Source organism: Salipiger sp. D13, assembly GCF_003703915.1.
Classification (GTDB): Bacteria; Pseudomonadota; Alphaproteobacteria; order Rhodobacterales; family Rhodobacteraceae; genus Salipiger; species Salipiger profundus.
In genome coordinates, this window is record NZ_RAPJ01000011.1 from 1 (window position 1) to 108879 (window position 108879).

Sequence of the window (108879 nt, forward strand, 5' to 3'; positions counted from 1 at the left end):
TCGCCTGTCGGCCAGACATCCCAGCGGTTCGTCGCGACGGTTGCGCCGCTAAGCGCCTGGACCGCGAGATCGGCGACCCCTTGGTTCCCTGCGCTCGCCTCGACCCACGGCTCGATGGCGTCATCGGTGTCGTCCGGAACCATGTCAGCAAGGATCGGCGCAATCGCGGTCCAGGGCTGGTTACTGGTGCTGTCAAGCAGGGCGATCACCGGCAGGTCACCGGTCACGGCCTCGCTGTCGTAGAAGCCATAGCCGGACTGCATCTTCGCGATGCGATACGGCAGATGCCGCATGACCGCATCCCGGCGGGTGCCGTTGCCCTGCCAGACGCGCACGAAGTCGAAGGTCGACCCGTTCCACCGGTAGATCGCGACCTTGTTCTCTCGGTCCTCGTCCGCCCAAACGACCACGTAGTCGTCCGCGCTGAGCCCGGTGCCGTCGAGATCAGCCGCCGCGTCGAAGGCCGCAGCGAAGATGGTCAGGTCCGAGCTTGCCTGCGACTGGTCGCGCGCGGTCTCCGCGCCGCTCTGCGCCGACAGGGCCGCCGCCTCCGCCGTCTCCGCCACGCTGGCGCTGGTGTCCGCTTCGCTTGCCGACAGCGCGGCCGCCGCTGCACTCGCCGCCGCTGCCGCCTCGATGGCCGTGGCCGAGGCCCCGGTCGTCAGGCGGTAGTCAGCGCCGTCCCAACGGAAGTCGAGCAGCATGCCGGGCAGCAGGTAGTCGGCCTGCAGCGCCGCGCCGCTGTTGAGCAGAAGATCCTTCGGGGGCTCCCCGCCGATGGACATGGTGACGGCGCCGGTGTTCGCCGATGCCACCTCCATGACGAAGAGCGTGGCGAAGGGCTCGTCCGAATAGCGCCGGTCGGCGGTTGCCGTGATGGCGTCCGCTGTCCCGCCCGCTTCCAGCACGACGGTATCCGAGGCCAGCGCCCCACCCCCGCCACGCCATTCGAGAAGCGCGGCATCTGTCACGCCGTCGCTGCCGTAGGTCTGCAGGAAGGGCACCGCGTGCACTGCGCCAGCCGGCCACGCGAAATCCACGCCCGCCGTGTCCGAATCTTCGCCGATGACGACGGTCACGAACTGCCGCCCATCCGCGACCGCCGGTGTCAGGTCAAGGCTGGCATCGGTCAGTTGCCCGACGCTGGCGAAGTCCTCGTCGAGCCACTGGATACCAAGCCGCACGGTATCGCCGTTCGGATCGGTCGGGTTGGCGGAGCGTGCGAACGACCATGCGACCTCGTAGAAGTCACCGGGCGTCAGAAGGAACCGCTCGCGCGTCGCCAGCACCTGCGCACCAGTCAGACGGCGGACATCGCCGAGGCTGGTGGTAACAGTCGTGCCGGGCGCATCTGCGCCGGCGGAAGCGGCGCCGGTCAGCGTCTCGGTGTATGCGGCAGGAACGGCCCCGGGGCGCCCCTGCGACGGGTCACCGGGCTGAACCGCAGTGTCTGCAAGATCGCCCTGCGCCGTGGTCGCCTTGCCGTCGAGGGCAGTCTGTGTCGCTGTGCTGATCGGCTTGTCAGCGTCAGAAGTGTCGTTGACGTTCCCAAGACCGACCTGGGCCTTGGTCACGCCGTGCGGGTTGTCTTCCCGCGCCTCATGGGCCGATACTGCGGCAAGGCTGTCCACCGCGATCACATGCACGTCGTCGCTGTCAATGACCTCGACAAGCCCAACGCGCCACCCAGTGCCGCCATTTGCAGACCCGCCAGAAACCAAAACCGCCGCTCCGGACAGCTCGGCCGCCGAGTCCGCATCGGCAGCCCTTGCCCACGCGCCAGATGCCGTGACGTAGACGCCGTTTTCGCTCGCGTCCGTCTGGTCTTTCACAAGCACCCGCGACGCGCTCGTCGCCACCCCGTCGATGGTCTGCTCACCAGAGAGCGTGACGTTCGCGGTCGTCGCGATATCAGCCGGCGCAAGGATGTTATATCCAGCCTCGACAAGGCCCTGAATATAGTTCGCCCACTCCACAATGAGCGTTGCGTCTGGTTGATGCAGCGGCGAACTGCCAAGCCAGATGGCGGTCGGGGTTTCAGGCGTCGTCATGCCAGTCTCCTGTTAGGGGATCACGATGTATTGGGATGCTGTCTCGTCGCCCACGTCGCCCCGGCTCGATACCGGAACCAGCCAGTAATACCCGGTGGCCGCGCTCTCGGCGGTGTCCTCCACGAGGTAGGCGTCGTCGATGTCGGCAGCGAGTGAGGCGTCGGCCTCGAAGGCAAAGTCGATGGGCGAAGACGGCGCGGTCAGCGTCTCCTGGAACGTGTCGGCTGTGCTTCTGGCGGTGCCGCTCACGGATGTTGCGCCATCAAGGCGAGGCCTAATCGTGCCGCCAGTGATGCTGTCCACGGTGAAGGTGACGCGATAGTCTGTGCCGCCGCTGATCGTCACCGCCTGTTCGAGGTCTGACGCCGTGCCGGCAGCTTTCGTCGCCACGCCGCTCGCGATGCTCCAGTCGGTGCCCGTCGTCCAGTCGCTGTCTGCGTCGAACCCGCCGTTGGTCAGCAGGTTCACAGCCGCGTCGTCACCCACGCTGATGTCAAAGGTGTTCAGCGCATTGATGGCGATGTCGTCGCCAACCTGAGAGGCCGTGCCAAAATCATCAGTCGCGGAGTAGTAGACCCGCGCGATCACCGTGTTGGTGCCGCTGACGCCTTGGAACCGCGCCCTGCCCGGCTCACCAGTGGCGACAGAGATCGAGAAGTCGCCCGGGACCACGCCACCGACGACGACCTGCAGAGCGGTGGACGGCGCCCAATCGCTCACGCTGACCTCGGCACCCGGCGTGCCGGTGTAGTTTCGGACCTGCACCTCGTAGGTCTCGCCCGCGACCAGCCCGTTGATCTCGTGCGATGTCCGCGTCGAGACGGCCCGGCTGGTCGAAATGACTTCCTCTTGCCCCGTGCTCTGCCTCACAAGCAGGATCTGCTGCGCGTAGAGAGCGTCTTGCGCGTCCCATTCCACGAGGATCTGATTGTTGCCCGGGCTTGTCGCCGTGACGCCTGTCACCGCGTCGATGCTGCCCTCGTCCGAGATCTCGCTCGCGTTCACCTCGGGGCGCTCCGGCTCTTCGGTGTCGGCGTCGAAATCGAAGTCCGTGCTTTCCACGCTGTTCGCAGTGATCGAGAAGGTGCCCGCCGTCTCGCGCGTGAGCTTCCCGACCTCGAAGGTCATGTCGATGCCCATTTCCTCATGGTTGAGGCGGAAGAAGCGCTTGCCGATCAGCTCGTATCCGATGGGTCCGATGGTGCCCTGCATCTGCCATTGCGGGCGCTTGGTCTTGCCGAGGCGCTTGGCAATGCGGATCGCCTGATTGTGCCACTTGACCATGTGCAGGCGCGGCGTGTCGCGCAGGGTCTGGTTGCCATCTGGGTCCACGGTCCACACGCCGGTGGACCACTCGCGCCAGGCGTTGTCCGGCTCGATGTATTCCGGCACGATCTCGGTGATCGCGCTGCTGCCGGTCTGCCCGCTGGTGATTTCCAGCCCCTCGCAGTCTGCCGCCGTGAGCGTCACGTCCGGTGCGATGTAGCGGCCCACGGTGAAGCCGACCGTTCCGTCCGTGTTCTCGTAGAGGAAGGCGTCGCAGGCGGCGCAGAGCTTGGCCCGCTGCGTCTCGAAGTCCTCGTCGTCCGCCAGCACCCCGTCGATGGACCACTTCGCGCCCGTGGCGCCGTATCGGTCCGTCACCTCGACATCGCAGGCATCTGCCTCGGTCGCCACGTCGTCCCAATCGACCGTCTGCCTCATGACGTCTGTCAGCCACCACGCGAGGATCAGGGCCGCGTTGCTCGTGTGGCCGGTGCTTTCGTCGCGCGGGTCGTAGATCCCGTTGTGACCGTCGATCACCGGCGTGTAGTCCCACTGCCGGCCGCGCGGGTAGATGTCGCTGAAGCTCTCCGGGCTCACCTTCTTGGCGCGCACCACGGCGCCGGCCAGCCCCTTGAAGTCGTGCGAGGCCGTGATCTGCCCGGGGAAGGCCGCAACCAGGTCTGCGTTCGCTGTCTGCCCGGTCGCGCCGAGGAACGGGGTGATCTTGCCCACCTCGGGGCCGTTGGAAATCGGCGCGGTCGTCACGATGTCCGAGCCATCGATCTCGACCACCCGCTCATCGAGGTAGTGGGTCACGATGCCCTCGATCTCGTGCGCGGCGAGCAGCGGCACATAGTAGCGATATCGGCCAGTCGCGCCGGTGAAGCCGAGCGGCCCGCCTTTCCTCGTCCGCCCAAGCACATATTCGGCATAGCTGACCGGCTGGGCGAAGTTCGCCATGCGTGCCGATGGCTTCGGAACCTCCGGCGCCGGCTGCAGGGCCTGCGCGATGACCGAAAGGCCGATGCCAACCACGGCGTTGACGATGATCCCACCGAAAGCGCTGGCGGCGAACGTGGTGCCAGCCGCGACGCCAGCTGCGAACGCACCTGTCGCACCAGCCGCCACCGTGCCGCCGATGGCCCCGTAGATGAAGCCGGCTGCCTGTGGCGCATAGACCGGGCGCGGGAACGTGAGCGCGGTCGAGCTGTGCAGATCACGCCTCATAGCCAAGCCCCCAGCATGCCAGCGGCGACACCTGCGCCGGTTTTAGGAAGGTCACCCCGTCCTTGCCCTTCGAAGCCCACAGGGAGCCGGTCCAGATCCCGCCATACGGCCAGCGCTCGCCGTGCCGCCGGTAGACACCGACGTCGCCCCGGGCCGGAACGACGACCATCGGAAGCCCGCCGATGCTGTCCGCGCAGCGCGCCATGCAGCCCACCGGGTCGCTCAGGAATCGCGTCTCGCGCTCGCACTCTCCCGGGGTCGAATACATGCCCCGAAGATGCGCGGCTGGGTCCGCGCCCTTCACCCGCGCGATCCAGTCGGCGAGCACCAGGCAGCAATCGGTCTCGCCCCAGACGAAGGGCATGCACGCCCAGCGGTGAAGCTCCTGGAACAGGGGCTGCATGGGCGTCGGTTCGATCTTGGTCATCCGAAGAGCTTCTCTTCCTCGAAATCAGTGGTCGGGATGAATTCCAGCGACGGGTTGCTCTCGCCGATCAGGCTGGCATGGCCCGCCGTGTTGTAGGCGATGCGGCGAGCGGTGCGCCGGTTCTCGGACCACGCCTCGAAGCTCACCGAGATCTCGCGCTGCACCGGCCCCTGGATGCTGAAGGTGATGGTGCGCATGACCCGCTTCATCCACTTAATCGGCGCTGTCGTCGGCTTATACATTTCGCCGAAGGACCGCACCGGCTGGACGTAGAAGGCGATATCGCGCCCGCTCACGTAGTCCGCGCCCTGGCTCTTGATGGACGCGATCAGGTTGTCCGCGTCTGGGTCCTGGAAGTAGGCAAGGCTGGCGCGCCCTGCCGGCGCCACGCCGTTGATCGCACTTTCGAGGCTCTCGACGCTGAGAAGCTGCGAGCCAAACCACTGTTCCCCGCTGCTGTCCGTGAACACGCCATCGCCACCGATCCAGAAACGCGCCGTGCCGTCGGGCGTATTGAGCGACACGAGGTCGAGCAGCCCGAGCCGCTCGTCGCGCGGGTCGAAGTCGGACGGGAAGAAGGTCATCGGCTGAGAACCTCGCGGAAGGTGATCGACGTTTCCGACAGCTTGCGGATGTCGTAGACCGGCGAGCCCTCCCGATCATTCGCGACCTCAAAGAGCCCCCGCGCCATGCAGCGGACCAAGTCGCCCGAACTGATCGCGGCGCGCAGTGGCATCTGGATTCCGAGCGTGTAGGTATCGTCGCCGTTGTCCGTCACGCTGGTGATACCCATCGGCCAGTCGTTCGCGTTCATGATCTGACCGACCCGCGGAACGAGGTCGGCGTCTGTGGTCTTCACCGTGATTTCTGACGCGCCGATAGAGGCCGGCGCCGAAGCCTCGACAGTTGCATTGGCCGCGAAGCCGTAGCCGCTCGAGAACCGCTGACCGCTTGAAAACGGAACGCCGCTCCGCACGTAACTCTTGCCGAAATAGCCGACCTGGTCGAAACCCACCGGGTCGAACATGGGTATCTGGTAGATGCCAACTCGCCCTTGCGCAGCCCAGTGCAGCGCCCGCCAGTGGCGCACGAAGTCCCGCGTGAGCCGAAGGTCGAGCGATCCGACCCAGCGAGGGAAGGCGTTGAAGACGACCTGCGTGCTGCCGTCCGTTCTGTCGCTCGGCGGTTGGCCGCGCCAGTCGATGTCCCACTCGATCGGCGTGGCCTTCAACAGCGAGAACGGAATGGTGATCGTCGGTCTGTTCACGTGCCGCGCTCCTGATACTGCGACGCGCGGTCACCGAAGCGCCGACTAGTGGCCCGGGCAGTCGTCTCCATACCGCCGACCACGCGCGCATCGACCGCCGTCATCACCTGCCCGCCATCAGAAAGCACGAGCCCGCCACCGATGAGCTCGACCTGAACCTTACTTGCAGAGCCCCCGACCTGCGCGCGGACCCCGAGCTTGCCGTCGCGGCCCCGCCCCAGCGGCAGGATCGCCTCGTCGTCCAGCCCTTCGCCGAGCACGCCGGTGCGCCCGGCCGCCATCGGGAAGTAGGTCGGGCTGTCGAACACCCCGCCCTTGGCAAAGGGCACGACCGAGCCGCCCCCGAAGGCATTGCCCTTGGCGTTCTGCAGCAGCCCGCCGAGCCAGGAGAACACCCCACCCCCGGCACCGCTCGCCAGCTCTCCGAACCCCTTCATCATCTGCACCCGGGCAATCTGCGCGATCAGCTGCAGCACCGCGTCCTTCGCCGACATCGAGCCGTCGAGGATCGACATGAACAGCCCCGACATCGCGTCGGCACCGCGCTGCGCGTTCTCCTCCAGCGCCCGTAACCGCTCAGCATTCTCGTCGGCCGCGATCGCGGCGCGCATGTAGGCCATCGCCTGAGCGTCGATCTCCGCAGTCAGCTCGGGCGTAATCTCGCGCCCAGCCTGCTGGGCAGCGTAGAGAAGTTCAGCGCGCTTCTGCGCATATTCCATTGCGTCTCCCAAGGCGGTTCCGTGATCCGCAGCGACGAGCAACGACGCGGCCTCGGCCTCCAGACGCGCGATCTCCTCGCGCGTGCCCTCCAATGCCTCCTGCCAGTCGTCGAGCTCGGGAGCCCCGCCGCCGCCGCCGGAACCACCAGAGGCCGCTCTACCGCTTGGCGCCGGATCCGGTGCGCCGAATCCGAAGTTCACGCTTGGAAGTTGCGGTCTCGGTGATGTCTCCGGCGCATGTTCGCCGGGACGTAGCGTGACCGTGGGCCGGCGCCCGTTCTGAGGTCCGTAGGAGATCGCCGACCGCTCACCGCCAAGCGCACCTTGCCGCGCCTCAAACGCGCGGGCGGCTACCTCGGCAAGTGCAGTCGCCAGCGCCTGAGCCTGTGCAATCACTCCGGAGAAAGTCGATCGGTCAATGGCATCGATCTGCGCAAGTGCGGCACCGGCCTGATCAGTGGCATCTTCGAGCCCCGCCTCGAAGGCATCGGCACTGACAGTACCATCCTCAAGCCCTCTCGACAGCCGGTCCATCTCGGCACGCGCATCGCGCAATGCCCCTGCGGCATCCTGATAGCCGAGCGCACCGAGCGAGATAATCGCCTGGTCAAGCGACGGCAGCATTGCCGAGACCCGGTCCCCGAGCCGCCCATACTCTGCGGCAAGGTTACGGGCACCCGCCGCTTGCTCGTCGGTGAGATCGCTGACGGTGGAGAGCCTGTCGAAGATCTCGTCGCCGAGGATCGCGCGGCCTGCATCCTCATCAGGAAATATCTCGCTGAGGCGCGTCTGCACCATGTCGAGAGGAAGATCGGCCAAGGCCACGGCCAACCCTTTTGCCCAGGTCGAAGACTTGTCGATGAGCCGCGAAAACTCCGCGTCGATCCGCTGCGCCTTCGCGATAAGCTCGGCATCCATCACGATGCCCATTTCCCGCGCTTCAGCGGTCAGTCGGCGAATCCCGCTTTCCCCCTGAGCCAGAAGCTCCACGAAGCGCTCACCTCCGGTGCCGCCGAAGATCTCGTCCGCGACCCTGATCTGCGCCGCCTTGTCGAGACTTTCCATCCGCCCGATGATGTCGAGCAGCAGCTCGTCCGGCTGTTTCAGCTTGCGCTCGAGTTCTGTTGCCCCCAGCCCAATCCGCGCGAAGGTATCCGCCGCGGGCCCCTTCCCCGTCGCGATGAACTCGTCCGCCCGCAGGTTTAGCTCCTTCATCCCGTCAACGAGTGCATCAATCGGGATGCGTGACTGGGTGGCGACGTAGCTCAATTCCTGGAAGGCCTCGACGCCGAGACCGGAGCGCCGCGCCTCGTCGCCAATCTGGGAAACCGCGCGGACGCCCTGCTTCAGATTGGAGGTCAGCACACCGACAGCAGTCGCTGCGGCACCGACCGCGAAGGCCTTGCCGAAGCTGGCCACGCTCGACGCGGCCCGCGACAGGTTGCTGTCGATATTGCGCGCCATGCGAGAGGTATTGCGCGTGGCGTCCCGCTCCATGCGGGCGATCAGCCGATTGCTGCGATCGATTGCGCGCGCGAGGTCGCGGTCCTTCGCCTGCAGCAGAACGGTGATGCGCTCAAGCTCCTCGTCGGCCATAGCGTTCCTCCAATCGTTCGAGGGTGTCCATGTCGGGGGCCGGAACATCCCCGGAGGCCTCTTCCTGCGCGGCATTCCAGGCGGCCACGAAGAGAGCAGTGTCGCGCGGCGTCATCGCGCGGAAAGTGGCGGGCGGATCACCGGTCACCCCGCAGAGGTTCGAGATACGCGCGGTTGCGTCATACCGCGCGGGCGGGGTCACGGCGTCCCGGCCGATCCATCCGCTTTTTTTTTGACATCCTCCTCGAGCACCGCCGGGAGGAACGTCACGCCCAGCACCCGCGTCGCGATCTCACGCAGGCGGAGGTTCTCCGAGGGCGGCAGGCTCGATATGAGATCGTCGGCCGCGCGGTTCGACATGCCGCCCCCCACGAGCGCCAGCGCCAGCAGGTCGCGGATGTGACGCGCCTGCGGCGCCGGGCCCCGCCCGAAGAGCTGGTCCCAGAGCCCGAATATCCCCAGGTCGTGATGCTGCTCGAAGCGTTCGATCTCGCCGTTGCGCAGGACGAGCGGGCGGTAGGCACCGCCGAGCTCCTCCTCGTAGGCGCCGGTCGCGGCGATGGTCATGGCGCAGGCGCCTCCGCGGTGAAGGTGACAGCCCCGGTCGACCCCATGGTCAGCGCGAAGCTCGCGCCACCCGACTGCTCACCGGTCAACTCCATGCTTTGCACGAAGAAGGCGCCGGCGAAGGTGCCGAAGTTCGGGACGACCACTTCCATGTTGGCAACCGGCGGCGTCTGCAAGGAAACCGTCATCAGCCGGGCTTCAGCGGTATCCTTTTTCGAGATCCCGTTGCCGCTGAGCGCGATACGCCGCACGCCGTCGAGCACCTCGGTCCAAAGCGCACCGCCGGGCGTGTCGCAATCGGCGGTGGTCACGTCGATCTCTTCGTTGTTCACGGTCAGCGCCTTGGTTGTCAGCGCACAAAGCGCGTTGAAGTTTTCGGTCTCCTGACCATCACCGATGCGAATGAGAACCTCGCGGCCCTTCTTCTTGGCCATTTTAGCCTCCAATGTTCGGAACGGGGCATCTGCCCGGGTAAGCCTTGCCGAAGGGCGGTCAAACGGCAGCCGCGACGGAGGCCGAGAAAGCCACCACGGCGGTCCAGGTTCCGCCATCACGGGACCGGGAGACGGACTGTGTCAGGTAATCGCACCAGTCGAGAGTCAGACCGGGCAGTGTCAGCTCGACCTGGTCGAGCCCCAGTCGCACGGCGTGGGCAAGCTGGGTGACCTCGTCCCGCCCGGCGACCGGGCGGCTCTGGCATTCGACCGTAAAAAATATGTCGTCATCGGTGTAACAACCGATACGCTCGGCGGCGGCGTCGATGCGGCCGAGGTGGATGTAGGGGTACTCCGCGAAGGCAGGCGGTGGCGGCTCGTCAAATACCTTTGCGCCCACCAATGCCTGGATCTCCGGGTCGGCGCGCAGCGCTGCAATCACCGCCTTCTGCAGCACGTATGCCGGCGCCTCAGCCACTGCTTGCCTCCTTCGCGGCCTTGTTGATGGCCCGGCGCGCGCGCCCCTTCCGGCGTTTGCGCGAGGCGCTGAGCGCGGGGTTCACGAAGGGCCGTGGCCCACGGTCACCCTCGATGACCTTCGACTTCGGCCCGAAGTCGATGAGGTAGCTGCCATCGGCATTCGCTGTCCCGGTGATCTTGGCGCGCTCGTGGCCGTCGTCCTCGACATCCTCGCCCACCGGGATCAACACCTTCGCCAGCCGCACGATATCCTCGCCGTTGCGGCGGTTCGCTTCACCCGTATATTTCTCAACCAGCCTCTCAAGCTTCTTGAGCTTGAGCCGCGTCTTTCCAGCACCGGTCACCGCCATGTCAGTCTCCAAAGTCCGGGGGCTGCACCCATTCCTCGCAAGCGATGACCAGCACGTCGGCGCGCGCCTCGGACTGCGCGGGCGCGCCGCGGATCTTCCAGACCGCGCCTCGCGCGACAATCCGGTCCGATGCCTCCACCTGGTAGGCGGGCATGGTCGCGCGCAGCCGGATCGTCGCCTGCCGCGCGGCCTCCTGACGGCCCCCGACCGTCGTATCGCCGCCGGGCGTCTCGTTCATGTCCGCCCAAAGCACCAGAGGCACCCCGGGCGTCAGTTCCAGGTCGGCCCAGCCCGTGATCGTGCTGCCCTCGCGCACCATGCGCTGCACCCGGATGCGATCGCTGAGCCGTCCGCCGGCCATATCAGCACCCCGCCGTGATCTTCGGGCGCCGATAGCGCGCCTGGCGCAGCAGCCGCTGCACCCCGAAGGAGCCGCGTGGCACCTCCATCTCGCCGCTGATCGCGATGTCCGCGTCACGCCATTCACGGGTGAGCGCCACGATGGCGCGCCAGAGCGCGGGCGACAGTGTCTCCCCCGCCTGCGCGCGAATGCGCAGCGTGCGGCCTTGGTCGTCGCGGCGCAGCCAGCCGTCCGGCAACAGCAGTTGCGGCTCGTCGTAGCCCATCACGAGCTGAATACCGGCAAGGTCGCGATCGACGAAGGCCCCAGCCGCGTCCGAGACAGCGATCTCCTCGATCGCGGTCACCGGCCGGCAGGGAAACCACCAGCGGCGCCAGTCGTCGACGGGGCAGGTGAACTCGAAGAGGCCGGGCGCCGGCGGCAGGTTGGTGGCCGTCGACACGACATCCTGCGCCGCGCCAAGCAACGACTCGAGCGAGGCTTCTTCCGCCTCGGTCACCACGCCATGCACCGCAGCGGCGAACTGCGCCGGCGAGACAGCAAGCGGAACCGGATCCGTTCCGATGTATCGCATGCGCCCGGCCCCCTCTTACGACTTCTTTCCCTGGACGGGTGGCGCGCCGGGGTCGGGCGCCTTCGCGACCTTGCCGTCACCTTTGGCAGGCGCGTCGCTCTTGTCGTCGCCTCCCTCGTCGCCCTTGCCTTCCTGTGGCACCTCGACGGCCGAGGCCGGGACGGGCGCGCTCGGGTCGCGGGCGATGCCCGCCGCGATCAGCTTGTCCGCGTGATCATCGGCGAAGCCGGCCGTCTCACCCCGCTGGTACATGAGGTGCGGCCGCTGGAAGATCACCGCCCTCATTGCGGCAGGCGGTCCATGCCGCCGCAGATCAGCAGTGCCGAGAGCGCCGCCGTGTCGGTATCCGCCGCACTGAGGTCGGGCGTGTAGGTCACCCGCTGGTAGCGGCCCCCCGCGCGAAGCTTCACGTCAAGCTCGAGGCAGCCGGTGACGGTGCCACCGCCCGCCGGACCCGTCGCCGCGACGACGGTCTCGCTGACCAGCGTGGCGGCGTCCGACAGGTCGTCCGCCTCACCCTCCTGCACCGTGTAGGTCACCGAGAGCGTCTCGCCCGCCGCCAGCGTGGCGGTGAAGGGGATGGCGAGGAGCCCCGACTGCGGCATGCCGATGGCCGCGCGGTCGAGGATCACGCCGGGTACGGCGGTGTTGTCGCCCGCGCCGCCGGCGGTCAGCGCGGCGTTGCCGGCGGCACGCAGGGCTGTGATGAGCGCGCCGATGTCTTTCATCTGGATCATGGTCTTCGTCCTTCTGAGAAAGGGAAGTGGCAGCGGGCGGAATTGCCCGTTGCCTACGGGGCTCAGTCGGCCCAGGTGACGTCGGTCAGCACCGCGACGGCCGGCAGATGCCGCAGGCCGAGGTCGTGCTGCAGGATCATCCGCATCAGCGTCTCGTCGCGGCTGAAGGCCGACTGCAGCTCGCCGCCCGCATCGCGGTAGGCGGCCTGGTCAGACATGGCGATGGTGATGCCCATGTGCTCGCCGATCACCACGTGCATCGGATGCACCAGCATGATCTCCGAGGCATCGCCCCCGGCGCCGAGGTTCGACGGGATCTCGGTGGTCACATGCACAGGCTTGCGGCGCAGCTGGCCGCCCTGCATCTCGGGGAAGGCCAAATTGCCGTTCCCGTCGCGCAGGTTGGTCAGGTACATCGCCGTGCGCGGCGACATGATCCAATGCGCCCCGGTGTAGGGCACGTTGGCATTGGCCAGCGCCAGCTCCATGCGGCCGAGGTCACTGGTGACCTTCTGCAGGTCCGGCCCGGCCGTCATGGCGAGGATGTTGGTGCCCTCGACCGGCGTGCCGACCAGCTGGTAGCGCAGGCCGCGGGGCGCGAACTCGGTGCCCGCACCGCGCAAGAAGTAGCGGTCCTGGATCTGCGCCGCATCGGCGATGGCGTCGTCGCGCACCATCCGGTCGACGGCGGTCGAGCTGGTGCGCATCAGGTCGTTGGAGATCGGCACGATGCCCCGCATCTTCTTGGCCGAGAGCTTCATCTGCCCGTAGCTGTAGCCGGTGACCGGCGCGTCCGAGGTCTCGTCGCCGTAGCCGAAGTTGGCGCCCGTGGCGCGGCGGTTCTGCGTCATGTTGCCGTTGGGCAGCGGCACGATGCGCGGGCCCATGGCGGTCACCACGCTCGCCGGGCGCAGCAGCTCGATCACGTCGGAGCTGACGTCCTCGGGCACCAGGAAGCCGCCGGCCTCGCCGCTGCCCATGTTCTGCCCGACCGCGAAGAGCCCGGACTGGCCGTTCTCCTCGGCGATCATCCGGGCGGTGTGGACGTTGCCGCCGGCGGCCGCGAGCGTGCGCAGCATGGCGCCGAACTGCAGCCCCTTCTCCTTTGGCTGCGCGGGTGCAGCGGCGCCCTGCCCGCCGTTCGCTTCGGCGCCCGGCTCGGGCTGCGCGGCGGCGGCGCGCGAGGCCTCCACCTCCTCGGCCCGCTTCACCTGCCGGTCGGCCTTCTCGAAGGCGGCCTTGGCGGTGTCGAAGGCAGCCTGCGCTGCCGCGAGCGCGGTCTCTTCCGCGCCCTCCTGATCCTCGAGCGCGGTCAGCGCGTCGGCGCGGGCCTGCATGTCGTCCGCCGCAGCCTTCCGGGCGCGGCGCAGGTCGTTGATGTCACTCATGGTGATGCTCCTCGTGATGGGCGCCGCGCCTCTGGCGCAGCAGGAAGACCCAGCCGCGCACCGGCAGGGCAAAGAGAGGGCGCGTGGGCGCCCGGTGAACTGTGGTTGTTGGTCTGAGGCTTAGAGCCCGGCGAGCGCTTGTGCCGCCTGCACCTGGGCCCGGGCAGCGCGCCCGGCGGTGCGGGCAGGACGCGGCGCGTAGGCCGCCCCGAGGCGGGTCCAGAACGTGGGCGCGTCCTCCAGCCGGTCGACGAGCCCGCGCGCCTGCGCCTCCTCGCCCCAGAAGATCGCGCCGCCATCGGCGGGATCGTCGGTCGACGACAGCCGCTCCCGCAGCTCGGCCAGGTCGATGCCCCGGCCTGCGGCGACAGCGGCGTGGAAATCCGCCTCCATCGCGTCGAGCACCCGGACCGACTCGCGCCGGCCTTCCTCGGTCGAGGGATCGGGGCGCTTGGCGCGCGCGTGCGACGAGCTGAGAATGAACAGTTGATTGCCGGACATACCGGGCTGCACCGGCGCGGCGCTGACCTGCATGCAGCCGATGGAGCCCACCACGCTGCCGGGCGTGAGGGTGATGTCGGTGGCCTGGCTCGCGATGTGGTAGCAGGCCGAGGCCGCGAGCGGATGCACCAGCGCGTGCACCGGCTTCACCGCCGCCGCCGCAACCGCCCGCGACGCGCCCTCGATGCCCAGCACGTAGCCGCCCGGCGAGTCGCAGAGCGCCGCGATCGCGGCCACGTCCTCGTTGGCGGCAAGCTCCGCGAAGGTGGCCTCGAGCCCGTGGTAGGTGCTCCAGCCGAGCCAGCGCTCGAGCAGGAAGGCGTTGGGCGTCAGCAGTCCCGAGATCGGCACGATGGCGATGTTGCGGTGGATGGCGTAGCGCTCGCCCGGCTCCAACGCGAGCGACATGCCCCCCACCGAGAGCGCCCGCGCACCCACCTCCGCACCCGGTGCGGGGACCGGCATCTGCAGGAGCGCCTCGCCATGGGCGCGCGAGAGCGCCAGCGGCGCCCCGGCAAAGAAGCTGGCAATGGTCCGGCTCATGCGTCGTCTCCTTCAGGATCGCGGCCCGGCGCTTCGGCGCGGGTCATGTTGGGCGCGGGGTTGAGCGTGGCGCCCTCGGCCACCGGCGGCGCGCCGATCTTGGCGCGCGCCTCGTTGGGCAGCATGAACGGCCCGCCCACGGCGCGGTTCAGCGCCTCGTATTGTTCCTTGACCGTCGGCTGCAGCAGCGCGCCGAAGTCGTGGCGCAGGAAGAGCCCCGCGTCGCGCTCCGCGCGGGTCAGCAGCGCCACGTCGAGCTGCGCTTCCACCAGCGCCGACCAGTGCAGCAGGCAGTCGGTCAAGTAGTCGATGGCCTGCTGCTCGCCGTTGGCCTTCACGCCGTATTCCAGCATCTGCAGCTTGCTCGGCGGCATCCGGTAGATTCCCGCCAGCATCTCGCGGTCGAACTTGCGGCTCGACAGCAGCTCCTGGTCGGCCGCCGAGATGTCGAGCGCCTTCACGTCCTCGTCGGGGTTCACCGCGATCCAGCCGTCGCTGCCCGGGTCCTGCATCGCGTCCTTGATGCGGCGCGCGTTGCGCACCCGCTGTTCCTCGCCCTCGTAGTTGTCGCCGAGCTTGATCACGCCCTTGGTGGTGCCGCCGGCGGCGTTGCGCGCCGCCGCCCTCTGGCCCGCGAGCGCGATGCCCACGCTCTCGGCCGCCACCTGGATCGGGCTGCGGCCGGTCCAGCCGTCCTCGGCCATGTAGCGCAGGTGCACCATGGCCCGCGCCGGCACCCGGCGCTGCACCCCGGCGCCGTCCTCGAACTGGTAGAAGCGCTCGAGCCCGTCGCGCAGCATCGAGACGTTGCCCTGGCGCACGATGTCGAGGCGCATCAACTCGCCGCCGCCATCGCGAGGCCCGTAGATGTGACCGTTGCCGCGCAGCGTGTAGGCGTAGACGGCGGCGAAGCGCACGAGCTTGGCGGGCACACCCGGCGCCGCCTCGCCGTTCAGCAGGTCGCCTGCGGCATGCTCGCGCACCCTGACGTCCTGCCCGTCGCCCTGCCGCTGCCAGAGCTTCAGCGGCACCTTGGCGAGATCGCCCGCGATGTTGTTGCAGCAGGCGAAGACCGTGGCGTGATGCGCCGCCGTCTCGGGCGTCACCCGCGGCAGCCCCCGCACCGCACTCGGCGCCCCGAGCGAGCCCCAGCCCACCGCCAGCAGGCCCTGCTCGCCCGCCGCCACGGCCGCCTGCGCCGTGACCGGCGGCTCGACGCGGGGCGCGCCGCCACCGCCGCCGGCTGCCCCGGCCCGCGAGATGTCCAACCCGAAGAGCCTCATATCACCACCACGTCCCTTGCCTTGCGCTTCTCCTCGCCGACCTCGGCCCGGCCCACCGCCATGATCGCCGCCACCGCCGGGTCGATCCGGCCCGTCGCCTTCTTCTTGTTCGGCTTCACGTTCTCCGCCGCGTCCTGGTCGAGCACCACGTTGCCCACCGCCCAGGCCAGCAGCGGGTTGCCGCCGTGGCGCAACCGGTTCTGGATCACCGCCCGCTCGAAGCGCTTGGTCGCCGGCGACATGCTGGCGTAGCCCTGCCCGAACTCGAGCAGCGGGAAGCGCAGCTTGTCGAGCTCGGCGGCCACGTGCTTCATCCCCCAGCGGTCATAGGCCACCTCCTGCAGGTCGAACCGCGCCCGCAGCCACTTCATCCGCTCGATCACCTGGTCCTCGTCGATCACCCCGCCCCGGTGCACCTCGAGCCAGCCGTCGTCGCGCCAGGCCACGTAATCGCGGTTCTCCGACTGCGCGCGGGCCACGAAGCCCTTCGGGCCTTCCGCGATGAAGGCGTAGCTCAGCAGGTAGATCACCCCTTCGACCGGCACCGCCACCACGATCGACGTGAGGTCGGTGGTGCGCCTGAGGTCGATCCCCACCCAGGCCTTGCGGCCGTAGAGCGCCTCGGGATCCACCGGCGCGGTCGCCAGCCCCCGGTCCCAGACATCGCGGCCGATCCAGCTCTGCGCGCCCTCGGTCCAGAGGTTGAGGTGCAGCCGCCGGAAGTTCGGCATCTTGCCCCGGATCGCCTGCGCCTCGTCGTGGATGCGCCGGAAGTCTGCTTCCGTGAAGGCCACCCCGAGGTTGGGGTTGGCCATCGCCCAGGTCGCCGGGTCCGAGGGGTCGGCATCCTCGGGCGGCTCGGCCACGAAGGCGAAGAACCCGTCGTCGCGCACGTCCCCGCGCAGCACCCGCTCGGCGTAGGTGCGGATCTCGCCGCACAGGCTCGCCCGGTCGGCGCCGGCGGTGGTGATCGCCCAGTCGATGGGCTGGGCCCGCGCGATCATCGAGTTGGTCACCACGTCGGCAAGCTCCCGGTCGGTCCAGCGGTGCACCTCGTCGCGCGCGGCGAAGTGCGGGTTGATGCCGTCGGCGCTGTTGCCGTCCCGGCTGAGCGCGGCGATGTAGCCGTTGGTGCGCGGCGACTGGATCTGCGTCTTGTAGACGTCGAGCAGCGACGAGAGCGCCGGCGAGGCGCGGATCATCCGCTTGATCTCGTTGAACAGCAGCCCCGCCTGGTCGCGCGTCGTCGCCGCGCAGTAGCCCTGCGGCGCGCCCTCCCCGTCGAAGAGCTGCGTGAACAGCATCGGCACCGCCGTGTCCGTCGTCTTGCCGTTCTTCTTCGCCACCTGGTGATAGGTCGAGCGGAACCGCCGCAGCCCGGTCTCCGCGTGCTTCCAGCCGAACACCGAGCCGTGGCGGAACACCTGCCAGGGCTGCAGCGCCAGCTCCGCCCCGGCCATCGGCCCGGTGGTGTGGCGCAGCACCTTGGCAAACCGGATCACCATGTCGGCGGCCTCGGTGTCGAACACCAGCCCCCGGTCGGCGCCGGTCTCGAGGTCCAGGAGGTGGCGCTCGCAGGCCATGCGCACCAGCGGCCCCGCCGCCACGTCGCCCGCGATCACGTCGAGCGCGTAGCGGCTCACCGGGTGATCAATCGCCTCCACGGATTCCGCGCAGGAGCTCTTCGAAGAGATCCCCCTGCCCCCCGGTGGCCAGCCGCGCGTCATCGACCGGCGACAGGCCGAAGAGCGCGCCGAGCTGGCGCATGTTCGCGAATGCGTCCTGCCGCGCCTGCCAGTTCGCCGTCTTCTTCTGCTGCATGCCGTTGCGGGTCTGCACCGCGTAGGTGCGCCCCTCCACGGCGATGTTGCTGGTCAGCTCGATCACGTCGGCCGCCGACTCGCAGTAGGCCGCGAGCATGTGCTCGTAATGCGGCTTCAGCCGGTCCATCCGCACCAGCTCCGGTGCCAGCTCCTCCCAGACCGCCTTGCCGGCCTCCGACATCAGGTCGGGCGGCGCCGGCACCGGCTTCGGGGCGTCGCCCCGCATCGGCACGACGTTGTCGAGGGTCGGCTTGCGTCCCTTCATGCGCGACCTCCTGAAGATCCGGGGGGTGGGCTTTTTTGCTCAATTCCGCGCTCGCGGAAGAAGAGGTTGGGCTGTCGGTTTGGGCCGCGGGCTGGGGATTTTTGACCTACCCCCGGTGGGCGTGCCAGACCTCGCGCGCCGTCTTGCGGCTGTGGCAGCGGTGGCAGAGCGGCTGCCAGTTCGACCGATCCCAGAACAGCTGCCGGTCGCCCTTGTGCGGCACCACGTGGTCCACGTCGGTCGCGGGCTCGACCACGCCCAGCTCGCCGCAGTCGACGCAGAGCGGATGGCGTTCGAGGAACCGCCGCGCCGCCGCCGTCCAGCGCGGATCGGCATAAAGCGCCCGCGCCGCCGCCGCGTGCGGCGTGGCCTGCGCCGCCGCCTTCCGCGCCGCGCGCCGCCTGTCCTGGTCGTCCTGGTGATCGGGGCAGCGCGCCTTGCCCGGCGCCGCCACATCCTCGCAGCCCGGCGCCGCGCAGAGCTTACGCATGGCGGCACCTCCTCAAACGAGACGCGCCCGGCAGGATCTCTCCTCCGGGCGCGGCAACTCTCGATGATGCCAAAATGACCAGGACGGGATTCCGCGTCAACCCCTTCCGCGCCAGACCATCTCGCGAGCCCGCAGACCGTCGGAGACGCAGCGCAGCGCCGACAGCAGCCCCGCCACGTCCCGGACCTCGCCGTCATCGACGACGACCCTCAGCGCCTCGCTCCGCGCGGGCTTGTCGGTGTAGCCGAGCCAGCCCTCGACCCGCATCGACGCCCGCGTGGCATCGCGCAGCCGCTCCTCGTCGCTGCGCTCGTCGACCGGCGGCGTCTCGGCGTCCGCCGACATCGCCTCGACCGGCACCAGCAGCCGCAGGCAGCGCGCATGCCGCGACGGCGCGCCGATGGCCCGATCCATCGCCACCTGCACCCGCCGCATGTGCTGGATCGCGTCCCAGAGCCGCGACCGCTCGTCGTGATCGCGCACCGCCGCCGCCATCGCCCGACCCGCCCGGCAGCCGAACCATGGCGACCGCACTTCGCGCAGGCCGGCGGCATCCGGCTGGATCCCGACGTGCCGGCACCGCACCGCCAGCGGATCGATCGACGGATCGCGGTCCGCCATGCTGCGCCGCGTCCGCCCGTTCGGCTCGCGCCGCGTCACCGCGGCCAGCCCCGGCAGGTCCAGCCCGCTCTCGGTCCCCGCCGCCCGCTTCGCCCGGCGCCGCGCGCCCTTGCTGTAGGTCTTCACCATCTGCTCACCCCGTTGTCCTGTGGTCTGTCTCCGTGCCCGCGCCGGGCAGCAGTGCCAGCGCCCGCGCCTCGAGCTGCGCGTACCAAGCCAGCCACTGCCGATCGTCCTGGTCCGCCACGCCCCGGCGCACCCGGTCGCCGCGCACCCGCCTGTTGCTGTCATGCTCCGCCGCCCGTTCGCGGATGCGCCGCCAGTCGCCCTCGTGCAGCGGCGGCCGCTTGAGCCCCGAGACGAACTGGAACTCGGCCACCAGCGTGCCCTCCTCCAGCGCCTGCGGCCCGCGCGCCGAGCCGAACCAGCTGGCGATCACCGGGATCTCCTCGAGCGGGCGCGGCGCGATCGCCTCGGCCAGCGGCGTGATCGTCGCCATGCGCGGCCACCCGCGCCGGTCCTTGCCCTCGCCCTTCGTCCTGAGGAACTCGCGCAGCGTCTCCAGCTGGTCGTCGCCGAGGTAGGAAAGCCCGTCCGCCAGGTCGACGAGGAACTTCGCGTGCTTCTCCTCGCTCACGTTGCTCGGCTTGCGGAAGCCCCAGGCACTCAGCGGCTCGATCAGCAGCCGCCGCACCCGGTCCCGCTTGCTCTCCGCCTTCGTGGTCTGTCCTTCGCTGTCCATCATCGCCTCCACTCTCTGCAAATCCGACTTATCCACAGGCTGCACGGTCGGAACGGAGCGCGACCGTCCCTGTCCCTGTCTGTGTCTCTGTCTTTGTCCCTATCGTGCCGGACAGTTCGGGACAGTTTACGTAAGCCATTGGTGCTGCTTCACATTCTCCAAACACTGTCCGCAGAGTGTCCGCGACACTGTCCAACAGTGTCCGCCGGACAGTTCCGGACATTCCCGCCAGGCCGCTCATCGCTTCGCCCGCCCGTCGAACATGCGGTTCGACCAACCCATCATCGCGCGCTCGATCCAGGTCGCGTTGCGATACTCGCAGCCTTCCTTGATCAGCCACTCGTCCATCCAGCGAATGGCAGCGTCGTTCTTCGCGAGATCCGGCGCGAAGCCCGCGACCGTCGTCCGCAGCCGCTGCAGCCGCTTCTGGATGTTCGCGGCCTCGGTCTTGGCACGGTTGTCCGCCTTCCGCGCCACCGCCTCGGTCAGCGTGCGCAGCACCATCGGGTGATAGAGCCGCACCTCCTCCTCGTCCTCGCAGCGGCACCGGCGCCACTTGTGCAACGGTCCGAAGGCGCTGGCACAGAGCTGCTCGAAGTGCCCCTGGTCGGTGTGCGTGAACTTGGCGAGCAGCGACATGTCGTCGGGCAGCGTCCCGATCGGTGACTGCTCGAAAGAGATGCAGATCAGGTCGAAGTAGAGCGCCCGGCATTCAGGCCGCCCCTTCATGCGCATGTCGCTGTTCAACCAGCGCCGCCGCTCCCACGCCATGAAGTAATGACTCTCGAGGCGGTCCTCCCGCGTGAAGGGATAGACCGGCAGATCGTCCTCGCCGCCGATGACAGAGAAGGCCCGGACCGTCATGTGCGCTCCCTGGGCGCGGCGCTCCGCGTCACGATCGCCGACGGCGATCCCGGGCTGGTGTTGGCCCCCGGCACGCGCACCCGGGTCAGGCCGTCACGCGTCTCGCCCTGGAACGCGCGCCGGTCGTCTCGCGGGCCCCGCCTGACGCGGCGCATGACCGGCGGACGGCCGAGAAGGTCCTTAGCGGTGCTCATTTGACGGCTCCCCTCAGTGGAATGGCCCGCTGCTCCGCATCGTGGTCACGCAGCGCGGCATCGATGGCGTCCCGCGCCTCGATCAGCTCGCGGCGCACCTCGGCCCGGTCAGCGCCATGCTCGACGCTCGACAGCGCCGCGACCGCCTCACCAGTCTCCTTCGCCATCGTCGCCACGTGCTGCCAGGCCGCCTTGGGCGCCGCAGTCGTGGCGTTGGGCTGGAACAAGCCGCCGGCGCGCGCCGCAAAGTGCTGCGCCAGGTGCGCTGCGGCTTCCGGCCACCGGTCGCAGAGGCGATCCACATAGGCGATGCCGAGGCCGCCGGGGCGATCCTCGGACGGGTCCATTCCGTAGGACAGTGTCGATGCACGGATGCCGAGGAAGGACGCCACCTCGCGGTGCGTCCGCTGAGGGATCGCCTCGACCGCGTTCTGCACGGCTTCCGAGATCGTCCCGGCTCGATAGGCTCTCATGTGAACGGCTCCAGATCTGTTAGCTGGTCGGTGATGCGGCGCGACGTCATGTTCGAAGGATGGGACAGCGCATTCATTCAGCAGCAGCGGCAACAGTGTCGGGACTTGGCGAAAACGGTGCGGGCAGCGGAAGTTCGCATTCTGCCGGCCAGTTTGCCTCAAACCAGCACATTGCCTCGTTGAAACGGCGCAGCGTGATATCTGCGCCTGAGCGCAGGGCGCCCAGTTTCTTGCTATCGCCAAACACACGGTGCGAGACTGTGCTGTCGTGATCGACACCAGCGGCTCTCTTATAGGCGTCTGCGATCGCCAGAAGGGTTTCAATGGTCTGCATAACGCGCAACATGCGGTTATTTTACCGCATCGTCAACGGTTATCTTACCGCTCTACGATAGTGATACCATGCGGTAATTTTGAGCGCATGGACATGGGTGAGATCCTCCAGCGCATCACTGCGCGCCGCGAAGAGCTTAAGCTTTCAGAGCAGGCTTTGGCGGTTCAGGCTGGACTGTCGAAGGACGGAATTCGCAACTGGCGACGGAGACACGAGGCCGGCGAAGAAAATGCCGGCGCAAATGTCAGCTCCATTAGCAAGGTTGCCGCGGCGCTCCGCGTCTCTGAACTTTGGCTCCTACACGGAATAGGTGAAGAAAGCGCTCCGACCGTTGCCATCGCAGGTAAAGTTGGCGCGGGCGCTCGAGTGCCGGTTTTCGACGTCTATGCGAAGGGTGATGGCCCGCAAGTCGAATGCCCGCCAGGCCTCTCTCCTCATGGAGTGGTCGCTGTCGAGGTCGAAGGCGACAGCATGGAGCCCGTTTTCAGCGCAGGCGACCTGCTCTTCTACACCCGCCATGCCCCTGATGGTGTGCCCGACGACGTGATCGGTCACCGCTGCGTGGTCGAGGACGAGGACGGCATGGGGTGGGTCAAGCAAGTGAAACCGGGCGACGAGCCCGGCCTGTTTCACCTGATATCGCTTAACCCCGGCGCGACGACGATGTGGAACAAGCGCCTAAAATGGGCAGCGCGCGTACGATTGGCGTGGCCGGCCGAACTTGCCAAGAAGCTTTGACGCTGCTCACCAAGCAAACCTAGCTAGGCGCGAGGCGCAGTATGGCGTCGAACGTGACCTTGGTCTTCAAAACCGGAAATCACCGCAACCTCACACGACAGGCCTGAAAAGAGCATCGGGCGGGCCAAAGTGTCACTTTGTCAGTGTGGCCGGTGCGTGCACTCGACACCTTCTGGGACACTCGTGCATGCCCAATGATCCGGATCTTCCATCACGATATCGATGATGGTTTCCATATGGTTGCAAACTTCTGGGATGCCGTAGCAACCAATCGTCGTATCGTGATCATCGGTCGTGCCCTCGTCTTCGTCTTCTTTGGTTTGATAGACGATCTTTGTCTCGATCCGCACGCCGGGCGGCGGATCAAAAATCGCGTTCATTGCATGGACCACTGACCGCGCACTATTGGTCAACAAAGTCCCGTCCACGTAATCGGCGCGCGGGTTCTGGAGCTCGTCCTGAGCTTGCGCCGCGACTGCGAAAACACAGAGCACAAGCGCTCCTCCAAGGGAATTTCTCATCATAATATTTCTCCTAAACTATACATGGCAGAATAATATTTCCCATGATTCGCGTCAATTCGGACACTTTGACTATCTCAAGAGCGGGACATTGAGCACGGTTCTGCATCCACTCGCAGCGCAAGCCGTTAGGATGAAACGCTCCTAAGCACTCATCCTGCAAACTGAACTGCAGCAAGCCCAGCCGCAGCGCAGGACCGTGTCTGCAACCCGAGGCGCCATAGGGAGGGTGATGCAAATTGACAGGGGCATCATCAAATCTATACGGTTTTTTTACCGCCAAAAGTTGACTGCGGTAATATTACCGCCTAGCATGACAGCGTTCCTCCCCGATCAACGCCACCTTCGGCCGATCGCTGGGCCAGAGATGGAGAATGCAATGCTTCACCCCACACGGTTCGCCGGATTGTCCCGCGTAGTGACCACGCCGGATCTCGTCCTTCGCCGCCCTGCCGCTGTGCAGGACGCTTGGTTGCAACTCAAGGAAGAGCAGCTCCGTGAAGACGGCACCTCGGCCCGCATAGAAGGGCGCCACGCCGCTCGCCTCGAGCTCTGCCCCAGCCACTACCCCGTGCCGGAGCTGCCCAATGCGGTGGACGAGGCCCGCCGCGCCCCCCTGCCCTCCATCCGCGCCGCCGTGAACGCCCACAAGGATCGGCGCGGCCTGATCTCGCGGATGTGTGGCAAAAGCGACGGAGGTGCGGCATGAGCCCCTTTCGCCACCTCTCCAACGAACACAGGATCACCGAGCGCGCCACCACTCACGGACCCGCGCCGGATGCTCTGACGGGCGAGCAATTCTGGCTCGCCCGTCAGCTGCGCCCCGTTCCCGGCTCTCAGACCGACCCGCGCGGCATCTCCGACGCCAGTGCCGCGCTCCTGCGCGACGAGCTGCACGAGATGCGCTGCGAGCGCGTCCGGATCGTCGCCGAGCGGGACGCGGCCGACGCACTCGTGAAGCGCCTGCAGGAGGCGGTCAAAACAGCGCGGCAGGACGCCTTCCTCAGTGGCTATGCCGCTGGGATGGACCATGCCAATGAAGATGGAGACTTCGTCACGGCTGCACAGTCCGCATGGGAGGCTGATTGATGGCTGCGCCGCGCCCATACACCCCGGACGACCTCGCAGCCCGGTGGGGTTGCAGCGGGGAAACCGTTCGCAACATGATCCGCGAGGGTGAGCTGCCGGCCTTCCGAGTCGGTCGCATGTATCGCATCAGGCCGGAGATCGTGGAGGAATACGAATGCGGGAATATCGCCTCGGAAGGCTCAAAGGACGATGGGTCGTTATCTGGAACGACGACGGAAGGCGGAGACGTTTTCGTCTTGAAGCACACACGGAAAAGGAAGCTGAGCGCGAAGCTCGCGACCTGATCCTCAGCCAGACCGCTCCCGCGCGCGGCGTGACCGTTGACCAACTGTGGAGCGCCTACACCGAGGAAATGGAGGGGCGGCGGCAGGCCGCGAAACTGACACAGACCGGGCGCAACGTGCTTCCGACGTTCGGCCACCTGTCCGCCTCGCAGATCACCATAGACGACTGCCGCACCTACATCACCAATCGCCGCGTCGCCGGCCGGAAGGACGCCACGATCCGAACCGAGCTCGGCTGCCTGCGCACCTGCCTGAAATGGGCGCACCGCGCCAAGCTGATCGCCGCAGCGCCCCATATCGAGATGCCGCAGACCCCGCCTCCGCGAGAGCGCTACCTGACGCGGGCCGAAGTGGAAAAGCTTCTGGCCGCCGCGGGCGAGCCGCACATCCGGCTTGCCATGCTGCTGATGCTCACGACCGCCGGGCGCATCGGCGCGCTGCTCGAGTTGACCTGGAACCGTGTCGACCTGGACCGGCGCATGATCAAGCTGGCCACCACCGATATTGGCCCGCGCAAGGGCCGCGCCACCGTGCCGATCAACGACACGCTCATGGCGGCGCTCTCGGTCGCGCGGGAGGCGGCGAGATCCGACTTCGTGATCGAATGGGGCGGGCGCCGCGTGGGGTCGATCAAGACCGGCTTCAATGCCGCAGTCGAGCGCGCCGGGATCGAGCATTGCACACCACATGACCTGCGCCGCACCGCCGGACGTTTCATGGCAGAGGCCGGGGTGCCGATCGAGGAGATCGCGGAATACCTCGGGCACAGCAACCCGAACATCACCCGCAGCACCTACGCCCGATTCAGCCCCGATTATCTGCGCCGAGCCGCCGGTTCGCTGGAGTTTGGAGGCCCGGAACTGGTTCAACGAACCGAAAATAAAACCCCATGAGCCGCGCTAAGCCATTGATATAATGGCGATCCCGGCAGGATTCGAACCTGCAACCTGCCCCTTAGGAGGGGGCTGCTCTATCCAGTTGAGCCACGGGACCGCTGTTGCTCCCCTTAACGCCTGCCGCACAGTTTGTCATCTCCCTGCGCGAATTTCCCGCAGGCAGCACACGCGGCTTGCCTGTCCCGGACAAAAGGCTAACAATGCAACTGTTTACTGCGTTGAGGAGGCCCAGTCCGTGGCAGATGACGATCCCCGCCCGTTGACCCTTCGGGATGTATCCGAAGCATCCGGCGTATCCGAAATGACCGTCAGCCGGGTCTTGCGCAACAGGGGGGACGTCTCGGAGGCGACCCGTGCCAAGGTGCTCGAGGCCGCGAAGACGCTGGGCTACGTCCCGAACAAGATCGCCGGTGCGCTCGCCAGCCAGCGGGTGAACCTCGTGGCGGTCATCATCCCCTCGATGCGCAACATGGTCTTCCCCGAGGTCATGGCCGGCATCTCGGGCGTGCTCGAGGACACCGAGCTTCAGCCGGTAGTCGGCGTGACCGACTACCTGCCGGAGAAGGAAGAGCGCGTCCTCTACGAGATGCTGTCGTGGCGCCCCTCGGGCGTGATCATTGCCGGGATCGAGCACACCGAGGCGTCGAAGGCGATGCTCAAGGCCAGCGGCATCCCCGTTGTCGAGATCATGGATACCGACGGCACGCCGATCGACACCGCCGTGGGCATCAGCCATCGCCGCGCCGGCCGCGAGATGGCCCGGGCCATTCTCAAGGCGGGCTACCAGAAGATCGGCTTTCTCGGCACCAAGATGCCGCTCGACTACCGGGCCCGGAAGCGGTTCGAAGGCTTCACCGAGGCGCTCGCCAAGGGCGGCGTCGAGGTCATGGAACAGGAGTTCTACTCCGGCGGATCGGCGCTTGCGAAAGGCCGCGAGATGACCCGCGACATCCTCGAGCGCGAGCCCGAGCTCGACTTCCTCTACTATTCGAACGACATGATCGGCGCGGGCGGCCTGCTCTACCTGCTCGAACAGGGGCGCGACATTCCCGCCGACATCGGCCTTGCGGGCTTCAACGGGGTCGAGCTGCTGCAGGGACTGCCGCGCAAGCTGGCCACGATGGATGCCTGCCGCGACCAGATCGGCAGGAAGGCTGCCGAAATCATCGCGGCCCGGGTCGAGGACGCCGATGCCTCCTTCGACAAGATCATCGAGATGACGCCCAAGATCACCTACGGCGACACGCTGCGTCGCTGACCTAGAGGAACGGCCGCTTCTGCACCGGCTCCGGGTCGGTGACGGCCACCGTCGCGAGTGCTTCTGCGTCCGGCACCGTCAGGTGGCCGTTGCTCCAGTTCGCCACGCCTTCGGAACGCAGGCGCGCGAGGGTCTTGTTGGTGTGGACCAGTGACAGCCCCAGCGCATCCGCGAGATCCTGCTGCCGGAAGGGCAGCGGCACGCGGCGATTCTCGCCCAGACCCAGACCCTGCATCCGCTGGAACAGCTTGAGCAGCGCCCAGGCGATTCGCTCCTTGCCATCCCGCTGGCCCAGCGTCGCGATGGTCTCTCCGAGGAAATGCTCCTCAGCCGCCGCGATCCATGTCAGCGCATAGGACAGTTCCGGCTGGTTGCGGAACAGCGTCCACAGGTCATCGCGCCGGAACACGCAGAGCCGCATCGGCGTCACCGCCTCGACCGAGTTGGTCATTTCTCCCATGACGCCGGCCTGAAGCCCGAGAAAATCGCCGGGCATCACGAAGTTGATGACCTGCCGGCGCCCATCCCGCAACGTCTTGTCGCGCAACCCCATACCGTCGAGGACAGTGTAGAGATTGGGTGTCATCGCCCCTTCGAGAAGGATCTGTGTGCCCGGCTCCACGGTCATCTCGCCGGCTTTGAAGTCCTCGAGAAACGACTTTCGTTCATGGTCGTGCGGCAATAGAAGCTCGCACTCCTGAAGCGGGCAGGTTTTGCAGGAAATCGCCTTCATGTTCAAAAATCCGTAGCTTGATACGTCATGGTTTAATGCCGCACGCCCCGATCTGTTCCATACGCAGCCTTGCATCATCGTAAGGACACCATGACCCCGGAAGATAGCACAAGCCTGCATCCGTCATTTCTCGTTGCCGTGAATGACCCTCTCGTGGCTCTGGACATCACGACCACCCTCGGAGAGGCGCATCCCGGCGCAAGGATCGCGACTGCAGAAGATCGCCCGTCCGCGCAGGCACTGCTTGCGCAGATGCCGCGTCTTGCGCTGGCGGTGGTCTCGCTGTCGCCGAAAGATGCGGTGAGCTCGGACTTCGGGCAGGCGCTGCGCCAGACCGGCGCGCGGCTCGTGCTGATGGGCCTCGACGCCGAGGAACATGGCGAGGCAGACGGCTACGAGGTGCTGCACCGCCCCTTCCGCACAGAGGATCTGCTCGCACTTATCTCGCGCTGAGGATTGTCCGGGGAGAACTCTTCATCGGGACGTCACGGGGCTGTCACAGCTCCGGGCTACGAGTCGCCCCGTTCATTGAGAAGCAAGTGTCAGGTCCGGTAAGGCATGTCCCCAACCCCGACCGCCTCGACGTTTCGATATCGCATTTCAGAACGAAAGCGGGGTGGCCCATTCAGGCCACCCCGTATTTCTTCGCCATCAGGCAGGGCGTGAGCCCGCCCACAGGGCCTTGGCTCAGTCGAGCGCCTCGTCGGTGATCTCGTGCGTCCAGGCGGCATCGCCCGGATCCTTGGTGATCACCGGAGCGGCCCCCGCCGACATCAGCACCTCGACCGTGCGCTCGAAGTCTGCCGGGTCGAGCGCACCGTTGGAACCGGCGGTCAGCTTGGCGATCTCGCCCATCATGCGCTTCTGGTGCTTCTCGGTCTGTGCGCCGGTGGCGTCGTTTTCGAGCACGATGTCGGCCGCCTCGTCTGGGTTCTCCTCGGCATATTTCCAGCCCTTCATCGAGGCGCGCACGAAGCGGGTGAGCTTGTCGACCATCTCGGGGTCCTCGAGGTTCTCCTCGGTGGTGTAGAGACCGTCCTCGAGCGTCGAGATGCCCTCGTCTTCATACTTGAAGACCACGAGGTCATCGGGCGTGAGCCCTGCGTCGATGACCTGCCAGTACTCGTTGTAGGTCATGGTCGTGGCGCAATCGACCTGCTTCTGCAGCAGCGGATCGACGTTGAAGTTGATCTTCTGGATGGTGACGCCACCCTCGGAACCGTCGGTCGGATAGCCGAGCTTCGACATCCAGCTGTAGAGCGGCAGCTCGTTGCCGAAGAACCAGGTGCCGAGCGTGTGACCCGGGAAGTCCTCGGGGCTCTCGATGCCGGACTCCTTGAGGCAGGTGAGCATCAGGCCCGACGACTTGAACGGCTGCGCGATGTTGACGATCGGTGCGCCGTTCTCGCGTGCGGCCAGCGCCGAGGGCAGCCAGTCGACCATCACGTCGGCGCCGCCACCCAGCAGCACCTGCACCGGGGCGATGTCGGGACCGCCGGGCTTGATGGTGACGTCGAGATCTTCCTCTTCGTAGAAGCCCTTGTCGGCGGCCACGTAGTAGCCCGCGAACTGTGCCTGCGTGACCCACTTGAGCTGCAGCGACAGCTCGTCCGCCGCCTGCGCCGCGCCTGCGGCCAGCGCCATGCCTGCCGCGACGGACAGTGTGGTGATGGTTTTCATTGTTACCTCCATGTTGGTCTTCTCGTAGGTCCTGTTGTCTTTGTTATCCTTGGCCCCGTTGCGAGGGGTGCCAGAAGGTGACGGCCTTCTCGAGCAGTGCCACACCGCCATAGAACGCCGAACCGGCAATCGCCGCCACCACGATTTCAGCCCACACGAGATCGAGCGCAAGAAGCCCGACGCTGGTGGAAATGCGAAAGCCCATTCCCCTGATCGGAGAGCCGAAGAATTCGGCAACGATGGCCCCGATCAGCGCCAGCGTGGTGGCGAGCTTCAAGCCGTTGAAGATGAAGGGCATCGCCGCCGGAAGCCGCAGCTTCAGCAGGGTCGTCCAGTAGCCCGCCGCGTAGGTCCGCATCAGGTCGCGCTGCATTGCCGAGGTGTCTCGCAGCCCCTCGACGGTGTTCACCAGCATCGGGAAGAACACCATGACCACCACGACCGCCGCCTTCGACTGCCAGTCGAACCCGAACCACATGACGAGGATCGGCGCGATGCCGATGATCGGCAGCGCGGCGACGAAGTTGCCCACCGGCAGCAGGCCCCGGCGCAGGAAGTCGAAGCGGTCGACCACGATGGCGGTGCCGAGCGCCGCGGCGCAGCCGATGACGAAGCCGGTCAGCGCGCCCTTGATGACGGTCTGGACGAAGTCCTCCCAAAGGATATGGCTCGAGGTGCCCATCTCGGCCACGATCGCCGAGGGCGGCGGCAGCAGCACCGGCGAGATGCCGAAGCCCCGCACCGCCGCTTCCCAGACGAAGATCAGCGTCAGCCCGAAGATCACCGGCACGGCCAGCGCCGTGGCCCGGCTGCGGGCGCGGCCCGCAAGCCAGACGTTCAGCGCCCAGCCGCCGGCCCATGCAAGAATGCCAAGCACGATCCACATCAGTTCATTCCCATGCGCTTGAGGGTCAGCCGCTGCACGAAGCCGATGAGCCCGACCATCGCCGCGGCGACGGCGGCGGCCATGAACAGCGCCGACCAGATCTGGATGGTCTGCCCGTAGTAGCTGCCCGCGAGCAGCCGGGCGCCAAGACCCGCGACCGCGCCGGTCGGAAGCTCGCCCACGATGGCCCCCACGAGGCTTGCGGCCATGGCGATCTTCAGCGAGGTGAAGAAATAGGGCATCGACGACGGCAGCCGCAGCTTGAAGAACTCCTGCGTCTTCGACGCATTCCACGTCCGCATCTGGTCTAGCTGCATCCGCGACGGGGCGCGCAGGCCCTTCACCATGCCGACGACGACCGGGAAGAAACTCAGGTACATCGAGATCATCGCCTTGGGCAGCAGCCCCGACAGCCCCATCGCGTTGAGCACGACGATGATCATCGGCGCGATGGCAAGGATGGGGATGGTCTGGCTGGCGATCACCCACGGCATGACGGACATGTCCATCACCCGCATGTAGACGATCCCCACCGCCAGCGCGAAGCCCAGCGCGGTGCCCAGCCCGAAGCCCGCGAGCGTCGCCGAGAGCGTCACCCAGGCATGGTAGACAAGGCTGCGCTTCGAGGTGATGTTCTTCTCGACCGTGGTCTGCCACAGCTCGGTCACCACCTGGTGCGGCGCCGGCAGCTGCGGCTTGTCCTGGCTCCAGGTCTCCATGACCAGCTCGGCGGCGCCGACCTCGCGGTCCTGCCGCGCGGCTGTGTCAAGTACCCACTGCGCGTTGAGCCAGACCGCGGCGCCATACCAGATGACGACGATGGCGGCGATGACGGTCAGGACAGGCAGGATGTTTCTCATCGGTGCCACTCCATCCGCAGTTCCGGAACGGTCTCGGGCGGCTCGGGAGCGATCTCGCCGCCCACCTGCTCAAAGCCTTCGCGCCGGTAGAACGCCTGCGCGCGCCGGTTCGGCACATGGGTGTGCAGCCACAGGCTGTCGCGGCCGCGCTTGGCCTCGTCCATCAGCGCCTTGCCGCAGCCCGCGCCGGTGCGCGTGCAGTAGAGCGCGCCGATCTGGCCGGTCTCGGCGTTCAGCGACAGGTAGGCGTCGATCGGCTCTCCGAGCACCCAGATCTCGCGATCCGGCAGCGCGGCGGCGATGAATCCCTCGAGCGTTTCCGCGTCATTGGCCCGCTCCATCCAGGGCGTCTCGTCGATCCAGCGGTTGAGTACGGCGGCAATGCCCGGCACGTCGCCGGGCCCGGCCGCGCGGGGCGTCATGACCTCAGTCATAGGCATGCCCCGCCCGCAGCCCCTCGCGCACGCGGTGCGCGATCTCGAGGAATTCCGGCGTGTCGCGGATGTCGAGCGGCCGCTCTTTCGGCAGCGGGCTCTCGATCACGTCGGTGATCCGACCCGGACGCGGGCTCATCACGACGATCTTGGTCGACAGGTAGACCGCCTCGGGGATCGAGTGGGTCACGAAGCAGATGGTCTTCTGCGTGCGCGCCCAGAGCGCCAGAAGCTGCTCGTTGAGGTGGTCACGGACGATTTCGTCGAGCGCGCCGAAGGGCTCGTCCATCAGCAGGATGTCGGCCTCGAAGGCCAGCGCCCGCGCGATCGAGGCGCGCTGCTGCATCCCCCCCGACAGCTGCCAGGGATATTTCTTCTCGAACCCCGCAAGGTCGACGAGTTCCAGAACCTCCTTCACTCGCTGGGCCTGGACCGAGCGGTCGTAGCCCATGATCTCGAGCGGCAGGCGGATGTTGCCGCCGATGGTCCGCCACGGGTAGAGTCCCGCCGCCTGGAAGACGTAGCCGTAGGCGCGCTGCCGGCGCGCCTCCTCGGGGCTGACGCCGTTGACGTGGATGTCTCCGCCGGTGGGCTGCTCGAGATCGGCCATGACCCGCAGGAAAGTGGTCTTGCCGCAGCCGGACGGCCCGATGAAGGAGACGAAATCGCCCTTCTCCACCTGCAGGTTCACGTCGCGCAGGGCGTGAACGGGGCCGTCGTTTGTCTGGAAGGTCAGGCTGACATCGCGCGCGTCGATGATGGCGCTTCCGGTCATGGTGCCATGCTCTCTCTTGTTGTGGGAAGCGCGGTCGGTGCCGCGCTCCCGCATCTGCTGTTCTGGCTCAAACGCCGGTTGCCGGAATGCCGCTGCGCTCGACGGGGCGCGGCGCGGTCAGCTCCTTCCAGGACGACAGCGCCTTGTTCACGGCGCCCGAGGGCTCGCGCTTGACGAACTGGCCGTGGCCCTCCTCGGGCTGCATCTCGCCGTCCATCACCGCGACACGGCCGCGGGTCAGCACGAAGCGCGGCAGTCCCTTGACCTCCTTGCCCTCGAAGACGTTGTAGTCGATCGCCGACTGCTGCGTCGCAGCGCTGATGGTCTTGGTCTTCTCGGGATCGAGCACGAGAATGTCCGCGTCCGCGCCGACGAGGATCGCCCCCTTGCGCGGGTAGCAGTTGAGGATCTTCGCGCTGTTGGTCGAGGTCGCCGCGACGAACTCGTTCGGGGTCAGCCGCCCGGTGCCCACGCCGTAGGTCCAGAGCATCGGGATGCGGTCCTCGAGCCCGCCGGTGCCGTTGGGGATCTTGGTGAAATCGCCCACGCCGTAGCGCTTCTGATCGGTGGAAAAGGCACAGTGGTCGGTGGCGACGCACGACAGCGAGCCACTCTGCAGCCCGTTCCAGAGGCTGTCCTGGTGCATCTTGTTGCGGAACGGCGGCGACATCACCCGGCGCGCGGCATGATCCCAGTCCTTGTCGAAATACTCGCTCTCGTCGAGCGTCAGGTGCTGGATCAGCGGCTCACCCCAGACGCGCTTGCCCTGCATCCGCGCCCGGCGGATGGCCTCGTGGCTGTCCTCGCAGGAGACATGCACCACGTAGAGCGGCACGCCCGCCATGTCGGCGATCATGATCGCGCGGTTGGTGGCCTCGCCCTCGACCTGCGGCGGCCGCGAATAGGCATGCCCCTCGGGCCCGTTGTTGCCGGCCGCCAGCAGCTTCGCCGAAAGCTCCGCGACCACGTCGCCGTTCTCGGCATGCACCATCGGGATCGCGCCCAGCTCGGCGCAGCGCTGGAACGACGCGTAGAGCTCGTCATCGTTCACCATCAGCGCGCCCTTGTAGGCCATGAAGTGCTTGAAGGTGGTGATGCCGCGATCGCGCACCACCGCCTCCATCTCGTTGAACACCTGCTCCGACCACCAGGTGATCGCCATGTGGAACGAGTAGTCGCAATGCGCGCGGGTCGACTTGTTGTCCCACATCTGCAGCGCATCGAGCAGCCCCTGCCCCGGCGACGGCAGCGCGAAATCCACCACCATCGTGGTGCCCCCGGCAAGCGCCGCACGGGTGCCGCTTTCGAAATCGTCCGAGGAATAGGTCCCCATGAAGGGCATCTCGAGATGGGTATGCGGGTCGATCCCGCCCGGCATGACATAGCATCCGGTCGCATCGAGCGTCTCGTCGCCCGCGAGGTCGGGCCCGATCTCGACGATCTTGCCCCCCTCGACCAGCACGTCCGCCTTGTAGGTCAGATCGGCCGTGACGACCGTGCCGTTCTTGATGACTTTGCTCATTCTGTTGCTCCCTGCGCCAGGGTGTCCCTGGTCTTCTTCTGGCTTCAAATATCCCGGGGGTGTGGGGGCAGCGCCCCCACCCGGCCCGGCCTCACTCCACGATCCCGGCAGTCTCGAGCACCGCGCGGAAGAGCACCTCCGCGCCGGCGGTCGCCCACTCCTTCGAGATCTCCTCGGCCTCGTTGTGCGAGATGCCCTTCACGCAGGGGCACATCACCATGGTGGCGGGCGCCACCTTGGCCGCCCAGCAGGCATCGTGCCCCGCGCCCGAGATCAGCTCCCGGTGCGAATATCCCAGCTCCTCGGCCGCCTTGCGCACGTTTCCGACAAGCTCCGGATCGAAGGTCACCGGGTCGAAATGGCCCACCGCCTCGACGTCACAGCCGACGCCGATCTCGTCACAGATGGCGGCGGCGCGCTTCTCGATCTCGGCGCGCATCCCGTCGAGCTTCTCCTGGTCCGGCGAGCGGATGTCGACGGTGAAGACCACCTTGCCCGGCAGCACGTTGCGCGAGTTGGGCGAGAACTGCATCTGCCCGACGCCGCCGACGGCCCCCGGCTGCGCGGCCATTGCGACCTCCTGCACCATCTCGAAGATCCGCGCCGCCGCGAGGCCCGCGTTCACCCGCATGTCCATGGGCGTCGAGCCGGTGTGCGCCTCGCGGCCCGTCAGGGTGAATTCCAGCCACCAGAGGCCCTGGCAATGCGTGACCACGCCGATGTCCTTGTCCTCGGCCTCGAGGATCGGGCCCTGCTCGATGTGCAGCTCGTAGTAGGCATGCATCTTGCGCGCGCCCACCTCTTCCTCGCCCTTCCAGCCGATGCGCTCGAGCTCCTCGCCGAAGGCCTTGCCGTCCAGGTCGGTGCGCCCGTAGGCGTAGTCGAGCGTGTGAACGCCCGCGAACACCCCCGACGCCATCATCGCCGGCGCGAAGCGCGCGCCTTCCTCGTTGGTCCAGTTCACCACGCAGATCGGATGCTTCGTCCTGATACCGAGATCGTTCATCGACCGAACCGCCTCGAGCGCGCCCAGCACGCCCAGCACGCCATCATACTTGCCACCGGTCGGCTGCGTGTCGAGATGCGAACCGACGTAAACCGGCAGCGCGTCCGGGTCGGTGCCCTCGCGCATCATGAACATGCTGCCCATCTGGTCGACACCCATGCTGAGCCCGGCGTCGTCGCACCACTGCTTGAAGAGCGCGCGGCCCTCGGCGTCCTCGTCCGTCAGCGTCTGGCGGTTGTTGCCGCCCGCCACGCCCGGGCCGATCTTCGCCATTTCCATCAGGCTGTCCCAAAGCCGGTCACCGTCGATCCGGAGGTTTTCGCCCGTTGCCGCCATCTTGCTCTCCCTGTGTCGCTTGCCTGCTGTGCAGCCCATCCGGGGTGCACGCCGGTTTTTTACCATTTGGTAAAGGCACGATTGCAACCGGTCCGGATCGAGTCAAGAATTGACGTCCCGGGCCAGCCGGGCGATTGCGCGGATCGCGGGCGACACTGCCCGAAAAACGGGCAGGACAGGAAACCAGATGCCAGAAACCACCGTCAGGAAACCCAGTCGCATCCAGTTGCGCAACCGCAAAAGGATCATGGAGGCGGCGCTCGAGGTATTTTCCCGGCACGGCTATCGCGGCGCGACTCTCGACCAGATCGCCGAGGCGGCCGGCATGTCGAAGCCGAACCTCATCTACTATTTCGACGGCAAGGAGGCGATCCATGTCGCCCTGCTGAGCAAGCTGATGGAGGAATGGCTGGCGCCGCTCGCCGAAATGGACCCGGCCGGCATCCCGCTCGAGGAAGTGATCGGCTACGTCCGGCGAAAGATGGAAATGAGCCGCGCCTACCCCAGCGAAAGCCGGCTCTTCGCCAACGAGATCATCCAGGGCGCGCCGCGGATGCGGCCGCATCTCGAAAGCGACCTCAAGCCGCTGTTCGACGAGAAATGCGCCTTGATCGCGGAATGGATGGCCGAGGGGCGGCTGGCGAAATCGGACCCCGCGCAGTTGATCCTGTCGATCTGGGCGATCACCCAGCACTATGCCGACTTCGATGCCCAGATCCGCGTTCTGGTGCCCGGGGAAGCCTCGGGCTGGGATGCGGCGAACGCCCATGTCGAGACGCTGTTCCGCAAGCTTCTTACCCCGGAAACAACGTCTGCTTGACCAGAATCGGGAAACGCTGGGCATATGAAAGTCCTACCCCTCACCTCCCGAAGCGCCCCGCACAACCCCGCATGGCAAAATCAGCTGTTCTCGGCGAAGGCCGTGAAGACCGGCGGCATCGTGCGCCGCAGGAAGCGGGATGTGCACCGCGAGTTGGGATATGCAGCGCTGCTCGAAGAGGTGCGAGCGCGGGGCTTTCACCTCGTCGAATGCGGCGACCAGTACCTGATCATCTGCGACGACGCGCACCTCTTGGTGCACTGCTAGACCAGCCAGTCGTGACCCCAAGAAAATTCGGACGAATTTTCTTGGGGCAAGATTTTTCGGACGAAAAATCTTATTCCGCGGCGACCTTCGCCATCGGGTTGTTCGGGTGCGTGGTCCAGTCGGCCGGCTCGGCCTGAACCACCTTGCCGGTGCGCGGATCGGTCTGGCCCGGCGCCATGCGTTCCATGGTGATGCAATCTTCGACCGGACAGACGTTCACACAGAGGTTGCAGGCGACGCACTCCTCGTCCTTGACCGTGAAGACCCGGTCCTCGGACATGGCGATGGCCTGGTGGGACGTATCCTCGCAGGCCGCGTAGCAACGGCCGCACTTGATACAGGCATCCTGATCGATCACCGCCTTGCTGACGTAGTTGAGGTTCAGGTGCTGCCAGTCGCTCACGTTCGGGATCGCACGGCCGACCAGGTCGGGAAGCCCGATCTGCTTCTCGTCGAGATACTGCGACAGGCCCGAGATCATCTCCTGGACCACCTTGAAGCCATAGGTCATGGCCGCGGTGCAGACCTGCACGTTTCCGGCCCCCAGCGCCATGAACTCGGCCGCGTCCTTCCACGTGGTCACACCACCGATGCCCGAGATCGGCAGGTCAGCGGTCTCCGGGCTGCGGGCGATCTCGGCCACCATGTTCAGCGCCATCGGCTTTACCGCCGGGCCGCAGAGGCCGCCATGGCTGCCCTTGCCGTCGATGGTCGGCTCCGGTGCGAAGAGATCGAGATCCACCGAGGTGATGGAATTGACCGTGTTGATCAGCGAGACCGCATCCGCCCCGCCGCGCTTGGCGGCCTGCGCCGGCAGCCGCACGTCGGTGATGTTCGGGGTCAGCTTGACGATCACCGGCATCCGGGTCGTCTGCTTGCACCAGCGGGTGATCTGTTCGATCAGGTCGGGGTTCTGCCCCACCGCCGCGCCCATGCCGCGTTCGGACATGCCGTGCGGACAGCCGCAGTTCAGCTCGATCCCGTCGGCGCCGGTTTCCTCGACCAGCGGCAGGATCGCCTTCCAGGCCTCTTCCTCGCAGGGCACCATGATCGAGGCGATGAGCGCGCGGTCCGGATAATCGCGCTTGACCGCCTTCATCTCGCGCAGGTTCACCTCGAGCGGGCGGTCGGTGATGAGCTCGATGTTGTTGAGTCCCAGCAGCCGACGGTCGGCGCCATAGATCGCGCCGTAGCGCGGCCCGTTGACGTTGACCACCGGCGGGCCCGCCTCGCCAAGGGTCTTCCAGACCACGCCGCCCCAGCCGGCCTCGAAGGCGCGGCGCACGTTGTATTCCTTGTCCGTCGGCGGCGCCGAGGCGAGCCAGAAGGGGTTGGGGGATTTGATCCCGATGAAATTGCTTGTCAGATCAGCCATGTTCCTGTCCTCCGTCAGCCGGCCTCAGCCTGCCGTCCCCATGAGTTGCGCGTGGATGTCCTCGGCTGCGTCGCGGCCCTCGGCCACCGCCGTCACGGTGAGATCATCGCCACCGCTGGCACAATCGCCGCCGGCCCAGACGCCCGCGACCGAGGTCCGGCCAACGCCGTCGACCCGGATCTTGCGGCCCTCGAGGTCGGGCAGCCCGTCGCCGGTGAGGGTCTGACCGATGGCCCGGAACACCTGGTCGGCCGGCAGCCGGAAGCGCTCGCCGGTGGCGGTCAGCTCGTCGTCGGTGAACTCGAACTCGATTTCGCGCACCGACCCGTTGCCATGCACCGCGACCGGCGTTGCGCTGCAGATGATCCGCACGCCCTTGGCTGCCGCGAGCTCCTGCTCGTAGACAGAGGCTGCCATCCGCTCGCGCGAGCGACGGTAGACGATGGTCACGTTGAGCGCGCCCAGGAGCTTCGACTGCACCGCCGCGTCCACGGCGGTCATGCCGCCGCCGATCACCACCACGTCACGCCCCACGGGCAGCGCCGCGAGGTCGGATGCCTGCCGCAGCTCGGCGATGAAATCCACCGCGTCGGCAACCCCGCCCTTGTCGTCTCCGGCGACGCCAAGCGCGTTCACGCCACCGAGCCCCATGCCGAGAAACACCGCGTCATATTCGGCCTTCAGGGCGTCGAGCGTCGTGTCGCGCCCGAGCGCCACGCCGGTCTTCAGCTCGATCCCGCCGATCTGCATCAGCCAGTCAACCTCGCGCGCGGCGAAATCCTCGGTGCTCTTGTAGGCGGCGATGCCGTATTCATTGAGGCCGCCGGGCTTGGGGCGGGCATCGAGAAGCACCACGTCGTGCCCCTTCATCGCGAGCCGATGCGCGCAGGAGACACCCGCGGGACCGGCCCCGACCACGGCAACGCGCTTGCCGGTAGGGGCTGCGCGTTCGAAGGGGTGCACCCCCTGCGCCATCAGCGTGTCGGTGGCATAGCGCTGCAGCCGGCCGATCTCGACCGGCTTGCCCTCGGCCACCTCACGCACGCAGACCTCTTCGCAGAGCGTCTCGGTCGGGCAGACCCGGGCGCACATGCCGCCGAGGATGTTCTGCTCGAGGATCGTCTTCGCCGCCGCCTCCGGGGTACCCGTCGCGATCTGGCGGATGAAGAGGGGAATGTCGATCGTCGTGGGACAGGCCGTCGCGCAGGGCGCGTCGTGGCAGAAGTAGCAGCGATCCGCCGCGACCAGAGCCTCGTGATCATCGAGCGGCGGATGCAGGTCCGCGAACCCCGCCTCGATCCTGTCCTTGTCCAAGCGCCCCGGCACGATGCCCGGGGTCAGCGTCCTGGTATCCATTGGTGGCCTCCCGCTGCCTTTTGTCATTTCGAAAAGGCTTCCACAGGTCGATTTTTTTATCAATCGGTAAAATATCGGAAGGCGTCGGATGACGTGGCGGCTGCACAAGAATGCAGCAACGAAAAAGGCCGCTCCCGAAGGAGCGGCCTTTCCCGATGCGATGCGCTGAACCGGATCAGTTCTGCGCGTAGAATTCGATGACGAGGTTCGGTTCCATCTGGACCGCGAAGGGCACGTCGGCGAGGGCCGGGGTGCGCACGAAGGTCGCGGTCATCTTGGAGTGGTCGGCCTCGATGTAGTCGGGCACGTCGCGCTCGGGCAGCTGGACGGCCTCGAGAACGGCGGCGTTCTGCTTCGACTTCTCGCGAACCTCGATGACGTCACCCTCTTTCACGCGGTAGGAGGGGATGTTCACCTTCTTGCCGTTCACGAGCACGTGGCCGTGGTTCACGAACTGACGCGCCGCGAAGACGGTCGGAACGAACTTGGCACGGTAGACGACAGCGTCGAGGCGCGATTCAAGCAGGCCGATGAGGATCTCACCGGTGTCGCCGCGGCGACGCTCGGCGTCTGCGAAGATGCGGCGGAACTGCTTCTCGGTCAGGTCGCCGTAGTGGCCCTTGAGCTTCTGCTTGGCGCGGAGCTGCAGGCCGAAGTCGGACATCTTGCCCTTGCGGCGCTGGCCGTGCTGGCCGGGGCCGTATTCACGGCGGTTGACGGGGGACTTCGGACGGCCCCAGATGTTCTCGCCCATGCGGCGATCGAGTTTGTACTTGGCAGACGTGCGTTTGGTCACGGCTGATCTCCTTTATACTGGCGCTTCGGCGTCTCTCCGAAAGCCGGTTCCGCGGTTCGATCCCATGACGCGGCTGCGTCGGAGGATCCGCGGGCCGGACCCGGACAGGGCCTCGTGCCGTTGCAAAGGGCGTTGTCCTCTCTCCGGACCGGCAAGCCGGCGCCCCGGATTGACAGGCATCCCCTTGCGGGGGCCACCAACACCAATGAGCGGGCGCTTATATGGCTTTGCGCCCCGGAGTCAACAACGCATCTCCTCCACTTGTCCATATTCGGCACCACACCGCTTCAGACCGGGTTAACACCGCTGCAGCAAGATGTTCGGACCCCGGAGCATGGCCTGCCGACACCGGGGGAATCGGGAGTATCCGGATGAAGAGGGGGCGGACCGACATGCACAACCACAACGCCCTCGACATGGCGATCGCCGCGCGCGATGCGCGGATCGTCGATACCGTGCGCGCGGCGATCCGGCATGAAGACGTGCTGCTTGCCTTCCAGCCTGTCGTCCAGGCGCAGCGGCCCGGCAGCATCGCGTTTCACGAGGGCCTCGTGCGTGTGCTGGACGAGACCGGCCGCGTCGTCCCGGCCGCCGAGTTCATCGTGCAGGTTGAAGAGCTGGAAGAGGGGCGCATCCTCGACTGCCTCGCGCTCGAGATGGGGCTGGATGAGCTCGCGCAGGAACCCGGGCTTCGCCTTGCGATCAACATGTCGGCGCGGTCCATCGGCTATCCGCGCTGGAGACGCAGCCTCACCGACACCATCTGCGGGAACCCGACCGTCGCAGAGCGCCTGATTCTCGAGATTTCCGAGGCATCCGCCATGCTCGTGCCCGAGCTCGTGACAAGCTTCATGGCCGAGATGCAGCGACAGGGGGTTTCCTTTGCCATGGATAATTTCGGCGCAGGCTATACCGCGCTGCGCCATCTCAGGACCTTCAGCTTCGACGTCCTGAAGATCGCAGCCCCATTCATACGCGGCATCGCGACCGACCCTGACAACCAGGTTCTCACGCGCGCGATCCTCGCGATGGCCGAGCAGTTCGACATGTTCACCGTCGCCGAATCCGTTGAAACCGCAGCCGATGCACAGGTCCTGACGGAGATGGGGGTCGATTGCCTGCAGGGCTATTTCTTCGGTGCGCCCACCGTTCGACCGGCCTGGCGCGATACGCCTGCGCAGCGCGCCGAGGCCTGAGGGCAGCACCCGGCTTCGCCGCGTTGCGGAATTTTGCGCTATCAATCTGTCTTTTCGGTACAGTTTCTCTGTCCCATGTCGTTTCCCCGCGTTATCAAAAGAGCGCAAGATCAATGGCGGGGGCCGCCAGACTGACGCGACCTCCGCACCACGCTCTGCTTGGAGGAGTAGCTATCCATGACCAATGTCGTCATCGCATCCGCGGCCCGTACCGCCGTCGGCAGTTTCGGCGGTGCCTTCGCCAACACCCCGGCGCATGACCTCGGGGCCGCCGTGCTCGAAGCGCTGATCGCGCGCGCCGGCATCGACAAGGGAGAGGTTTCGGAAACCATCCTCGGGCAGGTGCTGACCGCGGCCCAGGGCCAGAACCCGGCCCGCCAGGCCCACATCAACGCCGGCCTGCCCAAGGAAAGCGCGGCCTGGGGCATCAACCAGGTCTGCGGCTCGGGCCTGCGCGCCGTGGCGCTCGGGGCCCAGCACATCCTGCTTGGCGACGCCTCGATCATCTGCGCCGGCGGCCAGGAGAACATGTCGATGAGCCCCCATGCCCAGAACCTGCGCGTCGCGCACAAGATGGGCGACGTGAAATACATCGACACAATGATCAAGGACGGCCTCTGGGACGCCTTCAACGGCTACCACATGGGCCAGACCGCCGAGAACGTGGCCGAGCAGTGGCAGATCAGCCGCGAGATGCAGGACGAGTTCGCGCTCGCCTCGCAGAACAAGGCCGAAGCCGCCCAGAACGCGGGCAAGTTCGATGACGAGGTGATTCCCTTCACCATCAAGTCCCGCAAGGGCGAGACCACCGTCGACAAGGACGAGTACATCCGCCACGGCGCCACCATCGAGAACATGCAGAAGCTGCGCCCGGCCTTCGCCAAGGACGGCTCGGTCACCGCGGGCAACGCATCGGGCATCAACGACGGCGCGGCCGGCGTGCTGCTGATGACCGCCGAGGAAGCCGAGAAGCGCGGCATTGAGCCGCTCGCGCGCATCGCCTCCTACGCGACCGCCGGTCTCGACCCGTCGATCATGGGCACCGGCCCGATCCCCGCGTCGCGCAAGGCGCTGGAAAAGGCCGGCTGGAGCGTCAGCGACCTCGACCTGGTGGAAGCCAACGAAGCCTTCGCCGCGCAGGCCTGCGCCGTGAACAAGGACATGGGTTGGGATCCGTCGATCGTGAACGTGAACGGCGGCGCCATCGCCATCGGTCACCCCATCGGTGCCTCGGGCGCGCGCGTGCTCAACACCCTGCTGTTCGAGATGAAGCGGCGCGACGCCAAGAAAGGCCTCGCGACGCTGTGCATCGGCGGCGGCATGGGCGTTGCCATGTGCCTCGAGCGTCCGTGATCGGACGGGGCCGCGCCGCGCGCGGCCCCATTTCAGCATGCCAATCATCCCGGACAACCCCGCCCAGATCGTCTTTTCCGGAGGCGGCCTGCGCTGCTTCTGGCAAGGCGGCTTCCTGACCACCCTGTGCAAGCACCGCACACTGTCGCCGCAGCGGTTGACCGGTGTCAGCGGCGGCGCGCTGGCCGGCGCCGCCTTCCTGTCTGGCAACGAGGAACGGCTGCTCGAAACCATGTGCGCCGCCTTCGAAAAGCAGGACAGCAACATCGACCTGCTCGCGCCGAACGAGAACGGCATCACGCCGCACCAGGAACTCTACTGCGGCGTGGTCGGTGACGTGATCGATGCCAAGGCGGCCGAGGCCATCGCGAACGGTCCGCACTTCCAGATACTCATTGCCCATCCGCCGGAAACCTCGGTGCCGACCCTGAGCGGCATGGCCATGGCCGCCGCCTACGAGGCCGAACTGCACACGGTGAACTCTCCGCACTTCAACTGGGCGGAGAAGATGGGGCTTACGTCGCATCTCGTCGACGCCAACCAGGCGGCACGCGAGGGCTCACTGGTCGAGCTGATCTCGGCCGCAGCGGTTATCCCCCCGGTGTTCGAGCCGCCACTCTGGCAGGATCGCCGTGTCGTCGATGGCGGCATGGCCGATCAGGCGCCGCTGCCCGATCCGGACGAAGGCGTGACGATGGTCCTGCTCACCCGCGACTACAAGCGCCTGCCCGACGTCGAGGGGCGACATTACATCGCGCCGTCGAAGGAAACGCCCGCCGACAAGATCGATTTCACGGATCCGCAAAAATTGCGCGATACATGGGCCCAGGGCACACGTGACGCGGAACGATATCTTTGCGAAGATTAATAAAAATTCTCGGCAATAATGTTGCTCACAATAAGTTTAACAAGTAACAACGTTACCTGAGAGAGGACAGCCAGATTGGAGGACATCATGGCACGAGTAGCACTGGTCACGGGCGGAAGCCGCGGCATCGGTGAGGCAATTTCCAAGGCACTGAAGGCCGAGGGCTACGAGGTCGCCGCGACCTACGCGGGCAATGACGAGAAGGCCGCGAAGTTCACCGAGGAAACCGGCATCAAGACCTACAAGTGGAACGTGGCCGACTACGAAGCCTCGAAAGAGGGCATCGCAAAGGTCGAGGCCGATCTCGGCCCGATCGACGTGGTCGTCGCCAACGCCGGCATCACCCGTGACGCGCCCTTCCACAAGATGACGCCGGACCAGTGGAACGAGGTGATCGACACCAACCTGACCGGCGTGTTCAACACCGTGCACCCGGTCTGGCCCGGCATGCGCGAGCGCAAGTTCGGCCGGGTCATCGTGATCTCCTCGATCAACGGCCAGAAGGGCCAGTTCGCGCAGGTGAACTATGCCGCGACCAAGGCTGGCGACCTCGGCATCGTCAAGTCGCTGGCACAGGAAGGCGCGCGCGCCGGCATCACCGCCAACGCGATCTGCCCCGGCTACATCGCCACGGAGATGGTCATGGCCGTGCCCGAGAAGGTCCGCGATTCGATCATCGCCCAGATCCCGACGGGCCGTCTGGGCGAGCCCGAGGAAATCGCGCGCTGCGTGGTGTTCCTCGCGTCCGACGACGCGGGCTTCATCAACGGCTCGACGATCTCCGCCAACGGCGGCCAGTTCTTCGTCTGATCCGCATATCGTTTCGATGACGGCACGGACCCCGGCGCAGCCCCGCGCCGGGGTCTTTTCGTGCCCGCCCGCACAGACACGGCGCGGCGATGACGGTATGCCGATCCGCCGCCCTGCCCTATCTTCGGGTCAGGCGGAGAGAGGATCAGAGCCATGCTCAGCGACATCACAGGGCTGCACCACGTCACCGCGCTTGCCAGCGGGGCCCAGCAGAACAACGCGTTCTTCACGAAGACGCTCGGCCTCAGGCGAGTGAAGAAGACGGTCAATTTCGACGCGCCCGACGTCTATCACCTTTACTACGGCGATGCGGCAGGCACGCCGGGCACGGTGATGACCTACTTCCCCTTCCCGCACGCAAGGCGCGGCACACCCGGCACCGGCGAGGTCTCGACCACGGCCTTTGCGGTTCCGAAGGGCAGCCTGCCCTACTGGCAGGAACGGCTGGCCGGGCACGGCGCCGCGGCGGTCGAGGATCGCTTCGGTGAGCGGCTCCTGCGGTTCGAGGGTCCGGACGGCGACGGGCTGGCGCTTGTCGAGACCGAGGATGCCCGCGCGCCCTGGACCGGCGGAGAGGTTCCCGAGGACTCCGCGCTGCGCGGGTTCCATTCCGTCGAGATGCATCTTGCCGATATCGGCCCGACCGCGGAGTTGCTGCGCTTCATGGGTTACACCGAGGATGACCGGGCGGGCGACGTCACACGCTACCGGCATCCGGCCGGCAATGGCGCCGATGTCGTCGATCTATGGCAAAGCGACGCGGCACCAGCGAAGCAGAGCGCCGGGCGGGTCCATCACGTGGCGTTTGCCGTGCCCCACCGCGCGGCACAGGCGCGCGTGCAGGAGGCTCTGACCGACGCGGGCTTCCGCGTGACGCCGCAGATCGACCGCGATTATTTCTGGGCGATCTATTTCCGCAGCCCCGGAGGCGTGCTGTTCGAGGTGGCCACGAACGAACCCGGCTTCGACCGCGACGAGGCGCCCGAGCATCTGGGTGAAGTGCTCATGCTGCCGAAACAGCATGCGCATCTGCGCGACACGCTCGAAGCGTCGCTGGAGTCGATCACCGACTGAGGCGCGGAAATATGCGCCCTCGGGTTCGGCACCTTGAAAAGTAAACCCATGGGAAAATTTACAAACTCCGGTCCGGTGCCGCAGGCGCACCGGGCCGGGCGTTCTTGCTAGGAGTGGTGCCGGATCAGTGCAGCTCGCTACTCAGCCGCGAGATCTCTTCCTTGAGACGCAGTTTCTGCTTCTTAAGCTCGGCAACATGCAAGCCGTCCGAACTGGGACTGCGTTGCATTTCTTCCACAGCGGTCGAGAGGCTCCGGTGCTTCTTCTTCAGTTCCTGCAGATGCGAACTCAAGCTCATACTTTCCTCCTGTGCTGGGTTTGAGCCTCCAGTGCAGCACATCAGGTGATTCAAGTCACGCCGCAGGTGCGAACATGATGAAGAATACCTTACCTCGCGTCAGCACTGGGCGGTCACGTCGGGAAATTGAGCGGTTGCCCCTCCCTAAGCGCCGCCCTTACGACATCGGTATAGTCCTCGCCGTCTTCAATATGCGCCGCCCCCGCATGGAGGACGAGCGGCGGATGCAGGCGGAAAGCCGCCCTTCCGCCCTTGCGACCCCGGGCGAGAATCAGCCGGGGCGCGCGTCCGGCCCGGGGGGCCAGCGGCCAGACCTCGAGCGCGCCGAGGCACTCCTGCATCGCGCCCAGCAGTTCGGGCAGCCGCTCGACCCGCTGGATGACCGTGACGCTGCCCCGATACCGCAGGCGCCTTGCCGCGAGACCCACCCACACAGACAGCGCGACCGGGCCGGCCAGCGCCAGCTCGCGGCCCTCGTCCGGGGCGGCACTGCGACGCGCCTCCTCGAAATACGGCGGGTTGGCGATGACGTGGTGAAAGTCGCGTGATTTCAGCGCCTCGGGCGGCGCGGCGATGTCGCCGTCGATCACCTCGCCCTCGAGCCCGTTTCCTGCAAGGTTCCGACGCGCCAGCGCGGCATAGCCCGGCTGGATCTCGAGCCCCGTGAGCGAAAGCCCCGGCACCCGCACCCCGAGACAGCAGAGTGCCGGCCCGGCCCCGCAACCAAGCTCGAGCACCCGTTCGCCGGTGCGTGCCGGCACGCTCGCCGCCAGCAGCACCGGGTCGATGCCGGCCCGGTAGCCGTCACGGGGTTGCCAGAGCTGCACGCGACCGCCGAGAAAGGCGTTTTTCACAAGTGCGTCAGCCGCGAAGGGCTCATCCCTCAAATTTCACTCCGTTCAGTCTCAGGACGCGCCGCGCGTCGTCGATTTCGTCCGCCCGGACCATCAGGCGGCGCGGCAGAATGCCCAAGCTGCCCTCGAGCACGCTCATGTTTACGTCCAGCTCGAAGCAATCTATACCCTCCTCGTCGAGAAGGGTCTTTACCAGCGGGATCAGGGTGATGTCGGTGGTGCGTAAAAGCTCTTCCATGAACGTGATGTAAGGACAGGGCAGCCGCCTTGTCGAGCCTGCGACCGAGGGTTTGATGGGTCTGGATACGCCGAAAGAAAAGCCGCACGACCGGCTGGCCACGCTGCTCTCCGAGGACATGGGGCGCGTCAATGCCCTGATCCGGGAACGGATGGCGTCGAAACATGCGCCGCGCATTCCCGAGGTCACGGCGCATCTTGTCGAGGCCGGCGGCAAGCGCCTGCGCCCGCTGCTCACGCTCGCCTCGGCGCGCATGTGCGGCTACGACGGGCCGTTCCACGTTCACCTTGCTGCAACCGTCGAGTTCATCCACACCGCGACGCTGCTGCACGACGATGTCGTCGACGAAAGCAGCCAACGGCGCGGCCGGCCCACGGCAAACCTGCTGTGGGACAACAAGTCGAGCGTGCTGGTGGGCGACTACCTCTTCGCGCGCTCCTTCCAGCTGATGGTCGAGCCGGGCAACCTGCGCGTGCTCGACATCCTGTCGAACGCCGCCGCCACCATCGCCGAGGGCGAAGTGCTGCAGCTCACCGCCGCGCAGGACCTGAAGACCGACGAGGATATCTACCTGCAGGTGGTGCGCGGCAAGACCGCGGCGCTGTTCTCGGCCGCGACCGAGGTCGGCGGCGTCATCGCCGAGGTGGATGAAGAGCAGATCAAGGCGCTGTTCGACTACGGCGACGCGCTCGGCATCGCCTTCCAGATTGCCGATGACCTGCTCGACTATCGGGGCGACAGCGCGGCGACCGGCAAGAACGTCGGCGACGATTTCCGTGAGCGCAAGCTGACGCTGCCGGTGATCAAGGCCATCGCGGCGGCCGACGAAGACGAGCGCGCCTTCTGGAAGCGCACCATCGAGAAGGGTGACCAGCAGGATGGCGATCTCGAGCACGCGCTGGCGCTGCTCGACCGCCATGGGGCGCTCGAGGCGACCCGCGACGACGCGCTCGCATGGGCGGAGAAGGCCAAGACGGCGCTTGGCAGCCTGCCGCAATCTGAACTGCGCGACGTGCTGATCGAGCTGGCGAATTTCGTGGTGGCGCGGCTCTACTGAGCCCGCGCCTCTTCGCTTTCGCAGAGCCGCGGCATCGCGGCGCCCGACTGATCTCCGAGAACGCCCGAGGCGACCCACCACGCCGGGTTGGCCTTAGCGATCGCCCGTGACGCCGCGCGGGCGTCGTCCTCCGAGGTGAAGAGCCCGAAACAGGTCGCACCCGATCCCGACATCCGTGAGAGTCCACAGCCGGCCTGCGCGGACAGCGCATCGAGAACGGCGGAGATCACGGGCTCGACCGCGCGCGCCGGCGCCTCGAGGTCGTTCCGCGTGCCGCGCAGGAACGCGATCAGCGCGTCGGCGTCGGGAAGTGCGGGCAGCACCTCCGGCAAGGCGGTGTTCTCGCGCCTGGTCATCGCCTTGAATACCGCAGGGGTCGAAACCGGTCGACGCGGGTTCACCAGCACCGCCGGAATATCCGGCAGCGCAACCGGCTCCAGTCCCTCGCCAATACCGCGCACCCGCAGCGGTTTCGAGGCGAGGCACATGGGCACATCCGCCCCGAGCCCGAGAATGCCGTCGGCATGTGCCCGCAGCAGGGCGTCCGCGTCCAGTGCCGGTGCCGCCATGCCCCGCAGCGCCGCCGCCGCATCCGCCGAGCCGCCGCCGATGCCCGACGCCGCCGGCAACCGCTTGTCGAGCACCATCCGCGCACCACGGCGGCCCGCCAGCAGCGCCGCGGCCTTCATCGCGAGGTTCGTCATATCGGTGGGAACGCCCGCCGCTTCCGGCCCCTCGACCGTCAGCGACAGCGTTTCGGCGTCCGAGATCGTCAGCCAGTCGCCGACCGGCGCGAAGCTCACCAGCGTATCGAGCAGGTGATAGCCGTCGTCGCGCCGTCCGGTGACATGCAGGGCCAGATTGATCTTCGCCGGGGCGAAAACCTTACTCGCCATTGGCCACCGTCAGCGGCGGCTTGCCTTCCTCGGCAAGCACCTGATCGAGCCCGACCTCCAGCTTCTTGCGGATGCGCTCGGGGTCGACCTCGTCCGAGGCGTCTTCCCAGTCGATGAAGCTCAGCGCCCGCTTCCACTGGAACTCGGCCTCGAGCTCGCGGCCGACGGCCCAGTACACATCGCCGAGGTGATCGTTGACCACCGGGTCCACCGGCATCAGCTCGGCGGCACGCTCCATGTGCTCGACGGCTTCCTCGTAGCGACCGAGGCGGTAGAGCGCCCAGCCAAGGCTGTCGACGATGTAGCCGCTCTGCGGCTGCGACGCGACGGCCCGCTCGATCATGTTGAGCGCTTCGTCGAGGTTCACCTCGTGCTCGACCATCGAGTAGCCGAGGTAGTTCAGCACCTGCGGCTGGCCCGGATTGATGTCGAGCGCGGCGCGGAAATCCTCTTCGGCGTCTTCCCAGCGACCGAGCCGCTCCTTGCTGATACCCCGTGCGTAGTAAAGGAACCACTGGCCCGGGTTGTCCTCGTCGAAGCTCTCGATGGCCACGTCATAGGCGCGGATCGCCTCGTCGTAGCGCTCGAGCTGACGCATCATGTCGCCCAGCGCCGATTGCACCGCGGCTTCCGCGCCCTGGTCGCTGCTCGCGAGCTGCTCGAGCACCTCGACCGCGGCATCCACCTTGCCCTGCGCGCGAAGCGCCTCGGCCCGGCCGAGCTCGGCCGCGTAGTAGGAATCGTCTTCGCGGGTGACCTTCTTGTAGGCGGCGACCGCGAGGTCGTACTGCCCGAGATTCTCCAGCAGGCTCGCCGACATCAGGATCGCGCCGGAATGATCCGGGCGCAGGTGCTGGGCAATCCGCGCGTAAAGCAGCGTGAAATCGTCGTTCGCCTCGTTCGAGAGCGCGCCGGCAAGCGTGTAGAATACCTCGGCGATGCCGTCCTTGGCCGAGTTGACGTAGGTGAAGGGCAGCGTCTCGCCTTCGACAAGCGCCTGCCGCATCGCCGCGAGCCCCGGGTCCATCGGCGGCGGGAAGCCCTCGTCGATCATCGCCACGGCCTCGTCCTGCCGGCCGAGCTGGCTGAGGATCTCGGACCGCGCCATCACCGCGCGCCGGGTGAACTGCAGGCTGCCGGCCTTGCGCTCGGCAAAGATCTCCTCGGCGCCCTCGAAGTCACCGACCGAGGCCAGCGCCATCGCCTTGTGGTAATGGGCGAACCCCGCGAGGCCCTTTTCCTCGGCCACCTTGTCGAAGGCGGCGGAGGCCGCAGTCATGTCGCCGCGTCCGAGCTCGGCCCACGCGCCGACCAGCCCGTCGACCAGCGGTCCGGCGGCGGTCTTTTCCTCGATCCTCGAAAGCAGTGTCTCGTAGTCCTCGCGGCCGGCGAGATCCGCGATCTGTGCCATCTGGCCCACCTGGCTCTTGAAGCCCTGCTCGGACAGCCGGTCTGCCAGTTCGGTGGCATGTTCGACATCGCCCATCGCCAGGTTGGCAAGCGTCGCACGCTCGAGCAGCGCGGCGTTGCCGGGGTCATAGCCGACCGCGCGCCCGTAATACTCGGCCGCTGCCTTGAAATCGCCGAGGAAACTGGCCTGCCGACCGGCAAGATAGTCCCCGGCGAGGCTTGCCGCCGGGACAGGCGCGCCCGTCGCCGCCGCGAGTGTCAGCGCGATTGCCGTGTTGCGAAGAAACCCGAAGGCCTTGCCTGCCATGCCTGTGTCTCCTTTTCAGGGTTCCCGAACCCTAGCCCGCGACAGGCGGCCACGCAATGCGGCGGCGCTTCACGGCACCGTCAGAGACACCCCGTTCCGCCCGGCTGCCCGGCATTCGCGCGCACACCGGCATTTCCCCGCCCGCCGGTGCAAAAGCAGGCTTTTGCAACCGCATGATTTGCCTCTATCTGCTTGCCCATGGACATCGTTCTGATCACCACGCTCATCGCGTCGCTCTTCGTCATCATCGGCATGGCCGAGCCGCTCGCCGCAAGGCTCTCGCTGCCCTACAGCGTGATCCTCGCTGTGCTCGGCTGCCTGATCGGCCTTGCCGCGATCTTCTTCCTGCGCACGACTCTCACCGACGCGCTGAACCCGGTGGCCGAGGCGATCATCAACCTGCCGATCCGGTCGAACGTGTTCCTCTACGTGTTCCTGCCCACGCTGCTGTTCCAGGCGACGCTGGGGGTCGACGTGCGCCGGATGCTCGACGACTGGGTGCCGATCCTCGTACTGGCGGTGATCGCCGTGTTCGTCGCGACGCTCGGGGTGGGGCTGGCGCTCAGCTGGGTGTCGTCCCTGCCGCTGGTGGCCTGCCTGCTCATCGGCGCCATCGTCTCGACCACGGACCCCTCGGCGGTGATCTCGATCTTCCGGTCGCTGTCGGCGCCGCGGCGCCTCGCGCGGATCATCGAGGGCGAAAGCCTGCTCAACGACGCCGCCGCCATCGCGCTCTTCGGGTTCTTCATGGGCTTCGTGATGATGGGCCTGCCGGACCCGACGCTGCAGGACGCGCTCACGCGCTTTCCCATGCTGATCATCGGCGGCGTGCTCACGGGCTGGATCGTCGCGCGGGTGATGATCCGCTTCATGGGGCTGTTCTGGCGCTACGAGCTGGCGCAGCAGTCTCTGTCGGTCGCCCTGCCCTATCTCGCCTACATCCTTGCCGAGCAGACCATCGGCGCCTCAGGCGTGATCGCGGTCGTGGCCGCCGGGCTCACGCTAAACATCGTCGGGCCGGGGCGCCTGCCGCCGGAAGCGTGGACCAACATGCGCGAGGTCTGGGAACTGCTCGCACATTGGGCCGGGGCGCTCATCTTCATTCTCGCCGCCCTGCTGATCCCCCGGATGCTCGAGGAATTCCGGCTGAGCGACGCCGGGCTGGTGCTCGTGGTGGTGCTGTCGGCCATCGTCGCCCGCGCGGTGATCCTGTGGGGCGTGCTGCCGCTGCTCACGCGGCTGCGCATGTCTCCGGCGGTCGAGCGGCCCTACCGCGTGGCGATCCTCTGGGGTGGCCTGCGGGGCGCGGTCACGCTGGCGCTGGCGCTGGCGGTCACGGAAAGCTTCCGCGTGCCGGTCGAGGTCAAGCGGCTGGTCGGCATCCTCGCCACCGGCTTCACGCTGTTCACCCTGATCGTGCAGGGCACCACCCTGCGCTGGGTGATCCGCAAGCTGGGGCTCGACCAGCTTTCGGCGCTCGATCAGGCGCTGTCGCGGCAGGTCGTCGCCGTCTCGCTGCAGACGGTGCGCGAGGACGTGTCGCGCACCACGACCAACTACGAGCTCGACCGCCAGATCGTCCGCAGCGAGGCCAAGCTCTTCGGCGACCGGCTGGAGTCCGCCGTGCGCGCCGCCGAGGAAGACACCGCCGTGCTCGACAAGGACCGCGTGACGCTGGGGCTGATCGCGCTGGCCGGCGCCGAGCGCGACACGATCATTGCCCGGGTGCGGGATCACTCGATCTCGTCCCGCCTGTCCGAGACCCTGATTTCCGACGCCGACCGGCTGATCGAAGCAACGCGTTCGAGCGGGCGCGCGGGCTACCGCCACGCCTCACGCCGGATCGTGGCCTACGGGCGCACCTTCCGCTTCGCCGCCCTGCTGCACAACCGCTTCGGGCTGTCGTCGCCGCTGGCAAGCCTCACGGCGGACCGCTTCGAGCTGCTGCTGTCGCAGAAGCTGATCCTGCGCGACCTCGACGGGTTCATCCACGGCCGCATCCGGCGGATTCACGGGCGCCGCGTGTCGGACCTGCTCAACGAGTTGCTGACCCGCCGGGTCGAGATGGTGGATACCGCGCTCGACGGGCTGCGGCTGCAGTATCCCGGCTATGCCGAGATGCTCGAGCGGCAGTTCATCCGCCGCACCCAGCTGCGGCTGGAGGAACGCGAATACAACGCCATGCGCGCAGACGGGTTGATCGGGGACGAGCTGCACACCGCCCTGATGCAGGACATCACCGCCCGCCGTGCGCAAAGCGAGGCGCGGCCCCGGCTCGACGTCGCGCTGCAACGGACCGAGCTGGTGCGCCAGTTCCCGCTCTTCACCGACCTCGACGAGGCGGCGGCCAAACGGCTCGCGCGCGGCCTTTCGACCCGCTACGTCAACGCGGGCGAGGTGATTCTGAGCGAGGGAGAAGTGGCCCGCAGCGTCTATTTCATCTCCACCGGCGCGATCGAGTTGGAGCGCGCGGGGCAAACGTGGCGGCTGGGGCGTGGCGAGATGTTCGGACAGCTCGCGATCCTGACCCGCAAGCCGCGCCGGTTCGAGGCCCGTGTCATCGTGCCCACGACGCTGCTGTCGCTCGACGAAGCGCGGTTCCGCCGCCTGCTCAAGCGCAGTGAGCGGCTGCGCGAGGCGGTGCGCGCCAGCGCCGAAAAGCGCGGCATGGACCCCTCGACGATCCTGCCGGGCTGATGGTCCGCCCGGCAGGACATTCAGTCAACTCGCCGTCAGGCCGCGCTCAAAGCGCGTCGAACTTCCGCGCGAGCTTCGCGTCGAGCGACGACAGGCCGCCCACGTCATGCGTCGAAAGCGTGACCTCGACGGTGTTGTAGACGTTGAACCACTCGGGGTGGTGGTCCCATTTCTCGGCCCACATCGCGGCGCGGGTCATCCACGAGAACGCCTCGGTGAAATCCTCGAACTTGAAGGTCTTCTTGATGGCGTCGCGGCCCTCGGTCATCTCCCAGCCGTTCGCCAGGAGCGGCGCCAGAACGGTCTCGCGGCCGGTGTCTGAGAGTTTCTCGGTCATTGCTGCTCTTCCCTTTCTTCCTTTCGGAACGGCCCGTAGGCGGTGAGGATCTCGATCTCCTCGCCCATCGCCTGCCGTTCCTCCTCCAGATAGCGCGCCACGGCCTCGGAAAACCCCCGGTCGGCCATCCAGTGCAGACTGTGGGTCTCGGCCGGCAGGTAGCCGCGCGCCAGCTTGTGTTCCCCCTGCGCGCCCGCTTCCACCCGGTCAAGCCCGTGCGCGATGGCATAGTCGATGGCCTGATAGTAGCACGCTTCGAAATGCAGGCAGGGGTGATCCTCGACGCAGCCCCAGTATCGGCCATAGAGCGCATCACGGCCGATGAAGTTCAACGCGCCCGCCACATCCATGCCGTCGCGCTCGCAGATCACCAGCGCGATGTCGTCGCGCAGGGTTTCATGCGCGATCTCGAAGAAGGCCCGGGTGAGATAGGGCGTGCCCCACTTGCGGGCGCCGGTGTCCTGGTAGAAATGCCAGAAGCTGTCCCAGTGCTCGGCCGTGATCTCGTCCCCGGTGAGCGTGCGGATGGTGCCGCCGAAGTCCTGCGCGGTGCGCCGTTCCTTACGGATGTTCTTGCGCTTGCGCGAACTGAGCCCCGCGAGGAACTCGTCGAAATCCGCGTAGCCGCGGTTTTCCCAGTGAAACTGCTGCGTGACCCGGCGCAGAAGCCCCATTCGTTCGCCGGCGATGGCCTCGGCCTCGGTGCAGAAGGTGACATGCAGCGAGCTCAGCTCGTTCTCGGCACCGAACTGCACCGCCCCCTGCACGAGCGCTGCGAGGCCGGTGCCCTCGTGACCCGGCTTCGTCAGGAAGCGCCGCCCTGTCACCGGCGTGAAGGGCACCGCGACCTGCAGCTTGGGATAGTAGTCGCCGCCCGCGCGCTCGTAGGCATGGGCCCAGGAATGGTCGAAGATGTATTCGCCCTGGCTGTGGCCCTTGGCGTAGAGCGGCGCCACGGCGATCACCTCGCCCCCGAGCTCGGCGGCAAGGTAGCGCGGCTCCCAGCCGGTGCCGCGCCCGACCGAGCCTGACTCTTCGAGCGCGTGAAGAAAGCGCCAGGTGGTGAAGGGATCGAAGGGGCGCCCGCCGTCCGCGGTCTCGGGGCACCCGCAGGCGTCCCAGTCCTCGGGGGCGATCTGGTCCAGAGACGTCAGGACGTTTACGGCGACGGTCGCGCCGGGATCTTGGTCTGTCATGCGTGGTTTCCCTGCCTGTCCCTAATCTGGCCTGCAGGTGCCCCGGTTCAAGCCGGGTATCCCTCGAACGTGATGTTGTGCGCCACGCGGCGGGCCTGCGTCTCGTCCTCGGGGGCGCGCACGGTCCAGCACAGCACCGGCACGCCCGCGGCGCGCAGCTCGGCCACCCGCGGGCTGTCGAGATCGCGCCAGTTGTGGCTGATGAAGCTCGCGCCGCAGCGGTCGAAATCCGGGATACCGCGCAGGCTGTCACGCGTGGCGGCCGGCAGTCCCGGATAATGTTCGGCGCGGTAATCGCAGGTGGTCAGCCCGCGCGGTATCTCCGGCAGGAGCCGGGCAAGCGCCGCCACCGAGTGCGGGTTGAAGGACATGAGCGCAACCGGCCCCTGGTATCCCGTGAGGGCGCGCGCGGCGGCGGCTTCGAGGGCGCCGACGTCGGGGCCCATGGAACCGTCCTGATCCTTGACCTCGATGAGCAGCGGCACCCGCCCGTCGACCAGCGCCAGCACCTCGGCAAGCGTCGGGATGCCGGACTGGCCGTGACGCAGCGGCAGCGCCCCGAGCGCGGCGGCGTCATGGCCGCAGACCGGGCCGTCCTGAACCGTCAGCCGCGCGAGGTCGTAGTCGTGAAAGACCATCGCCTCGCCGTCGGACGACGGCTGCAGGTCGATCTCGATGCCGTAGCCGGCGTCGATGGCGGCGCGGATCGCCTCGACCGAGTTCTCGGGCCGCCCCTGCGCGATGTCGTGCAGGGCGCGGTGGGCGATGGGCCGGTCGAGGAAGGCCGCGGGCAGCTCGGGCATCAGGCGATCTCGAAGATGCCTTCGATCTCGACCGCGACGCCCATCGGAAGCGAGGCCGCCGAAACCGCCGAGCGCGAATGCCGGCCGGCGTCGCCAAGGACCTCGACGAGCAGATCGGAGGCGCCGTTCACAACCTTGGGCTGGTCGGTGAAGTCGAGCGTGGAGTTGACGAAGCCGGTCAGCTTCACCACCCGCTTGAGCTTCGACAGGTCACCGCCACAGGCCGCTTTCGCCTGCGCGAGAAGACCCAGCGCACAGGTCTTCGCGGCCTCGGCCCCTGCGGCGACATCCATGTCCGCGCCGAGCTTGCCGAGGATGAGCCCGTCGGGGCCCTGGCTGATCTGCCCCGAGACGAAGACGAGGTCGCCGCTCTTGACGAAGGGCACGTAGTTGGCGGCGGGCGCGGGCGCGTCGGGCAGCGTCAGGCCAAGCTCGGACAGGCGGGCGTCGATATCGGTCATGGGAACCTCCGGATGTGAGTCGGCGCGAGGCTATCCGCCCCGCGCCGCAATGGAAAGAACCCTGCGAACCCGCCGCTCAGCTTTCGCGAAAGGCCTTCCGGAAGTAGTCGGTGAACGGCTTCATCAGGTAGCTGAACGGCGTCCGGTCGGCGGTGCGCAGGAACGCCTCGACCGGCATCCCGGGGATCAGCACCGCGCCCTCGGGCAGCTTCGCGGTCTCGCCCTCGTTCAGCACGATCTCTGCGCGGTAGAAGCTCACCGAGGTGTTCTCGTCGGTAAAGGCGTCGGCCGAAATCTGCGTGACCGTCCCGAACAGCTCGGGCGTGACGCGCTGGTCGAGCGAGGCGAACCGCAGGGCGACCTCCTGCCCGACGTGGGTCTGGTCGATGTGGATCGGCTCGACCTGCACGCTGATGACCAGCGGCCGGTCCTGCGGCACGAGGTAAAGCACCGGCTCGGCGGCCCGGATCACCGAGCGCGGCGCGAAGACGCTGAGCCCGTAGACCACCCCCGAGACCGGCGCGGTGATCTCGAGCCGCTTGAGCCGCTCCAGCAGCGCCTGCCGCTGCTCGGCAAGCTCGCGGGTGCGATACTGCATGTCGCGCAGGGTCGTGATCGCCTCTTCGCGGCGCGTGGTCCCGAGCTTTAGGATCTGGATGTCGATCTCGGTGATCTGTCCCTCGGCCTGCGCCTTGCTGGCGACCAGTTCCCCGCGCTGCCCGGCGAGGCGCGACGCCTCACGCTGGAGCGCCAGGACCCGGCTTGCCTGCGCCAATCCGCGGTCGAGCAGGGTCTGCTGGTCGGCCAGTTCCTCCTCGATCAGCGAAAGCTGCTCGCCCATCGCCGAGATCTGCGCATCGACCCCGTCGATCTGGTTGCCGATCTGCTCGCTGCGCTTGTTCAGCTGCTCGATCTCGCGGGCCATGGAATCGCGGCGGGCGAAGAACAGGTTGCGCTGACCGGTCACCAGTTCGGCGACCTCTTCATCGGTCTCGGCCTTGGCCAGAACCTCGTCGGAAAAGACGATCTCGTCCTCGCCGTCGCGCTCGGCGATCAACCGGCCGCGCCGCGCCAGGAGTTCGAAATACTGGTCCTCGACGATCTTCAGCTCGGATCGCACGAGGGTCGGATCGAGCTTGATCAGAACCGCGTCCTCTTCCACGAAGTCGCCCTCGTCTACGAGGATCTCGGCAACAATGCCGCCGTCGGCGTGCTGCACCACCTGCCGGTTCTGGTCGACCTGGATCTGACCGCCAGCGATGATGGCGCCCGAGATCTGCGTCGTCGCGCCCCATGTCCCGAAGCCCACGACCAGCAGCACCAACGCCACGAGGCCGAAGAGCATCGGCGTGCGCAACGGGAAGGTCTTTTCGGAATCGCTCATCTCACGCCTCCCGGCCCGGCGTTGCGGGCGATCTGATCGTGGTTCTTGACCCGCGAGCGCAGAACCTCGTCCTTGGGGCCAAAGGCCGCGCGGGCGCCGTTCTCGAGCATCAGAAGCATGTCGCATTCACGGATGGCCGCGGGGCGGTGCGCCATGATGATGACCGACTTGCCCTCGGCCTTCATCCGGCGGATCGCCTCGTTCACCGCTTCCGACCCCTCGTTGTCGAGGTTCGAGTTGGGCTCGTCGAGCACCAGGATGACCGGGTCGCCGTACATCGCCCGAGCGAGGCCGATCCGCTGCATCTGGCCGCCGGACAGCCGCCCGCCGGCAGCTGTGACACGGGTGTTGTAGCCGTCGGGCAGCTTCAGGATCATCTCGTGCGCGTCGGCCTTGCGTGCCGCCTCGACGATGGCCTGCGAATCCGGCGCCTCGGACAGCCGCGCGATGTTCTCGGCAATGCTGCCGTCGAACAGCGTCACGCGCTGCGGCAGGTAGCCGATGTGCTTGCCGAGATCCTGCCCGTATTGATCGAGTGTCGCCCCGTCGAGACGGATCTTGCCCCCCGCCGGACGCCAGACCCCGGTGAGCGCACGCGCCAGCGTGGACTTGCCCGCGCCCGACGGACCGATCACGCCCAGCGCCTGCCCCGGCATCAGGTTGAAGCTGACGAGACGCAGCGAGGCCTGATGCTCGCCCGGCGGCACGATGGTGGCCTGCGTGACCTCGAGCAGCGCCTTGGGCTTGGGCAGCGGCAGGCGCGGCTCTTCGGGCGGCACCTCGGACAGCAGCTGCGCGAGGTTGTCCCAGCCGGTGCGGGCACGGGTCACCATGGGCCATTGGCCGATGGCAAGCTCGATGGGCGCGAGCGCGCGGCCCATGAGGATCGAACCGGCGATCATCGCGCCGGGCGTCAGCTGGTTCTGCAGCACGAGATAGGCGCCGAGCCCCAGCATCGCGGACTGCAGGAACAGCCGGAAGGTCTTGGTGATGACGGTGAAGGTGCCGATCACGTCGGCCGACCCGATGGTGCCCTTGAGCGCCGCCGCGCGGGCCTTGTACCAGCGCCGGAATGCGGCATCGCGCATCCCCAGCGACTGCACCATCTCGGCCTCGTTGCGGATCTGCTCCGACGTGTGCTCGGCCTGCATGACGGCGCGGTTCGATTTCAGCGTGGGCTTGCGGCTGAGCAGCTGGTTCAGCCCGGTGACCGCCACGAGGATCAGCCCGCCAGTCAGCGCGAGCACGCCAAGCCAGGGGTGGAACACGAAGATCCCGGCGATGAAGAAGGGCGTCCACGGGATGTCGAAGAAGGCCATGAGCACCGGCGAGGACATCAGCCGCTGCACCGACTCGAGATCCTTGAGACCGGTCGCGGCAAGCTCGTCGGGTTTCACAGCCGAGCGGCGCATCACCGCCTCGAAGACGCGCACGTCCATCGCCGCCTGGAACCGGGCGGCGACCCGCGCCATCACCCGGCCACGGGCATAGTCGAGAATGCCCATCATGCCGTAGAGGAAGACCACCAGCACCGAGAGCGCCAGCAGTGTCGCCTCGGACCGCGAGCCGAGCACGCGGTCGTAGATCTGCAGCATGTAGAGCGGCCCTGTGAGCATCAGCAGGTTCACGAAGAAACTGAAGATCGCCACGAACCAGAAATAGGGTCGGCTTTGCCGACGTGCTGCCCGCAACTCGTCGCGTCCAGGCTCCTTGGAACGGTTTTGCATGCCTCTACGGGCCCTCCCTCGTCTCCCGGCTCCCTGCAAAGGTGCAGGGGGACCCTCAAATATCGCAAAAATCAAATCGTGTCTTCGTGCCCGGCTCCGGAGAGTTGTTTCCACGGATGCAGGCTGCAATATGGCCTTTCTATACCATGACAGGGAATTTCCAATGTCTTTTGAGCCGAAGCGCCACCGAGGTCCGGAATACCGTACCGGAATTTCCCTGATCGTCGGTCTCGCGCTGTCGGCCTGCACCGTTCCCGGCCCCGGAGAGGCGGTCGATGGAGTCTACGACCCCTACGAGGGCGCCAACCGGCGGGTGCATGCCTTCAACAAGTCCGTCGACAGCGCCCTTTCCGGCGGCGACGGACCCGACATGGCCGCCGCCATTCCCGCGCCCGTCGCGACCGGAGTCGCGAATGTCGCCGACACCCTGTCGCTGCCCCAGACGGTGATGAACCAGCTTCTGCAGGCCCGCCTTGGCAGTGCCGCGCGGAATACGCTGCGCTTCGGCGTCAACGCCACCGTGGGGCTTGTCGGCCTCTTCGACGTCGCGGCGGGGATGGGCCTGCCGGAAGACGACAGCGACTTCGGTGAGACGCTCTACGTCTGGGGCTTCCCCGAAGGCGCCTACATGGAGCTGCCGATCCTCGGCCCCTCGACCGAGCGCGAGGCCACCGGCAAGTTCGTGGATTTCTTCACCAACCCGCTCGGGCAGCTGCTCGATCCGCCCGAGCGCTATTACGCGACCGGCGTGAAGGTCGCCGACAAGGTGCTGGACCGCGCCAAGTACGGCGACACCATCGACGAGCTGCTCTACGACAGCGCCGACAGCTACGCGCAACTGCGGATGATCTGGCTGCAGAACCGGCGCTTCGAGCTGGGAGATGAAAGCACCGGGGGCGCGGCCTATATCGACCCCGAAGCACTGGACACGGAGGGTTTCTGATGACGCTGCAATTTCTTTCCCGGCGCGGGATGCTTGGCGGGCTCTGCGCCTCGGGGCTGCTCGCGGCGCTGCCGGGCGCAGCGCTTTCGGCCACCGCCGCGCAGGCGGAAAACCTCGTGCGCGGGCTGGTCGACGACGTCAACGCGGTCATCAACTCGGGCAAGTCCGAAGGCGCGATGTATGGCGATTTCGAGCGGATCTTCCGCACCTATGGCGACATGCCCTATGTCGCGGCCTATGCGCTTGGCGTGGAAGCCCGGCGCGCGACCCCGGCCCAGAAAAAGGCGTTCTCGGCTGCCTTCGCGACCTACGTGTCGCGCAAGTACGGCCGGCGCTTCCAGAAGTTCGTGGGCGGCAAGATCGAGGTGAACGGCGCAAGGAAGATCAAGAACGCCTACCAGGTCTCGACCACCGCCTACCTGCGCGGGGAATCGCCCTTCGAAGTGACCTTCTTCGTCGGCGAGAAATCGGGGCGGTTCTACAACATGTACATCGAGGGCGTGAACATGCTGCTGACCGAGCGCACCGAGATCGGCGCGATGCTCGACAGGCGGCGCGGCGACATAGATGCAATGATCGCCGACCTGAAGCGCGCCGGCTGACCGGCGCGCTCCCGTGGCCCGAAACGGGCCTTACATGGCGGCGAGGAGCCCCTCGCCCGCCGAGATCTCGCATTCACCCGGGCTCGACTCGGCGTGGATCAGCGTGACGGTGCCGTTCTCGACGACCATCGCGTAGCGCTTCGAGCGCGCGATCAGCCCCGCCGGCGGCGCCGTGAAGTCCATCCCGATGGCCGAGGTAAAGGCGCTCTCGGGATCTCCCAGCATGGTGATCCCGGCCTCGGACGCGCCCGTCGACTCGCCCCAGGCCTTCAGCACGAAGGGGTCGTTGACCGACAGGCAGATGATCTCGTGCACGCCCTTTTCGACGAACTGGCCCTTCGTCCGCATGAAGCTCGGCACGTGGGCCGAGTGGCAGGTGGGGGTGAAGGCGCCGGGCACGGCAAAGATCACCACCTTGCGCCCCTCGAGCTTGTCCTGAAGTGCGACCTGCTCGGGGCCGTTCTCGCCGAATTGAACCAGCGTGGCGCCGGGCAGCTTGTCACCTGCGGAAATAGACATTTTCACGCGTCTCCCTGAATTGCGTTCCTGTCGTGCCGGGATATAGGCTGCGCGCCGACGAGGCCAACGGAAAAGCGGAGGAGCAGAGATGGGCAACGTGGTGGTGATCGGTGGCGGACAGGCGGGCGCGTCGCTCGTGGCACGCCTGCGTGGCAAGGGCTTCGAGGGCGGGATCACGATGATCGGTGCCGAGCCGGTGCCGCCCTACCAGCGCCCGCCGCTGTCCAAGGCCTACCTGCTGGGCGACATGGAGGAAGACCGCCTCTTCCTGCGCCCCCGGGCCTTCTACGACGACCAGGACATCGAGCTGATCCTCGGCACGCCGGTCACCGCGGTCGACACCGAGTCGCAGACCATCATCGCCGACGGGCGCAAGATCCCCTACGACGATCTCGTGTTCTGCACCGGTTCGGCGCCGCGTCGGCTGCCCGCCGCGATCGGCGGCGATCTCGGCGGCGTCTTCGCGGTGCGCGGCATCGCCGACGTGGACGCCATGCGCCCCCGCTTCACCGAGGGCGCCCGCCTGCTGATCGTCGGCGGCGGCTACATCGGCCTCGAGGCGGCGGCGGTGGCGTCCAAGCTGGGCCTGAAGGTCACGCTTGTCGAAATGGCCGAACGCATCCTGCAGCGCGTCGCGGCCCCCGAGACCGCCGACTACTTCCGCGACCTGCACACCCGCCACGGCGTCGACATCCGCGAGGGCGTCGGGCTCGGCGCGCTCACCGGCACCGATGGCCAGGTCAGTGCCGCCGAGCTCACCGACGGCAGCACGCTCGACGTGGATTTCGTCATCGCCGGGGTCGGCATCCTGCCCGAGATCGAGCTGGCCGAGGCCGCCGGCCTCGCCATCGAGAACGGCATCCGCACCGACCGGACCGGACGCACCTCGGCACCCAACGTCTGGGCGGCGGGCGACTGCGCCTCCTTTCCCTACCGCGGCGCGCAGCTGCGGCTTGAAAGCGTCGGCAACGCCATCGACCAGGCCGAGGCGGTCGCCGACAACATCATGGGCGCAGGCCGCGCCTACGAGGCGAAGCCATGGTTCTGGTCCGACCAGTACGACGTGAAACTGCAGATCGCCGGGCTGAACACCGGCTACGACCGCGTGGTGGTGCGCGGCGGCGGCGACGCGGTCTCGCACTGGTATTTCGCGGGCCAGACACTGGTGGCACTCGACGCGATGAACGACCCGCGCGCCTACATGGTCGGCAAGCGCCTGATCGAGGCCGGGAGATCCCCCGCCCCCGAGGCCGTCGCCGATCCCGACAGCGACCTCAAGGCGCTGCTGAAGGCATGACCGCATGAGGATCATCGCCGGAGACTGGCGCGGCCGCCCGCTCACCGCCGTGGGCAAGGGCGACCCGCGCGCCCACCTGCGTCCGACGACCGACCGGGTGCGCGAAAGCCTGTTCAACATGCTCGGCGGCGGCCGCTTCGGCGACCCGTTCGACGGCGCGCGGGTGCTCGACCTCTTCGCCGGCACCGGCGCGCTGGGGCTCGAGGCACTGTCGCGCGGCGCCGCACATTGCACCTTCGTCGACGATGGACGCAAGGCGCTGTCGCTCCTGCGTGGCAACATCCGCCTACTGGACTGCGCCGACCGCACCCGCGTCATCACGCGCGACGCCACCCGGCTGCCGGACACCGACACTCCCTGCGACCTCGTTTTCCTCGACCCGCCCTACGGCAAGCACCTTGGCGACAAGGCCCTCACCGCCGCCCGCGCCGCCGGCTGGATCGCCCCCGGCGCCCTCGTCGTCTGGGAGGAAAGCACCCCGCAGGAGGCACCCACGGGCTTCGCCCCGCTCGACCAGCGGCGCTACGGCGACACCCATGCGACAGTGCTGCGCGCCGACTGACCCCTTCCCTCTGGCAATCGCCCCGCCCTCCGCTATCTTATTCGCATCTATCTATGCGTTAACGAGGGAGGCAGCGCATGACGATCTTCAGACCCACCCGCCGGGACATCCTCGCGATGGCCGCCGCGGCACCGGCGCTCACCCTGCCCGCGGTGGGCCGCGCCGAGCTCGGCGCGCCGGCCGACGGCAACCCCGCACATTTCGCCTTCACGCTGGGCGAGGCGAAGATCAAGGTGATCTCGGACGGGTCGCTGCAGCTCCCGGCGGACGGGCTCGGCGTCAACGCCGACCCCGCCGAGGTGAAGGCCTTTCTCGAACGCCACTTCCTGTCGCCCGAAACCAACTACTCCCACACCAATCACCTGCTCGTCGAACTGGGCGACACGAAGCTGCTGGTCGATGTCGGCTCCGGCAACCGCTTCTTCGACACCGCCGGCCGGCTGATGAGCAACCTCGAGGCCGCCGGAGAGGATCCCGCCTCGATCACCCATATCTTCATCACACACGCCCACCCCGACCACATCTGGGGCATTCGCGACGATTTCGACGAGGCCATCCTGCCCGACGCCGCCTATTTCCTTGGCCGCAGGGAACACGACTACTGGATGCAGGACGGGCTCGCGTCACAGGTGCCGCAGGAGCTGCAGCAATTCGTGGTCGGCGCGCAGAACTCGATCAACGTCGACGGCGCCGACTGGACCCTCGTGGACGACGGCACCGAGCTCGCCCCGGGCATACGCCTCATCGACACGCCCGGCCATACGCCCGGCCACATGAGCCTCGTCATCGAGTCCGGCGGCCAGCAGCTTCTGGTCACCGGCGACGCCATGAGCCACGCCTACATGAACTTCGCCCACCCCGACTGGTTCAACGGCTTCGACATGGACGGCGACCAGACCGTGGCGACCCGCAGACGCCTGCTCGACATGGCCGCCACCGACCGAATGGCGGTGCTCGGCTACCACTTCCCGTTCCCCGGCGTGGGCCATGTCCTGCAGGACGGCGACACCTACCGCTTCGTCCCAGCCCTCTGGAAATGGAGCTGACCCAGGGCACCCGGAGCAAAGCACCACGCGCCACGCCCGGTCTTCTTCTCTTTCCCAAATACCCTCGGGGGTGAATGCGGCGCAGCCGCAGAGGGGGCAGAGCCCCCTGCACCCGCGCAACCAAGCACCTCCAGCGACGCAGAGCGAGGCAACCGCACACAGGCGGGGGTCCGGGGGCCACGCCCCCGGGGCCTGCGTGGCCCGAACGCGGGACCGACCGGCGCGCCACAAGGCGCACCGATGGCGTGACGGGATCAGTCGAAGCCGGGGAAGAACATGTCACCGGGCGAAAGGGTGAAGATCTCCACCCCGTCCGAGGTCACCCCGACCGAATGCTCGAACTGCGCAGAAAGCGACTTGTCGCGGGTGATCGCGGTCCACTCGTCCTTGAGCACCTTGGTCTCCGGGCGGCCTAGGTTCACCATCGGCTCGATGGTGAAGAACATCCCCTCCTCGAGCCGCGGACCGCTGCCGGCGCGGCCGTAGTGCAGCACGTTGGGCGGCGCGTGGAACACCCGCCCCAGCCCGTGACCGCAGAAGTCGCGCACCACCGACATGCGATGGCCCTCGACGAAGGTCTGGATCGCATGGCCGATGTCGCCGAACGTGTTGCCGGGCTTCACCTGCTCGATGCCGATCATCAGCGCGTCGTGGGTGACCTCGATCAGACGCTTCGAGTAGGGCTTCGGCTCGCCGGCCACGAACATGCGGCTGGTATCGCCGTACCAGCCGTCGACGATCACGGTGACGTCGATGTTCAGGATGTCGCCGTCGTAAAGCGCATCGTCCGAGCGCCCGTGGCTGTCGTTCTTCCACTTCGGGATCTTGCTGCCCGGAATGCCGTGGCAGACCACGTGGTTCACCGAGATGCAGCTGGCGTGCTGGTATCCCTTGTAGCCGATCGTGGCCGAGGTCGAACCGGACTCGTCGACGGCGGCGCGGATGATCTCCTCGAGCCGTCCCGTGGTCTGGCCCGGCCGGATGTGGGGGGCCACGTCGTCGAGGATCTTCGCCGCGACCGCGCCGGCCTTGTGCATGCCGGCGAAATCTTCGGTGTCGTGGATGCGGATGCCGTCCCGGGTGAGGCGGCCGCCGGTGTCATGTCTCAAGGCTGCGCGCTCCGTCCTGCGTGATTGCAGGTTACTTAATGCGTCTCGGCGCGCAATGCCAGTGTCGATGCCGGATGCGCATTCACACCCTTGCGCCCTGCCCGCCCGGGCGTCACTTATGCCGCGCGAACCGCAGGACAGGACTGGAACGGGACAAGGGCCGGAGACATGGAAACGCTCAACAACATCCTTCACACGGACATCTACAACGGCACCTCGCTGTCGGACGTGCTGACGCTCGACTTTCTCGCCTCGCTGCTCGGCAACGTGGTGACCGGGATCCTGATCCTGCTCGTCGGCCTGACCATCGCGGGCTGGCTCAAGCGGCGGATCACCAACATCTCGGACGGACGGGCGCGGCTCGACGACACGCTCTTCGCCTTCCTGGGCCAGGTGGCGCGCTACGTGGTGATGATCTTCACCGTGCTGATCCTGCTCAACAACCTCGGAATCCAGACCACCTCGATCATCGCCGCGCTCGGTGCCGCCGGCCTTGCCGTCGGCCTCGCGCTGCAGGGCACGCTGTCGAATGTCGCCGCCGGGGTGATGATCATCCTCTTCCGCCCGTTCAAGCTGGGCGACTTCATCGAGGTCGCGGGCGAGATGGGCACCGTCAAGGACATCTCGCTCAACACCATCGAGCTTGCCTCGCTGAGCAACACCCAGATCATCGTGCCCAACAGCCAGGTCTGGGGCAACGTGATCGAGAACTACTCGGTCTACCCGACCCGCCGCGCGGAGTGGACCTTCGGCGTGGGCTACGGCGCCAACCTCAAGCAGGCCGAAGAGGTCATCCTGAACACGATCCTGGCCGACGAGCGCTCGAAGCGGGAACCCGAGCCGTTCATCCAGGTCAACAACCTCAACGACAGTTCCGTCGACTTCCTCGTCCGGGTCTGGGTCGATGCGGCGGTGTTCTTCCAGTACCAGGCGGACATGAAGCGCCGGGTCAAGGAGGCGCTCGACGCCGAGGGCGTGCCGATCCCCTTCCCCACCCGTACGCTGCACATCGAGAAGAACGAGGACACCGCCATCGCCGCGCAGTGAGCGGCGGCAGGGATGGGGGCGCTGCCCCCGTCTCCCGTTCCGGGAGACTCCCCCGGGATATTTTCCGGCCAGAAGAAGCTCAGGGCGCGTGGAAGGGCAGCGGCCCTTTCAGAGACACGCCGCCGGGGTCGATTGCACAGTCGAAGGCGAGCACCTCGACGCCCTGCGCTGTGGCCTCGGCGAAGCCCGCGGCATAGGTCGGGTCGATGTCGGCGGCGAGCGTGACCGCGCTGCAATCGGTACGCTGCACGAGGTAGAGGATCACCGCGCGATGCCCGGCCCGCGCCATCGCGGCCAGCTCGGCAAGATGCTTCGCGCCGCGCGCGGTGACGCTGTCGGGAAACTCCGCAAGGCCGGGGGTGCGCGACAGGGTCACGGATTTCACCTCGACATAGGCATCGGGGGCATCGGGCCGGCCCTCGCCGGATAGCAGGAAGTCGATGCGGCTGTTCTCACCGTATTTCACCTCGGGGCGCACGCGCGTGTAGCCCTCGAGGCCCGGCACCCGGCGGTCTTGTAGCGCCGCGCGCAGCATCCGGTTCGGCACGCCGGTGTCGACGCCGGTGAAGGCGCCGGTCTCGTGCTCGACCAGCCGCCAGGCATACTTGAGCTTGCGCTTCGGGTCATCGTTGGGCTCGAGCCAGATTCTCAGCCCCTCGTCCTTCAGGCCCATCATGCTGCCGGGGTTGGCCACATGCGCGGTGATCTCGCGTCCGTCGTCGAGCCGCGCGTCGGCGAGAAAGCGTTTGTAGCGACGCAGCAGCGTGGCCGGGATCAAGGGGGTTTGAAAGCGCATGACCGCCGCCCTATACCATTGCCAGTGCAGCGCCAAGGAGAGCCCGATGACCAACCCCACCGCCGCCATGATCGTGATCGGTGACGAGATCCTCTCGGGCCGCACCCGCGATTCGAACATGAACCACCTCGCCCGCGAGCTGACCAAGACCGGCGTCGACCTCAAGGAGGTGCGCGTGGTCTCGGACGAGCGCGAGGCGATCGTCTCGGCGGTGCAGGCGCTGAGCGCGGCCTACACCCATGTGTTCACCTCGGGCGGCATCGGGCCCACCCATGACGACATCACCGCCGACTGCGTGGCCGCGGCCTTCGGCGTGCACATCGACATCCGCGAGGACGCCTACCAGCTGCTGCACGCCCATTACGACCGGCGCGGTTCCGAGTTCAACGCGGCGCGGCAACGTATGGCGCGCATTCCCGACGGCGCCGCGCTGATCGACAACCCGGTGTCCATCGCGCCGGGCTTCGTGCTCGAGAACGTTTACGTCATGGCGGGCGTGCCCTCGGTCTTCGAGGCGATGGTCGCGAGCGTGCTGCCGACGCTCACCGGCGGCGCGCCGCTCTTGTCGCAGACCCTGCGCATCGAGCGCGGCGAGGGCGAGATCGCCGGGCCGCTCTCGGCGCTCGCCGCCGACTTCCCCGACCTGTCGATCGGCTCCTACCCCTACCAGCAGGACGGGGCCTACGGCGCGAACATCGTGATCCGCGGCCAGGACGGCGCCCGGATCGATGCGGCCATGAGCCGGCTCAACGACCTGTTCCCGGGATGATACCCGGGCTGCCGCGCCTCTACGCCGCCATCGACGGCACCTGGCCCGCGGCGCGCCTGGTGCACACCGGCCCGTGGACGCTGCGCGAAGGCGGTGGCGGCGGCAAGCGCGTGTCCTGCGCCAGCGCCGATGGCGACTGGACCACGGACGACCTTGCCGCCGCCGAAAAGGCGATGCGGATGCTCGACCAGACGCCGCTGTTCATGATCCGCGTCGGCGAAGACGCCCTCGACGCCGCGCTCGACGCGCGCGGCTACAGGCTGATCGACCCGGTGACACTCTGGTGCACGCCGGTCGCGGCGCTCACCGACGTCGAGATCCCGCGGGTCACGACCTTTGCGCTCTGGGAGCCGCTCGCGGTCACCCGCGAGATCTGGGAGGAGGCCGGCATCGGCGCCGCGCGCCAGCGCGTGATGGAACGGGTCAAGGGCCCGAAGGCCGGGCTGCTGGGCCGCATCGACGACCGCCCTGCCGGCGCCGGGTTCTGCGCCATCCACGACGGCATCGCCATGGTGCACGCGCTGGAAATCCGCGCCCCGCAGCGGGGCAAGGGGCTGGGCAAGTGGATGATGCGCCGCGCCGCCGCATGGGCCGGCGAGCATGGCGCCGAATGGCTCGCGGTGCTCTGCCTGACCGACAACGCAGCGGCGAACGGTCTCTATGCTTCCCTCGGCTTCGAGGTCGTGGGACAGTATCACTATCGCATCAACCCCGAGGCATGACATGACCAAGGACCAGCCCACCGCGCTCGACCTGCCCATGGTGGACCCGCTTCCGCCGGAGACGCGGAAATACTTCGACATCTGCGACGAGAAGCTGGGCATGGTGCCCAACGTGCTCAAGGCCCATGCCTTCGATATCGACAAGCTCAACGCCTTCACCGCGATGTACAACGAGCTGATGCTGGCGGACTCGGGGCTGTCGAAGCTCGAGCGCGAGATGATCGCGGTGGTGGTGTCCTCGGTCAACAAGTGCTTCTACTGCCTGACCGCCCACGGCGCGGCGGTGCGTCAGCTCTCGGGCGACCCCAAGCTGGGCGAGATGCTGGTGATGAACTGGCGGGTGGCCGACCTGCCCTACCGCCAGCGCGCCATGCTGAGCTTTGCCGAGAAGATGACGAAGGCCAGCGCCGAGATCGCCGAATACGACCGCGAGGCGCTGCGCGACGCCGGCTTCTCTGAGCGCGACATCTGGGACATCGCCAACGTGGCGGGGTTCTTCAACATGACCAACCGCGTGGCGAGCGCCACGGACATGCGGCCGAATGACGCCTACCACGCCCAGGCACGCTAAGGCCGGCCTCCTTCTGCTGGCGGCGATGGTCGCGCCGGGGATGGCCGCTGCGCTCGAGCTGGAGCTGCCGGCGGGCGCGCGGCTGATGACCGAGCGGACCACCGATCCGGGCAGCTACGCGGTGCCCACCGGACCATGGTCGGAAGACGCCGGCATCCCGGTCAACCGCGTCGAGGGCGCGATCCGCAGGCAGTCCTGGCGCATCGAGGCCACGGACCTCACCACGCTGCAGATCCTCTCACCGCTCCGCGACCAGATCGAGGCAACGGACTATGAAATCGTCTTCCAGTGCAGCGCCGCGGGCTGTGGCGGCTTCGACTTCCGCTTCGACACCGAGGTGCTTCCGGCGCCCGCCATGTATGTCGACCTGACCGCCTTTCGCTTCCTGAGCGCGCGCGGCCCCGACGGCAACTGGCTGAGCCTGCTGGTCAGCCGGTCGAACGCCGCGGGCTACGTCCAGCTCATCCGCGCGGGTGGGGAGGAAACGACCGCGCCCGAGGTCGGCACAGGTGGCGCGCCGGTGACGGCGGACGGGGACCTGATCGCCGAGCTGGACGCTCGCGGCCACGTCATCCTCGACGACGTGACGTTTGGCAGCGGCGCCGCCACGCTCGGCGAGGAGACCATTGCCTCGCTCGACACGCTGGCGGCCTACCTTGCCGAGACGCCGTCGCGCCGGGTCGTGCTGGTGGGGCACACCGACGCGGTGGGTTCGCTCGAGGCCAATACCGCGCTCTCGCGCGAGCGGGCACAGGCGGCCGCGGCCTACCTGCGCGACAAGGGCGTGCCCGGCGCGCGCATCTCGTCGGACGGGGTGGGGTATCTCGCGCCTGTCGCGAGCAACCTGACCGACGCGGGACGCGAGGCGAACCGGCGGGTCGAGGCGATGCTGCTGCCAGTGGAGTAAAGCGGGACCGCGCAGTGGGTTGCAAACCCATCCGACGGCGACCGCTCGGGGCGGAGGCGGTCAGCCTCTCAGGTCTTCGAGGTAGATCCGCACGGCCTCCTGCACGTGGCGGAACCGGTCGCCGCCAAGGTGCTTGCCACCGAACCAGCGGGTGACCACCACGAGATGATCCTGCACGCCCTCGCGTTCCAGCATCCGCAGGATCACCATGCCGGCGCCGCTTTCGCCGTCATCGTTCTTGACCGGCCCGGCCTCGGTCAGCAGCCCCCAGGTGTTGTGGGTCGCCTTGGCGTATTTCTTCTTCCGGCAGAGCTCCTTGACGAGCCGCTTGGCCTCGTCCTCCGAGCTGCACGGCGCGCCCGAGACGGCGTATTTCGAGCCGCGGTCGCTTATGATGTTCTCGATGATCCGCATGGGGCACGGGTCTAGCCGCCCCACCGCCCGAGGGCAACGCCCCCGGCGGGCCCTTGTCGCGGCGCGTGGGGCTCAGCGGCGTTCGTCGAGCCGCGCCTCGATGGCAGCGAGACGGCGGATCACCTCGTCGCGGTAATCCTCGGTCGCGGCATTGGATTCCTCGGCGTGCGCCTCCTGCATCGAGTTCACGATCAGGCCGACCACGAGGTTCACCACCGCGAAGGTGGTGATGAGGATGAAGGGCACGAAGAACAGCCATGCCTGCGCGTGGACCTCCATCACCGGCCGGACGATGCCCATCGACCACGACTCGAGCGTCATGATCTGGAACAGCGAATAGGCCGAGGCGCCGAGCGTGCCGAACCACTCGGGGAAGCTGTCGGAGAAGAGCTTGGTCGCGATCACCGACGAGATGTAGAAGATCACGCCCATCAGCAGGAAGACCGACCCCATGCCCGGCAGCGCCGATACGAAGCCCTCGACCACGCGACGCAGCGTCGGGGCGACCGAAACGACCCGCATCAGACGCAGGATCCGCAGCGCCCGCAGCACCGCCAACCCCTGCCCGGCCGGCACCAGCGCGATCCCCACGACGAGAAAGTCGAAGATGTTCCAGCCGGAGCGGAAGAAGCGGGCCCCGTGGGCCACCAGCTTGGCCCCGAGCTCGGCCACGAAGACCGCGAGACAGGCCATGTCGAGCGCCACGATCAGCCAGCCGAAGCGGGCCATGATGCTGTCGGAGGTCTCGAGCCCGAGGATCACCGCGTTGAACAGGATCACACCCATGATGGTGTAGCGGGTCAGCGGTCGGTCGAGGACGGCAGCAAGGCGCGCGCGCATGTGGGCATGTTCTCCGTTCGGGGTCGCATGGCATCTAGGGAATGCGGCCGCCGCATTCCAGAGGCCCGACGCCGGAGACGGAAAAAGAAGCGCCCCGGTTGCATCCGGAGCGCAGGCGGCCTCGTGCCTTTCGAGACTTGGGGAAACGGTGTTACCAGTCCTGCGGGCCCTTGTCGGCGAACGCATGGGCAAGGAAGTCGATGAAGGCGCGCACCTTCGGCTGGGTGAAGCGGCCCGGCGGGTAGACGGCGTAGATGCCCTGTGTCTCGACCGGCAGATCCGGGATCGCGTCCTCGACCAGCCCCTGCTTCATCGCATCGGCGTAGAGGTAGGACGGCAGGTAGGCGATGCCGAGCCCGGCGATGCAGGCGTTCAGCAGCGACTGGCCATCGTTGACCGAAAGCCAGCCGGCGGTACGGATCTGGCGCTTTTCACCCGAGGGCGCGGTGACCTTCCAGACGTTGCCGCTGGACTGGTTCGAATAGTGCAGCAGCTTGTGCTCGTTCAGGTCGTCGATCCGTGAAGGCCGCCCGAACTTCTGGAAGTAGGACGGCGACGCGATCATCCGCTTGGTGGTCTCGGTGAGCTTTCGGGCGCGCAGGGTGCTGTCCTCGAGTTCTCCGATACGGATGGCCATGTCGAAGCCTTCGGAAATCAGTTCCACGAAGCGGTTGTTGAGCACCATGTTCACGGTGATGTCGGGAAACTCGGCGAGGAACTCGCCCAGCACCGGGCTCAGATGGTTGACCCCGAAGTCGGTGGCGACCGAGATCCGCAGCAGCCCCGAGGGCGCCGACTGCATCGAGGTCACCAGCGCATCGGCCTCGCCGGCGTCGTTGAGCACGCGACGGGCGCGGTCGTAGTAGGCAAGCCCGATCTCGGTGGGCGAGACTCGGCGGGTCGTGCGGTTCAGCAGGCGCGCCCCAAGTCGCGCCTCGAGCGACGAGACGTGCTTGGACACGGCCGATTTCGAGATGCCCATCTTCTTTGCCGCGTCGGTGAAACCGCCCTGGTCCACGACGGTGGCGAAGGCCTCCATTTCGGTCAGGCGATCCATGTCCGTCTCCTCGTTACGTGCTTCTTCAGGGAAACGGTATCGCGGCGAAATCGGGCACAACTTGGACCCGGCAGAGACAATATCTGGATATTGCCGGGGACTGTGTTGGCTCGGGAAACCCTGCCCACCCACTCCGGCGGGCACGAAAAAACCGCGCCCCCGAGGGGACGCGGCTTTCGAAGGTTTCACGGGAAACGGCGGTCAGGCGGCTTTCTGGTTGTGGCGGCCTTCCTCGACCTCTTCCACGATCTTGGCCACGAAGTCCTTCAGATCGTTCGGGTTGCGGCTGGTGACGATGCCGCTGTCTGCAACCACCGGCTCGTCCATCACGCGGGCACCGGCGTTCTTGAGGTCGGTGCGGATCGACGGATAGGCGGTCATCTCGCGACCGGACACGATGTCTGCCTCGATCAGGACCCATGGGCCATGACACACGGCAGCGATGATCTTGCCTTCCTTGGCGAAGGCGCGGACGAGCGCGATGACGCTGTCCTCGACACGCAGCAGATCGGGGTTGATCTGGCCGCCGGGAATGACGATCGCGTCATACCGCGTGGGGTCGGCGTCTTCGATCTTCAGGTCGGCCTCGACCTCGCGACCCCAGTCGGTACCTTCCCAGCCCTTGATCGCCTTGCCGTCGAGCGAGGCGACATGAACTTCGGCGCCCTTCACGCGCAGCTGGTCGCGCGGAAACTCGAGCTCGGACTGCTCGAAGCCGTGGGTTGCGATAACGAGGATCTTTGCGTCGGTAATCTTGGGCATGAGTGCCTCCTTCCGATATGGCGTTTGAAGGGAGAACGCCGACACCGGGGGGTGTGTTCCATCGACCGGAGCGCGCGGGATCACGGCTGCGCGAGCCACTCCCTCCGCAGCGGCGCCCTCAAAGCGTGGCCGCCAGCCGCACCCCCTGATCGATCGCGCGCTTCGCGTCGAGCTCGGCAGCCACATCGGCGCCCCCGATTACATGCACCTCGGTCTGTCCTGGCATGTCGGCCAACTCGCGCAAGCTCTCCTGTCCGGCACAGAGCACAACCGTATCGCAGGCGATGACCTCGCGGGTGTCACCACGGGAGATGTGCAGCCCCGCGTCGTCGATGCGCTCGTAGGTGACGCCGGAGGTCATCTGCACGCCCTTCATCATCAGCGCCGCACGGTGGATCCAGCCGGTCGTCTTGCCGAGTCGCCGGCCCGGTTTCTCGGCCTTGCGCTGGAGCAGCACCACCTCGCGCTCTGGTGGTGCCGGGCGCGGCCCCTCCGGCGCGAGCCCCGAGCGGGCGTCCTCGGGGTCTGCGACGCCCCATTCGCGCAGCCATTCCGGCGGATGCATGGTCGGGCTCTTGCCGGTGACGAGGAACTCGGACACGTCAAAGCCGATGCCGCCGGCTCCGATCACGGCGACCTTGCGGCCTACCGGCGCGCTGTCGCGCAGCACGTCGACGTAACTCAGCACCGACGGATGGTCCTGTCCCGGGATGCCGGGATCGCGCGGCAGCACGCCGGTCGCGACCACCACCGCGTCGAAGCCCGCCAGCGCCCCTGCATCGGCGCGGGTGTTCAGCCGGACGGTCACGCCGGTCTCGGCCAGCATCGCGCCGAACCAGTCGACGAGCCCGTCGAATTCCTCCTTGCCCGGCACCCGGCGCGCCATGTTGAGCTGTCCGCCGATCGCCGCCGCCTGCTCGAAGAGCGTCACGTCATGCCCGCGCTGCGCCGCGGTGATCGCGCAGGACATCCCCGCCGGCCCGGCCCCCACTACCGCGATGCGGCGGGGAGCCTCGGCCGGGGCGATCTCGAGCTCGGTCTCGTAGCCGGCACGCGGATTGACGAGGCACGAGGACACCTTGCCGCCGAAAGTATGGTCGAGACAGGCCTGGTTGCAGGCAATGCAAGGCGCGATCAGCTCGGCCCGCCCCGCCTCGGCCTTGGCGACGAAATCGGGATCGGCGAGGAACGGCCGCGCGAGGCTCACCATGTCGGCGCAGCCCTCGGACAGCAGGTGTTCGGCCACCTCGGGCGTGTTGATGCGGTTCGAGGTGATGACCGGGATGCCGACCTTCCCCATCAGCTTCTGCGTCACCCAGGCCCAGCCAGCGCGCGGCACCGAGGTGGCAATGGTCGGCACCCGCGCCTCGTGCCAGCCGATGCCGGTGTTGAGGATGTTCGCCCCCGCGCCCTCGATGGCCTGCGCCAGTTGCACGACCTCCTCGTGGGTCGAGCCGTCGGGCACGAGGTCGATCATCGACAGCCGGAAGATCACGAGGAAATCCTCGCCCACAGCGGCCCGGACGCGGCGCATGACCTCGACCGGCAGGCGCATCCGGTTCTCGTAGGAGCCGCCCCAGCGGTCCTCGCGCCGGTTGGTGTGGGTCACGAGGAACTGGTTGAGGAAATATCCCTCGGAGCCCATCACCTCGACACCGTCGTAGCCGGCCTCGCGGGCACGGGCGGCGGCGGTGGCGATGTCGGCGATCTGCTTCTCTATGCCCGCCTCGTCCAGCTCGGTCGGCTTGAACGGCGAGATCGGCGACTTGATGGCCGAGGGCGCGACGCATTCGGGACCGTAGGCATAGCGCCCCGCGTGCAGGATCTGCATGGCGATCTTGCCGCCCGCGTCATGCACCCGGTCGGTCACCAGCCGGTTGTTCGCGATGTCCTCGGCGGTGAAGAGCCCCGCGGCTCCGGGAAACACCCCGCCCTCGGCGTTGGGCGCCATCCCGCCCGTCACGATGAGCCCGGCGCCGCCGCGCGCCCGCGCCTCGTAGAAGGCTGCGACGCGGGACCAGTCGCCGCGCTCCTCGAGATTGGTATGCATGGACCCCATCAGCACGCGGTTCTTCAGCGTGGTGAAACCAAGATCGAGCGGGCTCAGCAGATGCGGATAGCGTGTCACGGGCGGTCCTCCTCGCGCGGAGACTGTCAAAGCGGCGGTGCGCTGTCTCTGCAAACGTCGCGTCAGAGCCTGCGCGCGACGAGGAAGCGGCTGGGCAGCTTCGGCGGGTAGTCCCCGGTCTCGAGGATCTCGAAACCCGCGTCGCGGATCGCCACCTCGACCGCCTCGGGCTTCAGGAAACGGAAGGACGGCGCCTTGCCCAGTCGTTGCAGGAGCCAGACGACGGGCCGCAGATACCACCGCGCACCGACGCATGGTGTCTTGGAGATGAAGAGCCCATCGGGCGCCAGCGCCGCATGCACATGGGCAAGGCAGCCCTCCATGTCCTCGAGCAGGTGCAGAAGGTTGAAGGCGAGCACGGCATCATGCGGCCCGCCCGCGAGCGCCTCTTCGATGCCGGCACAGCGGAAGCGCAGGTTATTGGCGGTGCAGCGGGTCTCGGCGATGCGGATCATGCCGTCGGCGTAATCCGTCGCAATGATCTCGCGCACCGAGGGCGCGAGCTTGCCCGCCGTCGTGCCGGTGCCGCAGCCGAGCTCCACGACCCGCATCTCGGGGCTGAGCCAGTGCCGCACCCGCGCGAGCGTCGCCTCATAGGCAGCCTCGTCGCCGATCGGCCGGGCGGCGTAGCGCTCGGCGATGGCATCCCAGAAGCCGGCGCTCATGCGCGCGGCGGCCCAAAGGTGTTTTCGCCCGGGTCCGACGGCCGCGTGAGCCACCAGATCATCAGCACGAGCAGGACAAGCTGCACCAGCCAGATGACGATCATGCCGATGCCGCCGGCGATCATGCCCGCGCCCGGATCCATCGCCTGCCCCGCGCCTTGGCCCATGCCTGCTCCGATACCGGTGGCGAAGATCATGCCGCCGAGGGTCACGAACATGAGCCCCACCGTCACGAGAAAGGGCAGCAGCAGGTACCAGCCCGGGCGGCCGCTATCGTGCAGCCGCCGCCAGCCAAGGCCGAGCGTCGGCAGCAGCACGCCCAGCTGGAACAGCCCCGAGAGCACCTGGTTGGCCTGCCCGGTCCGAGGGTCGCTGCCGAACAGGGCGAGGTCGACGAGCGACAGCACGACCGAGCCCGCCACCACGAAGAGGATCCACCACCAGTATTCGGAACGGGACGCGCGCCCCGAGAAGGTCGCGTAGGTTCGAAAGCCGTTCTTCACGGCGCCTGCGAAGGTCATGTCTGCCCCCTTTTCTAACCCATGTCATCCTGCACGCAGGCCATCTCTGCCCCGTCGGCGACTGCAAAGCGCGCCTCGCCACCCTTGGACCAGAACATCAGCGGGCCGTAGAACCACGCGTCCGAGGCATATTTCGCGCCCGAGCCCGCTTCGACCTGCGGCAGCACGGCGATGTTGTCGCCCCAGCGCAGCGCCACCATCGGCGCGGCGGTGTTCACGAAGGCCGCCGAAAGCGGCACGTCGAGACCCTCGCAGACATAGGGGAACGGCCCCAGCGAGGCGCCGTCTTCCGCGCGGGCGTCGGCATAGCCCTGGCGCAGGTCATAGATGCGAAAGGCGTATTCGTTCGCGGTGCAGGTCTCGACGCCCATGTCGGATTTCCAGCAGTCGTCGCGCCCCTTGATCCAGCCGCGCTGCGTGGCCTTCAGGGTCTTCAGCCGCTCGGCGTCCATGTTCGGCCCATTCACCGCGGCGTGGTAGAGCCGCGCCAGTTCCAGGTCCATCTCGGCGAGCGCATCGGAAGCGCAGACCGCTTCCTCGGCCGAGGATCGCGCCTTGCTGCAGTCGAACGAGGGAGCAAGGGCGGCGGCGGGCGCCGCCAGCACGAAAGGGAATCCTAAAACCGAAAGGACCCGGAAAACGCCTGGGAAACCTGAAATCATGGCAATGTCTCTGCTGAAATGAATGAAGACGTGCCCGAGCCTACCACCCGCCCTTCCCGCGACAAAGAAAAAGCGCACGTAGGCCTCGCGACCGGCTGCCGACCCGGTTCAAGGACACGACGCCCCGGAATCTTTCCCCAGCGTCACCGGGGCGACACAGCGCCGCGCGAAACCGACATATCCATACATGTCGAAGCCAACCAAATGTTCCTACGGACGGTCCGTGGTGCCCAAGGCAGGCTTTCTTTAACGAGTGCCTAGTGGAAATGAGTTCATCCGGCTGTCGCCTCGGGTGACAGCCGGATGCGCCCGTTGGCGCTCGGGCGCCCCATGTTCTGATCGGCTGCGCCCGATCAGCGCAGTATATCGTTTTGCCCAGAATCCCCATTCCCCCCTACAGATCACGATTGTAAGATGTCCGGCGGGTCCATCGATTTTTCGGGCCTCGAAATGATTTTCAGATGGGGGAACTGCTGTGCTGGAAGTCGTCTTTCGGCTGCTCGGGAATCGCTCGCACCGTTTTCATCGTTGCGCAGACGCGTGCCCCCGGCGCAAAGGACGCCGGTCCTCATGAAAGCGAGCTGCGCCTATCCCGAACTTCTCGACATCGCACTGCTCGACGGGCTGCCTCTGCAAGTGCGCTCCGACTTCCTCGACCGCTGCAAGCTGCGCTACTGCAGCGAACAGACGACGATCCTAACCCAGAGCGAGCATACCTCGGGCCTGTTCATCATCGCGCGGGGCCGGGTCGCGGTCACCTACCTCGGGCCGGACGGTCACATGAGCGTCATCCATGTCGCCATGACCGGCGAGGTGCTCGGCGACACCGAAGCACTGGCTGCAGCCCCGTGCGCCGCCACCTGCACCACCCTGCCGGATACCACGCTCCTCTATTGTCCCACATCGCATCTCGTGGAGCTCGCCCAGTCGCCGGTCGTGCTTCGGAACCTTGCAAGGATCCTGCTGGAGCGTCTCAGACGCGACAATCACTACCGGGTGCTCGAACGCTTCCAGAGCATCGAGGAACGGCTCTGCAGCTACCTTCGCCAGTTCAGCACGCCGCAGGATCCCCTCATCCGCATGAGCCAGACACAGCTTGCAACCCTGTTGGGATGCTCGCGGCAAAAGGTGAACCGGATGCTCAACCTCCTTCAGGATAGCGGCGTCGTCGATCTCGGCCGCAGCCGGATCCGCGTGCTGGACCGGGACGAGCTCGAACGCCGCGAATACGAGCGGCGCGAGCGCGACTTGACCGAGACCCGCCGCGCCGGCTGATGCGGAACGAAAAACGCCGGCCCCCTCGGGGCCGGCGCTTGTCATGTTCCTTTGCATGCCTTCGGGTTCACTCGGCGGCGTCGCGCCGCGGCAGCACCCATCCGGGCCGCGGCCAGTGGCAGGTGTAGCCCCCGGGATACCGGACGAGGTAATCCTGGTGCTCGGGTTCGGCCTCCCAGAAGTCGCCAACCGGCTCGACCTCGGTCACCACCTTGCCCGGCCACAGGCCGCTGGCGTTGACGTCGGCGATCGTGTCCTCGGCCACCTGCTTCTGCGCGTCGTCGACGTAGTAGATCGCCGACCGGTAGCTCAGACCGACATCGTTGCCCTGCCGGTTCAGCGTGGTCGGATCATGGATCTGGAAGAAGACCTCGAGGATCTGCCGGTAGCTGATCTTTTCCGGATCGAAGAGGATCTCGATGCCCTCGGCATGGGTGCCATGATTGCGATAGGTAGCGTTCGGCACGTCGCCCCCGGTATAGCCGACGCGGGTCTTCTCCACGCCGGGCAGCTTGCGGATCAGGTCCTGCATTCCCCAGAAGCAGCCCCCTGCGAGTACGGCGCGTTCGGTCATGCCACGTCCTCCACCTGGTCGAGATAGGCGCCGTAGCCCTCCGCCTCCATGTCCTCGCGGGGAATGAAGCGCAGCGACGCCGAGTTGATGCAGTATCGCAGCCCGCCCCGGTCGGGCGGGCCGTCCGGAAAGACGTGCCCGAGATGCGAATCTCCGTGGGTCGAACGCACCTCGGTGCGGATCATCCCGTGGGTGGTGTCGCGCAGCTCCTGCACATGGGCCGGCTCGAGCGGCTTGACGAAGCTCGGCCAGCCGCAGCCGCTTTCATACTTGTCCGACGAGGCGAACAGCGGCTCGCCCGACACCACGTCGACGTAGATGCCCGCTGCCTTGTTGTCGAGATAGGCGCCCGAGCCCGGTCGCTCGGTGCCGTTTTCCTGCGTGACCCGATACTGCTCGGGATCGAGCGCCGCGATCACGTCGGGGTTGCGGTCGTAAGTCGCCATTAGGGTCCTCCATCGCGTTCTGCTGCATAAGATGGGTGTTCCCTGTATCAATGCAAAGGGTCTCTGGTCGGCCTGCCCCCGCCGTGACCGCAGGTCGGCCCGCGCGATTTCCCGCCAGCGCGCACAGGGCGCCGGGAACCGGCGGAGAAGCGCCCGGTCCGGACGCGGCGTTCCGGCGGCGCACCGCCGCTTTCCGGTCTGCCGCCGGATCGGGGGATCCGAACCCGCCTCCCGGTCATTACCTCACTGATCGACGCGACGATGCGTCGGCTCAAACGGACCCAAAGGAGGAACCCCGATGACCATCCGTTCGACCAAGCTTGGCCTTGCCGCCCTTCTCGCCGCCACCGTTTCCTCGGGCGCGGTTCTCGCGCAGAGCGCGGATGACAGCACCTCGATGACCGCCGATCCCATGGCGCAGTCGGAAAGCCAGGTCGAGACCGGCACCACCATGGAGAAGTCCGACAGCACCATGGGCTCCGGCACCACCATGGAAAGCGAAACGACCATGCAAAGCGGCAGCGGCATGGAAGCCGAAACCGCCATGGAGACGGAAACCGGTGAAGCCCCCGAAACCATGGGCGAATTCATGGCCGACCTGAACGGCGATGGCATCGCGATGCCGATGGGCGACATTTCCGAAGATGCCGAGGTCACCACCAAGACGCTCGGCGATCTCGAGGGCGAAGGCGCCGAGAACAGCGCGTCGATCGACAACGCGCTCGCCAAGGCGCAGACCCAGCTCGACATGCTGCAGACCCGCATCGACGGCAGCGAGACCCTGAGCAGCGCCCTCGAAGAGGAAGGTTACACCTCCGACGACGTGCTCGGCGTGTACCAGACCGCCGAAGGCTCGGTCACCATCCTGATCGACGACCGCGCCTGATCGGAGACGAGGTTTCGCGGTCCGGTCCTTCTCCCTCGGGACCGGGCCGCGATGTCGTGCGGGCAGGCGGCCGTCGGTGCCTCCTCGTGAAACGGCAAGGGATCGCACGGGCACTTCCCCATTCCGTGAGGTCTCTTCGCATCGCCGGCGGAAGCTCCCATGTGTGGAGCAGAGGCTTCTCTCATACCCAAGGCACGGCCTCGGGGCGTCGGCCTGCCCTCCGGCCGGCGCCCTTTTCACATCCGGCGTCACCTCAGGCGGGCAGCCGCGCCGCCGCCCAGCGGGCCGCATCGCGCACCGCGTCGTCGACATCCTCGCACAGCGCCTGAACGGCGGGCCGCAGCCGCGCGTCCCCCGAGTTCCCGATGGCATAGCAGACGTTGCGCACGAAGCGGTCCCGGCCGATCCGCTTGATCGGCGAGCCCGAGAACCGCGCCCGGAAGCCCGCGTCGTCGAGCGCCGCCAACTCTGCCAGCGGCGGGCCAAGCAGGTCGGGACGGGCGTGGTATTTCACCTCCCGCGAGGCGCGGGCGAACTTGTTCCAGGGGCAGACCGCGAGGCAGTCGTCGCAGCCGTAGATGCGATTGCCGAGCCCCGGCCGCAGCGCCTCGTCCACCGGCCCCTTGTGCTCGATGGTCAGGTAGGAAATGCACCGCCGCGCATCGAGCTGGTAGGGCGCCGGGAAGGCGTTCGTGGGGCAGACGTCGAGACAGGCCCGACACGACCCGCAGTGATCGCGCTCCGCTTCGTCCGGCGCAAGCGGCAGCGTCGTGAAAATGGCCCCGAGAAAGAACCACGACCCGAGCGACCGGCTCACCAGGTTGGTGTGCTTGCCCTGCCAGCCCAGCCCCGCCGCCTCGCCCAGCGGCTTCTCCATCACCGGCGCGGTGTCGACGAAGACCTTGATCTCCGGCGCGGGACCGTCGCGCTCCGCCTCGGCGATGAGCCAGCGCCCCAGCCGCTTCAGCTTCTTCTTCACCACGTCGTGGTAATCGCGGTTCTGCGCGTAGACCGAGATCGCCGCCCTGTCGTGCTGCTCAAGCACCGCCAGCGGATCGTGGTCGGGGCCGTAGTTCTCGGCCAGCATGATGACCGAGCGCGCCTCGGGCCAGAGCGCCGTGGGATCGCCGCGCCAGGCGGTGCGCTCCGCCATCCAGCCCATCTGCCCGTGCCGGCCCGCCTCCAGGAACTGCGCCAGCCGCGCCGCCACCTGCGGCGTGTCGCCGGGACGGCACACCCGGCAGGCCGAGAACCCCACGGCCTCCGCCTCGGCGACCAGTCTCGCTTTCAGCGACACGCGCGCGCGCCTTCTTCTGGCCGGAAATATCCCGGGGGAGTCGCGCGCAGCGCGACGGGGGCAGCGCCCCCGACGCGACCTGCGGGATCAGAAGTCGAGGTCGGCATAATGCGGCGGGGGCGGGAAGCCGGGGATCTGGTCCGCGAGGATGTTGCGGAACGCCGGGCGCGACTTGATCTTGGCATACCAGTCCTTGACCGACGCCTGCCGGTTCCAGTCCACGTCCGAGATGTAGTCGAGCGCCGAAAGATGCGCGGCCGCGGCGAAATCGGCCAGCGTCATCACGTCGCCGGCGAGCCAGCGGCGGTGGTCGAGCAGCCAGGCCATGTAGTCGAGGTGGTACTTGATCGCCTTGGCTCCGGCCTTGACGTTGCTGCTGTCCGGGAAGCCCTGCTTCATGATCTTCTTGTTCACCCGCTCGTAGAGCAGCTTCGACGTCACCTCGTTGTGGAACTTGTCGTCGAACCAGCCGACCAGCCGGCGCACCTCGAAGCGGGCATCGGCCGAGCGCGGCATCAACGCCGGCTCGGGGTATTTCTCCTCGAGCCATTCGCAGATCGCGGCGCTTTCGGCCATGGTCTTGCCGTCCATGCGGAGAACCGGGACCTTGGCCGCCGGATTGCGTCGCAGGAAGTCGGTGTCCTTCTCCCAGTAGCGTTCCTCGACCAGTTCACACTCGATCTTCTTCTCGGCGAGACTGAGCCGGACCTTGCGGCAGAACGGCGAGAGCGGCACGTGGTAGAGCTTTGCCATGGGCACATCGTATCCGGGAAACAGGGAAAATCCGAGTGCCTGTTTGCACCCGTTCCGCTCCGGTTTCAACTGCCTGCGCGCCAGGATGCAATGCGCCGCCGGTCTGCGCGGGCCTTCAGACCACCTCGATAACGTCCTTGTCGATGGCCAGAACGTAGCCGCGGCGGGCGATATTCTTGACCAGGAGCGCGCTCACCATCTGGTTGCCGAGCCCGTCGCGCAGCCGCTTTATGCGTGTGGCGCCGGCGGCTTCCTCGCAGTCGGCGGCGTCGCGCCCCGAGATCATCGACTCGATCTCGGCGCCCGACAGCATCTCGTCGTCCATCCGCGCCTCGGCCAGCACCGCCAGCGTCTCGATCAGCGCTGCCGTCAGCTTGAACCCCATGGTGTTGAGGTAGACCGTGTTCTCCTCGCGGTCGATGATGAGCGAGCTGACCTGTATCCCCGAGCGCTCGATCTGCGCCATGCGCCGGTTGAGCACCACCAGCATGACAAGGAACACCAGCGCCGCCACCAGCAGGGCGGTGGCGAAGACCAGCAGCACGAAGATCACCATGCGGTAGCTCGCCAGCGTGTCGGAAAAGGCGGTGCCCGACTGGGCGAGGATCTCGAGCAGCTTCACCTCGGCCTGCCCGGTCAGGTCGTCGTTCTCGATGAACAGCCGCTCGACGCGCGCGTTGAAGGCGTTTGCGTCGGGCAACGTCAGCATGAGCAGCGCCCCGGCGGCGGCGAGCAGCGCGACGATGGCGGCGATTCCCGCCCCCACCAGCCGGGTTCCGGCGCGGCGCGCCTCAGTAACGGAGGAAGAAGTCACCGGCGTTCGCCTTCTTCTTGTCACCCGGCGTCTCGGTCGAGAGGCCCACGACGTTCAGCAGGGTCCAGCCCCCGCCCGCGAGACGCGGGCGCAGGAGATCGGCCGCCTCGGCCCCGGGCGGGCAGTCGCCCCCGGGCAGCCGGGCGATCCCGTAATGCAGGCGCAGCGGGCCGTCCTGCTTGGCCTTGTATTCGACGTAGCAGTCTGCCTGCGCCGCGACGGGCAGGCAGAGCGCCAGAAGAAGGGGAACGAGGATGCGTTTCATGCCCGCGAACCTGCGCGGAGCGCCGCCGCGATTCAATAGCAGAGCGGCGGTGTGCCGCCGGATATCCGATAACAGCGAGCCGATATTGCCCGATTTCGCGATTGCCGGGAAAGGTCCGGCTCAGGGCGTCGCCCCACGGGTGGCGCCGTGATGGACCACGAGACAGCCCAAGGGAGAGCCCCCCATGTCCAGACCCTTCATCGCCGCGGTGCTGGCCGCCGCCCTCGCGGTGACCACCGTCGCCGCGTCCTCCGCCCGCGCCGACCAGATCGACACGCAGAAGACCCTCCAGCAGCTCGGCACCGGCGCGGTGCTCTACATGCTCGGAAATGCCATCGGCAATGCCCGTGCGGACGACGACGACGATGACGACGACAAGAAACGGTATGCCCATGACCGCTGGCAGGACCGCGACGACCGCCTGCCGCGCGTGATCGGACCCGCCGGCCAAACGCACAAGAAACGCGCCCGCCGCGTGCTGCCCCGCGAATGCCTGCTCGAGGTGCGCGGCGGCAACACGGGCCCGGTGATGGGCAAGGGCTGCCTGAAGCAGAACGGCTGGGAGACCGACAGGCTGCCGGCCCGCTGCCAGCTCAAGGTGCGCTACCCGAACGGCAAGGTCCGCAAGGTCTTCGCCGCGAGCTGCCTGCGCCGCGCCGGCTACGACATCGGCCCCGCCCACGAGCGGACCCACTGGCCGCGCGAATGGAAAGACAACCGCCGCTGGGGCAACTGATCCGGCAAGGCGCGGCTTGTCCCGTCCGCGTCCTGCCGAGACGCGCGCGGAGAGAGTGAGGCTCTCCGCGCGTGTCACGTAACGAACGACGCCCCCGCAGAGCTCTGCGGGGGCGTCGGTGTTGCGGATGGTCCCGTGAAGGGGCCTATTCACCCGGCGTCTTGTGGCCCGCCATGCCGCCGGTGATCTCTTCGGTGGAATCCTCCGAGAGCGGCGTCGGCAGCACGAGGTTGAGCACGATGGCCAGCAGCGCCGCCGGCAGGATGCCCGACGCCCCGAGGATGCGCAGCGTGTCCGGCAGGTGCTGCAGCGCGTTCGGCGCCCCCGGCGGCACGTTCAGCACCTCGAGCTGAAGCCCGAGGCCGATCGACAGCGACACGGCAAAGATCACCATGTTGCGCTTGTCCCAGACCACGTCGGCCAGCATCGACATGCCCGAGGCCACGACCATGCCGAACATCACTATGACACCGCCGCCCAGCACCTCGATGGGCACCGTGCGGATCACGCCGCCGACCTTGGGCACGAGCCCGCAGACGATCAGGAAAACCGCGCCGATGGTCACGACGTGCCGGCTCATGACGCCGGTCATAGCGATGAGCCCGACGTTCTGGCTGAACGAGGTGTTGGGGAAGCCGCCGAACAGGCCCGCGATGGCGGTGCCGATGCCGTCGGCATAGGTCGCGCCGGCGATTTCCTTGTCGGTGGCCTCGCGGCCCGCGCCGCCCTTGGTGATGCCCGAGACGTCGCCCACGGTCTCGACCGCCGAGACGAAGGCCATCAGGCAAAAGCCCACGATCGCCGCCAGCGAAAGGTCGAAGCCGTATTTGAAAGGCACCGGCAGGGCGAAGGCCGCGGATCGCTGCCAGCTCGCGACGACGCTGTCGAAGGACAGCACACCGATGGCCAGCGCGTAGAAGTAGCCCACGATGATGCCGACAAGCACCGCCGAGATCGACAGCAGCCCGCGCGTGAAGAACTTGATGGTGAGCGTCACGATGATCACCACCAGCGCCGTCGACCAGCTCGCGATGCCGCCGTAGCTCTCGGCGCCGCTTGCCTTGGCGGGCACGCCACCCGCCGCGTACTCGATGCCGACCTTGACCAGCGCGAGACCGATCATGGTGACCACGAGGCCGGTGACCAGCGGTGGCAGCGCGAAGCGGATCTTGCCGATCACGCTGCCGAGGCAGGCGTGGAAGATGCCGCCGACGACGATGCCGCCAAACAGCGCGCCCAGCGCCGCGACCCCCTGCCCCGCCACGAGCGGGATCATGATCGGGATGAAGGCGAAGGAGGTGCCCTGGACGATGGGCAGCCGCGCGCCGACCGGCCCGACGCCGATGGTCTGGAACAGCGTCGCGATGCCGGCGAACAGCATCGACATCTGGATGAGGTAGAGCAGCTCGGGGAAATCCGGGCTGTTCGAGCCGAAGCCGAAGCCCGCGGCCCCGGCAACGATGATCGCCGGCGTGACGTTCGAGACGAACATCGCCAGCACGTGCTGGATTCCCAGCGGCACCGCCTTGGCGAGGGGCGGCATGAAGTCGGGGTCGGCCAGTTGCGCGGGCGTGCCCAGCGCGCCTTTTTGGGTCATTGTTCTTGAACTCCCTGTCCGTTTTGTCACCGCTGCCTCTTTCCGGGCATTCGCGGGAGGAGCGGCCCCTCAGGGGCCGGTTATGAGCACCGGCTCCTCCAACCAGTGTTCCTCGAGGTTGGCGCTCTCGCCGATCCGGTCGACCACCGCGAAAACGCCGGGCGCGTGAAGCGGCGTCAGGACCCCGTGCCACGTTCCCCTGTGGAAATTGATAGCCTGTCCGGGGGCGGCCACGAAAGCGTGAACGGCGCCCGGGGGCCCTCCGGGACCTGTTCCGGGCTCGGCAGTGATTACCAACCAAGCATTCCGGTGCATCGGGATGAACGCCTGGCTGCCCTCGGGGTGCCGCTCGACCATTTCGAGCCGGTAAGGCAGGCTGCGCGGCTCGGCGTCGAACAGGCTGATCCCGGCGCGCCCGCCGGGACCGAAATCAAGCGCGGCGCGGTCGTGGTAGCGTCCGCAGAGACCCTGGTTGATGATCTTGTCGGGCGCGCCGCCGATCTCGAGCACCTCGCCGAAGGGGGCGAAGGCGCTCGACGTGAGCGGCTGCGCGGCAATCTCGCGCAGCGCGCTCATGGCAGCGCCAGGCCCGGGTGCCGGTTCACGTCCTTGTAGAGCAGGTAGCGGAAGGTCTCGGTGCCGGTGGCGATGCAGGCCTGCGGGCAGAAGGCGCGCAGCCACATGAAGTCGCCCGGTCCGACCTCGACCCAATCCTTGTTCAGCAGGTAACGCGCCGTGCCGGACAGCACGTAGAGGCCGTGCTCCATGACATGCGTCTCGGCAAAGGGAATGCGGCCTGCGCTCTCGATGCTCACGATGTTGACGTGCATGTCATGGCGCAGGTCAAGCGGATCGGCGAAGCGCTGGGTCGACCAGACGCCGTCGCAGTCGGGCATCGCCACGCGCGGCACCTCGGCCTCGTGGGTGACGAAGGCCTCGGGCGGGGTCATGCCGGCGGCGGGCCGCCAGCGCTTGCGCACCCAGTGGAAGCCGCAGGGCACGTCGCCGGTGTTCCACAGCGTCCAGACCGCGCTGGGCGGGATGTAGGCGTAGCTGCCCGGACGCAGCTCGTAGCTGTCACGGCCAAGGGTCAGCCGCGCGGTGCCATGCGCCACGAAGAGCACCGCCTGCGCGTCGTGGTCGGGCTCCGGGTCGTTGCTGCCGCCACCGGGCGCGAGTTCCACCGCGTATTGCGCGAAGGTCTCGGCAAAGCCCGACATCGGCCGCGCGAGAATCCACAGCCGCGTGCCGGTCCATTCCGGCAGGAAGCTGGTGACGATGTCGCGCATCACCTGCGCGGGGATGACGGCATAGGCCTCGGTGAAGACGGCAGAGCCTTCGGGGTCGCCGTCCTGCCCCGGCAGGCCGCCGGGCGGGAAGGCATAGTTGGGAATCGGGTCGTGTTTCAAAGCAAGCTCTCCAGCCGCAGCCGCGCGATCCGTTCGACCTGACGGCAGGCTTCGCCGAACTCGGTCTCGGTGTCGTTGGCGACACGGCGCTCGAATGCGGCGAGGATACCTGACTTGTCGTGATCGCGCACGGCAATGATGAAGGGGAATCCGTGCTTCTCCGTATACGCGGTGTTGAGCTCCGTAAAGCGGGCACGTTCCCCGTCGGTCAGCGCGTCCAGCCCGGCACTGGCCTGCTCGGCGCTGCTCTCGTCGGTCAGGCGTTTCGCCGCCGCGAGCTTGCCGGCCAGGTCCGGGTGTGCGGTCAGCACGCCCATCCGCTCCTCGCGCGAGGCGGTGCGCAGCACCCGCGCCAGCGCATTCGCAAGCCCCGCCGGACGGTCGTGCGCCGGGCCGAGCTCGAGCTCGAAGGCGCGCTCGGCCACCCACGGCGAATGCTCCACGATGCCGCCGAAGGTGCCGACGAAGGTCTCGCGGTCCATCTGCGAGGGGCGCACACGCTTTACCGGCGGGTGGGTCGCCGCCCAGTGCTCGGCGATCTCGATGCGACGCGGCGTCCAGACACCGGCGAACCCGGCGATGTAGTCGAGAAACCGCTTGAGCCCGGCGATCTTGCCCGGCCGCCCGATCAGGCGGTTGTGCAGGCCCACCGACATCATCGCGGGCTTGCCGGCCATGCCCTCGGCGTAGAGCACGTCGAAGCTGTCCTTGAGATAGGTGAAGAACTGCTCGCCCTCGATCCAGCCGGGGCTGACCGAGAACCGCATGTCGTTGGCCTCGAGCGTGTAGGGGATGACGAGCTGGTCGCGGCCCTCGACCTCGATCCAGTGGGGCAGATCGTCGTCGTAGGTGTCCGAGATGTAGTCGAACCGGCCGGTGGCCGCAGAGAGGTGCACCGTCCTGTCCGAGCCGCGCCCGGTGTACCAGCCGCGCGGCGGCTCGCCCACGACCTCGGTGTGCAGGCGGATCGCCTCGTCGATGGCGGCGCGTTCCTCCGCCTCGGGCATGTCCTTGTGTTCGACCCACTTGAGCCCGTGCGAGGCGATCTCCCAGCCGGCATCCTTCATCGCCTCGACCTGCTCGGGGCTGCGGGCAAGCGCAGTGGCGACCCCGTAGATCGTCAGCGGGATACCCGCGCCGGTGAAGAGCCGGTGCAGCCGCCAGAAGCCGGCACGGGCGCCGTATTCATAGATCGACTCCATGTTCCAGTGCCGCTGCCCCTGCCACGGGACGGCGCCGGGAATGTCCGACAGGAAGCCCTCGGACGCGGCATCGCCGTGCAGGATGTTGTTCTCGCCGCCTTCCTCGTAGTTCAGCACGAACTGCACCGCGATCTTCGCGCCGCCGGGCCATTTCGCATCGGGGCGGTCGGCGCCATAGCCGATCATGTTGCGGGGATAGCGCTGCATTCGGACACTCCTGGGCTTGGGTCGTTGTCATCCCGCGACAATCAGGCTCTAGTCGGCCGCGACCCGAACGGGCGGCGCCGATCTTCGCGGGCGCCGCCTTTATCAGCATTGTCACCGGAAGGAGCAAGAGGAATGGCCGAGGGCTACCTGACCACCCACGTTCTCGACACCGCGCGGGGCCTGCCCGCCCAAGGCGTGCGCATCGTGCTTTACCGTCTCGAGGGCGAGAGCCGCACGCTGCTGGCCGAGACCGTGACCAACGACGACGGCCGCACCGACAGCCCGATCCTGCCGAAGGAAAGCTTCGCGCCCGGCACCTACGAGCTGGTGTTCGCCGCCGGCGACTACCTGCGGGCCACCGGGCAGGCAGGGGCCGACCCGCTGTTTCTCGACGAGATCCCGCTGCGCTTCGGCATGGCCGACCCAGAGGCGCATTACCACGTGCCGCTGCTGCTCTCGGCCTACGGCTATTCCACCTATCGCGGAAGCTGACGCCGGCCTCACCGTTTCGTGCGCCACCTGCGGTTGCCGTGCCGCAACGCATTCCACTAGGGCTATGCGTTGAACGGGACGACCACCCTCACGGAGGCCGGATCGCCATGCGCATCCTCATCGTCGAAGACGACGCCATGCTCTCGGATGGGCTGCAGGTAGGCCTGCGGCTCGCCGGCTTCTCGCCCGAGGCCGTCGAGACCTGCGACGACGCCCGCCACGCGATGGCACTCGACCGCTTCGATGCGCTGGTGCTCGACCTGATGCTGCCCGACGGCTCGGGGCTCGAGTTGCTGCGCGAGCTGCGCGGCGACGGTTCCGACATCCCGGTGCTGATGCGTACCGCCCGCGATCGGCTCGACGACCGGGTCGCGGGGCTGGATGCGGGGGCCGACGACTACGTCGGCAAGCCCTTCGAGCTGCCCGAGCTGTCGGCCCGGCTGCGCGCGCTGGTCCGCCGGGCGCAGGGGCGCGCCGAGAACCTTCTGGAATGGAACGGGCTGCAACTCGACGTCGCGCGGATGACCGGCGCGCTCGACGGTCGCGCCCTGAGCTTCTCCCGCCGCGAGTTCAGCATCCTCGCCGCACTGATGGAGCGCCCCGGCGCGATTCTCGGCAAGCAGATGCTCGAGGAACGGCTCTACGGCTGGCAGGAGGACGTCGAGAGCAACACCGTCGAGGTGCACGTCCACCACCTGCGCGCCAAGCTCGGCAGCGGCTTCATACAGACGGTGCGGGGCGCGGGCTACCGGCTTGCCCCCGAAGCCGAGGCCCGCCGCGCATGACCTCGATCCGTGGCCGCCTGCTGATCATCCTGCTGGTCGCGACCAGCGCGATCTGGCTGTCGGCGGTGCTCTGGATCCAGCACTCCACCCGGCAGGAGGTGATCCACGTCCTCGACCGGCGGCTCGAGGAATCGGCCCGCATGGTCGCCTCGCTGATCGGCGACGGCATGAGCGTCGAGGACGCCCGCCGCGCCGTCACCTCGGAGCTTGCTCCGCAGGATCACTACGGCCTGCGACGGCAGCTGTCCTGCCAGATCTGGGGCCTCGACGGCACGCTGATCGGCGAATCCGAGGGTGCACCCGAGGGGCGGCTTGCCGAGGGCGCCGCCGGGTTCAGCGAGAACACCGTCGAGGGCGAGGTCTGGCGGGTCTACACGCTGGTCGAGCCCGACGCCGGTTTCCGCGTCATGGTGGGCGACGCGCAGGCGATGCGCGACCACCTCGTGCAGGGCGTCACCCTCAGCCTGCTGGTGCCAATGTCGCTGATGCTGCCGGTCCTCGCCGGGCTGATCTGGCTGATCGTCGGGCGCGGGCTGACGCCGCTCGACCGGCTGGGCGCCACGCTGTCGGCGCGGGCGGCGCGGGACCTGTCGCCCATCGACGACACCCGCGCCCCGCGCGAACTGCGGCCGATGGTCGCCGCGCTGAACGGTCTTCTGCGCCGGGTCGGACGGGCGCGCGAGCGCGAGCGCAACTTCACCGCCTTTGCCGCGCACGAGCTGAAGACCCCGCTTGCCGGGCTGCAGACGCAGGCCGAGATCGCCAGCATGGCCCCGGACGAGGCCACCCGGGCCCGTGCGCTCGAGCAGATCTCGCAGGGGGTGAAGCGCACCGACCGGATGGTGAAGCAGCTTCTCGACATGGCCGCCATCGAGCAGGGCGGCACCGCTCCGGACACAGCGCCCCGCGACGGCGCCGGGATTCTCGCCGCAGTGGCCGAGGACCTTGCCCCGCTTGCGGAACGGCGCGGCGTCAGCTTGCGCCTCGCAGCGCCGGAAGGGCTCTGGCCGACCTGCCATGCCACGCTGCTCCAGGCGGCGCTGCGCAATCTCGTCGAGAACGCCGTGCAGGCTTCGCCCGAGGGCGCGGAGGTCGAGGCCGGCCTGCGCCGCGACGGCGCCGAGGCGGTGTTTCACGTGGCCGATCGCGGCCCCGGCATCCCCGAGGCCGAGCGCCCGCATGTGACCGAGCGCTTTTTCCGGGGCGGCAACAGCGGCCGGACCAGCGGCAGCGGCCTCGGGCTGGCCATCGTGGCGGCCGCGATGGAGCGGATGGGCGGCGATTTCGCGATCCGGCCACGCCCGGGCGGCGGCGAGGTGGCCGAGCTGCGCCTGCCGGCGGATTTTCCGGCGTCCTGAGGCCCCCTGCCCCATCGGGCATGTGGACAGCCGGCCCGTCTGCGACTACATGCACGCAATGGCCAAGCCGAAGACAGATCCGAACTACAAGGTGATCGCCGAGAACCGGCGTGCGCGCTTCGATTACGCGATCGAGGACGATCTCGAGTGCGGCATCGTGCTCACCGGGTCCGAGGTGAAATCGCTGCGGGAGAACACCGCCAACATCGCCGAGAGCTACGCGGCGGTGGAGAACGGAGAGCTGTGGCTGGTCAACAGCTACATCGCCCCCTACGAGCGCGCCATGTTCGGCCACGAAGAACGCCGCCGGCGCAAGCTGCTGGTGTCGCGGAAGGAACTCGCGCGCCTGTGGAACGAGACCCAGCGCAAGGGCATGACCATCGTGCCGCTGGTGTTCTACTTCAACCACAAGGGCATCGCGAAGCTGAAGGTGGGCATCGCCAAGGGCAAGAAGAACCACGACAAGCGCGAGACCGCCGCCAAGCGCGACTGGAACCGCCAGAAGCAGCGCCTCCTCAAGGAGCGCGGCTGACGCCGGCCTCCCCTTGCGTGACGCGATCCGCGGCGCTATACGCCCGCGGGTGGCATTGCGCCACCGACTCACGAAACAAGAAACGCCGTGGTTGGTCCTGACGCTTCGGGGACCACATCCGGCAATGGAGAAGCGACATGAAACTTCACGAACTGCGCGACAACCCGGGCGCGACCCAGTCCAAGAAACGCATCGGCCGTGGCCCCGGCTCCGGCAAGGGCAAGATGGGTGGCCGCGGTATCAAGGGTCAGAAATCCCGTTCGGGCGTGGCCATCAACGGCTACGAAGGCGGCCAGATGCCGCTCTACCAGCGTCTGCCCAAGCGCGGCTTCAATAAGCCGAACCGCAAGAGCTACGCCGTCGTCAACCTCGGCATGATCCAGAAGTTCGTCGACGCGGGCAAGCTCGACGCCTCCGCGATCAACGAAGACAGCCTCGTGGCATCCGGCCTCGTGCGCCGCAAGCTCGACGGTGTGCGCGTGCTCGCCAAGGGTGACGTCACCACCGCCCTGACCATCGAGACCACCGGCGCGTCGAAGTCGGCCGTCGAAGCGGTCGAGAAGGCCGGCGGCGCTCTCAAGGTCACGGCTCCGGCAGCGGCCGAATAAGCGGGTTGTGAGCGGCCCCCGGGCCGCGTAGACACAGTCCCACGTTTTCCACGAACGCCGCCGGAGCCGGAAAGCGCTTCCGGCGGCGTTCTGCCTTTGAGAGGACCCGCATGGCATCTGCTGTGGAACAAATGGCCGCCAACACGAGCTGGGCGGCGCTCGGCAAGGCCACCGACCTTCGCAACCGCATTCTCTTCACGCTCGGCCTGCTGGTGGTCTACCGCCTCGGCACCTACATCCCGGTTCCCGGGATCGACGGCGCGGCGCTGCGTGACTTCATGGAGCAGGCCGGACAGGGCATCGGCGGCATGGTCTCCATGTTCACCGGCGGTGCGCTGGGTCGGATGGGCATCTTCGCCCTCGGCATCATGCCCTACATCTCCGCCTCGATCATCGTGCAGCTTCTCACGGCCATGGTGCCGGCGCTGGAGCAGCTCAAGAAAGAGGGCGAGCAGGGCCGCAAGAAGATCAACCAGTACACGCGCTACGGCACCGTCGCGCTGGCGCTGTTCCAGGCCTACGGTCTCGCCGTATCGCTGGAGGCCGGCGACCTTGCCCACGATCCGGGCTGGTACTTCCGCGCAGCCGTGGTCATCACGCTGGTCGGCGGCACCATGTTCCTGATGTGGCTGGGCGAGCAGATCACCGCCCGCGGCATCGGCAACGGCATCTCTCTCATCATCTTCGTCGGCATCGTCGCGGAAATTCCTGCCGCGCTGGCGCAGTTCTTCGCGAGCGGACGCAGCGGTGCGATCTCGCCTGCGGTGATACTCGGGGTGATCGTCATGGTCATCGCGGTCATCATGTTCGTGGTGTTCATGGAACGCGCCCTGCGCAAGATCACCATCCAGTATCCGCGCCGCCAGGTCGGCATGAAGATGACCGAGGCGCAGCAGTCGCACCTGCCCGTCAAGGTGAACCCGGCGGGCGTGATCCCGGCGATCTTCGCCAGCTCTCTGCTGCTGCTGCCGACGACCATCGCGACCTTCAGCCAGACGGGCTCGACCGGTCCGATCATGTCGACGGTGCTTGCCTACTTCGGCCCCGGACAGCCGCTCTACCTGCTGTTCTTCGCCGCGATGATCGTGTTCTTCGCCTACTTCTACACGTTCAACGTGTCGTTCAAGCCGGATGACGTGGCAGACAACCTGAAGAACCAGAACGGTTTCATCCCCGGCATTCGGCCCGGCAAGCGGACCGCGGACCACCTTGAGTATGTGGTGAACCGGATCCTCGTGCTCGGGTCGGGCTATCTCGCCTTCGTCTGCCTGATGCCCGAGATCCTGCGGTCGCAGTATGCGATTCCGTTCTATTTCGGCGGGACTTCCGTGCTGATTGTGGTATCCGTCACGATGGACACCATCCAGCAGGTCCAGAGCCACCTGCTGGCACATCAATACGAAGGTCTTATTCAGAAGTCGCAGCTGCGCGGCAAAGGTAAGACCCGGAAGCGGAGGGGACCGGCACGCCGATGAACATCATTCTTCTTGGACCGCCCGGCGCGGGCAAAGGCACCCAGGCGCGCATTCTCGTGGAAGAGCGGGGCATGACCCAGCTCTCGACCGGCGACATGCTGCGCGAGGCCAAGGACAGCGGCACGGAAATGGGCAACAAGGTTGCCGAGGTCATGGCGCGCGGCGAACTTGTCACCGACGAGATCGTAATCGGCCTGATCCGCGAGAAGCTCGAGGCCGACCCCGACGGCGGCTATATCTTCGACGGCTTCCCGCGCACGCTGAAGCAGGCCGACGCGCTCGCCGCGCTGCTGGCCGAGGAAGGCACGAAGCTCGACCGCGTGATCGAACTGCGGGTGGACGACGAGGCGCTGGTCAAGCGCATCACCGCCCGCTCGACCTGCGCGAACTGCGGTGAGGTCTACAACGACATCACCAAGCCGATCCCGACCGACGGCAAGTGCACCAACTGCGGCGGCACCGAGTTCAAGCGCCGCGCGGACGACAACGAGGAAAGCCTCAAGAAGCGTCTGATGGAATACTACAAGCAGACCTCGCCGCTGGTGGGCTACTACTACGCCAAGGATCTCTACAGCCGCACCGACGGCATGGGCGAGATCGACGAGGTCAAGGCCGGCGTCGCGGGCCTGCTCGACGGCTGACGTTCCACGGCTTCGGAAAACGCGAAAAGGCGGACCTTCCGGGTCCGCCTTTTTTCATGTCCGCTTGTTCGCAATAGGGAGGGCCGCTCAGGCCGCGCCACCCGCTGCGAGCCGGCCGATCCTGTTGAATGCCACGAGCGTACCGCGCGGCCCCTCGGCGAACCGCTTGCTGAGAAAGTCACTGTCCTTCTGCGACAGCGAGCCATAGCCCATCGACCATCCCAGGAACGCCCGCTTCGGCACCGCCCGCCGCATGCGGGTGACGACGTCGTAGTGAAGCGGGTCCATCGAGATCCGGCGAAACAGCGCCTCGACCTTCTGCTCCGGTCCCTCGATCAGCTGGCAGAAGCTGCGCAGGTCGCGCAGCAGGTAGCCGGTGATCTCGGAAGGCCGGTTGTGGCTGAGTGCGTGCTGGAGGATGTCGATGTCAGACGGGTGCCCGCGGTGATACCGCGACACGCTGGTGTAAAGCAGCTGCGTGATCATGCGGCCTCCCCGCCCGAGGTCGGGCAGCGAGGTGCAATCGGGCACGGGTGTCTTGGCATTCGGACGGTCATATGGCATTCAACACCGACGGCCCTGCCGTGGTTCCGCAGGAAGGGGACTTGACCCTTCCGCCGAATCCTCATACCCACCCGCATCTCTACAGAGAATCACGTCTTGCGGAGCGGGTCGCTCCCTATCCGCAGATTACCTCATCAGCGGACAGCCCGAGGCGCCTCGCGCTTTGGGCTCATGTTGTGAAAAAAGGTTCTGGCGCTACGGAACCGCAACGAAAGGAACAGAGATTTGGCACGTATTGCCGGCGTCAACATCCCGACCCACAAACGGGTGCCGATCGCACTCACCTACATCACGGGCATCGGTCAGAGCTCGGCCAAGCTGATCTGCGAAGCCGTGAACATCGACGGCACCCGCCGCGTGAACGAGCTTTCGGACGCCGAAGTGCTCGCCATCCGTGAGCACATCGACGCGAACTACACCGTCGAGGGCGACCTGCGCCGCGAAGTCCAGATGAACGTGAAGCGTCTGATGGACCTCGGCTGCTACCGTGGCCTGCGTCACCGCCGCAACCTCCCCGTCCGCGGTCAGCGGACCCACACCAACGCTCGCACGCGCAAGGGCCCCGCAAAGCCCATCGCAGGCAAGAAGAAATAAGGGAGGCTCGCACCAATGGCACGTGATACCCGTCGCGGAGGCAAGAAGAAGGTCTCCAAGAACATCGCCGCTGGCGTGGCGCATGTGAACTCGTCGTTCAACAACACCAAGATCCTGATCTCGGATGTGCAGGGCAACGCGATCTCCTGGTCGTCGGCCGGCACCATGGGCTTCAAGGGCTCGCGGAAGTCGACCCCCTACGCCGCCCAGCTTGCCGCGGAAGACGCCGGCAAGAAGGCGCAGGAGCACGGCATGAAGACGCTGGAAGTCGAAGTTCAGGGCCCCGGTTCGGGTCGTGAATCGGCTCTGCGCGCACTGGCCGCCGTCGGCTTCAACATCACGGCAATCCGTGACGTGACGCCGATCGCGCACAACGGCTGCCGTCCGCCGAAGCGCCGCCGCGTCTGATTTCCACAACACTTCGGGTGGGGCCCTGCCATCGTGCGGGGCCTCGCCTTACGTCATTTCAACCTCGGGCGTCTGCGCCTTTTGGACATGGGGCACGGACAGGAATGGAGGGACGCATGATCCACAAGAACTGGGCTGAACTTATCAAGCCGACCCAGCTGGAGGTTCGCCCCGGCGCCGATCCGGCCCGCGTCGCTACCGTCGTCGCCGAACCGCTCGAGCGCGGCTTTGGCCTGACGCTGGGCAACGCTCTGCGCCGCGTGCTGCTGTCGAGCCTTCAGGGTGCGGCCATCACCAGCGTGCAGATCGACAACGTGCTGCACGAATTCTCCTCCGTCGCCGGTGTGCGTGAAGACGTGACCGATATCGTCCTGAACCTCAAGGGCGTGTCGCTGCGCATGGAGGTCGAAGGACCCAAGCGCCTGTCCGTCAACGCCAAGGGGCCGGGCGTCGTCACCGCCGCCGACATCGCCGAGAGCGCTGGCATCGAGGTGCTGAACAAGGACCATGTGATCTGCCACCTCGACGATGGTGCGGATCTCTACATGGAGCTGACCGTCAACACCGGCAAGGGTTACGTCTCGGCTGACAAGAACAAGCCGGAAGACGCGCCCATCGGCCTGATGCCGATCGACGCCATCTATTCGCCGGTCAAGAAGGTCGCCTACGAAGTCACGCCCACCCGTGAGGGCCAGGTGCTGGACTACGACAAGCTGACCATGAAGGTCGAGACCGACGGTTCGGTCACCCCCGAGGACGCCATCGCATTCGCGGCGCGCATCCTGCAGGATCAGCTGTCGATCTTCGTCAACTTCGACGAGCCGGAATCGGCCTCGCGTCAGGACGACGACGACGGTCTCGAGTTCAACCCGCTCCTCCTCAAGAAGGTGGACGAGCTCGAGCTGTCCGTGCGTTCGGCGAACTGCCTGAAGAACGACAACATCGTCTACATCGGCGACCTGATCCAGAAGACCGAAGCCGAGATGCTCCGCACCCCGAACTTCGGCCGCAAGTCGCTGAACGAGATCAAGGAAGTGCTGTCCTCCATGGGTCTGCACCTCGGCATGGACGTCGAGGACTGGCCGCCGGACAACATCGAGGATCTCGCGAAGAAACTGGAAGACCAGTTCTGATCCGATGACCTGAATACCCCACCCTGCGACACCGTCGCAGGGTGGGCAATCTGCCCACCCGTGGCAGCAAGACGGGCATCCGCCCCAAGGAGAGGGCCTCGCACGCATGGGGCCCCGGACAAAGCAAAACCGCCCCTCGACGGGCATTAGGAGTAAGACACATGCGTCACGCAAAAGGCTACCGCCGCCTCAACCGCACCCACGAGCACCGCAAGGCGCTCTTCGCCAACATGGCCGGATCGCTGATCGAGCACGAGCAGATCAAGACGACCCTGCCGAAGGCGAAAGAGCTCAAGCGCGTCATGGACAAGCTGATCACGCTCGGCAAGCGCGGTGACGTCCACGCCCGCCGCCAGGCTGCCGCGCAGCTCAAGCAGGACATCCACGTCGCCAAGCTGTTCGAGGTTCTCGGCCCGCGCTACAACGAGCGCTCGGGCGGTTACACCCGCGTTCTCAAGGCCGGCTTCCGTTACGGCGACATGGCTCCGATGGCGATCATCGAGCTGGTCGACCGCGACGTCGACGCCAAGGGCTCGGCCGACAAGGCACGCGTTGCTGCCGAAGAGGCCGCCGAAGAATAACTTCCTCGCATCCGCGAGAGACTGGAAGGGCGCTGCGAGTTTCCCCGCAGCGCCCTTTTTTCATGTCACGATGTCACCCCAGCCGGGCGAAGCGTCGATCTCAGGTATCCTCGTCGAGCTCGGCCTTCACCAGCTCCTCGATCTTGTTGACCGGGTGGTTGGTGAGCGTCTTGGGGATCTCGGCCACCACCTTCGAGGCAACCTCCTTGTGCAGCGCATCGCGCAGGTCGCCCAGCACCTTCGGCGAGGCCACCAGCACGAGCCGCTCGAACGCGCCCTTGTGCGCCTCTTCGTAGAGGTGCTCTGCCAGATCGTGCGCGAAACGTTCCTTCTGAAGCTCATGCCAGTCGGTGTCATCCATCGAAGACCGCTGCTGCACCCCGGTATCGCCCATGCGGCCCGGCTTGTTCGCCCCCTGCTCGCGGTCCGAGGGGTTTTCCTGCTCTTCTTCGTCGAACACGTTGAGGTTCGGATCCTCGTGGTCGGTCAGGTTGCGCAGGAACAGCGCCTTTTCGCTGTCGGTCACGACGACCCATGTTCCTTTTTTCAGTTCAGCCATCGCTCTACCCTTTCTTCAGGAATTGTCTTTTTCGTCGGATTTCCGGACCCGGGTCGCGCCCGGCTGGTCCTCTTCTGCGCGCTTCTGCAGATCCCGCGTGCCCACCTGACGCTCGGTCTCGCCCCCGGCGCGGCCAGCCTGATCGGGCGTTTCGGTTCCGTCGAGGTATTCCTCGGTTTCGCGGCGTCCGTCCTCGGATCTCTTGCGTTCGGCCATGAGAGCCTCCTTCGTCGTAGTATACCACCAGAACGCCACCGCGGCGACGCGCGTTCCGTCGCGCAGCTTGAAACCCCGGGAGCCTGCGGGCATATCCAAAGGCACAGGAGGGTCCGTCATGCTCCGCAACACCATCTTCGCCCTTGTCCTCACAGCCCTGCCCCTCGCCGCACCCCCGGCCCTTGCCGAACAGCGCGTGCCCGAGAGCCAGGCCGAGATTTCCCTCAGCTTCGTGCCGCTGGTGAAACAGGCGACGCCCGCCGTCGTGAACATCTACGCGCGCCGCGTCGTCGAGAGCCGCAGCCCCTTCGCCGGCAATCCGCTGTTCGGCGACATGTTCCGCGATTACGGCGGTCGGCCGCAGGTGCAGAACTCGCTCGGGTCGGGAGTCATCCTGTCGGACGATGGCATCGTCGTGTCGAACTACCACGTCGTGGGTCAGGCCTCGGATATCCGCGTGGTGCTCAACAACGGCGCCGAATACGAGGCGCGGGTGCTGCTCGGTGACGAGGAAGCCGACCTCGCGATCCTCAAGCTCGAGGGCGCCGAGGAGATGCCCTCGCTGCCGCTGCGCGACAGCGACTCGGTCGAGGTGGGCGAGCTGGTGCTGGCCATCGGCAACCCCTTCGGCGTGGGGCAGACGGTGTCCTCGGGGATCGTCTCGGGGCTGGCACGGTCGGGCACCGCCACCGGCAATGCGCGCGGCTATTTCATCCAGACCGACGCGCCCATCAACCCCGGCAACTCCGGCGGCGCGCTCATCGACGTGAAGGGCCGGCTGATCGGGGTGAACACCTCGATCCTGACCCGCTCGGGCGGCTCGAACGGCATAGGCTTCGCCATCCCCTCGGCGCTGATCTCGCAGTTCGTCGAGCAGGCCCGTGCCGGCAACACCGATTTCGAACGGCCCTGGGCGGGCATGACCGGGCAGCCGGTGAATGCCGACCTGTCCGAAAGCCTCGGCCTCGGGCTCCCGAACGGCGTGCTGATCGCCGGTCTGCACCCGGAAAGCCCCTTCGCTCAGGCGGGGCTCGAGACCGGCGACGTGGTGCTGGCGGTCGACGACCAGCCGGTGAACACCCCGCCCGAGATGATCTACCGCATGTCGGTCGCGGGGCTCGGCCATGTCGCCCGCGTCCGCTACATGCATGACGGCGAGCCGCAGGTCGCCGATGTCGAGATGATCGCCGCCCCCGAGACCCCGCCGCGCGAGGCGGTCACGCTGGGCGACCGCGCCGTGCTTCCGGGCCTTGCGCTGGCGCGCATCAACCCCGCCGTGGCGAGCGAGCTGAAGCTGCCGCTCACCGGTGAGGGCGTGGTGGTCACCGATCCCGGCCGTTTCGCGCCGCGCATCGGATTGCGCCAAGGGGACGTTCTGAAGGCAATCAACGGCCGTGCCGTCGAGACGCCGGCCGACGTGGACCGCCTGCTGCGCGAGGCCGCCCCCCGCATCCAGATCGACGCGCTGCGTGGCGGCGCCCGCGTCACCCTGCGCTTCCGGACCTGAGCCTTGGCCGACCTCTTCGACAGCTCCGACCCTGCACCGACCGAAGGCGGCGGCCCCCGGCCGCTTGCCGACCGGCTGCGTCCGGCGCGGCTCGACGAGGTGATCGGGCAGGAACAGGTGCTCGGGCCGGAGTCTCCGCTGGGCGTGATGCTGGCCTCGGGCACCCTGTCGAGCATCGTGTTCTGGGGCCCGCCGGGTGTCGGCAAGACCACCATCGCGCGGCTGCTGGCAGATGCCACCGAGCTGCATTTCGTCCAGATCAGCGCGATCTTCACCGGGGTGCCCGAGCTGCGCAAGGTCTTCGAGGCAGCCAAGCACCGCCATGCCAACGGCCAGGGCACGCTGCTGTTCGTCGACGAGATACACCGCTTCAACAAGGCGCAGCAGGATGGGTTTCTGCCGCACATGGAAGACGGCACCATCCTGCTCGTGGGCGCCACCACCGAGAACCCGAGCTTCGAGCTCAACGCGGCGCTTCTGAGCCGCGCGCAGGTGCTGGTGCTGGACCGGCTCGGGCTCGCCGATCTCGAACGGCTCGCGCAGCGCGCCGAGAAACTGCTCGACCGGACGCTTCCGCTCGACGGTCACGCCCGCGAGGCGCTGCTCGAGATGGCCGATGGCGACGGTCGGGCGCTGCTCAACCTCATCGAGCAGGTGATGGCGTGGCGCGGGCTCGAGGGCAAGCTCTCGACCGACCAGCTCACCCACCGGCTGATGCGGCGCGCGGCGCAATACGACAAGTCGGGCGACGGCCATTACAACCTGATCTCGGCACTGCACAAGTCGGTGCGCGGCTCCGACCCGGACGCGGCGCTCTACTGGTTCGCGCGGATGCTCGATGCCGGCGAAGACCCGCGCTTCCTCGCACGACGGCTGACGCGCATGGCGGTGGAGGACATCGGCCTTGCCGACCCGCAGGCGCAGGCGGTCTGCATCGACAGCTGGCAGACCTACGAGCGGCTCGGCTCGCCCGAGGGCGAACTGGCGCTGGCCAACGCGCTGGTCTACCTCGCGCTCGCGCCGAAATCGAACGGCGCCTACGTCGCCTACAAGGCAGCGCGGGCGGCCGCGAAGAAGACCGGCTCGCTGATGCCGCCCAAGCATATCCTCAACGCGCCGACGCGGCTGATGAAGGACCAGGGCTACGGCTCGGGCTATGCCTACGACCACGACGCCGAGGACGGGTTTTCCGGCCAGGACTACTTTCCCGAGGACATGGGCCGCCAGCGTTTCTACAGCCCGGTCGAACGCGGTTTCGAACGCGATCTGAAGAAGCGGGTCGAGTATTTCGACAGGCTCCGGCGCGAACGCGGCGACTGACCCGCGCCATCCGCCCGCTTTACCCTGCGTCCTCTTGTAAAACAGGGGCCCGCCGCTTAGAGACTTTGCGACGCTGACTGCCGGGAGGGTGCCACATGACGCAAGACGATCCCAAGACGCTTGTTTCCACGGACTGGCTGGCGACGCATCTGAAGGATCCCGACCTGCGCATCCTCGATGCAAGCTGGTACATGCCGGGGTCCGGCCGCGATCCGCGCGCCGAATACGAGGCCGCGCATATTCCCGGCGCCCGCTTCTTCGACATCGACGACGTGAGCGACGCCCGCTCGGAGCTGCCGCACATGGTGCCCCCGGTCGAGAAGTTCATGTCGCGGATGCGCGCGCTCGGCGTCGGCGACGGGCACCAGGTGGTGGTCTACGATGGCGCAGGCCTGTTCTCGGCCGCCCGCGTGTGGTGGCTGTTCAAGCTCATGGGCCAGCCCGACGTGGCGGTGCTCGACGGCGGCTTCCCGAAGTGGCAGGCCGAGGGCCGCGAGATCGAGGACATGCCGCCTATCATCCGCGACCGGCACATGACCGTCCGGCGGCAGAACCAGATGGTCAAGGACGTGACGCAGGTCTCGGCCGCGGCCAAGCTCAAGGACACCGAGATCCTCGATGCCCGCGCCCCCGAGCGCTTCCGCGGCGAGGTCGAAGAGCCCCGCCCCGGCCTGCGCGCCGGCCACATCCCCGGATCGAAGAACGTGCCCTTCACGGCGCTTCTCGACGGTGACGGGACGCTCAAGTCACCCGATGCCCTGCGCGGCGTCTTCGAGGCTGCCGGGGTGGACCTTTCGAGGCCGGCGATTACCTCCTGCGGATCGGGCGTGACCGCCGCCATCCTGAACCTTGCCCTCACTCGCGTGGGCAAGGATGACCATTCCCTGTATGACGGGTCCTGGAGCGAGTGGGGGCAATTCCCCACCCTGCCCGTCGCCACCGGAGAGACCTGATGTTCGAGAACCTCAAGGAACAACCCGCCGACAAGATCCTGATGCTGATGCAGGCCTATCGCGAAGACCCGCGCGAGCAGAAGGTCGACCTCGGCGTCGGTGTCTACAAGGACGCCAGCGGCAACACGCCGATCATGCGCGCCATCAAGACCGCCGAAAAGCGCCTGTGGGAAACCGAGACCACCAAGTCCTACACCGGGCTTGCGGGCGATCCGGGCTTTTCCGACGCGATGGTCAACCTCGTGCTCGGCGACTCCGTCCCGCGCGAGACTGTCGCGGCGGCGGCCACCCCCGGCGGCACCGGCGCGGTCCGGCAGGCCTTCGACCTGATCCGCTCGGCCAACCCCAAGGCGCGCGTCTTCGTCTCGGACCCGACCTGGCCGAACCACCTGTCGATCCTCAAGCACATGGGCATCGAGTTCGTGCCCTACCGCTACTTCGACAACGAGACCCGCTCGGTCGACTTCACCGGGATGATCGCCGACCTGCACCAGGTGATGCCGGGCGACGTGGTGCTGCTGCACGGCTGCTGCCACAACCCCACCGGCGCCAACCTGAACCTGTCGCAGTGGAAGGCCGTGATCGAGCTGCTGCTCGAGCGCGAGGCGGTGCCGATGATCGACATCGCCTACCAGGGCTTCGGTGACGGTCTCGACACCGATGCCGAGGGCGTGCGGCTCGTGGCCGAGAAGATGCCCGAGGTGCTGATCGCCGCGAGCTGCTCGAAGAACTTCGGCATCTACCGCGAGCGCACCGGCCTGCTGATGGCGGTGAGCAAGGACGCATCGCGCACCAAGCTCAACCAGCAGACGCTGAACTACCTGAACCGGCAGAACTTCTCGTTCCCGCCGGACCACGGCGCACGGCTGGTGACGATGGTTCTCAACGACGAGGAGCTGCGCGCCGACTGGGCCGCCGAGCTGGAAGAGGTCCGCACCTCGATGCTGGGCCTGCGCGAGCAGCTCGCCTCGGAACTGCAGCGCCTGTCGGGCTCGGATCGCTTCGGCTTCCTCGCCCAGCACCGCGGCATGTTCTCGCGCCTCGGCGCCACGCCCGAGCAGGTCGAGACCATGCGCAAGGACAGCGGCATCTACATGGTCGGCGACTCGCGGCTGAACATCGCGGGTCTCAACAAGACCACCGTGCCGATCCTCGCGGAAGCTATCATCAAGGCGGGCATCTGATCCGCACCCGCGGGGCAAGGCCGCCCCGCAGCGCATTCCTCGACGCCGGGCCCTGCCCGGCGTCTTGCGTTTCCAGAGGGCGCGCGACGACGCTCAGCCGTGCTCGGCAAGGCTGTCCCGTGGCGCCTCGGCGCGGTCGGTCATGCCGTAGTCACGCAGGACGTGGCAGACCTTGAGCCGGTAGTCCGCGAAGATGCCCTCGCGCCCGGCCCGCTGCGCGCCGCGATGGGCGGCAAGCTGGCGCCAGCGCGTCACCGCCGCCTCGTCCTCGAAGAAGCTGATCGAGAGCAGCTTGCCGGGGTTCGTCAGGCTCTCGAACCGCTCGACCGAGAGGAACCCCTCGACCTCGGCGACCATCGGGCGCATCTCGGCGGCGATGTCGAGATAGTCGTCGCGGCGCCCCTCTGCGGGGATGACTTCGAAGATGATGGCGATCATGGGCTCCTCCCTGGTCTTGCTGGCCGGCATCCTGCCCGAGTGCGCCCCCGCTTCCAAGCGCCGCCGACCGCTCGCGGATTTACAGCCCGGCGCGCGGCGCGTATGCCGGGGCGCAGGGCTCAAGGGGGATGCTATGGCTCAGGAACCGAAGCGCGGCGTGGTCTACGTGGCCTGGGGCCGCGATCACGTCGACGTGGCGCGGCGCTCGGCGGCGAGCGTGAAGAAATGGAACCCCGACCTCGGCACCGCGATCTGGTGCAAGGAGGGCGACGACACCAGCGGTTTCGACCAGGCGTTCTTCATCCCCGAGGGGCTGAAGCGGCCCAAGGTCAACGTGCTCGGCGAAAGCCCCTACGACGAGACGCTGTTCCTCGACAACGACACCATCGTGCGCGCCGACCTGTCGTCGTTCTTCGATCTTCTGCGCAAGTACGAGATGTGCGGCACGCAGGTGATCCTGTGGCACCGCCCGCGCCACCAGAAGAAGATCGCGCTGGACCTGCCCGACACCTTTCCCGAGATCAACACCGGCGTGCTGCTCTATCGCAAGACGCCCGCTGTGCTCGACTTCTTCCGCGACTGGGCCGAGACCTTCGCGGCCAGCGGCATGGGCATCGACCAGCCGTCGTTCCGCGAGGTGCTCTGGCGCTCGGACGTCGCCTTCTACGTCTTTCCGCCGCAGTTCAACAAGCGCGTCTTCGAGGCCTCGGAGCTCATCTGGTCCGACGCCCCGCGCCCGCGCATCCTTCACCTCGAGCTGCTGCGCCCGCAGAAGAACCGCTTCCTGCGCTGGGTGTCGAACCGCATCCGTTGACGCCATGGCGGCCTTGCCCGCGGGCGGGGCGCATGCGAACGTCCGGCAAAGAGGGTGACCACGATGACCACGACGCAGACCACCGCCACGACGGACCTTGCCACGCAACTGCCGCAGGCGGTCGAGCCGCGCAATCCCGGCATGCCGCTCGACATGGACTGGGTGATGCGTGCCCGCGCCAACCGCTCGGCCATCGAGCGGCGCGCCGCGACCCTGCCGGGCCGGCGCAGCGTCAAGAAGGATCACCAGGCCGCGTGGATGGCCCGCGCCATCTCCTGCATCGACCTCACCACGCTGGCGGGCGACGACACCCCCGGCCGTGTCGCGCGGCTCTGCGCCAAGGCGAAGCAGCCGGTGCGCGCCGACATCCTCGAAGCCATCGGCCTGCCCGGGCTCACCGTGGGCGCGGTCTGCGTCTACCATGACATGATCGCCCCGGCGGTCTCGGCGCTTCAAGGCTCGGGCATCCCGGTCGCGGCGGTCTCGACCGGCTTTCCCGCCGGCCTGTCGCCCTTTGCCCTGCGCGTCGCCGAGATCGGCGAGAGCGTGAAAGCAGGCGCCCGCGAGATCGACATCGTCATCTCGCGCCGCAAGGTGCTGACCGGCGACTGGCAGGGGCTCTACGAAGAGATGCGTGCCTTCCGCGAGGCCTGCGGCGAGGCGCACGTCAAGGCGATCCTCGCCACCGGCGAACTCGGCACGCTGCAGAACGTCGCGCGCGCCTCGCTGGTCTGCATGATGGCCGGTGCCGACTTCATCAAGACCTCGACCGGCAAGGAAGGCGTGAACGCCACCCTGCCCGTCAGCCTCGTGATGATGCGCGCGATCCGCGAGTACTACGCGCGCACCGGCTACCGCGTCGGCTACAAGCCCGCCGGCGGCATCTCCAAGGCCAAGGACGCGGCGACCTACCTCGCGCTGGTCAAGGAAGAGCTGGGCGACCGCTGGCTGCGCCCGGATCTCTTCCGCTTCGGCGCATCGAGCCTGCTCGGCGACATCGAGCGCCAGCTCGAGCACCACGTCACCGGCGCCTACTCGGCAAGCTGGCGGCACGCGCTCGCCTGACGGGCCTGCCCATTATCCGGGCGCGACCGGCGCCCGTGTTTGGAAAACGGGCAAAAATACCCGTCTGTCACGCTTCGTGCTTTACGTGGCGCTGCCTGATCCCTTACCGTTTGGTCAAAAATTAGACACCAACCGACAGGGACAGTCACAGATGACCGACACACGCTCGCTTCTTGCCCAGATGACCCGCCGAAGGATGCTCATGGGCTCCGCCGGGTTCACCGCCGCCGCCGGTGCCGGCCTGCTGCCCGCCCGCCTGCTCGCGCAGGAGCCGCTCTCGGTTGCGGGCATCTACACGGTGCCGGTCGAACAGCAGTGGGTGAGCCGCATCCACAAGGCCGCAGAGGCCGCCAAGGCGGATGGCCAGATCACCTACACCTTCAGCGAGAACACCGCGAACACCGACTACCCGCGCGTCATGCGCGAATACGCCGAGAGCGGCGTGAAGCTGATCGTGGGCGAGATCTTCGGCGTCGAGCAGGAGGCCCGCGAGGTGGTGCTCGACTACCCCGATACCGCCTTCCTGCTGGGCTCGTCCTTCATGCCCGACCCGGCCTATCCGAACCTGTCGGTCTTCGACAACTACATCCAGGATGCCTCCTACCTGTCGGGCATCATCGCCGGCGCCATGACCGAGACCGGCAACATCGGCATGGTCGGCGGCTTCCCGATCCCCGAGGTGAACCGCCTGATGCACGCCTTCATGGCCGGCGTGAAGGAAATGAAGCCCGACGCCACCTTCCAGGTCAGCTTCATCGGCTCGTGGTTCGACCCGCCGAAGGCCAAGGAAACCGCGTTCGCGATGATCGAGAACGGTGCCGACCTGCTCTACGCGGAACGCTTCGGCGTCTCCGACGCAGCGCAGGAAAAGGGCATTCTCGCCATCGGCAACGTCATCGACACGCAAGGAGACTACCCCGACACCGTGGTCGCCTCGGCCATCTGGCATTTCGAGCCGACGCTGCAGGCCGCACTCGACCAGATCGCCGCCGGCAGCTTCGAGGCAGACAACTACGGCGTCTACAGCTTCATGAAATACGGCGGCTGTTCGCTCGCCCCGCTCGGCACCTTCGAGGGCAAGGTCCCGCAGGAGGCGCTCGACCTCGTCGCAACCCGCGAGGCGCAGATCAAGTCCGGTGAATTCGTGGTCGAGATCGACGACACCGAGCCCACCTCCTCGTGACGGCATCCGCATGACGACAGAAGACCCGGCGCGGGACGACACCGTCCTGCGCCTCTCCGGCATCACCAAGCGCTTCGGCCCCCTCGTCGCGAACGACGGCATCTCGCTGTCGCTGGGGCGCGGCGAGGTCGTGGCGCTGCTGGGCGAGAACGGTGCCGGCAAGACCACGCTGATGAACATCCTCTTCGGCCACTACACCGCCGACGAGGGCACCGTCGATGTCTTCGGCCAGCGCCTGCCGGCCGGTCAGCCCGGCGCGGCGCTCGCCGCCGGCGTCGGCATGGTGCACCAGCATTTCACCCTCGCCGACAACATGTCGGTGCTCGACAACATCCTGCTCGGCACCGAGCCGCTGTGGTCGCCCCGCCTCGGGCGCGGCGCGGCGCGGCGGCGGGTGGCGCAGCTCGCGCAGGACTTCGGCCTCGCGGTCGATCCCGACGCGCGCGTCGCGGCGCTCTCGGTCGGCGAACGGCAGCGCGTCGAGATCCTCAAGGCGCTCTATCGCGACGCCCGCATCCTGATCCTCGACGAGCCCACCGCCGTGCTCACCCCGCAGGAGGCCGACGCGCTCTTCGAGACGCTGCGCCGGATGGTGGCGCAGGGGCTCTCGGTGATCTTCATCAGCCACAAGCTGCACGAGGTCATGGCCATCTCGTCGCGTGTGCTGGTGCTGCGTCACGGCCGGCTCGCGGGCGAGGTCGCCACGCGCGACACCGATCGCCACCAGCTCGCCACGATGATGGTCGGTGCCGAGATCACCGCACCCGCGCCGGCCACCGCCCGCCCCGGGCCCGTGCTGCTGCGGCTGGACGGCGTGAGCACCGCGGCCAAGGGCAACCGCCCGGGCCTCCACGATCTTCACCTCGACCTCCGGGCCGGCCAGATCACCGGCCTCGCCGGTGTCTCCGGCAACGGGCAGGGCGCCCTCGCCGACCTGCTGTCGGGGCTCGACACCCCCGACACCGGCAGGCTCGAGATCGCCGGCGCGCCCGCACACGGCTGGACCCCGCGCAAGGCGCTCGCCGCCGGCATCGGCCGCATCCCCGAGGACCGTCACAGCACCGGCACCGTGGCCGATTTCACCCTGACCGAGAACGCGGTGCTGGAAAGCTATGCCCGTGCGCCCGCCTCGCGTCACGGCTGGATGGACTGGGCCGCCGCCCGCCGGGACACCGAGGCGCTGATCGACACCTACGACGTCCGCTGCCCCGGCCCCGACGCGCGCATCCGGCTGCTCTCGGGCGGCAACATGCAGAAACTGATCCTCGGCCGCGTTCTCGAGGCGGGCCCGCGCATCATCCTTGCAAACCAGCCGGTGCGCGGCCTCGACATCGGCGCGGTCACCTACGTGCAGGAACGGCTCATCGCAGCGCGCGACGCGGGCGCCGCCGTGCTGCTCATCTCCGAGGACCTCGACGAGATCCTGACACTCTCCGACGTGATCCGGGTGATCTCCGAGGGCCGCCTCTCGCCCGAGTTCGCCCGCGGCGAAAAGACCCCGGCGGAGCTCGGGCAGTGGATGGCCGGACAGGGGTTCGACCATGCCGCGTGACCTCGGTCCCCTGCAGACCGCGCCCCGGGCCTCTTCTGGCCGGAAATATCCCGGGGGTGCGGGGGCTGGCCCCCGCTCCGCCTCCGTCACGCGGGGTGCCCTGCATGCGTCTTGAACCCATCGCCGCACCGACCCATGCCCGCACGCTGGGTCTGCCGGCGCTTGCCGTGGCCGCCACCGTGCTCGTCGCGGCGCTGCTCGCCATGCTCGCCGGGGCCAACCCGGCGCAGACCTTCGGACTGATCGTGAAGGGCGCCGTGGGGTCGAAATTCGCCGCGCTGGAAACGCTCAACCGCGCCACACCGCTGATCTTCACCGGGCTCGCCATCGCCGTCGCCTTCCGGGCGAAGCTCTGGAACATCGGCGCCGAGGCGCAGCTCTACGCCGGCGCGCTGATGACAGTGCTGATCGGCACGCAGGCGGGGCTTCCGGGGCCGCTGGCACTGCCGCTGATGGCGGTCGCCGCGATCCTCGCGGGCGCGCTGGTGCTGCTCGGACCGGTGCTGCTGAAGACCCGGCTCGGCGTCGACGAGGTGGTCACCACGCTGCTGCTGAACTTCATCATGGCGCTCTTCATCTCCTACCTGCTCGAAGGACCGCTCAAGGACCCGATGGGCATGGGCTGGCCCAAGTCCCCCGCCCTGCCCCGCGATGCCCGCCTGCCGCGCATCGTCGAGGGGCTGCGTCTGCACTGGGGCTTCGCGCTGGCGCTGATCTGCGCCGCCGGCGTCTGGGTCATGCAGACCCGCACCACCCTCGGCTACGAGATCCGCGCGGTCGGCCTCAACCCGCAGGCGGCACGCTTCGCCGGCATCCCGGTGGGCCGGGTGCTGGTCAAGACCGCGCTGCTCTCGGGCGGTCTGGCGGCGCTCGCCGGCTTCTCCGAGGTCGCCGGCCTCAAGGGCAACCTCACCGCCGACCTGTCGCCGGGCTTCGGCTACACCGGCATCATCGTCGCCATGCTGGCACTGCTGCACCCACTGGGCGTCGTCGTTTCGGCGCAGTTCGTCGCGGGCATCTTCGTCGGCGCCGACAGCATGTCGCGGGCCGCCGAGGTGCCGACCTACATCGCCGACATCCTGCTCGCGGCGGCGCTGCTGTTCATGGTTCTGGCGATCCTGCTGACACGCTTCCGGGTGGTGCGCGGATGACCGAGATCGTCGATATCCTGATCTCGGCGAGTTTCTGGGCCGCGATCCTGCGCATCGCCTCGCCGCTGATCTTCGCCACCATGGGCGAGCTGATCTGCGAGCGCGCCGGCGTGCTGAACCTCGGGATCGAGGGCATCATGGTCGTTGGCGCCTTCGCCGGCTGGATGGCGGTCTACGCCGGCGGCGGGTTG

General features: G+C 67.4%; 124 protein-coding genes and 1 tRNA gene (1 of these 125 only partly in view). 50 read left to right on the forward strand and 75 right to left on the reverse strand.

Translation table 11 applies throughout. From position 1 onward, the window contains the following. From D6860_RS19930 to D6860_RS20055, 26 genes are all read right to left on the reverse strand, one after another. Positions 1 to 2051, reverse strand: a 2051-nt coding sequence (locus D6860_RS19930) for a hypothetical protein (protein WP_206512214.1), incomplete at its 3' end; no start/stop codon positions are given. Between the two features lie 12 nt (positions 2052 to 2063). After that, a complete protein-coding gene (locus D6860_RS19935) occupies positions 2064 to 4544 on the reverse strand; it encodes a fibronectin type III domain-containing protein (RefSeq protein WP_076623326.1) in 2481 nt (826 codons plus the stop codon). Next, positions 4534 to 4971 carry a DUF6950 family protein gene (locus D6860_RS19940; protein WP_229743285.1) on the reverse strand — a complete coding sequence of 146 codons (438 nt, stop codon included), beginning with the start codon at positions 4969 to 4971 and terminating at the stop codon, positions 4534 to 4536. The genes D6860_RS19935 and D6860_RS19940 overlap by 11 nt, the downstream gene beginning before the upstream one ends. Then, positions 4968 to 5555, reverse strand: coding sequence for a hypothetical protein (locus D6860_RS19945; RefSeq protein ID WP_076623325.1), 588 nt, complete (start codon positions 5553 to 5555; stop codon positions 4968 to 4970). The genes D6860_RS19940 and D6860_RS19945 overlap by 4 nt, the downstream gene beginning before the upstream one ends. Then, the gene (locus D6860_RS19950) at positions 5552 to 6238 is read right to left on the reverse strand and encodes a hypothetical protein (protein ID WP_076623324.1); all 687 of its coding nucleotides are present in this window, start codon (positions 6236 to 6238) and stop codon (positions 5552 to 5554) included. The genes D6860_RS19945 and D6860_RS19950 overlap by 4 nt, the downstream gene beginning before the upstream one ends. Continuing rightward, positions 6235 to 8553 carry a phage tail tape measure protein gene (locus tag D6860_RS19955; RefSeq protein ID WP_076623323.1) on the reverse strand — a complete coding sequence of 773 codons (2319 nt, stop codon included), beginning with the start codon at positions 8551 to 8553 and terminating at the stop codon, positions 6235 to 6237. The genes D6860_RS19950 and D6860_RS19955 overlap by 4 nt, the downstream gene beginning before the upstream one ends. A gap of 198 nt (positions 8554 to 8751) precedes the next feature. Continuing rightward, the gene (locus D6860_RS19960; protein WP_076623322.1) at positions 8752 to 9120 is read right to left on the reverse strand and encodes a GTA-gp10 family protein; all 369 of its coding nucleotides are present in this window, start codon (positions 9118 to 9120) and stop codon (positions 8752 to 8754) included. Beyond that, positions 9117 to 9554 (reverse strand): phage major tail protein, TP901-1 family, encoded by a 438-nt coding sequence (locus D6860_RS19965; protein WP_076623321.1) that lies wholly within the window; start codon positions 9552 to 9554, stop codon positions 9117 to 9119. Before D6860_RS19965 ends, D6860_RS19960 begins: the two co-directional genes overlap by 4 nt. 58 nt (positions 9555 to 9612) lie before the next feature. Next, the gene (locus tag D6860_RS19970) at positions 9613 to 10032 is read right to left on the reverse strand and encodes a DUF3168 domain-containing protein (protein ID WP_076623320.1); all 420 of its coding nucleotides are present in this window, start codon (positions 10030 to 10032) and stop codon (positions 9613 to 9615) included. After that, positions 10025 to 10384 (reverse strand): hypothetical protein, encoded by a 360-nt coding sequence (locus D6860_RS19975; RefSeq protein WP_076623319.1) that lies wholly within the window; start codon positions 10382 to 10384, stop codon positions 10025 to 10027. Before D6860_RS19975 ends, D6860_RS19970 begins: the two co-directional genes overlap by 8 nt. Before the next feature lies 1 nt (position 10385). Beyond that, positions 10386 to 10745, reverse strand: a complete 360-nt coding sequence (locus D6860_RS19980; protein WP_076623318.1) for a phage head completion protein — start codon at positions 10743 to 10745, stop codon at positions 10386 to 10388. A gap of 1 nt (position 10746) precedes the next feature. Further along, the gene (locus tag D6860_RS19985; protein WP_076623317.1) at positions 10747 to 11319 is read right to left on the reverse strand and encodes a hypothetical protein; all 573 of its coding nucleotides are present in this window, start codon (positions 11317 to 11319) and stop codon (positions 10747 to 10749) included. A 15-nt stretch (positions 11320 to 11334) separates the two neighbouring features. Then, positions 11335 to 11604 (reverse strand): hypothetical protein, encoded by a 270-nt coding sequence (locus D6860_RS19990; RefSeq protein WP_093411985.1) that lies wholly within the window; start codon positions 11602 to 11604, stop codon positions 11335 to 11337. After that, the gene (locus D6860_RS19995; protein WP_076623315.1) at positions 11601 to 12056 is read right to left on the reverse strand and encodes a hypothetical protein; all 456 of its coding nucleotides are present in this window, start codon (positions 12054 to 12056) and stop codon (positions 11601 to 11603) included. Before D6860_RS19995 ends, D6860_RS19990 begins: the two co-directional genes overlap by 4 nt. A gap of 62 nt (positions 12057 to 12118) precedes the next feature. Next, entirely contained in the window at positions 12119 to 13444 is a 1326-nt protein-coding gene (locus D6860_RS20000; RefSeq protein ID WP_076623314.1) for a phage major capsid protein, read from the reverse strand. A 120-nt stretch (positions 13445 to 13564) separates the two neighbouring features. Then, complete coding sequence (locus tag D6860_RS20005) at positions 13565 to 14488, reverse strand: S49 family peptidase (protein ID WP_076623313.1); 924 nt, start codon at positions 14486 to 14488, stop codon at positions 13565 to 13567. Then, positions 14485 to 15771 (reverse strand): phage portal protein, encoded by a 1287-nt coding sequence (locus D6860_RS20010; protein WP_076623312.1) that lies wholly within the window; start codon positions 15769 to 15771, stop codon positions 14485 to 14487. Before D6860_RS20010 ends, D6860_RS20005 begins: the two co-directional genes overlap by 4 nt. Continuing rightward, entirely contained in the window at positions 15768 to 17435 is a 1668-nt protein-coding gene (locus D6860_RS20015) for a terminase large subunit (RefSeq protein WP_076623311.1), read from the reverse strand. The genes D6860_RS20010 and D6860_RS20015 overlap by 4 nt, the downstream gene beginning before the upstream one ends. Further along, positions 17422 to 17859, reverse strand: a complete 438-nt coding sequence (locus tag D6860_RS20020; RefSeq protein WP_076623310.1) for a phage terminase small subunit P27 family — start codon at positions 17857 to 17859, stop codon at positions 17422 to 17424. Before D6860_RS20020 ends, D6860_RS20015 begins: the two co-directional genes overlap by 14 nt. Before the next feature lie 106 nt (positions 17860 to 17965). Then, positions 17966 to 18349, reverse strand: a complete 384-nt coding sequence (locus tag D6860_RS20025) for an HNH endonuclease (RefSeq protein WP_076623309.1) — start codon at positions 18347 to 18349, stop codon at positions 17966 to 17968. A 96-nt stretch (positions 18350 to 18445) separates the two neighbouring features. Next, positions 18446 to 19099: a hypothetical protein gene (locus D6860_RS20030; protein ID WP_076623308.1), complete on the reverse strand. Its 654-nt coding sequence runs from the start codon at positions 19097 to 19099 to the stop codon at positions 18446 to 18448. A gap of 4 nt (positions 19100 to 19103) precedes the next feature. Continuing rightward, entirely contained in the window at positions 19104 to 19715 is a 612-nt protein-coding gene (locus D6860_RS20035; RefSeq protein WP_076623307.1) for a hypothetical protein, read from the reverse strand. Between the two features lie 234 nt (positions 19716 to 19949). After that, entirely contained in the window at positions 19950 to 20576 is a 627-nt protein-coding gene (locus D6860_RS25370; RefSeq protein ID WP_229743284.1) for a hypothetical protein, read from the reverse strand. Further along, positions 20573 to 20770, reverse strand: coding sequence for a hypothetical protein (locus tag D6860_RS20045; RefSeq protein WP_076623306.1), 198 nt, complete (start codon positions 20768 to 20770; stop codon positions 20573 to 20575). Before D6860_RS20045 ends, D6860_RS25370 begins: the two co-directional genes overlap by 4 nt. Next, a complete protein-coding gene (locus D6860_RS20050) occupies positions 20767 to 21243 on the reverse strand; it encodes a hypothetical protein (RefSeq protein WP_076623305.1) in 477 nt (158 codons plus the stop codon). The genes D6860_RS20045 and D6860_RS20050 overlap by 4 nt, the downstream gene beginning before the upstream one ends. 73 nt (positions 21244 to 21316) lie before the next feature. Further along, entirely contained in the window at positions 21317 to 21577 is a 261-nt protein-coding gene (locus D6860_RS20055; RefSeq protein ID WP_076625334.1) for a hypothetical protein, read from the reverse strand. 93 nt (positions 21578 to 21670) lie between these two features. Between D6860_RS20055 and D6860_RS20060 the strand changes: the two genes are divergently transcribed. Further along, positions 21671 to 22315: a S24 family peptidase gene (locus D6860_RS20060; RefSeq protein ID WP_076625333.1), complete on the forward strand. Its 645-nt coding sequence runs from the start codon at positions 21671 to 21673 to the stop codon at positions 22313 to 22315. Between the two features lie 140 nt (positions 22316 to 22455). Here D6860_RS20060 and D6860_RS20065 read toward each other — a convergent pair whose 3' ends face one another. Then, positions 22456 to 22839: a hypothetical protein gene (locus tag D6860_RS20065; RefSeq protein WP_128549309.1), complete on the reverse strand. Its 384-nt coding sequence runs from the start codon at positions 22837 to 22839 to the stop codon at positions 22456 to 22458. A gap of 376 nt (positions 22840 to 23215) precedes the next feature. Between D6860_RS20065 and D6860_RS20070 the strand changes: the two genes are divergently transcribed. From D6860_RS20070 to D6860_RS20085, 4 genes are read left to right on the forward strand one after another with little or no spacing between them, the layout of a single operon-like run. Beyond that, positions 23216 to 23545 (forward strand): hypothetical protein, encoded by a 330-nt coding sequence (locus D6860_RS20070; RefSeq protein WP_128549310.1) that lies wholly within the window; start codon positions 23216 to 23218, stop codon positions 23543 to 23545. After that, a complete protein-coding gene (locus tag D6860_RS20075; protein ID WP_076623302.1) occupies positions 23542 to 23925 on the forward strand; it encodes a hypothetical protein in 384 nt (127 codons plus the stop codon). The genes D6860_RS20070 and D6860_RS20075 overlap by 4 nt, the downstream gene beginning before the upstream one ends. Beyond that, positions 23925 to 24209, forward strand: coding sequence for a helix-turn-helix domain-containing protein (locus D6860_RS26070; protein ID WP_076623301.1), 285 nt, complete (start codon positions 23925 to 23927; stop codon positions 24207 to 24209). Before D6860_RS20075 ends, D6860_RS26070 begins: the two co-directional genes overlap by 1 nt. Then, the gene (locus tag D6860_RS20085) at positions 24125 to 25102 is read left to right on the forward strand and encodes a tyrosine-type recombinase/integrase (RefSeq protein ID WP_371683207.1); all 978 of its coding nucleotides are present in this window, start codon (positions 24125 to 24127) and stop codon (positions 25100 to 25102) included. The genes D6860_RS26070 and D6860_RS20085 overlap by 85 nt, the downstream gene beginning before the upstream one ends. A 23-nt stretch (positions 25103 to 25125) precedes the next feature. Here D6860_RS20085 and D6860_RS20090 read toward each other — a convergent pair. Further along, positions 25126 to 25202 (reverse strand) — tRNA-Arg (locus D6860_RS20090). 138 nt (positions 25203 to 25340) lie between these two features. Here D6860_RS20090 and D6860_RS20095 point away from each other — a divergent pair. Continuing rightward, on the forward strand, positions 25341 to 26363 hold the full coding sequence (locus tag D6860_RS20095) for a LacI family DNA-binding transcriptional regulator (RefSeq protein WP_076623299.1): 1023 nt from the start codon (positions 25341 to 25343) through the stop codon (positions 26361 to 26363). Position 26364: 1 nt separating this feature from the next. Here the strand turns inward: D6860_RS20095 and D6860_RS20100 are convergent, their stop codons facing one another. After that, positions 26365 to 27096, reverse strand: coding sequence for a Crp/Fnr family transcriptional regulator (locus D6860_RS20100; RefSeq protein ID WP_017467226.1), 732 nt, complete (start codon positions 27094 to 27096; stop codon positions 26365 to 26367). Between the two features lie 153 nt (positions 27097 to 27249). Between D6860_RS20100 and D6860_RS20105 the strand changes: the two genes are divergently transcribed. After that, complete coding sequence (locus D6860_RS20105; RefSeq protein ID WP_076623298.1) at positions 27250 to 27549, forward strand: hypothetical protein; 300 nt, start codon at positions 27250 to 27252, stop codon at positions 27547 to 27549. 234 nt (positions 27550 to 27783) lie between these two features. On the opposite strand, the gene D6860_RS20110 is transcribed toward D6860_RS20105, so the two are convergent. The 7 genes from D6860_RS20110 to D6860_RS20140 all read right to left on the reverse strand — a co-directional run bounded on the left by D6860_RS20110 (position 27784) and on the right by D6860_RS20140 (position 34595). Beyond that, the gene (locus tag D6860_RS20110; protein ID WP_076623297.1) at positions 27784 to 28776 is read right to left on the reverse strand and encodes an ABC transporter substrate-binding protein; all 993 of its coding nucleotides are present in this window, start codon (positions 28774 to 28776) and stop codon (positions 27784 to 27786) included. 43 nt (positions 28777 to 28819) lie between these two features. Then, positions 28820 to 29662: an ABC transporter permease gene (locus tag D6860_RS20115; RefSeq protein ID WP_371683205.1), complete on the reverse strand. Its 843-nt coding sequence runs from the start codon at positions 29660 to 29662 to the stop codon at positions 28820 to 28822. Further along, the gene (locus D6860_RS20120) at positions 29662 to 30522 is read right to left on the reverse strand and encodes an ABC transporter permease (RefSeq protein WP_076623296.1); all 861 of its coding nucleotides are present in this window, start codon (positions 30520 to 30522) and stop codon (positions 29662 to 29664) included. The genes D6860_RS20115 and D6860_RS20120 overlap by 1 nt, the downstream gene beginning before the upstream one ends. Beyond that, positions 30519 to 30956 (reverse strand): GNAT family N-acetyltransferase, encoded by a 438-nt coding sequence (locus tag D6860_RS20125; RefSeq protein WP_076623295.1) that lies wholly within the window; start codon positions 30954 to 30956, stop codon positions 30519 to 30521. The genes D6860_RS20120 and D6860_RS20125 overlap by 4 nt, the downstream gene beginning before the upstream one ends. Beyond that, positions 30949 to 31731 carry an ABC transporter ATP-binding protein gene (locus D6860_RS20130; protein WP_076625332.1) on the reverse strand — a complete coding sequence of 261 codons (783 nt, stop codon included), beginning with the start codon at positions 31729 to 31731 and terminating at the stop codon, positions 30949 to 30951. Before D6860_RS20130 ends, D6860_RS20125 begins: the two co-directional genes overlap by 8 nt. A 67-nt stretch (positions 31732 to 31798) precedes the next feature. Further along, entirely contained in the window at positions 31799 to 33253 is a 1455-nt protein-coding gene (gene hydA / locus D6860_RS20135; RefSeq protein WP_076623294.1) for a dihydropyrimidinase, read from the reverse strand. Between the two features lie 91 nt (positions 33254 to 33344). Beyond that, positions 33345 to 34595 carry a Zn-dependent hydrolase gene (locus tag D6860_RS20140; protein WP_076623293.1) on the reverse strand — a complete coding sequence of 417 codons (1251 nt, stop codon included), beginning with the start codon at positions 34593 to 34595 and terminating at the stop codon, positions 33345 to 33347. A 187-nt stretch (positions 34596 to 34782) separates the two neighbouring features. Between D6860_RS20140 and D6860_RS20145 the strand changes: the two genes are divergently transcribed. Both D6860_RS20145 and D6860_RS20150 read left to right on the forward strand, forming a co-directional pair. Then, entirely contained in the window at positions 34783 to 35415 is a 633-nt protein-coding gene (locus D6860_RS20145) for a TetR family transcriptional regulator C-terminal domain-containing protein (protein ID WP_076623292.1), read from the forward strand. Positions 35416 to 35439: 24 nt separating this feature from the next. Next, a complete protein-coding gene (locus tag D6860_RS20150; protein WP_017469084.1) occupies positions 35440 to 35682 on the forward strand; it encodes a hypothetical protein in 243 nt (80 codons plus the stop codon). Positions 35683 to 35752: 70 nt separating this feature from the next. Here the strand turns inward: D6860_RS20150 and preA are convergent, their stop codons facing one another. From preA to rpsD, 3 genes are all read right to left on the reverse strand, one after another. Then, on the reverse strand, positions 35753 to 37057 hold the full coding sequence (gene preA / locus D6860_RS20155; protein ID WP_076623291.1) for an NAD-dependent dihydropyrimidine dehydrogenase subunit PreA: 1305 nt from the start codon (positions 37055 to 37057) through the stop codon (positions 35753 to 35755). A gap of 24 nt (positions 37058 to 37081) precedes the next feature. Next, complete coding sequence (locus D6860_RS20160) at positions 37082 to 38413, reverse strand: NAD(P)-dependent oxidoreductase (RefSeq protein WP_076623290.1); 1332 nt, start codon at positions 38411 to 38413, stop codon at positions 37082 to 37084. Positions 38414 to 38588: 175 nt separating this feature from the next. After that, positions 38589 to 39209, reverse strand: coding sequence for a 30S ribosomal protein S4 (gene rpsD / locus D6860_RS20165; RefSeq protein ID WP_076623289.1), 621 nt, complete (start codon positions 39207 to 39209; stop codon positions 38589 to 38591). A gap of 371 nt (positions 39210 to 39580) precedes the next feature. Between rpsD and D6860_RS20170 the strand changes: the two genes are divergently transcribed. From D6860_RS20170 to D6860_RS20190, 5 genes are all read left to right on the forward strand, one after another. Continuing rightward, positions 39581 to 40405 carry an EAL domain-containing protein gene (locus tag D6860_RS20170; protein WP_076623288.1) on the forward strand — a complete coding sequence of 275 codons (825 nt, stop codon included), beginning with the start codon at positions 39581 to 39583 and terminating at the stop codon, positions 40403 to 40405. Between the two features lie 177 nt (positions 40406 to 40582). Continuing rightward, complete coding sequence (locus D6860_RS20175; RefSeq protein ID WP_076623287.1) at positions 40583 to 41758, forward strand: acetyl-CoA C-acetyltransferase; 1176 nt, start codon at positions 40583 to 40585, stop codon at positions 41756 to 41758. A 37-nt stretch (positions 41759 to 41795) separates the two neighbouring features. Beyond that, positions 41796 to 42626, forward strand: a complete 831-nt coding sequence (locus D6860_RS20180; protein WP_017467482.1) for a patatin-like phospholipase family protein — start codon at positions 41796 to 41798, stop codon at positions 42624 to 42626. A gap of 87 nt (positions 42627 to 42713) precedes the next feature. Next, positions 42714 to 43436, forward strand: a complete 723-nt coding sequence (gene phbB, locus D6860_RS20185; RefSeq protein ID WP_076625330.1) for an acetoacetyl-CoA reductase — start codon at positions 42714 to 42716, stop codon at positions 43434 to 43436. Positions 43437 to 43589: 153 nt separating this feature from the next. Continuing rightward, positions 43590 to 44510 carry a VOC family protein gene (locus D6860_RS20190; RefSeq protein WP_076623286.1) on the forward strand — a complete coding sequence of 307 codons (921 nt, stop codon included), beginning with the start codon at positions 43590 to 43592 and terminating at the stop codon, positions 44508 to 44510. A gap of 124 nt (positions 44511 to 44634) precedes the next feature. Here the strand turns inward: D6860_RS20190 and D6860_RS20195 are convergent, their stop codons facing one another. The 3 genes from D6860_RS20195 to D6860_RS20205 form a co-directional block, all read right to left on the reverse strand. Next, positions 44635 to 44808: a YdcH family protein gene (locus D6860_RS20195; protein WP_017467576.1), complete on the reverse strand. Its 174-nt coding sequence runs from the start codon at positions 44806 to 44808 to the stop codon at positions 44635 to 44637. A gap of 113 nt (positions 44809 to 44921) precedes the next feature. Further along, the gene (locus D6860_RS20200) at positions 44922 to 45695 is read right to left on the reverse strand and encodes a tRNA1(Val) (adenine(37)-N6)-methyltransferase (protein ID WP_076623285.1); all 774 of its coding nucleotides are present in this window, start codon (positions 45693 to 45695) and stop codon (positions 44922 to 44924) included. Continuing rightward, complete coding sequence (locus D6860_RS20205) at positions 45685 to 45900, reverse strand: putative signal transducing protein (protein ID WP_076623284.1); 216 nt, start codon at positions 45898 to 45900, stop codon at positions 45685 to 45687. The genes D6860_RS20200 and D6860_RS20205 overlap by 11 nt, the downstream gene beginning before the upstream one ends. Positions 45901 to 45955: 55 nt before the next feature. On the opposite strand from D6860_RS20205, the gene D6860_RS20210 reads away from it, so the two are divergent. Continuing rightward, positions 45956 to 46957, forward strand: coding sequence for a polyprenyl synthetase family protein (locus tag D6860_RS20210; RefSeq protein ID WP_076623283.1), 1002 nt, complete (start codon positions 45956 to 45958; stop codon positions 46955 to 46957). Here D6860_RS20210 and D6860_RS20215 read toward each other — a convergent pair. Both D6860_RS20215 and D6860_RS20220 read right to left on the reverse strand, forming a co-directional pair. After that, the gene (locus D6860_RS20215) at positions 46951 to 47853 is read right to left on the reverse strand and encodes a 4-(cytidine 5'-diphospho)-2-C-methyl-D-erythritol kinase (RefSeq protein WP_076623282.1); all 903 of its coding nucleotides are present in this window, start codon (positions 47851 to 47853) and stop codon (positions 46951 to 46953) included. The genes D6860_RS20210 and D6860_RS20215 overlap by 7 nt on opposite strands. Continuing rightward, entirely contained in the window at positions 47843 to 49570 is a 1728-nt protein-coding gene (locus D6860_RS20220) for a tetratricopeptide repeat protein (protein ID WP_076623281.1), read from the reverse strand. Before D6860_RS20220 ends, D6860_RS20215 begins: the two co-directional genes overlap by 11 nt. A gap of 198 nt (positions 49571 to 49768) precedes the next feature. Between D6860_RS20220 and D6860_RS20225 the strand changes: the two genes are divergently transcribed. Continuing rightward, positions 49769 to 52267 (forward strand): cation:proton antiporter, encoded by a 2499-nt coding sequence (locus D6860_RS20225; RefSeq protein ID WP_076623280.1) that lies wholly within the window; start codon positions 49769 to 49771, stop codon positions 52265 to 52267. Between the two features lie 46 nt (positions 52268 to 52313). On the opposite strand, the gene D6860_RS20230 is transcribed toward D6860_RS20225, so the two are convergent. The 6 genes from D6860_RS20230 to D6860_RS20255 form a co-directional block, all read right to left on the reverse strand. Beyond that, positions 52314 to 52604, reverse strand: a complete 291-nt coding sequence (locus D6860_RS20230; protein ID WP_076623279.1) for a 4a-hydroxytetrahydrobiopterin dehydratase — start codon at positions 52602 to 52604, stop codon at positions 52314 to 52316. After that, positions 52601 to 53800 (reverse strand): GNAT family N-acetyltransferase, encoded by a 1200-nt coding sequence (locus tag D6860_RS20235; protein WP_076623278.1) that lies wholly within the window; start codon positions 53798 to 53800, stop codon positions 52601 to 52603. The genes D6860_RS20230 and D6860_RS20235 overlap by 4 nt, the downstream gene beginning before the upstream one ends. Positions 53801 to 53847: 47 nt before the next feature. Then, positions 53848 to 54603 carry a glycerophosphodiester phosphodiesterase family protein gene (locus D6860_RS20240; RefSeq protein ID WP_076623277.1) on the reverse strand — a complete coding sequence of 252 codons (756 nt, stop codon included), beginning with the start codon at positions 54601 to 54603 and terminating at the stop codon, positions 53848 to 53850. Continuing rightward, positions 54603 to 55064 carry a RidA family protein gene (locus D6860_RS20245; protein WP_017469177.1) on the reverse strand — a complete coding sequence of 154 codons (462 nt, stop codon included), beginning with the start codon at positions 55062 to 55064 and terminating at the stop codon, positions 54603 to 54605. The genes D6860_RS20240 and D6860_RS20245 overlap by 1 nt, the downstream gene beginning before the upstream one ends. Before the next feature lie 76 nt (positions 55065 to 55140). After that, the gene (locus tag D6860_RS20250) at positions 55141 to 56448 is read right to left on the reverse strand and encodes an HlyD family type I secretion periplasmic adaptor subunit (protein ID WP_076623276.1); all 1308 of its coding nucleotides are present in this window, start codon (positions 56446 to 56448) and stop codon (positions 55141 to 55143) included. Then, positions 56445 to 58175 (reverse strand): type I secretion system permease/ATPase, encoded by a 1731-nt coding sequence (locus D6860_RS20255; protein ID WP_076623275.1) that lies wholly within the window; start codon positions 58173 to 58175, stop codon positions 56445 to 56447. Before D6860_RS20255 ends, D6860_RS20250 begins: the two co-directional genes overlap by 4 nt. Positions 58176 to 58338: 163 nt before the next feature. On the opposite strand from D6860_RS20255, the gene D6860_RS20260 reads away from it, so the two are divergent. Then, the gene (locus tag D6860_RS20260; protein ID WP_017469345.1) at positions 58339 to 59118 is read left to right on the forward strand and encodes an MlaA family lipoprotein; all 780 of its coding nucleotides are present in this window, start codon (positions 58339 to 58341) and stop codon (positions 59116 to 59118) included. After that, complete coding sequence (locus tag D6860_RS20265) at positions 59118 to 59720, forward strand: MlaC/ttg2D family ABC transporter substrate-binding protein (protein WP_076623274.1); 603 nt, start codon at positions 59118 to 59120, stop codon at positions 59718 to 59720. The genes D6860_RS20260 and D6860_RS20265 overlap by 1 nt, the downstream gene beginning before the upstream one ends. Positions 59721 to 59750: 30 nt before the next feature. On the opposite strand, the gene D6860_RS20270 is transcribed toward D6860_RS20265, so the two are convergent. Continuing rightward, a complete protein-coding gene (locus tag D6860_RS20270) occupies positions 59751 to 60239 on the reverse strand; it encodes a peroxiredoxin (RefSeq protein ID WP_076623273.1) in 489 nt (162 codons plus the stop codon). Between the two features lie 88 nt (positions 60240 to 60327). Here D6860_RS20270 and D6860_RS20275 point away from each other — a divergent pair, with 88 nt between their 5' ends. From D6860_RS20275 to D6860_RS20285, 3 genes are all read left to right on the forward strand, one after another. Continuing rightward, positions 60328 to 61536, forward strand: coding sequence for an NAD(P)/FAD-dependent oxidoreductase (locus D6860_RS20275; protein WP_076623272.1), 1209 nt, complete (start codon positions 60328 to 60330; stop codon positions 61534 to 61536). A 4-nt stretch (positions 61537 to 61540) separates the two neighbouring features. Next, the gene (gene rsmD / locus D6860_RS20280) at positions 61541 to 62098 is read left to right on the forward strand and encodes a 16S rRNA (guanine(966)-N(2))-methyltransferase RsmD (RefSeq protein ID WP_076623271.1); all 558 of its coding nucleotides are present in this window, start codon (positions 61541 to 61543) and stop codon (positions 62096 to 62098) included. Between the two features lie 77 nt (positions 62099 to 62175). Continuing rightward, on the forward strand, positions 62176 to 63144 hold the full coding sequence (locus tag D6860_RS20285; RefSeq protein WP_076623270.1) for an MBL fold metallo-hydrolase: 969 nt from the start codon (positions 62176 to 62178) through the stop codon (positions 63142 to 63144). A gap of 254 nt (positions 63145 to 63398) precedes the next feature. Here D6860_RS20285 and map read toward each other — a convergent pair whose 3' ends face one another. Then, positions 63399 to 64253 (reverse strand): type I methionyl aminopeptidase, encoded by an 855-nt coding sequence (map, locus tag D6860_RS20290; protein ID WP_076623269.1) that lies wholly within the window; start codon positions 64251 to 64253, stop codon positions 63399 to 63401. A 168-nt stretch (positions 64254 to 64421) separates the two neighbouring features. On the opposite strand from map, the gene D6860_RS20295 reads away from it, so the two are divergent. Then, the gene (locus D6860_RS20295; protein WP_017469437.1) at positions 64422 to 65300 is read left to right on the forward strand and encodes a mechanosensitive ion channel family protein; all 879 of its coding nucleotides are present in this window, start codon (positions 64422 to 64424) and stop codon (positions 65298 to 65300) included. Positions 65301 to 65379: 79 nt separating this feature from the next. On the opposite strand, the gene sfsA is transcribed toward D6860_RS20295, so the two are convergent. Further along, on the reverse strand, positions 65380 to 66096 hold the full coding sequence (sfsA, locus tag D6860_RS20300; RefSeq protein ID WP_076623268.1) for a DNA/RNA nuclease SfsA: 717 nt from the start codon (positions 66094 to 66096) through the stop codon (positions 65380 to 65382). Between the two features lie 46 nt (positions 66097 to 66142). Between sfsA and D6860_RS20305 the strand changes: the two genes are divergently transcribed. The 4 genes from D6860_RS20305 to D6860_RS20320 are packed head-to-tail and all read left to right on the forward strand — an operon-like array spanning position 66143 to position 69065. Then, complete coding sequence (locus D6860_RS20305; RefSeq protein WP_017468480.1) at positions 66143 to 66865, forward strand: competence/damage-inducible protein A; 723 nt, start codon at positions 66143 to 66145, stop codon at positions 66863 to 66865. Then, the gene (locus tag D6860_RS20310; protein WP_076623267.1) at positions 66862 to 67587 is read left to right on the forward strand and encodes a GNAT family N-acetyltransferase; all 726 of its coding nucleotides are present in this window, start codon (positions 66862 to 66864) and stop codon (positions 67585 to 67587) included. Before D6860_RS20305 ends, D6860_RS20310 begins: the two co-directional genes overlap by 4 nt. A 1-nt stretch (position 67588) precedes the next feature. After that, positions 67589 to 68158 (forward strand): peroxidase-related enzyme, encoded by a 570-nt coding sequence (locus D6860_RS20315; RefSeq protein WP_076623266.1) that lies wholly within the window; start codon positions 67589 to 67591, stop codon positions 68156 to 68158. After that, on the forward strand, positions 68130 to 69065 hold the full coding sequence (locus tag D6860_RS20320; RefSeq protein ID WP_076623265.1) for an OmpA family protein: 936 nt from the start codon (positions 68130 to 68132) through the stop codon (positions 69063 to 69065). Before D6860_RS20315 ends, D6860_RS20320 begins: the two co-directional genes overlap by 29 nt. A 60-nt stretch (positions 69066 to 69125) precedes the next feature. Here the strand turns inward: D6860_RS20320 and D6860_RS20325 are convergent, their stop codons facing one another. From D6860_RS20325 to D6860_RS20360, 8 genes are all read right to left on the reverse strand, one after another. Further along, complete coding sequence (locus D6860_RS20325) at positions 69126 to 69479, reverse strand: YigZ family protein (RefSeq protein WP_017469118.1); 354 nt, start codon at positions 69477 to 69479, stop codon at positions 69126 to 69128. Positions 69480 to 69551: 72 nt separating this feature from the next. Next, entirely contained in the window at positions 69552 to 70319 is a 768-nt protein-coding gene (locus D6860_RS20330; RefSeq protein WP_076623264.1) for an ion transporter, read from the reverse strand. Positions 70320 to 70470: 151 nt separating this feature from the next. After that, complete coding sequence (locus D6860_RS20335; RefSeq protein WP_017467781.1) at positions 70471 to 71376, reverse strand: LysR family transcriptional regulator; 906 nt, start codon at positions 71374 to 71376, stop codon at positions 70471 to 70473. Positions 71377 to 71577: 201 nt separating this feature from the next. Further along, positions 71578 to 72138 carry a type 1 glutamine amidotransferase domain-containing protein gene (locus D6860_RS20340; protein ID WP_017467780.1) on the reverse strand — a complete coding sequence of 187 codons (561 nt, stop codon included), beginning with the start codon at positions 72136 to 72138 and terminating at the stop codon, positions 71578 to 71580. 118 nt (positions 72139 to 72256) lie between these two features. Further along, positions 72257 to 74266: an NADPH-dependent 2,4-dienoyl-CoA reductase gene (locus tag D6860_RS20345; protein WP_076623263.1), complete on the reverse strand. Its 2010-nt coding sequence runs from the start codon at positions 74264 to 74266 to the stop codon at positions 72257 to 72259. Positions 74267 to 74328: 62 nt separating this feature from the next. Further along, the gene (locus D6860_RS20350; protein ID WP_076623262.1) at positions 74329 to 74931 is read right to left on the reverse strand and encodes a class I SAM-dependent methyltransferase; all 603 of its coding nucleotides are present in this window, start codon (positions 74929 to 74931) and stop codon (positions 74329 to 74331) included. Continuing rightward, positions 74928 to 75452 carry a DUF805 domain-containing protein gene (locus D6860_RS20355; protein ID WP_076623261.1) on the reverse strand — a complete coding sequence of 175 codons (525 nt, stop codon included), beginning with the start codon at positions 75450 to 75452 and terminating at the stop codon, positions 74928 to 74930. Before D6860_RS20355 ends, D6860_RS20350 begins: the two co-directional genes overlap by 4 nt. A 14-nt stretch (positions 75453 to 75466) precedes the next feature. After that, a complete protein-coding gene (locus tag D6860_RS20360) occupies positions 75467 to 76057 on the reverse strand; it encodes an MliC family protein (RefSeq protein ID WP_017468464.1) in 591 nt (196 codons plus the stop codon). Positions 76058 to 76684: 627 nt separating this feature from the next. Here D6860_RS20360 and D6860_RS20365 point away from each other — a divergent pair. Beyond that, the gene (locus tag D6860_RS20365; protein ID WP_076623259.1) at positions 76685 to 77389 is read left to right on the forward strand and encodes a Crp/Fnr family transcriptional regulator; all 705 of its coding nucleotides are present in this window, start codon (positions 76685 to 76687) and stop codon (positions 77387 to 77389) included. Positions 77390 to 77456: 67 nt separating this feature from the next. On the opposite strand, the gene msrA is transcribed toward D6860_RS20365, so the two are convergent. Together msrA and msrB are read right to left on the reverse strand one after the other, a co-directional pair. Continuing rightward, positions 77457 to 77963 (reverse strand): peptide-methionine (S)-S-oxide reductase MsrA, encoded by a 507-nt coding sequence (msrA, locus tag D6860_RS20370; RefSeq protein ID WP_017468172.1) that lies wholly within the window; start codon positions 77961 to 77963, stop codon positions 77457 to 77459. Next, positions 77960 to 78409, reverse strand: a complete 450-nt coding sequence (gene msrB / locus D6860_RS20375) for a peptide-methionine (R)-S-oxide reductase MsrB (protein ID WP_017468173.1) — start codon at positions 78407 to 78409, stop codon at positions 77960 to 77962. The genes msrA and msrB overlap by 4 nt, the downstream gene beginning before the upstream one ends. Before the next feature lie 298 nt (positions 78410 to 78707). Between msrB and D6860_RS20380 the strand changes: the two genes are divergently transcribed. Then, positions 78708 to 79295 (forward strand): hypothetical protein, encoded by a 588-nt coding sequence (locus D6860_RS20380; protein WP_076623258.1) that lies wholly within the window; start codon positions 78708 to 78710, stop codon positions 79293 to 79295. A gap of 253 nt (positions 79296 to 79548) precedes the next feature. Here the strand turns inward: D6860_RS20380 and queG are convergent, their stop codons facing one another. From queG to D6860_RS20400, 4 genes are all read right to left on the reverse strand, one after another. Next, positions 79549 to 80592, reverse strand: a complete 1044-nt coding sequence (queG, locus tag D6860_RS20385; protein WP_076623257.1) for a tRNA epoxyqueuosine(34) reductase QueG — start codon at positions 80590 to 80592, stop codon at positions 79549 to 79551. An 87-nt stretch (positions 80593 to 80679) separates the two neighbouring features. Then, positions 80680 to 81345 carry an FtsZ-binding protein FzlA gene (locus tag D6860_RS20390; protein ID WP_076623256.1) on the reverse strand — a complete coding sequence of 222 codons (666 nt, stop codon included), beginning with the start codon at positions 81343 to 81345 and terminating at the stop codon, positions 80680 to 80682. 115 nt (positions 81346 to 81460) lie between these two features. Then, positions 81461 to 82111 (reverse strand): hypothetical protein, encoded by a 651-nt coding sequence (locus tag D6860_RS20395; protein ID WP_229743292.1) that lies wholly within the window; start codon positions 82109 to 82111, stop codon positions 81461 to 81463. A 25-nt stretch (positions 82112 to 82136) separates the two neighbouring features. Continuing rightward, positions 82137 to 82424, reverse strand: coding sequence for a hypothetical protein (locus D6860_RS20400; RefSeq protein ID WP_017469553.1), 288 nt, complete (start codon positions 82422 to 82424; stop codon positions 82137 to 82139). Positions 82425 to 82608: 184 nt separating this feature from the next. On the opposite strand from D6860_RS20400, the gene D6860_RS20405 reads away from it, so the two are divergent. After that, positions 82609 to 83160 (forward strand): hypothetical protein, encoded by a 552-nt coding sequence (locus D6860_RS20405; protein WP_076623254.1) that lies wholly within the window; start codon positions 82609 to 82611, stop codon positions 83158 to 83160. A 145-nt stretch (positions 83161 to 83305) separates the two neighbouring features. Here D6860_RS20405 and D6860_RS20410 read toward each other — a convergent pair whose 3' ends face one another. The 4 genes from D6860_RS20410 to puuE form a co-directional block, all read right to left on the reverse strand. Beyond that, on the reverse strand, positions 83306 to 84757 hold the full coding sequence (locus D6860_RS20410; protein ID WP_076623253.1) for a uracil-xanthine permease family protein: 1452 nt from the start codon (positions 84755 to 84757) through the stop codon (positions 83306 to 83308). Between the two features lie 69 nt (positions 84758 to 84826). Next, the gene (locus D6860_RS20415) at positions 84827 to 85333 is read right to left on the reverse strand and encodes an ureidoglycolate lyase (RefSeq protein ID WP_076623252.1); all 507 of its coding nucleotides are present in this window, start codon (positions 85331 to 85333) and stop codon (positions 84827 to 84829) included. After that, a complete protein-coding gene (locus D6860_RS20420; RefSeq protein ID WP_083697785.1) occupies positions 85330 to 86166 on the reverse strand; it encodes a bifunctional allantoicase/(S)-ureidoglycine aminohydrolase in 837 nt (278 codons plus the stop codon). The genes D6860_RS20415 and D6860_RS20420 overlap by 4 nt, the downstream gene beginning before the upstream one ends. Further along, on the reverse strand, positions 86163 to 87575 hold the full coding sequence (gene puuE, locus D6860_RS20425; RefSeq protein ID WP_017468292.1) for an allantoinase PuuE: 1413 nt from the start codon (positions 87573 to 87575) through the stop codon (positions 86163 to 86165). Before puuE ends, D6860_RS20420 begins: the two co-directional genes overlap by 4 nt. Positions 87576 to 87707: 132 nt before the next feature. Here puuE and uraH point away from each other — a divergent pair, with 132 nt between their 5' ends. The 7 genes from uraH to D6860_RS20460 all read left to right on the forward strand — a co-directional run bounded on the left by uraH (position 87708) and on the right by D6860_RS20460 (position 93466). Next, positions 87708 to 88067, forward strand: a complete 360-nt coding sequence (gene uraH / locus D6860_RS20430) for a hydroxyisourate hydrolase (protein ID WP_076623251.1) — start codon at positions 87708 to 87710, stop codon at positions 88065 to 88067. A gap of 107 nt (positions 88068 to 88174) precedes the next feature. Further along, positions 88175 to 88852, forward strand: a complete 678-nt coding sequence (locus D6860_RS20435; protein ID WP_076623250.1) for a response regulator — start codon at positions 88175 to 88177, stop codon at positions 88850 to 88852. Continuing rightward, a complete protein-coding gene (locus D6860_RS20440) occupies positions 88849 to 90210 on the forward strand; it encodes an ATP-binding protein (protein ID WP_076623249.1) in 1362 nt (453 codons plus the stop codon). Before D6860_RS20435 ends, D6860_RS20440 begins: the two co-directional genes overlap by 4 nt. 58 nt (positions 90211 to 90268) lie before the next feature. Then, positions 90269 to 90742 carry an SsrA-binding protein SmpB gene (gene smpB, locus D6860_RS20445; protein ID WP_076623248.1) on the forward strand — a complete coding sequence of 158 codons (474 nt, stop codon included), beginning with the start codon at positions 90269 to 90271 and terminating at the stop codon, positions 90740 to 90742. 137 nt (positions 90743 to 90879) lie between these two features. Continuing rightward, positions 90880 to 91350 (forward strand): 50S ribosomal protein L15, encoded by a 471-nt coding sequence (gene rplO / locus D6860_RS20450; RefSeq protein ID WP_076623247.1) that lies wholly within the window; start codon positions 90880 to 90882, stop codon positions 91348 to 91350. Positions 91351 to 91460: 110 nt separating this feature from the next. Continuing rightward, positions 91461 to 92825 carry a preprotein translocase subunit SecY gene (gene secY / locus D6860_RS20455; RefSeq protein WP_076623246.1) on the forward strand — a complete coding sequence of 455 codons (1365 nt, stop codon included), beginning with the start codon at positions 91461 to 91463 and terminating at the stop codon, positions 92823 to 92825. Continuing rightward, the gene (locus tag D6860_RS20460) at positions 92822 to 93466 is read left to right on the forward strand and encodes an adenylate kinase (protein WP_017466948.1); all 645 of its coding nucleotides are present in this window, start codon (positions 92822 to 92824) and stop codon (positions 93464 to 93466) included. The genes secY and D6860_RS20460 overlap by 4 nt, the downstream gene beginning before the upstream one ends. An 87-nt stretch (positions 93467 to 93553) precedes the next feature. Here D6860_RS20460 and D6860_RS20465 read toward each other — a convergent pair whose 3' ends face one another. Continuing rightward, complete coding sequence (locus tag D6860_RS20465) at positions 93554 to 93952, reverse strand: BLUF domain-containing protein (RefSeq protein WP_076625328.1); 399 nt, start codon at positions 93950 to 93952, stop codon at positions 93554 to 93556. A 303-nt stretch (positions 93953 to 94255) separates the two neighbouring features. On the opposite strand from D6860_RS20465, the gene rpsM reads away from it, so the two are divergent. The 4 genes from rpsM (at position 94256) to rplQ (ending at position 96746) form a co-directional block, all read left to right on the forward strand. After that, a complete protein-coding gene (gene rpsM / locus D6860_RS20470; RefSeq protein ID WP_017466946.1) occupies positions 94256 to 94624 on the forward strand; it encodes a 30S ribosomal protein S13 in 369 nt (122 codons plus the stop codon). A gap of 15 nt (positions 94625 to 94639) precedes the next feature. Beyond that, complete coding sequence (rpsK, locus tag D6860_RS20475; protein ID WP_017466945.1) at positions 94640 to 95032, forward strand: 30S ribosomal protein S11; 393 nt, start codon at positions 94640 to 94642, stop codon at positions 95030 to 95032. A gap of 116 nt (positions 95033 to 95148) precedes the next feature. After that, positions 95149 to 96165 carry a DNA-directed RNA polymerase subunit alpha gene (locus tag D6860_RS20480; RefSeq protein WP_076625327.1) on the forward strand — a complete coding sequence of 339 codons (1017 nt, stop codon included), beginning with the start codon at positions 95149 to 95151 and terminating at the stop codon, positions 96163 to 96165. A gap of 161 nt (positions 96166 to 96326) precedes the next feature. After that, positions 96327 to 96746 (forward strand): 50S ribosomal protein L17, encoded by a 420-nt coding sequence (gene rplQ, locus D6860_RS20485; protein WP_076623245.1) that lies wholly within the window; start codon positions 96327 to 96329, stop codon positions 96744 to 96746. 100 nt (positions 96747 to 96846) lie between these two features. Here rplQ and D6860_RS20490 read toward each other — a convergent pair whose 3' ends face one another. Both D6860_RS20490 and D6860_RS20495 read right to left on the reverse strand, forming a co-directional pair. Continuing rightward, positions 96847 to 97305, reverse strand: a complete 459-nt coding sequence (locus D6860_RS20490; RefSeq protein WP_076623244.1) for a baeRF12 domain-containing protein — start codon at positions 97303 to 97305, stop codon at positions 96847 to 96849. A 15-nt stretch (positions 97306 to 97320) separates the two neighbouring features. Further along, positions 97321 to 97521 carry a hypothetical protein gene (locus tag D6860_RS20495; RefSeq protein WP_076623243.1) on the reverse strand — a complete coding sequence of 67 codons (201 nt, stop codon included), beginning with the start codon at positions 97519 to 97521 and terminating at the stop codon, positions 97321 to 97323. Positions 97522 to 97639: 118 nt separating this feature from the next. Here D6860_RS20495 and D6860_RS20500 point away from each other — a divergent pair, with 118 nt between their 5' ends. From D6860_RS20500 to D6860_RS20515, 4 genes are all read left to right on the forward strand, one after another. Beyond that, the gene (locus D6860_RS20500; RefSeq protein WP_076623242.1) at positions 97640 to 99028 is read left to right on the forward strand and encodes a trypsin-like peptidase domain-containing protein; all 1389 of its coding nucleotides are present in this window, start codon (positions 97640 to 97642) and stop codon (positions 99026 to 99028) included. Positions 99029 to 99031: 3 nt separating this feature from the next. Further along, a complete protein-coding gene (locus tag D6860_RS20505) occupies positions 99032 to 100348 on the forward strand; it encodes a replication-associated recombination protein A (protein WP_076623241.1) in 1317 nt (438 codons plus the stop codon). Between the two features lie 95 nt (positions 100349 to 100443). Continuing rightward, on the forward strand, positions 100444 to 101301 hold the full coding sequence (gene sseA / locus D6860_RS20510; protein ID WP_076623240.1) for a 3-mercaptopyruvate sulfurtransferase: 858 nt from the start codon (positions 100444 to 100446) through the stop codon (positions 101299 to 101301). Continuing rightward, entirely contained in the window at positions 101301 to 102485 is a 1185-nt protein-coding gene (locus D6860_RS20515) for an amino acid aminotransferase (protein WP_076623239.1), read from the forward strand. The genes sseA and D6860_RS20515 overlap by 1 nt, the downstream gene beginning before the upstream one ends. Positions 102486 to 102578: 93 nt before the next feature. Here the strand turns inward: D6860_RS20515 and D6860_RS20520 are convergent, their stop codons facing one another. Next, entirely contained in the window at positions 102579 to 102923 is a 345-nt protein-coding gene (locus tag D6860_RS20520; protein WP_076623238.1) for an antibiotic biosynthesis monooxygenase family protein, read from the reverse strand. A gap of 133 nt (positions 102924 to 103056) precedes the next feature. Here D6860_RS20520 and D6860_RS20525 point away from each other — a divergent pair, with 133 nt between their 5' ends. The 6 genes from D6860_RS20525 to D6860_RS20550 form a co-directional block, all read left to right on the forward strand. Beyond that, positions 103057 to 103737 carry a putative nucleotide-diphospho-sugar transferase gene (locus D6860_RS20525; protein ID WP_076623237.1) on the forward strand — a complete coding sequence of 227 codons (681 nt, stop codon included), beginning with the start codon at positions 103057 to 103059 and terminating at the stop codon, positions 103735 to 103737. A gap of 63 nt (positions 103738 to 103800) precedes the next feature. Then, positions 103801 to 104802: a deoxyribose-phosphate aldolase gene (gene deoC, locus D6860_RS20530; protein ID WP_076623236.1), complete on the forward strand. Its 1002-nt coding sequence runs from the start codon at positions 103801 to 103803 to the stop codon at positions 104800 to 104802. Positions 104803 to 104953: 151 nt separating this feature from the next. Beyond that, the gene (locus D6860_RS20535; RefSeq protein WP_076623235.1) at positions 104954 to 105985 is read left to right on the forward strand and encodes a BMP family protein; all 1032 of its coding nucleotides are present in this window, start codon (positions 104954 to 104956) and stop codon (positions 105983 to 105985) included. Between the two features lie 10 nt (positions 105986 to 105995). After that, positions 105996 to 107537: an ABC transporter ATP-binding protein gene (locus tag D6860_RS20540; protein WP_076623234.1), complete on the forward strand. Its 1542-nt coding sequence runs from the start codon at positions 105996 to 105998 to the stop codon at positions 107535 to 107537. 104 nt (positions 107538 to 107641) lie between these two features. Next, on the forward strand, positions 107642 to 108688 hold the full coding sequence (locus D6860_RS20545) for an ABC transporter permease (RefSeq protein ID WP_076623233.1): 1047 nt from the start codon (positions 107642 to 107644) through the stop codon (positions 108686 to 108688). Next, positions 108685 to 108879, forward strand: partial view of an ABC transporter permease gene (locus tag D6860_RS20550; protein WP_076623232.1) — the start only. Its footprint extends 753 nt past the window's final position; 195 of the gene's 948 nt are visible here — the first part of the coding sequence; it begins with the start codon at positions 108685 to 108687; its stop codon lies off the right edge, out of view. The genes D6860_RS20545 and D6860_RS20550 overlap by 4 nt, the downstream gene beginning before the upstream one ends.

Coding starts and splice junctions, on each gene's coding strand:
- D6860_RS20525 (WP_076623237.1), top strand. CDS start 103,057: ATGGCTCAGGAACCGAAGCGCGGCGTGGTCTACGTGGCCTGGGGCCGC.
- D6860_RS20465 (WP_076625328.1), bottom strand. CDS start 93,952: ATGATCACGCAGCTGCTTTACACCAGCGTGTCGCGGTATCACCGCGGG.
- D6860_RS20460 (WP_017466948.1), top strand. CDS start 92,822: ATGAACATCATTCTTCTTGGACCGCCCGGCGCGGGCAAAGGCACCCAG.
- D6860_RS19980 (WP_076623318.1), bottom strand. CDS start 10,745: ATGGCCGGCGGACGGCTCAGCGATCGCATCCGGGTGCAGCGCATGGTG.
- D6860_RS20315 (WP_076623266.1), top strand. CDS start 67,589: ATGACCAAGGACCAGCCCACCGCGCTCGACCTGCCCATGGTGGACCCG.
- D6860_RS20415 (WP_076623252.1), bottom strand. CDS start 85,333: ATGAGCGCGCTGCGCGAGATTGCCGCGCAGCCGCTCACGTCGAGCGCC.
- preA (WP_076623291.1), bottom strand. CDS start 37,057: ATGGCTGATCTGACAAGCAATTTCATCGGGATCAAATCCCCCAACCCC.
- sfsA (WP_076623268.1), bottom strand. CDS start 66,096: ATGCGCTTTCAAACCCCCTTGATCCCGGCCACGCTGCTGCGTCGCTAC.
- D6860_RS20220 (WP_076623281.1), bottom strand. CDS start 49,570: ATGGCAGGCAAGGCCTTCGGGTTTCTTCGCAACACGGCAATCGCGCTG.
- msrA (WP_017468172.1), bottom strand. CDS start 77,963: ATGACCGAACGCGCCGTACTCGCAGGGGGCTGCTTCTGGGGAATGCAG.
- uraH (WP_076623251.1), top strand. CDS start 87,708: ATGGCCGAGGGCTACCTGACCACCCACGTTCTCGACACCGCGCGGGGC.
- D6860_RS20515 (WP_076623239.1), top strand. CDS start 101,301: ATGTTCGAGAACCTCAAGGAACAACCCGCCGACAAGATCCTGATGCTG.
- msrB (WP_017468173.1), bottom strand. CDS start 78,409: ATGGCGACTTACGACCGCAACCCCGACGTGATCGCGGCGCTCGATCCC.
- smpB (WP_076623248.1), top strand. CDS start 90,269: ATGGCCAAGCCGAAGACAGATCCGAACTACAAGGTGATCGCCGAGAAC.
- D6860_RS20320 (WP_076623265.1), top strand. CDS start 68,130: ATGACGCCTACCACGCCCAGGCACGCTAAGGCCGGCCTCCTTCTGCTG.
- D6860_RS20325 (WP_017469118.1), bottom strand. CDS start 69,479: ATGCGGATCATCGAGAACATCATAAGCGACCGCGGCTCGAAATACGCC.
- D6860_RS20210 (WP_076623283.1), top strand. CDS start 45,956: ATGGGTCTGGATACGCCGAAAGAAAAGCCGCACGACCGGCTGGCCACG.
- D6860_RS20140 (WP_076623293.1), bottom strand. CDS start 34,595: ATGGCGGCAACGGGCGAAAACCTCCGGATCGACGGTGACCGGCTTTGG.
- D6860_RS20540 (WP_076623234.1), top strand. CDS start 105,996: ATGACGACAGAAGACCCGGCGCGGGACGACACCGTCCTGCGCCTCTCC.
- rsmD (WP_076623271.1), top strand. CDS start 61,541: ATGAGGATCATCGCCGGAGACTGGCGCGGCCGCCCGCTCACCGCCGTG.
- D6860_RS20255 (WP_076623275.1), bottom strand. CDS start 58,175: ATGCAAAACCGTTCCAAGGAGCCTGGACGCGACGAGTTGCGGGCAGCA.
- D6860_RS20235 (WP_076623278.1), bottom strand. CDS start 53,800: ATGACAGACCAAGATCCCGGCGCGACCGTCGCCGTAAACGTCCTGACG.
- D6860_RS20435 (WP_076623250.1), top strand. CDS start 88,175: ATGCGCATCCTCATCGTCGAAGACGACGCCATGCTCTCGGATGGGCTG.
- D6860_RS20535 (WP_076623235.1), top strand. CDS start 104,954: ATGACCGACACACGCTCGCTTCTTGCCCAGATGACCCGCCGAAGGATG.
- D6860_RS19985 (WP_076623317.1), bottom strand. CDS start 11,319: ATGCGATACATCGGAACGGATCCGGTTCCGCTTGCTGTCTCGCCGGCG.
- D6860_RS20150 (WP_017469084.1), top strand. CDS start 35,440: ATGAAAGTCCTACCCCTCACCTCCCGAAGCGCCCCGCACAACCCCGCA.
- D6860_RS20250 (WP_076623276.1), bottom strand. CDS start 56,448: ATGAGCGATTCCGAAAAGACCTTCCCGTTGCGCACGCCGATGCTCTTC.
- D6860_RS20230 (WP_076623279.1), bottom strand. CDS start 52,604: ATGACCGAGAAACTCTCAGACACCGGCCGCGAGACCGTTCTGGCGCCG.
- D6860_RS20050 (WP_076623305.1), bottom strand. CDS start 21,243: ATGAGAGCCTATCGAGCCGGGACGATCTCGGAAGCCGTGCAGAACGCG.
- D6860_RS20175 (WP_076623287.1), top strand. CDS start 40,583: ATGACCAATGTCGTCATCGCATCCGCGGCCCGTACCGCCGTCGGCAGT.
- D6860_RS20125 (WP_076623295.1), bottom strand. CDS start 30,956: ATGACTGAGGTCATGACGCCCCGCGCGGCCGGGCCCGGCGACGTGCCG.
- secY (WP_076623246.1), top strand. CDS start 91,461: ATGGCATCTGCTGTGGAACAAATGGCCGCCAACACGAGCTGGGCGGCG.
- D6860_RS20170 (WP_076623288.1), top strand. CDS start 39,581: ATGAAGAGGGGGCGGACCGACATGCACAACCACAACGCCCTCGACATG.
- D6860_RS19990 (WP_093411985.1), bottom strand. CDS start 11,604: ATGAGGGCGGTGATCTTCCAGCGGCCGCACCTCATGTACCAGCGGGGT.
- D6860_RS20030 (WP_076623308.1), bottom strand. CDS start 19,099: ATGGTGAAGACCTACAGCAAGGGCGCGCGGCGCCGGGCGAAGCGGGCG.
- deoC (WP_076623236.1), top strand. CDS start 103,801: ATGACCACGACGCAGACCACCGCCACGACGGACCTTGCCACGCAACTG.
- D6860_RS20045 (WP_076623306.1), bottom strand. CDS start 20,770: ATGAGCACCGCTAAGGACCTTCTCGGCCGTCCGCCGGTCATGCGCCGC.
- D6860_RS20020 (WP_076623310.1), bottom strand. CDS start 17,859: ATGAAGGGACGCAAGCCGACCCTCGACAACGTCGTGCCGATGCGGGGC.
- D6860_RS20405 (WP_076623254.1), top strand. CDS start 82,609: ATGTCCAGACCCTTCATCGCCGCGGTGCTGGCCGCCGCCCTCGCGGTG.
- D6860_RS20270 (WP_076623273.1), bottom strand. CDS start 60,239: ATGTCTATTTCCGCAGGTGACAAGCTGCCCGGCGCCACGCTGGTTCAA.
- D6860_RS20160 (WP_076623290.1), bottom strand. CDS start 38,413: ATGGATACCAGGACGCTGACCCCGGGCATCGTGCCGGGGCGCTTGGAC.
- D6860_RS20145 (WP_076623292.1), top strand. CDS start 34,783: ATGCCAGAAACCACCGTCAGGAAACCCAGTCGCATCCAGTTGCGCAAC.
- sseA (WP_076623240.1), top strand. CDS start 100,444: ATGACGCAAGACGATCCCAAGACGCTTGTTTCCACGGACTGGCTGGCG.
- D6860_RS20500 (WP_076623242.1), top strand. CDS start 97,640: ATGCTCCGCAACACCATCTTCGCCCTTGTCCTCACAGCCCTGCCCCTC.
- D6860_RS20265 (WP_076623274.1), top strand. CDS start 59,118: ATGACGCTGCAATTTCTTTCCCGGCGCGGGATGCTTGGCGGGCTCTGC.
- D6860_RS20275 (WP_076623272.1), top strand. CDS start 60,328: ATGGGCAACGTGGTGGTGATCGGTGGCGGACAGGCGGGCGCGTCGCTC.
- D6860_RS20260 (WP_017469345.1), top strand. CDS start 58,339: ATGTCTTTTGAGCCGAAGCGCCACCGAGGTCCGGAATACCGTACCGGA.
- D6860_RS20065 (WP_128549309.1), bottom strand. CDS start 22,839: ATGATGAGAAATTCCCTTGGAGGAGCGCTTGTGCTCTGTGTTTTCGCA.
- D6860_RS20285 (WP_076623270.1), top strand. CDS start 62,176: ATGACGATCTTCAGACCCACCCGCCGGGACATCCTCGCGATGGCCGCC.
- D6860_RS20380 (WP_076623258.1), top strand. CDS start 78,708: ATGACCATCCGTTCGACCAAGCTTGGCCTTGCCGCCCTTCTCGCCGCC.
- D6860_RS20205 (WP_076623284.1), bottom strand. CDS start 45,900: ATGGAAGAGCTTTTACGCACCACCGACATCACCCTGATCCCGCTGGTA.
- D6860_RS19965 (WP_076623321.1), bottom strand. CDS start 9,554: ATGGCCAAGAAGAAGGGCCGCGAGGTTCTCATTCGCATCGGTGATGGT.
- D6860_RS19995 (WP_076623315.1), bottom strand. CDS start 12,056: ATGATCCAGATGAAAGACATCGGCGCGCTCATCACAGCCCTGCGTGCC.
- D6860_RS20055 (WP_076625334.1), bottom strand. CDS start 21,577: ATGCAGACCATTGAAACCCTTCTGGCGATCGCAGACGCCTATAAGAGA.
- rplO (WP_076623247.1), top strand. CDS start 90,880: ATGAAACTTCACGAACTGCGCGACAACCCGGGCGCGACCCAGTCCAAG.
- D6860_RS20115 (WP_371683205.1), bottom strand. CDS start 29,662: ATGTGGATCGTGCTTGGCATTCTTGCATGGGCCGGCGGCTGGGCGCTG.
- D6860_RS20010 (WP_076623312.1), bottom strand. CDS start 15,771: ATGAGGCTCTTCGGGTTGGACATCTCGCGGGCCGGGGCAGCCGGCGGC.
- D6860_RS20400 (WP_017469553.1), bottom strand. CDS start 82,424: ATGAAACGCATCCTCGTTCCCCTTCTTCTGGCGCTCTGCCTGCCCGTC.
- D6860_RS20075 (WP_076623302.1), top strand. CDS start 23,542: ATGAGCCCCTTTCGCCACCTCTCCAACGAACACAGGATCACCGAGCGC.
- D6860_RS20350 (WP_076623262.1), bottom strand. CDS start 74,931: ATGAGCGCCGGCTTCTGGGATGCCATCGCCGAGCGCTACGCCGCCCGG.
- D6860_RS20330 (WP_076623264.1), bottom strand. CDS start 70,319: ATGCGCGCGCGCCTTGCTGCCGTCCTCGACCGACCGCTGACCCGCTAC.
- D6860_RS20215 (WP_076623282.1), bottom strand. CDS start 47,853: ATGGCGAGTAAGGTTTTCGCCCCGGCGAAGATCAATCTGGCCCTGCAT.
- rplQ (WP_076623245.1), top strand. CDS start 96,327: ATGCGTCACGCAAAAGGCTACCGCCGCCTCAACCGCACCCACGAGCAC.
- D6860_RS20110 (WP_076623297.1), bottom strand. CDS start 28,776: ATGAAAACCATCACCACACTGTCCGTCGCGGCAGGCATGGCGCTGGCC.
- D6860_RS20355 (WP_076623261.1), bottom strand. CDS start 75,452: ATGACCTTCGCAGGCGCCGTGAAGAACGGCTTTCGAACCTACGCGACC.
- hydA (WP_076623294.1), bottom strand. CDS start 33,253: ATGAGCAAAGTCATCAAGAACGGCACGGTCGTCACGGCCGATCTGACC.
- D6860_RS20340 (WP_017467780.1), bottom strand. CDS start 72,138: ATGCCCAAGATTACCGACGCAAAGATCCTCGTTATCGCAACCCACGGC.
- D6860_RS20310 (WP_076623267.1), top strand. CDS start 66,862: ATGATACCCGGGCTGCCGCGCCTCTACGCCGCCATCGACGGCACCTGG.
- D6860_RS20100 (WP_017467226.1), bottom strand. CDS start 27,096: ATGAAGGCGATTTCCTGCAAAACCTGCCCGCTTCAGGAGTGCGAGCTT.
- D6860_RS25370 (WP_229743284.1), bottom strand. CDS start 20,576: ATGACGGTCCGGGCCTTCTCTGTCATCGGCGGCGAGGACGATCTGCCG.
- D6860_RS19975 (WP_076623319.1), bottom strand. CDS start 10,384: ATGGCGGTGACCGGTGCTGGAAAGACGCGGCTCAAGCTCAAGAAGCTT.
- D6860_RS20520 (WP_076623238.1), bottom strand. CDS start 102,923: ATGATCGCCATCATCTTCGAAGTCATCCCCGCAGAGGGGCGCCGCGAC.
- D6860_RS20390 (WP_076623256.1), bottom strand. CDS start 81,345: ATGGCAAAGCTCTACCACGTGCCGCTCTCGCCGTTCTGCCGCAAGGTC.
- D6860_RS19955 (WP_076623323.1), bottom strand. CDS start 8,553: ATGGCCGACGAGGAGCTTGAGCGCATCACCGTTCTGCTGCAGGCGAAG.
- phbB (WP_076625330.1), top strand. CDS start 42,714: ATGGCACGAGTAGCACTGGTCACGGGCGGAAGCCGCGGCATCGGTGAG.
- D6860_RS20025 (WP_076623309.1), bottom strand. CDS start 18,349: ATGCGTAAGCTCTGCGCGGCGCCGGGCTGCGAGGATGTGGCGGCGCCG.
- D6860_RS20410 (WP_076623253.1), bottom strand. CDS start 84,757: ATGACCCAAAAAGGCGCGCTGGGCACGCCCGCGCAACTGGCCGACCCC.
- D6860_RS20440 (WP_076623249.1), top strand. CDS start 88,849: ATGACCTCGATCCGTGGCCGCCTGCTGATCATCCTGCTGGTCGCGACC.
- D6860_RS19935 (WP_076623326.1), bottom strand. CDS start 4,544: ATGAGGCGTGATCTGCACAGCTCGACCGCGCTCACGTTCCCGCGCCCG.
- D6860_RS20225 (WP_076623280.1), top strand. CDS start 49,769: ATGGACATCGTTCTGATCACCACGCTCATCGCGTCGCTCTTCGTCATC.
- D6860_RS19960 (WP_076623322.1), bottom strand. CDS start 9,120: ATGACCATCGCCGCGACCGGCGCCTACGAGGAGGAGCTCGGCGGTGCC.
- puuE (WP_017468292.1), bottom strand. CDS start 87,575: ATGCAGCGCTATCCCCGCAACATGATCGGCTATGGCGCCGACCGCCCC.
- D6860_RS20120 (WP_076623296.1), bottom strand. CDS start 30,522: ATGAGAAACATCCTGCCTGTCCTGACCGTCATCGCCGCCATCGTCGTC.
- D6860_RS20495 (WP_076623243.1), bottom strand. CDS start 97,521: ATGGCCGAACGCAAGAGATCCGAGGACGGACGCCGCGAAACCGAGGAA.
- D6860_RS20000 (WP_076623314.1), bottom strand. CDS start 13,444: ATGAGTGACATCAACGACCTGCGCCGCGCCCGGAAGGCTGCGGCGGAC.
- D6860_RS19940 (WP_229743285.1), bottom strand. CDS start 4,971: ATGACCAAGATCGAACCGACGCCCATGCAGCCCCTGTTCCAGGAGCTT.
- D6860_RS20305 (WP_017468480.1), top strand. CDS start 66,143: ATGACCAACCCCACCGCCGCCATGATCGTGATCGGTGACGAGATCCTC.
- D6860_RS20060 (WP_076625333.1), top strand. CDS start 21,671: ATGGGTGAGATCCTCCAGCGCATCACTGCGCGCCGCGAAGAGCTTAAG.
- D6860_RS20245 (WP_017469177.1), bottom strand. CDS start 55,064: ATGACCGATATCGACGCCCGCCTGTCCGAGCTTGGCCTGACGCTGCCC.
- D6860_RS20240 (WP_076623277.1), bottom strand. CDS start 54,603: ATGCCCGAGCTGCCCGCGGCCTTCCTCGACCGGCCCATCGCCCACCGC.
- D6860_RS20070 (WP_128549310.1), top strand. CDS start 23,216: ATGCTTCACCCCACACGGTTCGCCGGATTGTCCCGCGTAGTGACCACG.
- D6860_RS20180 (WP_017467482.1), top strand. CDS start 41,796: ATGCCAATCATCCCGGACAACCCCGCCCAGATCGTCTTTTCCGGAGGC.
- D6860_RS20365 (WP_076623259.1), top strand. CDS start 76,685: ATGAAAGCGAGCTGCGCCTATCCCGAACTTCTCGACATCGCACTGCTC.
- D6860_RS20195 (WP_017467576.1), bottom strand. CDS start 44,808: ATGAGCTTGAGTTCGCATCTGCAGGAACTGAAGAAGAAGCACCGGAGC.
- D6860_RS20480 (WP_076625327.1), top strand. CDS start 95,149: ATGATCCACAAGAACTGGGCTGAACTTATCAAGCCGACCCAGCTGGAG.
- D6860_RS20190 (WP_076623286.1), top strand. CDS start 43,590: ATGCTCAGCGACATCACAGGGCTGCACCACGTCACCGCGCTTGCCAGC.
- D6860_RS26070 (WP_076623301.1), top strand. CDS start 23,925: ATGGCTGCGCCGCGCCCATACACCCCGGACGACCTCGCAGCCCGGTGG.
- D6860_RS19945 (WP_076623325.1), bottom strand. CDS start 5,555: ATGACCTTCTTCCCGTCCGACTTCGACCCGCGCGACGAGCGGCTCGGG.
- D6860_RS20295 (WP_017469437.1), top strand. CDS start 64,422: ATGGAAACGCTCAACAACATCCTTCACACGGACATCTACAACGGCACC.
- D6860_RS20035 (WP_076623307.1), bottom strand. CDS start 19,715: ATGATGGACAGCGAAGGACAGACCACGAAGGCGGAGAGCAAGCGGGAC.
- D6860_RS20545 (WP_076623233.1), top strand. CDS start 107,642: ATGCGTCTTGAACCCATCGCCGCACCGACCCATGCCCGCACGCTGGGT.
- rpsK (WP_017466945.1), top strand. CDS start 94,640: ATGGCACGTGATACCCGTCGCGGAGGCAAGAAGAAGGTCTCCAAGAAC.
- D6860_RS20130 (WP_076625332.1), bottom strand. CDS start 31,731: ATGACCGGAAGCGCCATCATCGACGCGCGCGATGTCAGCCTGACCTTC.
- D6860_RS20005 (WP_076623313.1), bottom strand. CDS start 14,488: ATGAGCCGGACCATTGCCAGCTTCTTTGCCGGGGCGCCGCTGGCGCTC.
- D6860_RS20335 (WP_017467781.1), bottom strand. CDS start 71,376: ATGGATCGCCTGACCGAAATGGAGGCCTTCGCCACCGTCGTGGACCAG.
- D6860_RS20490 (WP_076623244.1), bottom strand. CDS start 97,305: ATGGCTGAACTGAAAAAAGGAACATGGGTCGTCGTGACCGACAGCGAA.